This window comes from Lichenihabitans sp. Uapishka_5, from assembly GCF_033947565.1.
Classification (GTDB): Bacteria; Pseudomonadota; Alphaproteobacteria; order Rhizobiales; family Beijerinckiaceae; genus Lichenihabitans.
Window position 1 is genome coordinate 1 of the sequence record NZ_JARPVX010000014.1, and the last position, 82,820, is coordinate 82,820.

The 82,820-nt window shown below is 65.1% G+C and carries 75 protein-coding genes, 3 tRNA genes and 1 pseudogene; 28 read left to right on the forward strand and 51 right to left on the reverse strand.

Annotation, left to right across the window (positions count from 1 at the left end):
* Positions 1–265 precede the first annotated feature (265 nt).
* A complete protein-coding gene (locus tag P7D22_RS08100) occupies positions 266–484 on the reverse strand; it encodes a hypothetical protein (RefSeq protein WP_442916055.1) in 219 nt (72 codons plus the stop codon).
* A 1-nt stretch (position 485) separates the two neighbouring features.
* Between P7D22_RS08100 and P7D22_RS08105 the strand changes: the two genes are divergently transcribed.
* A complete protein-coding gene (locus tag P7D22_RS08105) occupies positions 486–707 on the forward strand; it encodes a hypothetical protein (RefSeq protein WP_319933795.1) in 222 nt (73 codons plus the stop codon).
* Positions 708–1,090: 383 nt separating this feature from the next.
* Here P7D22_RS08105 and P7D22_RS08110 read toward each other — a convergent pair whose 3' ends face one another.
* The 4 genes from P7D22_RS08110 to P7D22_RS08125 form a co-directional block, all read right to left on the reverse strand.
* Positions 1,091–1,276, reverse strand: coding sequence for a hypothetical protein (locus P7D22_RS08110; protein ID WP_319933723.1), 186 nt, complete (start codon positions 1,274–1,276; stop codon positions 1,091–1,093).
* 1,092 nt (positions 1,277–2,368) lie between these two features.
* Entirely contained in the window at positions 2,369–5,269 is a 2,901-nt protein-coding gene (locus P7D22_RS08115; RefSeq protein WP_319933724.1) for a DEAD/DEAH box helicase, read from the reverse strand.
* On the reverse strand, positions 5,266–5,964 hold the full coding sequence (locus P7D22_RS08120) for a TIR domain-containing protein (protein WP_319933725.1): 699 nt from the start codon (positions 5,962–5,964) through the stop codon (positions 5,266–5,268). Before P7D22_RS08120 ends, P7D22_RS08115 begins: the two co-directional genes overlap by 4 nt.
* A 182-nt stretch (positions 5,965–6,146) precedes the next feature.
* Positions 6,147–9,881 carry a vitamin B12-dependent ribonucleotide reductase gene (locus P7D22_RS08125; protein ID WP_319933726.1) on the reverse strand — a complete coding sequence of 1,245 codons (3,735 nt, stop codon included), beginning with the start codon at positions 9,879–9,881 and terminating at the stop codon, positions 6,147–6,149.
* A gap of 440 nt (positions 9,882–10,321) precedes the next feature.
* On the opposite strand from P7D22_RS08125, the gene P7D22_RS08130 reads away from it, so the two are divergent.
* A complete protein-coding gene (locus tag P7D22_RS08130; RefSeq protein WP_319933727.1) occupies positions 10,322–12,667 on the forward strand; it encodes an Orn/Lys/Arg decarboxylase N-terminal domain-containing protein in 2,346 nt (781 codons plus the stop codon).
* Between the two features lie 2 nt (positions 12,668–12,669).
* The gene (locus P7D22_RS08135) at positions 12,670–13,254 is read left to right on the forward strand and encodes a GNAT family N-acetyltransferase (protein WP_442916056.1); all 585 of its coding nucleotides are present in this window, start codon (positions 12,670–12,672) and stop codon (positions 13,252–13,254) included.
* A gap of 6 nt (positions 13,255–13,260) precedes the next feature.
* Here the strand turns inward: P7D22_RS08135 and P7D22_RS08140 are convergent, their stop codons facing one another.
* A complete protein-coding gene (locus P7D22_RS08140) occupies positions 13,261–14,046 on the reverse strand; it encodes a site-2 protease family protein (RefSeq protein ID WP_319933728.1) in 786 nt (261 codons plus the stop codon).
* A 169-nt stretch (positions 14,047–14,215) separates the two neighbouring features.
* Here P7D22_RS08140 and P7D22_RS08145 point away from each other — a divergent pair, with 169 nt between their 5' ends.
* Complete coding sequence (locus tag P7D22_RS08145) at positions 14,216–15,256, forward strand: Ldh family oxidoreductase (protein WP_319933729.1); 1,041 nt, start codon at positions 14,216–14,218, stop codon at positions 15,254–15,256.
* 48 nt (positions 15,257–15,304) lie between these two features.
* Here P7D22_RS08145 and P7D22_RS08150 read toward each other — a convergent pair whose 3' ends face one another.
* Positions 15,305–16,552 carry an aromatic ring-hydroxylating oxygenase subunit alpha gene (locus tag P7D22_RS08150; RefSeq protein WP_319933730.1) on the reverse strand — a complete coding sequence of 416 codons (1,248 nt, stop codon included), beginning with the start codon at positions 16,550–16,552 and terminating at the stop codon, positions 15,305–15,307.
* Positions 16,553–16,790: 238 nt separating this feature from the next.
* Here P7D22_RS08150 and P7D22_RS08155 point away from each other — a divergent pair, with 238 nt between their 5' ends.
* Positions 16,791–17,720 carry a lipid kinase gene (locus tag P7D22_RS08155; protein WP_319933731.1) on the forward strand — a complete coding sequence of 310 codons (930 nt, stop codon included), beginning with the start codon at positions 16,791–16,793 and terminating at the stop codon, positions 17,718–17,720.
* A 34-nt stretch (positions 17,721–17,754) separates the two neighbouring features.
* Here P7D22_RS08155 and P7D22_RS08160 read toward each other — a convergent pair whose 3' ends face one another.
* Positions 17,755–18,066 carry a polyhydroxyalkanoic acid system family protein gene (locus P7D22_RS08160; protein WP_319933732.1) on the reverse strand — a complete coding sequence of 104 codons (312 nt, stop codon included), beginning with the start codon at positions 18,064–18,066 and terminating at the stop codon, positions 17,755–17,757.
* Positions 18,067–18,290: 224 nt separating this feature from the next.
* Here P7D22_RS08160 and P7D22_RS08165 point away from each other — a divergent pair, with 224 nt between their 5' ends.
* From P7D22_RS08165 to P7D22_RS08180, 4 genes are all read left to right on the forward strand, one after another.
* Positions 18,291–19,388, forward strand: a complete 1,098-nt coding sequence (locus P7D22_RS08165) for a class I SAM-dependent methyltransferase (RefSeq protein WP_319933793.1) — start codon at positions 18,291–18,293, stop codon at positions 19,386–19,388.
* Complete coding sequence (locus P7D22_RS08170) at positions 19,385–20,158, forward strand: polyphenol oxidase family protein (RefSeq protein ID WP_319933733.1); 774 nt, start codon at positions 19,385–19,387, stop codon at positions 20,156–20,158. The genes P7D22_RS08165 and P7D22_RS08170 overlap by 4 nt, the downstream gene beginning before the upstream one ends.
* Positions 20,155–20,793 carry a DUF998 domain-containing protein gene (locus P7D22_RS08175; protein ID WP_319933734.1) on the forward strand — a complete coding sequence of 213 codons (639 nt, stop codon included), beginning with the start codon at positions 20,155–20,157 and terminating at the stop codon, positions 20,791–20,793. The genes P7D22_RS08170 and P7D22_RS08175 overlap by 4 nt, the downstream gene beginning before the upstream one ends.
* Positions 20,794–21,004: 211 nt before the next feature.
* Positions 21,005–21,442: a BLUF domain-containing protein gene (locus P7D22_RS08180; RefSeq protein WP_319933735.1), complete on the forward strand. Its 438-nt coding sequence runs from the start codon at positions 21,005–21,007 to the stop codon at positions 21,440–21,442.
* Positions 21,443–21,468: 26 nt separating this feature from the next.
* Here the strand turns inward: P7D22_RS08180 and P7D22_RS08185 are convergent, their stop codons facing one another.
* The 3 genes from P7D22_RS08185 to P7D22_RS08195 are packed head-to-tail and all read right to left on the reverse strand — an operon-like array spanning position 21,469 to position 23,820.
* A complete protein-coding gene (locus P7D22_RS08185; RefSeq protein WP_319933736.1) occupies positions 21,469–22,125 on the reverse strand; it encodes a 2-dehydro-3-deoxy-6-phosphogalactonate aldolase in 657 nt (218 codons plus the stop codon).
* On the reverse strand, positions 22,122–23,045 hold the full coding sequence (locus P7D22_RS08190; RefSeq protein ID WP_319933737.1) for a 2-dehydro-3-deoxygalactonokinase: 924 nt from the start codon (positions 23,043–23,045) through the stop codon (positions 22,122–22,124). Before P7D22_RS08190 ends, P7D22_RS08185 begins: the two co-directional genes overlap by 4 nt.
* 10 nt (positions 23,046–23,055) lie before the next feature.
* Entirely contained in the window at positions 23,056–23,820 is a 765-nt protein-coding gene (locus tag P7D22_RS08195) for an SDR family NAD(P)-dependent oxidoreductase (RefSeq protein ID WP_319933738.1), read from the reverse strand.
* A gap of 155 nt (positions 23,821–23,975) precedes the next feature.
* On the opposite strand from P7D22_RS08195, the gene P7D22_RS08200 reads away from it, so the two are divergent.
* Together P7D22_RS08200 and P7D22_RS08205 are read left to right on the forward strand one after the other, a co-directional pair.
* A complete protein-coding gene (locus P7D22_RS08200) occupies positions 23,976–24,404 on the forward strand; it encodes an NADH:ubiquinone oxidoreductase subunit NDUFA12 (protein WP_319933739.1) in 429 nt (142 codons plus the stop codon).
* A gap of 79 nt (positions 24,405–24,483) precedes the next feature.
* A complete protein-coding gene (locus P7D22_RS08205) occupies positions 24,484–25,122 on the forward strand; it encodes a DUF2155 domain-containing protein (protein ID WP_319933740.1) in 639 nt (212 codons plus the stop codon).
* On the opposite strand, the gene aat is transcribed toward P7D22_RS08205, so the two are convergent.
* Positions 25,080–25,808, reverse strand: a complete 729-nt coding sequence (gene aat, locus P7D22_RS08210) for a leucyl/phenylalanyl-tRNA--protein transferase (protein ID WP_319933741.1) — start codon at positions 25,806–25,808, stop codon at positions 25,080–25,082. The genes P7D22_RS08205 and aat overlap by 43 nt on opposite strands.
* A 40-nt stretch (positions 25,809–25,848) precedes the next feature.
* Positions 25,849–26,187, reverse strand: a complete 339-nt coding sequence (locus P7D22_RS08215; protein ID WP_319933742.1) for a hypothetical protein — start codon at positions 26,185–26,187, stop codon at positions 25,849–25,851.
* Between the two features lie 125 nt (positions 26,188–26,312).
* Between P7D22_RS08215 and guaA the strand changes: the two genes are divergently transcribed.
* Complete coding sequence (gene guaA, locus P7D22_RS08220; RefSeq protein ID WP_319933743.1) at positions 26,313–27,899, forward strand: glutamine-hydrolyzing GMP synthase; 1,587 nt, start codon at positions 26,313–26,315, stop codon at positions 27,897–27,899.
* 62 nt (positions 27,900–27,961) lie between these two features.
* Positions 27,962–29,317: a 30S ribosomal protein S12 methylthiotransferase RimO gene (gene rimO, locus P7D22_RS08225; protein ID WP_319933744.1), complete on the forward strand. Its 1,356-nt coding sequence runs from the start codon at positions 27,962–27,964 to the stop codon at positions 29,315–29,317.
* A gap of 73 nt (positions 29,318–29,390) precedes the next feature.
* Here rimO and P7D22_RS08230 read toward each other — a convergent pair whose 3' ends face one another.
* Positions 29,391–29,975 (reverse strand): class I SAM-dependent DNA methyltransferase, encoded by a 585-nt coding sequence (locus P7D22_RS08230; RefSeq protein ID WP_319933745.1) that lies wholly within the window; start codon positions 29,973–29,975, stop codon positions 29,391–29,393.
* 184 nt (positions 29,976–30,159) lie between these two features.
* A complete protein-coding gene (locus P7D22_RS08235; protein ID WP_319933746.1) occupies positions 30,160–31,029 on the reverse strand; it encodes a hypothetical protein in 870 nt (289 codons plus the stop codon).
* 315 nt (positions 31,030–31,344) lie between these two features.
* Between P7D22_RS08235 and P7D22_RS08240 the strand changes: the two genes are divergently transcribed.
* The gene (locus P7D22_RS08240; RefSeq protein ID WP_319933747.1) at positions 31,345–32,265 is read left to right on the forward strand and encodes an SMP-30/gluconolactonase/LRE family protein; all 921 of its coding nucleotides are present in this window, start codon (positions 31,345–31,347) and stop codon (positions 32,263–32,265) included.
* Positions 32,266–32,581: 316 nt separating this feature from the next.
* Positions 32,582–32,983 carry an SWIB/MDM2 domain-containing protein gene (locus P7D22_RS08245; protein ID WP_319933748.1) on the forward strand — a complete coding sequence of 134 codons (402 nt, stop codon included), beginning with the start codon at positions 32,582–32,584 and terminating at the stop codon, positions 32,981–32,983.
* Positions 32,984–33,035: 52 nt separating this feature from the next.
* Here P7D22_RS08245 and P7D22_RS08250 read toward each other — a convergent pair whose 3' ends face one another.
* Positions 33,036–34,103 (reverse strand): spore photoproduct lyase family protein, encoded by a 1,068-nt coding sequence (locus P7D22_RS08250; RefSeq protein ID WP_319933749.1) that lies wholly within the window; start codon positions 34,101–34,103, stop codon positions 33,036–33,038.
* A gap of 157 nt (positions 34,104–34,260) precedes the next feature.
* Here P7D22_RS08250 and P7D22_RS08255 point away from each other — a divergent pair, with 157 nt between their 5' ends.
* From P7D22_RS08255 to P7D22_RS08265, 3 genes and pseudogenes are all read left to right on the forward strand, one after another.
* Entirely contained in the window at positions 34,261–34,584 is a 324-nt protein-coding gene (locus tag P7D22_RS08255) for a hypothetical protein (protein WP_319933750.1), read from the forward strand.
* 15 nt (positions 34,585–34,599) lie between these two features.
* A pseudogene (locus tag P7D22_RS08260) lies at positions 34,600–34,686 on the forward strand (methyltransferase domain-containing protein); the annotation flags it as partial.
* Between the two features lie 3 nt (positions 34,687–34,689).
* Entirely contained in the window at positions 34,690–34,890 is a 201-nt protein-coding gene (locus tag P7D22_RS08265) for a hypothetical protein (protein WP_319933751.1), read from the forward strand.
* 117 nt (positions 34,891–35,007) lie between these two features.
* On the opposite strand, the gene arfA is transcribed toward P7D22_RS08265, so the two are convergent.
* The 4 genes from arfA to P7D22_RS08285 all read right to left on the reverse strand — a co-directional run bounded on the left by arfA (position 35,008) and on the right by P7D22_RS08285 (position 39,680).
* Positions 35,008–36,534, reverse strand: a complete 1,527-nt coding sequence (gene arfA / locus P7D22_RS08270) for an arabinosylfuranosidase ArfA (protein WP_319933752.1) — start codon at positions 36,532–36,534, stop codon at positions 35,008–35,010.
* Between the two features lie 88 nt (positions 36,535–36,622).
* Positions 36,623–37,447 (reverse strand): carbohydrate ABC transporter permease, encoded by an 825-nt coding sequence (locus P7D22_RS08275; protein ID WP_319933753.1) that lies wholly within the window; start codon positions 37,445–37,447, stop codon positions 36,623–36,625.
* Positions 37,444–38,322, reverse strand: a complete 879-nt coding sequence (locus P7D22_RS08280) for a carbohydrate ABC transporter permease (protein ID WP_319933754.1) — start codon at positions 38,320–38,322, stop codon at positions 37,444–37,446. Before P7D22_RS08280 ends, P7D22_RS08275 begins: the two co-directional genes overlap by 4 nt.
* A gap of 71 nt (positions 38,323–38,393) precedes the next feature.
* Positions 38,394–39,680, reverse strand: coding sequence for an extracellular solute-binding protein (locus P7D22_RS08285; protein ID WP_319933755.1), 1,287 nt, complete (start codon positions 39,678–39,680; stop codon positions 38,394–38,396).
* Between the two features lie 193 nt (positions 39,681–39,873).
* Between P7D22_RS08285 and P7D22_RS08290 the strand changes: the two genes are divergently transcribed.
* The 3 genes from P7D22_RS08290 to P7D22_RS08300 all read left to right on the forward strand — a co-directional run bounded on the left by P7D22_RS08290 (position 39,874) and on the right by P7D22_RS08300 (position 44,544).
* Complete coding sequence (locus tag P7D22_RS08290) at positions 39,874–40,602, forward strand: FadR/GntR family transcriptional regulator (RefSeq protein WP_319933756.1); 729 nt, start codon at positions 39,874–39,876, stop codon at positions 40,600–40,602.
* A gap of 24 nt (positions 40,603–40,626) precedes the next feature.
* Positions 40,627–43,413 (forward strand): glycoside hydrolase family 2 protein, encoded by a 2,787-nt coding sequence (locus P7D22_RS08295; protein ID WP_319933757.1) that lies wholly within the window; start codon positions 40,627–40,629, stop codon positions 43,411–43,413.
* A 168-nt stretch (positions 43,414–43,581) separates the two neighbouring features.
* Complete coding sequence (locus tag P7D22_RS08300) at positions 43,582–44,544, forward strand: NAD-dependent epimerase/dehydratase family protein (protein WP_319933758.1); 963 nt, start codon at positions 43,582–43,584, stop codon at positions 44,542–44,544.
* Positions 44,545–44,895: 351 nt separating this feature from the next.
* Here the strand turns inward: P7D22_RS08300 and P7D22_RS08305 are convergent.
* A tRNA-Leu gene (locus tag P7D22_RS08305) sits at positions 44,896–44,980 on the reverse strand.
* Between the two features lie 147 nt (positions 44,981–45,127).
* On the opposite strand from P7D22_RS08305, the gene P7D22_RS08310 reads away from it, so the two are divergent.
* Positions 45,128–45,385 carry a hypothetical protein gene (locus tag P7D22_RS08310; RefSeq protein ID WP_319933759.1) on the forward strand — a complete coding sequence of 86 codons (258 nt, stop codon included), beginning with the start codon at positions 45,128–45,130 and terminating at the stop codon, positions 45,383–45,385.
* Positions 45,386–45,392: 7 nt separating this feature from the next.
* Here P7D22_RS08310 and P7D22_RS08315 read toward each other — a convergent pair whose 3' ends face one another.
* A complete protein-coding gene (locus tag P7D22_RS08315; RefSeq protein WP_319933760.1) occupies positions 45,393–46,193 on the reverse strand; it encodes an RNA methyltransferase in 801 nt (266 codons plus the stop codon).
* Between the two features lie 109 nt (positions 46,194–46,302).
* On the opposite strand from P7D22_RS08315, the gene P7D22_RS08320 reads away from it, so the two are divergent.
* Entirely contained in the window at positions 46,303–47,517 is a 1,215-nt protein-coding gene (locus P7D22_RS08320; RefSeq protein ID WP_319933761.1) for an NADP-dependent isocitrate dehydrogenase, read from the forward strand.
* A 159-nt stretch (positions 47,518–47,676) separates the two neighbouring features.
* On the opposite strand, the gene P7D22_RS08325 is transcribed toward P7D22_RS08320, so the two are convergent.
* Positions 47,677–48,546, reverse strand: coding sequence for an SDR family oxidoreductase (locus P7D22_RS08325; protein WP_319933762.1), 870 nt, complete (start codon positions 48,544–48,546; stop codon positions 47,677–47,679).
* Positions 48,547–48,650: 104 nt separating this feature from the next.
* Here P7D22_RS08325 and P7D22_RS08330 point away from each other — a divergent pair, with 104 nt between their 5' ends.
* Positions 48,651–49,373, forward strand: a complete 723-nt coding sequence (locus P7D22_RS08330; protein ID WP_319933763.1) for a TetR/AcrR family transcriptional regulator — start codon at positions 48,651–48,653, stop codon at positions 49,371–49,373.
* 83 nt (positions 49,374–49,456) lie between these two features.
* On the opposite strand, the gene P7D22_RS08335 is transcribed toward P7D22_RS08330, so the two are convergent.
* From P7D22_RS08335 to P7D22_RS08350, 4 genes are all read right to left on the reverse strand, one after another.
* Positions 49,457–50,890, reverse strand: a complete 1,434-nt coding sequence (locus P7D22_RS08335) for a homospermidine synthase (protein ID WP_319933764.1) — start codon at positions 50,888–50,890, stop codon at positions 49,457–49,459.
* Between the two features lie 177 nt (positions 50,891–51,067).
* Positions 51,068–54,184 (reverse strand): efflux RND transporter permease subunit, encoded by a 3,117-nt coding sequence (locus tag P7D22_RS08340; RefSeq protein WP_319933765.1) that lies wholly within the window; start codon positions 54,182–54,184, stop codon positions 51,068–51,070.
* Positions 54,185–54,359: 175 nt separating this feature from the next.
* Positions 54,360–54,581, reverse strand: a complete 222-nt coding sequence (locus P7D22_RS08345; RefSeq protein ID WP_319933766.1) for a hypothetical protein — start codon at positions 54,579–54,581, stop codon at positions 54,360–54,362.
* Between the two features lie 73 nt (positions 54,582–54,654).
* Positions 54,655–54,730: transfer RNA gene (locus tag P7D22_RS08350), tRNA-Lys, on the reverse strand.
* A 144-nt stretch (positions 54,731–54,874) separates the two neighbouring features.
* Between P7D22_RS08350 and P7D22_RS08355 the strand changes: the two genes are divergently transcribed.
* Positions 54,875–55,303, forward strand: a complete 429-nt coding sequence (locus P7D22_RS08355; protein ID WP_319933767.1) for a DUF4864 domain-containing protein — start codon at positions 54,875–54,877, stop codon at positions 55,301–55,303.
* A 3-nt stretch (positions 55,304–55,306) separates the two neighbouring features.
* Here P7D22_RS08355 and P7D22_RS08360 read toward each other — a convergent pair whose 3' ends face one another.
* From P7D22_RS08360 to P7D22_RS08455, 20 genes are all read right to left on the reverse strand, one after another.
* A complete protein-coding gene (locus tag P7D22_RS08360; protein WP_319933768.1) occupies positions 55,307–55,549 on the reverse strand; it encodes a DUF1467 family protein in 243 nt (80 codons plus the stop codon).
* 11 nt (positions 55,550–55,560) lie between these two features.
* The gene (locus P7D22_RS08365; protein ID WP_319933769.1) at positions 55,561–57,231 is read right to left on the reverse strand and encodes a ribonuclease J; all 1,671 of its coding nucleotides are present in this window, start codon (positions 57,229–57,231) and stop codon (positions 55,561–55,563) included.
* A 35-nt stretch (positions 57,232–57,266) separates the two neighbouring features.
* Positions 57,267–58,019, reverse strand: a complete 753-nt coding sequence (locus P7D22_RS08370; protein WP_319933770.1) for a biotin--[acetyl-CoA-carboxylase] ligase — start codon at positions 58,017–58,019, stop codon at positions 57,267–57,269.
* A 3-nt stretch (positions 58,020–58,022) separates the two neighbouring features.
* Positions 58,023–59,456, reverse strand: coding sequence for an NADH-quinone oxidoreductase subunit NuoN (gene nuoN, locus P7D22_RS08375; RefSeq protein WP_319933771.1), 1,434 nt, complete (start codon positions 59,454–59,456; stop codon positions 58,023–58,025).
* A gap of 9 nt (positions 59,457–59,465) precedes the next feature.
* Positions 59,466–60,995, reverse strand: a complete 1,530-nt coding sequence (locus P7D22_RS08380) for an NADH-quinone oxidoreductase subunit M (protein ID WP_319933772.1) — start codon at positions 60,993–60,995, stop codon at positions 59,466–59,468.
* Positions 60,995–63,058: an NADH-quinone oxidoreductase subunit L gene (gene nuoL, locus P7D22_RS08385; RefSeq protein ID WP_319933773.1), complete on the reverse strand. Its 2,064-nt coding sequence runs from the start codon at positions 63,056–63,058 to the stop codon at positions 60,995–60,997. The genes P7D22_RS08380 and nuoL overlap by 1 nt, the downstream gene beginning before the upstream one ends.
* A gap of 10 nt (positions 63,059–63,068) precedes the next feature.
* Positions 63,069–63,380: an NADH-quinone oxidoreductase subunit NuoK gene (gene nuoK, locus P7D22_RS08390; protein WP_319933774.1), complete on the reverse strand. Its 312-nt coding sequence runs from the start codon at positions 63,378–63,380 to the stop codon at positions 63,069–63,071.
* 13 nt (positions 63,381–63,393) lie between these two features.
* On the reverse strand, positions 63,394–64,002 hold the full coding sequence (locus P7D22_RS08395) for an NADH-quinone oxidoreductase subunit J (protein ID WP_319933775.1): 609 nt from the start codon (positions 64,000–64,002) through the stop codon (positions 63,394–63,396).
* Between the two features lie 88 nt (positions 64,003–64,090).
* Positions 64,091–64,579 (reverse strand): NADH-quinone oxidoreductase subunit NuoI, encoded by a 489-nt coding sequence (nuoI, locus tag P7D22_RS08400; RefSeq protein WP_319933776.1) that lies wholly within the window; start codon positions 64,577–64,579, stop codon positions 64,091–64,093.
* Positions 64,576–65,667 carry an NADH-quinone oxidoreductase subunit NuoH gene (gene nuoH, locus P7D22_RS08405; protein WP_319933777.1) on the reverse strand — a complete coding sequence of 364 codons (1,092 nt, stop codon included), beginning with the start codon at positions 65,665–65,667 and terminating at the stop codon, positions 64,576–64,578. The genes nuoI and nuoH overlap by 4 nt, the downstream gene beginning before the upstream one ends.
* 3 nt (positions 65,668–65,670) lie before the next feature.
* The gene (nuoG, locus tag P7D22_RS08410; protein WP_319933778.1) at positions 65,671–67,737 is read right to left on the reverse strand and encodes an NADH-quinone oxidoreductase subunit NuoG; all 2,067 of its coding nucleotides are present in this window, start codon (positions 67,735–67,737) and stop codon (positions 65,671–65,673) included.
* 96 nt (positions 67,738–67,833) lie between these two features.
* Positions 67,834–69,135 (reverse strand): NADH-quinone oxidoreductase subunit NuoF, encoded by a 1,302-nt coding sequence (gene nuoF, locus P7D22_RS08415; RefSeq protein ID WP_319933779.1) that lies wholly within the window; start codon positions 69,133–69,135, stop codon positions 67,834–67,836.
* A 12-nt stretch (positions 69,136–69,147) separates the two neighbouring features.
* A complete protein-coding gene (gene nuoE / locus P7D22_RS23430) occupies positions 69,148–70,077 on the reverse strand; it encodes an NADH-quinone oxidoreductase subunit NuoE (protein WP_442916057.1) in 930 nt (309 codons plus the stop codon).
* A 7-nt stretch (positions 70,078–70,084) separates the two neighbouring features.
* Entirely contained in the window at positions 70,085–70,327 is a 243-nt protein-coding gene (locus tag P7D22_RS08425; RefSeq protein ID WP_319933780.1) for a hypothetical protein, read from the reverse strand.
* Positions 70,324–71,514 (reverse strand): NADH-quinone oxidoreductase subunit D, encoded by a 1,191-nt coding sequence (locus P7D22_RS08430; RefSeq protein WP_319933781.1) that lies wholly within the window; start codon positions 71,512–71,514, stop codon positions 70,324–70,326. The genes P7D22_RS08425 and P7D22_RS08430 overlap by 4 nt, the downstream gene beginning before the upstream one ends.
* Positions 71,511–72,125, reverse strand: a complete 615-nt coding sequence (locus tag P7D22_RS08435; RefSeq protein ID WP_319933782.1) for an NADH-quinone oxidoreductase subunit C — start codon at positions 72,123–72,125, stop codon at positions 71,511–71,513. The genes P7D22_RS08430 and P7D22_RS08435 overlap by 4 nt, the downstream gene beginning before the upstream one ends.
* Positions 72,126–72,166: 41 nt before the next feature.
* Positions 72,167–72,751 (reverse strand): NuoB/complex I 20 kDa subunit family protein, encoded by a 585-nt coding sequence (locus P7D22_RS08440; RefSeq protein ID WP_319933783.1) that lies wholly within the window; start codon positions 72,749–72,751, stop codon positions 72,167–72,169.
* Positions 72,742–73,107 carry an NADH-quinone oxidoreductase subunit A gene (locus P7D22_RS08445; RefSeq protein WP_319933784.1) on the reverse strand — a complete coding sequence of 122 codons (366 nt, stop codon included), beginning with the start codon at positions 73,105–73,107 and terminating at the stop codon, positions 72,742–72,744. The genes P7D22_RS08440 and P7D22_RS08445 overlap by 10 nt, the downstream gene beginning before the upstream one ends.
* Positions 73,108–73,340: 233 nt before the next feature.
* Positions 73,341–73,417: transfer RNA gene (locus P7D22_RS08450), tRNA-Asp, on the reverse strand.
* 97 nt (positions 73,418–73,514) lie between these two features.
* The gene (locus tag P7D22_RS08455; protein ID WP_319933785.1) at positions 73,515–74,207 is read right to left on the reverse strand and encodes a hypothetical protein; all 693 of its coding nucleotides are present in this window, start codon (positions 74,205–74,207) and stop codon (positions 73,515–73,517) included.
* A gap of 384 nt (positions 74,208–74,591) precedes the next feature.
* Here P7D22_RS08455 and P7D22_RS08460 point away from each other — a divergent pair, with 384 nt between their 5' ends.
* Entirely contained in the window at positions 74,592–77,063 is a 2,472-nt protein-coding gene (locus P7D22_RS08460; protein WP_319933786.1) for an EAL domain-containing protein, read from the forward strand.
* A gap of 5 nt (positions 77,064–77,068) precedes the next feature.
* On the opposite strand, the gene P7D22_RS08465 is transcribed toward P7D22_RS08460, so the two are convergent.
* Positions 77,069–77,338 (reverse strand): hypothetical protein, encoded by a 270-nt coding sequence (locus tag P7D22_RS08465; protein WP_319933787.1) that lies wholly within the window; start codon positions 77,336–77,338, stop codon positions 77,069–77,071.
* Between the two features lie 178 nt (positions 77,339–77,516).
* Here P7D22_RS08465 and P7D22_RS08470 point away from each other — a divergent pair, with 178 nt between their 5' ends.
* Entirely contained in the window at positions 77,517–78,947 is a 1,431-nt protein-coding gene (locus tag P7D22_RS08470; protein ID WP_319933788.1) for a cytochrome P450, read from the forward strand.
* Positions 78,948–78,975: 28 nt separating this feature from the next.
* On the opposite strand, the gene P7D22_RS08475 is transcribed toward P7D22_RS08470, so the two are convergent.
* The 3 genes from P7D22_RS08475 to P7D22_RS08485 all read right to left on the reverse strand — a co-directional run bounded on the left by P7D22_RS08475 (position 78,976) and on the right by P7D22_RS08485 (position 80,515).
* Positions 78,976–79,170: a DUF2256 domain-containing protein gene (locus P7D22_RS08475; RefSeq protein WP_319933789.1), complete on the reverse strand. Its 195-nt coding sequence runs from the start codon at positions 79,168–79,170 to the stop codon at positions 78,976–78,978.
* A gap of 30 nt (positions 79,171–79,200) precedes the next feature.
* Positions 79,201–79,863 carry a PAQR family membrane homeostasis protein TrhA gene (gene trhA, locus P7D22_RS08480; RefSeq protein ID WP_319933794.1) on the reverse strand — a complete coding sequence of 221 codons (663 nt, stop codon included), beginning with the start codon at positions 79,861–79,863 and terminating at the stop codon, positions 79,201–79,203.
* Between the two features lie 136 nt (positions 79,864–79,999).
* Positions 80,000–80,515, reverse strand: coding sequence for a hypothetical protein (locus P7D22_RS08485; RefSeq protein ID WP_319933790.1), 516 nt, complete (start codon positions 80,513–80,515; stop codon positions 80,000–80,002).
* 231 nt (positions 80,516–80,746) lie between these two features.
* On the opposite strand from P7D22_RS08485, the gene P7D22_RS08490 reads away from it, so the two are divergent.
* Positions 80,747–82,615: a serine aminopeptidase domain-containing protein gene (locus tag P7D22_RS08490; protein WP_319933791.1), complete on the forward strand. Its 1,869-nt coding sequence runs from the start codon at positions 80,747–80,749 to the stop codon at positions 82,613–82,615.
* Positions 82,616–82,820: the final 205 nt, after the last annotated feature.

Here is an 82,820-nt window from a genome sequence, read left to right on the forward strand (position 1 = left end):
TGAAGATGATCAAGAGGGCGATGTACGGCCGCGCGAAGCTCAACCTGCTCCGTGCTCGCGTGCTCACGGCATGACCCGCCTTGTCTGCACCAAAAGTGCGGAAGGACCAAACGCCGGGTCAACTCTCAGTGAAAATCAACAGCTTGAGCATCGCTAGATCGGCTTCCCTGCCAACAAAAACCATAGTACCCACTTTCCATAATCATGATTATCGGTGAAGTGAAGGGCATGGGTCGTTTAATGCCGATAGATCGTGTCTTCCAACCTAATTCAGCTGATGCAGGCTACCAGGATCGTCGGCCGAGCCGGGGTCACGGTGCCACGAAGGCAAGTCGACCAAGTGGTCATTGCTCAAGCCGCTGGTGGTATCCAGGGTCACGTAGCGGTCCCGTTGGACGGCCTTCTCGTCGTTCCGTTCGAGCCGGCGCGCCGACGAGGCGGGTGATTGCGCCATGTGGATGGAGGACGAGAGGAACAGCGCCATCGTGAAGCGTTTCGTGAAGATTGCGGATCGCGACCGGCTTCTCAAGCAGGAGCAGCGCGGAATATCCAAGTCTTTCGCCACAATCGCCGATCCACGAAAGGCTTCCCCGGATCCGAGCATCGTGGATGATCTAGGCATGCACGGCGACGAAGTCAGCCTGATGTCCCTCGAGCGCAGGGCGGCCGACCTGCCTCTGGCGTCAACATGCACGAGTTTGCCATAACACAAGACCGCACCTCCTGAGCTTACCCTATGATCGGCATGGCCCGTGATTGACGCTGATCCACCGCATTCACCAAGGCCGGTGATCTATCGCCAAGTGAGCAGACGCGGCACACTGCTCACGCCCGCGCCGGAGGGGGGCATCGTTGTGTGGCATTGGACCTGTGACCCTGAATGGCGAGGTCGCAAACGCCGTTGGAGCCACGTTCTTCTCAGGCGGAACTGGAAGTCGTGGCGATTGCTCTTTCGCTGACGAGCGCCGCTCTTCCCTCAAGGCTTGCGTCACTTGGGCGACGGCGGGAAACTCGCGACCTCGGCCCATGCGCCGTCGACCTTAGTCTTGAGGTGCCGCACGCCGTCGGGGCTCGCGAGCACGATGGCTCCTCACAGGGTAGGGTCGCTGTGAAGGGCATCCACGCCGGCGGCATGGGTCTCGCGGATGGCGTCGCGACCCATGTTGCGGATCCCGGCGGCGTTCTCGTACGCAGGGCGGAAGATCGTGGGTTCGACGACGGCGTCGACCAAGGTTCGAGAGATCATCAGAAGGCAGCGCTGTTCCTGGCGCCGCATGATACGGCTGCCGAACGATCGCCCGAACCAGCCGACGCTCCCGAAGCTGCCTGAACACCTTGGCGATCTCAGCCATCTTGGGACTGGGCATCCGCCGCGGATGATCGAAACTGGCCTGGCCTATCTGGCAAATCCTTGATACCTGCATTCGGCCATGCGTCGATGTTGACCTCCGAGACAAGAGCGTTGGATGGTTTCTCGTCCGGCAGGCCAATGTAGCCCTTCGTGTTTGTGTCCAGGACCACCCCGAGTTGTTCCGGGCCAGGAGGGTCGCTCTGGATTGGGATCACCACCAAGTCACCCGCTCTGGCCACCTAGTCAGCCTCGACCCGTTAATCACCTTCCACGATAAGGATCACTCCAGAGAGGCATTCCCCTACCTCCAGCACCACCAACAGGCAAGCCGGTTGTTCCTTGACGTTGTCGACCCCTGCCTCGGCCTCGCGGAAGCGAAGGAAGTCATAGCGGAAGACAAGCCCTGGAGTAGGGTCAGGGATACGGGCCAATGTCCGAACCCTCGTCCTCGAATAGCTCAGCTAAACCGCCTGCGAGCTGCGGAACGACATCGGGGTATGCGTCCTCAAGTTCCTGGATGCGCGCCATGACGCTGTCCGGAAAGCATTCTGGCCCGGCAACGACCACTCCCCTGTTGGTCCCGACATAGTCCTCGATAGACATGATCACGAAGCGCGGCTTCTCGTAAATCGTGAGCAGGACGGGTGCCTTGGCAGCCTCCGTCTAGATCTCCGAAGCGGCACGCTGCATATCACGGGCGGTGAAGGTCAGCATCGTACGTTCCTTTACCAAACGTATGTATTATCAGTTGGTAGTCAAGAATTCGCTTTGAGGCCATCCTCCCTTCCGCAAGGTACTCGCGATGGCGGGATCTGATCGGCCTGCCAGTCCTTCGGTCCATGACCGCGTACTCGCCTCCTAGGAAACTAAGGATTTCCCCGAAGGCACAAGGGATTGCTCACCTGATCCAAGGACCTTGACGGTCTCGCCGAAGAATGGAACGCACCGGTCTACCAAAAGGCTTCGCCGCCTCGCATGGACGACGAGCCAGCATCGCGCGCGGCTCTTCTCTTTCTGTCAAGGGCTTGTCATGACACGAAATCCTTCGACGTCGGCACTTCTCAGGTGCAGGTGAGCGGAAGCGAAGAGCTGACGCAACTCTTGGGAAAGAGCAGCTCCCGCGAAACCCGGCTGGACGATCGTGATGGTGAAACGGGGCGGGTGGGGTCGCCTCAGCATGCGTTCGACATCGCCGAAAGTGCCCCTGATGAACCGCTCGGCTGCTCCCTGCCTACGATGCTCGATCCTGCACTTGATCCTCTCGCGTTCGCACCACCTGACCGACTTGATCGCTTGGCCAACGACTTCGTAGGCGTCCGCGACCCGGGCGCCCGCTGTACGTTCCTTGGTGCTCTTGCAATGGATCATGTCAACGAGAGTTTCCTCGCCGTTCTCGCGGATGCTGATGAAATCGGCGATCTCGCCGGCGCCGTGGTCGCAGAAGATCACGCCCCCGGGCTCGTGGCCGAGATGGTCCTGAACGAACTCGAAGATGGAGCGCTTGCCGCCGTGGGCCTGTCCCACTTCGGTGTTTATGCAAACGTTCAGCGCACGGAAATCGTGAGGTAGAATGCAAGCCGGATCGAAAGCCGCGTGATCCAGGTCATGCGGCTCAGTGTAGGCGTTTCCGACAAGGTGGCCCATCGCCACCGTGAGCATTATCGGCGGCCGGGCTTCGAGATGGTCGAGCAGCCCGCACGTGACGCCGCCGTGGCGTTCCATCTGCACGTCATGGCTTCCGTTCCGGAGGCGGAAGTAAGGTGCACCGCGGATGTCGAAGGTCAAATCAATGACAAGGCCATGCCCTTTGATCGTGATCGGGACCTCGTGCCCCGTGCAGCCATCGTGGTCGACCGCGATGTCGAAGTCGCTCAGGGGAACGGCCGTGAAACCATGAGTCCCAGGTATCATCACGGACCAAGGCTTGAGATAGACGTCCTTGTCCCAGTCAGCGAAGAACACCTTGGCCGGCAGTCGTTCGATCTCGGCCGCCATCGAGAGCAGGTCGAGACCTGAATTGGTGACCGCCTTGCGCGTGCTCGCCAGCTTGTCGGCCATCTCGTCCATCCACTCGATCAAGTCGAACAGTCGAGCCGAACTGTTCTGCCAGACCTTGGACGCGCTGCTCGCGCCGATAGTGATGTCGACGCCTTCCTTCGTGCCACGTCCGAAGAAGTGACCCCTCGTGTATTGTTGCCCGTGGCTGCGGTCGATCGTCCGCTCGACGGACCCTCCGGCCTTGATGGTGTATTGCTCGGCCGCGCTGTTCGACGTGCGGCTGCGCATGCCGATATTGAAGAACTTCGTGTTGTCGAGGTCGAGCAGCACTCGATCGAGGGTGCTTGTCGACAGGCCGCGCACCGCGTGTCCGGCGATGGCCTCTGCAAGCCGCTGGTAGGTCCCATCCTGCCTCTTGGAGGCGCAGACAAACAGGAAACCGTGTTCACGATTGTGATGGATGACGAACAGATGGTTGCGGAGATCCATAAGACGATCATCTTCCGACCATTTCACGCGAGCTTGCTCCCGTGTGATGAATACCGCTGTTACGAAGTCTTCGCTCACGGCGGTGTAAACGACGTTCATCGCCGCCGGAAACTTGATGGTCTCGTCGATACTGACCTGGTCGGACAGCCGCCAAACCTTCACGTGCATGTACGGCATTAGTCCGTAGAGCGACAACTCGTCGAGATCGGGTGGATTGTAGGCGTCCGTCGAGAACGATTCGAGGATCTCCCGAGCCCGCTCCTCCTTGAGCACTCGCGTGGCGCTCAGGTTCGGAACGATTTCATTCCAGGCCGCACCTTGGGCGTAAAGTTTCTCCGCCTCGACTTTTATGCTGGACGGAGCTGCGATGAACGTGGCCTGGCCCAGCCGGTCCCCGGCAGTGCGAGCGAACCTGCCGATGAATTGCAGGGTCACAGCCAGCGACTTGTGCGGGCTATGGATGGCAGCGATCTTGAGACTGGGCAAGTCAAACCCTTCGCCCAGCATGTTGACGCAGATGATGCCATCGAGATCGCCGGTTCGGAGCAAGGCAATAGCCCGTTTCACATGGGTGAGAGAATGCTCGCTGGTGATTAGTTGCAGCTTGAGGCCGGTCTCGCGTTCGTAGATGCCCAACAGGTCCTTGGCGCGGGCCTTGCTGTCCGTGCGCACCATCAGCCGGTGCAGGTAGCCGTCCGCCTGATCGCTCCGGAGTTGAAGCTCGGCGGCTCGAGCGATGGCGGCATCTTCCTCGGCGGGCGCGACCCCCTCGATGGGAACGTATCTGATCTGGCCGAAGACACCGTCGTCGTACGCTCGCTTGAGGTCGTACGTGAATACGAAGCGTCCCTTAATTTCCATCTCGTCACGGCGAAACGGAGTGGCCGAAAACAGCGCGCGGCGAGCGTCAGGGAAGCTCTTGAGGAGTTCGGTCCAGGTGTGGGCCGGGCTGTGATGGGCTTCGTCAACGAGGACGAGATCGAAGAAGTCCGGAGGCGGCAGGGCAACTCCATCCACGCTCGGGCTTGCGCTGTTCGGGGTCGCGATGATGACGTCGTTGAGCCGAAGCGCGTCCCAGTCCGCGATCTTGCCGTTCGCATTGAAGACTGTCGGCACGGCAAGATCGCCCGGAACGGCCCCCAGTCTCTTCAAGACGCCGAGAACTCGGAAGTCTTCGTAGATCTGCTCGCGGACAAGACGGCTTGGAGTGATGACCAGGGCTCGTCGTGCGCGAAGGAGGAAGGCGGCGGCTTGCAGGACCGCGGTTTTGCCGGAGCCTGTTGGCATGGTGACGATCGCGGGATCGTAGCGCTGGGAGAAGTGCGATCCCAGGGCGAATAGGGCGCCTCGTTGCGCATCTCGAAAGCCCGGAACCGGACCAGAAGGCAGAGGGTAGGTCAGGGCCGAGTAGTTGCTTTCGAAGTAGCTCATCTGAGCCTCGACTTTTTTCGCCGAGCGGGTTTGGCCGTGAGCGTCTTGGTCTTTCGTTTCGGTGATGACGACGATGGAGCAACCAGAGCTTTCGTCTGACTGGACACCTTGCTCGGATTAAGTGTCTTTGTTGAGCTCGACTGCTTGGCTGGCGACGCCTTTGCCGACGTCGACTTCGAAGGTTTTAGGATCGTCTGGCGCTGCCTGGGGCTACTAGCCCGCGTTATCGCTTTTTGAGAGGTCGCCTGGTCACCGGCCTTCGCCTCTGCGATGACCCTCCTCAGGCCGTTTACGATGTCCTCGAAAGCAGCATCGCGGTTCGCCCACCGGGTGACCTCCTTGCCGTCGACCGGCAGGCTCTTGTAATGGCCCATCCGCGTGTGTTTCCATTGACAGGGCCTAAGGATCGCAACCACGACGTGCATGGTACCGCGAGCGGCTCGGCGAAGTGCGTACTGGTATTCCGTCATGAAGCAGTATCGGGAGGCCAGGTAGTCCGGGCTGGCGAGCGCAATGAAGATCGTGGCGCCCTTGAGCTTTCGCATGATCTCGGCGTCGAGAGCTTTCCCAGGCGTAATGTCACCATCGTAGAAGACGCCAAGGCCGTCACGCTCAAGCGCGGCAAGGTGGGTTTTCAGCTTGACCCTAAAGGCTTCATCCTTGTGGGAATATGAAACGAAGAGCCTGACGGTCATGACCCCTCGCAACCGGTTCGTTGATCGACCTCCCCCACCCGATCAGACGGCGTACCTGCATCGTTGTGCTTACGACAACAGAGCGCCAGGATGCCCTGTTCTCGTTGGGTTCTACAATTGCGGACAAACCACCCTGTTTTGCGGACAAACTATGCTGCCCCTAACACGCAGCAGGCCGCCTCTCAGCTGCACCCCGTCGTCGAGCCGCAGGTGTCGCACTTCAGGCAGGTGCCGTTGCGCACCATGGTGAAGTTGGCGCATTCCGGGCAGGATTCGCCGACGTAGCCCTTCATCCGGGCCTCGGCCTTCTTGTCGGCCACGGCTTCCTTGGCGGCCGCAAAACCTTGCGGCTCGCTCCAGGCCAGGGCCGTCAGCTCTTCCGTGACGGCCTCGCGGGCCACCTCGCGGCTGACCTCCTGCTTCAGGGCGGTGGCGCCGTCGGTCGCAAAGGCCGGCGCCTTGCCGGCCTGGGTGCCGCGGGCGTCGTCCGACACGCCGCCACGTACCAGCATCAGCCGGTCGCCCTTCGAGCGCACCAGACCCTTGGACATGAACCCTGAGTCGGTTGCCCGCACTTCCATGCCACCGGTGCGGCCCTCGCCCTCGCCCTTGCCCATGGCGTCGAAGCCGAGGTCGGAGGGCGCCACATGGGCGAGATCGGTCCGGTCGAGATACGACACGGCGAGTTCGCGGAACACATAGTCGAGGATCGAGGTGGCGTTCTTGATGGCGTCGTTGCCCTGCACGGGGCCCGCCGGCTCGAAGCGCGTGAAGGTGAAGGCTTCCACATATTCCTCGAGCGGCACGCCATATTGCAGGCCGAGCGAGATCGCGATGGCGAAGTTGTTCATCAACGACCGGAAGGCGGCACCCTCCTTGTGCATGTCGAGGAAGATCTCGCCGAGGCGGCCGTCCTTGTACTCGCCCGTCTTCAGATAGATCTTGTGGCCGCCGACGCTGGCCTTCTGGGTGTAGCCCGCCCGCCGGTTCGGCAGCTTCTCACGCTCGCGCTGCCGCTCGACACGCTCGACGATGCGTTCGACGATCCGCTCGGCCACTTCCGTGGCGCGCGCCGGCAACGAGGCCGCGAGATGCGTCTCGATGGCATCCTCGGCATCGTCCTGGTCGTCGGCGATCAACTGGCTGTTCAGCGGCTGCGACAGCTTCGACCCGTCGCGGTAAAGCGCGTTGGCCTTCAGGCCGAGGCGCCAGGACGTCAGATAGGCGTCCTTGCAGGCCTCGACGCTGGCGTCGTTCGGCATGTTGATGGTCTTCGAGATGGCGCCCGAGATGAAGGGCTGCGCGGCCGCCATCATGCGGATGTGGCTGTCGACCGACAGGTAGCGCTTGCCGGTGCGACCGCACGGGTTGGCGCAATCGAAGACGTTGTAATGGGCGGCCTTCAGGTGCGGCGCGCCTTCGAGCGTCATCGCCCCGCAGCAGAACACGTTGGCGGCCTCGATATCGGCCCGCGAAAAGCCGAGGAAGGGCAGCAGCTCGAACTTCGGATCGTCGAGCTTCTCGGCCGGCACCTTCAGGGTGTTGACCAGGAAGTCGGCCCCGAGCGCCCATTTGTTGAAGGCGAACTTGATATCGAAGGCGCTGGCGAGGCTCTTCTCGAGCCCTTCAAGCTTGTCGTCGGTGAAGCCCTTGGCGCGCAGCGACGAGGTGTTGATGGCGGGGGCCTGCCTGAGGCTGCCGTGGCCGAGCGCATAAACCTCGATCTCGGCGATCTCCGACTCGCGATAGCCGAGCGCCCGCAGGGCTTCCGGCACGGCACGGTTGATGATCTTGAAATAGCCGCCGCCAGCGAGCTTCTTGAACTTCACCAGGGCGAAGTCGGGCTCAATGCCGGTGGTGTCGCAATCCATCACGAGGCCGATGGTGCCGGTGGGCGCCACCACGGTGGTTTGCGCGTTGCGATAGCCATGGGCTTCGCCGGCGCTGACCGCGAGGTCCCAGGCCGCGCGGGCCCGGGTGACGAGGAGCGGATCGGAGCAGGAGGCCGCGTCGAGCGGCACCGGGTTGACGGCCAGCTGCTCGTAGCCCTGCGCCTCGCCATAGGCGGCGCGGCGATGGTTGCGCATCACCCGCAGCATGGCGTCGGCGTTGGGAGCATAGCCCGGGAAGGCGCCGAGCTCGGACGCCATCTCGGCCGAAGTGGCGTAGCAGACGCCCGTCATCAGCGCCGAAAGCGCGCCGCAGATGGCCCGACCTTCGTCGGAATCGTAAGCGATGCCGGACGACATCAGCAGGCCGCCGATGTTGGCGTAGCCGAGGCCGAGCGTGCGGTAGCGAAAGGACAGCCGGGCGATCTCGTCCGACGGGAACTGCGCCATCAGCACCGAGACTTCGAGCACCACGGTCCACAACCGCACGGCATGCTCATAGGCCACCGTGTCGATGCGCTTGGTGGTCGGGTCCTTGAACTGCAGCAGGTTCAACGACGCGAGGTTGCAGGCCGTGTCGTCGAGGAACATATATTCCGAACACGGGTTCGAGGCGATGATCGGCCCCGACACCGGGCAGGTGTGCCAGTCGTTGATGGTGGTGTGGTATTGCAGGCCCGGATCGGCCGACGCCCAGGCCGCATAGCCGATCTTCTCCCACAGATCGCGGGCCTTGATGGTTTTTAGCGGCTTGCCGTCGAGGCGGCGCGTCAGCGACCAGTCGGCGTCCTGCTCCACGGCGCGCAGGAAATCATCGGTCACGCGCACCGAGTTGTTGGAGTTCTGGCCCGCCACCGTCAGGTAGGCTTCGGAATCCCAATCGGTGTCGAATTCCGGCAGGTCGAGCGTGGTGTGGCCGAGGCGGGCCAGGTGGATAACGCGCCCGATCATGTTGTCCGGCACGCTCAAAGCGCGCGCGGCCTTGATGGCTTTCTTCAGCGCCGGATTCTTCTCGGGCAGGAAGCAGTCGTCACCCGGGCCGTCGCAATTCACGCAAGCGCGCAGCACGGCGTTGAGGTGCTTCTTGTTGATCTTCGAGCCGGTGACGAGGGCCGCGACCTTCTGCTCTTCGCGCACCTTCCAATCGATATAGGCTTCGATGTCGGGATGGTCGGCGTCGACCACCACCATCTTGGCGGCGCGGCGCGTGGTGCCCCCCGACTTGATGGCGCCCGCGGCGCGGTCGCCGATCTTCAGGAACGACATCAGGCCCGACGAGCGGCCGCCGCCCGACAGCTTCTCGTTCTCGCCGCGCAGGCGGGAAAAGTTGGTGCCGGTGCCGGAGCCGTATTTGAATAACCGCGCTTCGCGGGTCCACAGGTCCATGATGCCGCCGGGGCCGACGAGGTCATCGGCCACCGACTGGATGAAGCAGGCATGCGGCTGCGGATGCTCGTAGGCCGAGGTCGAGCGCGTCAGCTCGCCGGTGCGGTAATCCACATAGGAATGCCCCTGCCCCGGGCCGTCGATACCATAGGCCCAATGCAGGCCGGTGTTGAACCATTGCGGCGAGTTCGGCGCCACCATCTGGCGGGCCAGCATGTGGCGCAATTCGTCATGGATGGCGTGGGCATCGTCTTCGGAGGTGAAATAGCCGCCCTTCCAGCCCCAATAGGTCCAGGTGCCGGCAAGACGGTCGAAGACCTGCTTGGCCGAGGTCTCGGAGCCGGTGCGCTCGCCCTCGGGCAGCGCCGCGAGCGCCGCCTCGTCGGGCACCGAGCGCCACAGGAAGGACGGAACGTCGTTTTCTTCCACCTTCTTCAGGCGGGCCGGCACGCCTGCCTTGCGGAAATATTTCTGGGCCAGCACGTCGGCCGCCACCTGGCTGAAGGCAGCCGGCACTTCGATCCCGTCGAGCGAGAACACGACGGATCCATCAGGATTGCGGATCTCGGATTTGGTCAGCCGGAAGTCGATGCCGGCATAGGCCGAGCCGGAGGTCTTGGTGTAGTGGCGAGTGATACGCATTACATCTGCCTTCGTCTTAAAAGACGCAAGTATCCGATATGAGCGCTTCTGGACCAGTTCGCACTATCGTAGACAAACCCTAAGCCTGTAGACAGACCTAAGGAAAGCAGCAAAGCTGCCTAGTCACGTTAGTACACGGCAAGAGCAATTGGCTTTAGCTCATACAACCGGAGTGGTGATTTGTCGAATCGGCTTGGTCGTCCACTCTGATGGGCGCCTCTCTAGACTCATCTCGATTCCAGGGAAAAATTTATAGACTCCCAGCCTGTGCCAAATCTGCACAACTACTGTTTCCTCAAATTATCTAAGTTTTAGGCACGTGCGCTCAGGTACCGCGTTGAAAGTCCGAGAGAGCGAAAATCTGAGTGTGACTGGATTCGTCATCCCGCTGTCAAACACCCCCGCGAGGGTGACCCGTTTCGTGTCCCCGTGAGTCGCCCATGGATTTCTTCCGCCGTTTCACCGTGCTCATGTGCGCGCCGAACTTCGATCCCGACGACCTCGAAGGTGTCCGGGTGCAGCAGATTATCGAGTCGGTGGGGAAACTCGGGTTCGAGGTGGTGCGGGCGCGGCGGGTCGATGACGCCGCCATCGCGGTGCAGACGGATGCGGCCATCGGCTGCATGGTGGTGGACTGGGGCAAGCGCGGTATCGACGGCAAGGCCGCGGCGCTGATCGACCTGATGCGCCGACGCGGCCTCGAGATGCCCATCGTCATCATGGTCCGGAGGAAGCGGCTCGAGGACATCCCGGTCGAGGTGTTGGACTTCATCGACGGCTACATCTTCCTGGCCGAGGAAACGCCCGACTTCATCGCCCGCAACCTCGTCAGCCGCCTCAAGCAATATGCCGAAACGCTGAAGACGCCCTTCTTCGGCAAGCTCGTCGACTATGCCGAGCAGGGCAACCAGCTGTGGACCTGCCCGGGCCACAACGGCGGCATCTTCTACAACCGCAGCCCCATCGGCCGCATCTTCGTCGAACACCTCGGCGAGGCGGTGTTCCGCGACGACCTCGACAATTCCGTGCTCGACCTCGGCGACCTGCTGACCCACGAGGGCCCGGCGCTCGCGGCCCAGAAGGAGGCCGCCACCATCTTCGGGGCCGAAAAGACCTATTTCGTGCTGAACGGCACCTCGGCCTCGAACAAGGTGGTGTTGTCGGCGCTGGTGGCCGACGGCGACCTCGTGCTGTTCGACCGCAACAACCACAAGGCGGCTGTGCATGGGGCGTTGGTGCTCGGCGCTGCCATCCCGGTGTTCCTCGAAACCGATCGCAATTGCTACGGCCTGATCGGGCCGATGTTTCCCGAGGCGCTCGACGAGGCGGCGATCCGCGAGAAGATCCGCACCAACCCGCTCGTCACGGACCCTGAGGCGTGGCGCCGCGAGCGGCCGTTCCGGGCCGCCGTGATCGAGCAATGCACCTACGACGGCACGATCCACAACGCCGAGCAGATCCTCGCCAAGATCGGCCACCTTTGCGACTATATCCTGTTCGACGAGGCCTGGGCGGGCTTCATGAAGTTCCATCCGCTCTACGCCGGCCGCTTCGCCATGGGCCTCGCCGATCTCGACGACACCTCGCCCGGCATCATCGCCACGCAATCGACCCACAAGCAGCTCGCAAGCTTCTCGCAGGCCTCGCAGATCCACACCAAGGACCGGCACATCAAAGGCCAGACGCGGCGGGTGGAGCACCGGCGCTTCAACGAAAGCTTCCTGATCCACGCCTCGACCTCGCCCTTCTATCCCCTGTTCGCCTCGCTCGACGTGGGCGCCCAGATGATGAAGGGCCGCTCGGGTGTCGTCCTTTGGGACGACACCATCAGGCTCGGCATCGAGCTGCGCAAGAAGCTCCGCGCCATCCGCCGCGAGTTCGAGGGCAGCGCCTATCCGGAGCGACGCTGGTTCTTCGACCCGTTCGTACCGGATGTCGCGACGCCGCCGAACGGTGGCGACCCGGTGCCCTGGGAAAGCATCCCGACCGACGACCTCGCGGCCAACCGCTGCTATTGGGATCTCGCCCCCGGCGCCGCCTGGCACGGCTTCACCCATCTGGAAGAAGGCTGGGCCATCACGGATCCGGCCAAGCTGACGATCCTGACGCCCGGCTTCGACCGGCGCACCGGCGCTTATGCGGAGCACGGCATCCCGGCCCCGGTGGTGGCGCAATACCTGCGCGAGAACGGGATCGTACCGGAAAAGAACGACCTCAACTCGCTGCTGTTCCTGCTGACGCCGGGTGTCGAGTCGTCGAAGGCCGGCACGCTCATCAGCGCGCTGGTGGCGTTCAAGAAGCTGCACGACGCCAATGCGCCGCTCGAGGAGGTGATGCCGGACTTTGTGCGGCGACGGCCGTGGCGCTACGCCGGGCTGCGGCTCCGCGATCTTTGCGCGGCCTTCCACGCCTTCCACCGCGAGGCCAACACGAGCCTGCTGCAGCAGGCGCAGTTCCAGCCCGCCCACCTGCCCGAGATGGTGATGACGCCACACGAGGCCAACCGGCAGCTCACCCGCAACAAGGTGGACTATCTGCCGATCTCGGAGATCGAGGGCCGCGTGGCCGCGACCCTGATGTTGGTCTACCCGCCCGGCATCGGCACCATCCTGCCGGGCGAGCGGATCGGCGACCGTTCGCAGCCGATGCTCGATTATCTCCGCATGTTCGAGCGTAGCTCGAATTTGTTCCCCGGCTTTGACCCCGAGGTCCAGGGCGTTTATCGCGAGCACGCCGGTGAGAACACGCTCCGGTTCCACACCTACGTGCTACGCGAGGGCCCATAGCGGTGATCCTGAACGGAGACGTCGTCATCCGCCCGTCGACCGAGGCGGATGTGACGGCCATGCTGGCCATCTACGAACACCACATCGCCAAGGGTGTCGGCGACCTCGGCGATTATCAGCCCGAGGCGCCCAACGCCGACGACCTGAAGCGCCGCCGCAAGGCCATGCGCAAGAAGCGGCTGCCACACCTGATCGCCGACTTCGAAGGCATCGTGGCCGGCTATGCCTATGCGGTGCCGTTCCGCAAGCGGCCGGCCTATCGCTACACGCTGAAGCACTCGATCTACGTGCACCAGGCCTTCCTGCATGCCGGCATCGGCCGCAAGCTGCTGCCGGCCCTGGTCGAGGCCTGCGCGGCCGGCGGCTACCGCCAACTGATCGGCTATATCGACGGCGCCAACGAAGCGTCCCTACGGCTGCACGAAGCCTGCGGATTCGCGGTGGTGGCCCGGTTGCCTTCGGTCGGCTACAAGTTCGGTCATTGGAGCGACAGCGTCATGGTGCAGCGGGCGCTCGGCGACGGCGATGCGACGCCGCCCAATGTCGCGACGGAGCCGAAGACCCACATCGTGCATGGCGACGACTGACGCTCTTCACCAGAGGCGGATCATCTGGAACCCGGTTGCGACATCGCCCGGATCGATGCCGATGGCGTTGGTGATGCGCAGGCCGCCGAAGAAGATGGCGCGGCCGAAGGCACCGACGAATAAGAACAGCCCCGTGATGACGATGCCGGAATGCAGCGCCATGCGGTCGCCCGTGTCGCGCCAGGACATGGGCAGCAGCGGGCGGATCACCCCGTAACCGTCGAGGCCGGGGATCGGCAGCATGTTGAGCACCACGGTGGTGGCCTGCAGGAAAGCCAGGATCGCGATGCCAGCGCCGATCGGGCTCGGCAGGTCGGCGGTCCAACGGTAAAGCACCAGCAGAACCAGCATGAAGACGAAGTTGGCCGCGGGGCCCGCAGCCGAGACGGCCGAGCGCCAGCCCTCCGAACGTAGCCGCGCCTGATCGACGAAGACGCTGCCGCCCGGGAATCCGATGCCGCCGAGCAGCGTGAACACCAGCGGCAGCACGATCGTCAGAACCGGATTGATGAAGCGCATCGGATCGAGCGTCAGATAGCCGGTATCGGCAATCGAATCATCGCCACCCCGATAGGCCACGACCGCATGGCCGAACTCATGCAGACACAGGCTCAGCACCCAGCCCGAAAACACGAACACCAAGGCGATGCCGGCACCGCCGATCAGGTTGCGGGCGATCACCAGGCCACTGACCGTGAACAGCGCCACGATCATCAGGAAGTTGAAGCTCGGCACCACGATGGCGCGCTTGGTGGTCCGGCGCGGGCCGGGGGGCCGCGAAGAATAGGTCATGCGCGCTCTCCACCGCGCAACGGTCCGAACGCGTCTGCGCAGGGCGGTTCTAAGATGCCGCAGCGTTTCACGCCAGCACCACGCCGGCGAGGCGGCCGACGACGAACCGATGCGAAGGCTGTAGGGTCGAGGCTCGTGGCCGTGCGCTGCCGCGAGAGGAGACAAGTCGGTGGTCGAATCGCAAATCGTGACGGTCGCGTCGCTCCTTGGCACCGTCGAGGCGATCTTCACACGGGCGGGCCTCGGGGCGGCGCAGGCCGGTCCCTTGGCCCGGGTCATCGTCGCGGGAGAGCGCGACGCCTGCAAGGCGCATGGCCTCTACCGGATCGAAGGCGTGCTGCGCACCGTCAAGGCCGGCAAGGTCGAGGCCCGGGCTGTCCCGGACCTGCTGCCGTCCGATGGGTCGGCGGTTGTGCGTGTTGAGGCGCGGCACGGCTTCACGGGCCCGGCTTTCGAACTCGGACTGCCGGTTCTGGTGGAGCGCACCCGGGCGCTCGGGGTGGCGGCGCTGGTGATCAACGACGGTGCGCATTTCTCAGCCCTTTGGCCGGAAATCGAGGCGCTGACGACCCATGGCCTCGCGGCCCTCGCGATGTGCCCGAGCTATGCTGCGGTGGCGCCTGCCGGCGGCAGCCAGCCGCTGCTCGGCACCAACCCCTTCGCCTTCGGCTGGCCGCGTCGCGGCCCCACCCCCTACGTGTTCGACTTTGCCACCTCGGTGGCGGCGCGGGGCGAGATCGAGTTGAAGCGCCGGGCCGGTGCGCCGCTGCCCGACGGCTGGGCCCTCGACGCCGCCGGGCACCCCACCACCGACCCGCAGGCGGCCCTCGACGGCGCCATGCTGACCTTCGGCGGCCACAAGGGCTCGGCGATCAGCACCATGATCGAATTGCTGGCCGGGGTGATGATCGGCGACCTGACAAGCGCGGAATCATTGCGCCAGCTCGGCACCACGAGCTTGTCGCCATCGCATGGCGAACTGATCCTGGCCTTCGCGCCGGAGCGGTTCGCAGCCGGACGCCCGGGCGACCCGTTAGCGCGAGCCGAAACGTTGTTCGACGCCATGCTGGGCCAGGGCGCCCGCCTGCCCTCGCAGCGTCGCTTCGAAGCGCGCGATCGCGCCCTGCGGGACGGCATCACCCTGACGGCGGCCGAAGCGGCCCAACTGCGCCGCTTCGCGGAGCACGGCCTCGACGCCGTGACGCTTTAGCGACACCACTCGGCCGCTGCGGGGCGCCGCAGAAGACGCCCCAAAACGTCAGGCGACGCTGCGCAGCTTCGGCGCTTCCTCGCCGCTCAGGCGCTTGTCCATCAGGTTGGCGTACCATTCGACGAACTGCATCACGCCGCCTTCGTGCTCGGGCGAATAGGGCCCGGGCTGGTAGGCGGGCGACAGGATACCCCGCTGGTTTTCCTCGACGATCTCGCGATCCTGGTCGTTGGTGGAGATCCAGACCTTGGTGAGCTCGTCGATCGAATAATCGACGCCCTCGACCGCGTCCTGGTGGACCAGCCACTTGGTGGTGACGGCCGTCTCGGTGGGGCTGATCGGCAGCACCCGGAAGGTGGTGGCCGAATCGCCCATCAGGTGGTTCCAGGTGGACGGATAATGGAACAACAGCATGGTGCCGATGCGCGGCTCGACCACCGTGTCGCACAACGGACGTGCCACGGCGCGCTGGCCCGACATGGTGTAGCTTTCGGCATCGCCGATCAGCGGCATGCGGGCGGTGCGGAACTGACCGTCGGGCGCCATCACGAAGGCGGACGGCAGGCCGGCGGCTTCGCAACGGGCCCAATGGGCCGAGATTTCAGGATCGTCGCCCCCGCCCGACACGCCGGTCGAGGCCGGCGCCTCCGGATAGGTGCGACACAGCTCGGGATGGTTCGAGGCGCAATGGTAGCACTCGCGGTTGTTCTCCCAGACGAGCTTCCAATTGCCGTTCTCGATGATGGTGCTCTCGAACGCGACCTTCACGTTCTCAAGCCCATGCGGCTTGGTGTAGGGCTCCGCCGTGGCCCGGAAGCGCGCGAAGTCCGGCGCTTCCTCGGCAATGCAGACGAACACATAGCCGCCGAAGCTCTCGCAATGCACCGGCTTCAGGCCGAACTGCGACTTGTCGAAGTCGTCACCCATATGACGGGCGCCAAACAGCGAGCCGTCGAGGTTGTAGACCCATTGGTGGTACGGGCACACCAGACGGCGCATCTTGCCGTGGTCGGTGGTGCAGACCCGCGACCCGCGATGGCGGCATGAATTGTGGAAGGCCCGGATGGCACCGTCGTTGCCCCGCACCACCACCACAGGGTAGTCGCCGATCTTCAGGGTGAAGAACTGACCGGGCGTCTTGATCTCGCAATCGTGCCCGGCGAACACCCAATCCTTGTAGAAGATGGTCTCGAGGTCCGCCTTGTAGAAGTCCGGGTCGGTGTAGAAGTCGCGTGGAAGGCTGAAGCCGTCGCGGCGGTTACGCAGTTGCGACAGCATGGCGCTGCGAACGGACATGGGAACCTCGATTGCGGGCACGCGCGGGTCCGGCGGCCGGGATGCGGTGCGGGGTGGTCTATGGGGTGATCTAGCCACGCGGATCGGCCCGGGTCTTGCCGGATTTCGACAAGGGCATGCCTGCGCCGGTCATCGAGGCCATGACATGACGGCCCGCATGACCGAACCTTCACCTGTTTTGCCTTGACGCCGCAGGGTGTTGCCCCTTGGTGAGGCCGAAACGGCAACGAGGCACGGCGTGACAGAAAACCCCGATCGGACGGCACGACGGGCGCTGCTGCTCATCAACACCCATGCGCGGCGCGGGGCCGATGCGGAGCCGCTGGTGCTGGCGGCGCTCGAGAAGGCCGGCATCGTGGTGGAGCGCGGCAGCTGCGACCGGCGGGACGATATCGCGGCGACCATCAGGGCCCGCGCCGACCATGTGGATTGCGTGGTGCTGGGCGGCGGCGACGGCACGCTGAACGCCGCCGCCCCGGCCCTGATCGAGACGGGGTTGCCGTTCGGTGTCATCCCGCTCGGCACCGCGAACGACCTCGCCAGGACGCTCGGCATCCCGCTCGACCCGACCGAGGCCGCGGCTGTCGTGGCCGAGGGTTGCGAGCGCCGCATCGACCTCGGCCTCGCCAACCAGCAGCCCTTCTTCAATGTGGCCAGCATCGGCTTCGGGGTCGACCTGACGCGCGCCCTGACGCGCGACGCCAAACGGCGGTGGGGGCCGCTTGGCTATGCGATCGCGGGCTTCAAGGTGTTGAGCCGCATGCGGCCCTTCCGGGTCCACATCGAACAGGGCGACCAACGCAGCATGTCGCGCACCATCCACCTCGCGATCGGCAATGGTCGTCACTACGGCGGCGGCATGACGGTGTCGGAGGATGCGGCGATCGATGATGGTCGGCTGAACGTCTACAGCCTCGAGGTTCGTAGCGCCTTGAAACTGTTGTTCCTGTTGCCGGCGATGCGGCGCGGCACGCACGGTCGCTGGAAGGAGGTGAGAACCTTCAGCTCCGCCGAGATCGTAGTGCGGACCCGCAAGCCGCGCTCGGTCAACACCGACGGCGAGATCACCACGCGCACGCCGGTGCACTTCCAGGTTCTGCGCCATGCCGTGCGGGTCTACGTACCACGGCAAGGCGTCGTCGCGGCGGGACGCGAGCCCGTCGCGTAAGCGGTGCGCGCGAGACGGGCCTGATCGCTAGAGGCTACTTCTTCTCGAGCAGCAGATGCCCTTGCTTCTGCAGCATGGCTTGCGCCTTTTCGGCGAATTTCGCGAGAAGCCACGGCAATTGCACCGAAAGCGTCACGTCGGTGTCGGACACGTCCATGGTGCCGGCCGCCGCCTGGCCCAGCACCGCGACCCGGAACGCCAGGTGATCCTCGGCCCAATCCTCCTGCTGGATAGCCACGACGGTGCCGTACTTTTCCCGCGCCCATTGCAGCCCGTCCTTGAGGCGACGGATTGCTTCGGGCCGGCCGAGTTGATGCGGCACCGATACAACCAGGGGCTTCGTCATTCCTGAAACTCCGCAAACGCGACACGTGTCGCACCCATATGGGGCCCCGGCCCATCGGCCGCACCCCCACAAGGCTGCCGAGATCGGGTCGAGCAACGATGCGCGAAGCGATGTCCCCGGACCTCGGCTTGACCGGATCTCTTCGGGGAGCCATGTGGGCCATCGTTTCCGGCCGCAGACCATCGACCCATGACGCATCCCTCGACGCCCGCTCCCCGGCCCGCATGACGGCCTTGTTGGAGGAGATCCGCGCGCTGATCGCCACCGACGGCCCGATCTCGGTCGAGCGCTACATGGCGCTGGCGCTCGGGCACCCCCGCCATGGCTATTACCGCACACGCGACCCGCTCGGCGCCGCGGGCGACTTCACCACGGCCCCCGAGATCAGCCAGATGTTCGGCGAATTGCTCGGCCTGTGGGCGGTCACGGTCTGGCAGGCGATGGGAAGCCCTGCCCCGGTTTGCCTGGTGGAACTCGGGCCGGGCCGCGGAACCCTGATGGCGGATGCCCTCCGGGCCGCCCGGGCGCTGCCGGCCTTTCGAACGGCGCTCGACCTCCACATGGTCGAAACGAGCCCCGTGCTGCGACAAGCCCAGCAGCAGGCGCTCGCCTCCGTCGAGGCCACCGCGACATGGCACGACGACATCGGCACGCTGCCGCCGGGCCCTGCCCTGATGCTGGCCAACGAGTTCTTCGATGCGCTGCCGATCCGCCAGTTCGTGCGCACCGACACCGGGGTGCACGAGCGTCTGGTGGGCCTCGGGGCAGACGGACGGCTGGCTTTCGGCTTGTCGCCCGATCCCCTGACCCGGCAGTCGCGGTGGCCTGTGCCGGCGCCGGGCGCCACGGGCGTGTTCGAGGTGTCGCTGGCCGGTGAGGCGATCGTCCGCTCGCTGGCGACGCGCCTCGTGGCGCAGGGCGGGGCCCTGCTGGCGATCGACTACGGCTCTGTGACGTCCGGCCCCGGCGACACGTTGCAGGCCGTGCGGCGGCATGGCTTCGTCGATCCCCTGGCGGAGCCGGGCGAAGCGGACATCACGGCCCATGTGGATTTCGCGGCCCTCGGTCGCGCCGCGGCGGACTGCGGCGCCCGCGTCCACGGCCCGGTGACGCAGGGCGCCCTGCTGCTTGGCCTCGGGCTCGCCGAGCGGACGGCGGCGCTGAGCCGCGCCCGCGATCCCGCCCAGGCGGCCACGCTTTCGGCTGCAGCGGAGCGGCTCGCCGGCCCCGAGCCCGGCATGGGTCACCTGTTCAAAGCCATCGCGGTCACCGGACCCGACCTCACGGCGGTGCCCGGCTTCACTCCCGAGGACATGCCATGACGCTACCGGTGATCCGCACCGCCCTGCTGAACTATCCGCGCCTGTCGCACGCCTTCTTCACCCGGCGCGGCGGCGTCTCGGACGGCCTTTATGCCAGCCTCAACGGCGGCGTGGGCTCGAAGGATCGCCCCGATGCCGTGGCCGATAACCGCCGCCTGATGGCTGAGGCGCTCGGGGTCGCGCCGTCGCACCTGTTGGTGCCCTACCAGATCCATTCCAACCGCGTGCTCACGGTGGAGGCGCCCTGGGCCACGGATGAACGGCCGCAAGGCGACGGCCTCGTGACCCGCATTCCCGGGCTCGCGCTCGGGGTCACGGGCGCGGACTGCGGCATGGTGTTGTTCGCCGATGCCCAGGCGGGCGTGATCGGCGCCTGCCATTCGGGGTGGAAGGGCGCGTTCGACGACGTCGCCGGTGCAACCGTAGCGGCCATGGTGGATCTCGGGGCCCGCCGCGACAGAGTCGTGGCCGTGCTGGGGCCGACCATCGCCCAGGCTTCCTACGAGGTCGGCCCGGACTTCGTGGCGCGTTTCCTCGAGCGCGACGCGAGCTTCGACCGCTTCTTCAAGCCGAGTGGCACTTCTGGCCACAGCTTGTTCGACCTGCCGGGCCTCATCGGCCACCGCTGTCGGGCTGCCGGCGTCGGGCTGTTCGAGGACATGCGGCTCGACACCTACCCGGACGAGAACCAGTTCTATTCCTATCGACGGACGACGCATCGCCGCGAGGCCGATTATGGCCGGCTGGTGAGTGCCATCGTGATCCGATGAGCCCCGAACGCCGGCTCGCAGCCGGCGCCGCGACGCTGCTGCTTTGCGGCCAGTACCTCGCGGCCGAGGCCATCACGGCGGCGGCCTGGCCGCGACCCTACAGCTACAGCCGCAACTACATCAGCGATCTCGGCGTTTCGCCGTGCTCCGCCACGGGCATCTGTTCGCCGCTGGCGGCGGTGATGAACGGTGGCTTCGTGCTGGCTGGCCTGCTGGCGCTGGTGTCGGCCTTTCTGCTGCGGTCGACGCTGCGGCCCAGGCTGCGGTGGGCGGTGCTGGCACTGACGACGGTGCATGCGGTCGGCTCGATCACCGTCGGGCTGGTGCACAGCGCCCCTGGCACGCTGGCCGGCACACCGCACCTGCATGTCATGGGCGCTTATGCGGCCATCCTGGGCGGCAACCTCGCCCTGATGGGTGCAGGCCTCAGTGTGCGGAGCGACCTTGCGGGGCCGGCCTTTCGTGGACTCAGCGTCGCTTGCGGTGCCTTCGGCCTGGGCTGCGGTTTGGCGCTGGTGCTCAGCCGCGGCTGGCCTCCGGGACTGCTGGAACGCGGCGCGGTCGACACCATCACGCTTTGGGAAATGGCCGCAGGTTTGGCTCTCCTAGGGCGGATCAAACGCCTGCCGACCTGACGCCGCTGATCGGCGAGACGCGCCCGGCGACCTCTGCCGAACGACAAGGCGCCGGAGCGCTAAGGCCGGCCGAGGCAAGCGGGCGGTCGTGTCGCGCGATTGCGCGTCGTCGTCACCCGTCAAGCCCTGGGAAAACCGACGCACGGCCTTATGACCATCAGAGATGGCTCGCGTGGAGGGCCGGTCCAGTCGCGCCAATATGAGGCCCATCATGGAATCAGGCTTGCACCGCCTCGTTTACTACAGCCGCAACCGCATTCCGGAACCGGACCTGGTGGACGCCATCGCCGACATCCTGGCGAGCAGCCGCAGGAACAATGCGGCCTCCGATATTTCCGGCGCCCTGATGTTCAATGCCGGGTGTTTCGGGCAGGTGCTGGAAGGCCGCCGCGAGGCTCTGGAGGCTACCTTCAACCGCATCCAGCGCGATGCACGTCACCGCGAAGTGTCGTTGCTGGCCTTCGAGCCGCTGGCGCAGCGCGGCTTCCCGCATTGGTCGATGGGCTTTGTGGGCGCGCGGCCCATCGATGCCCGGAGCTTCGCCGAGATCGGGCAGGCGACCGGCTTCGATCCGTCTCAGGCGACCAGCGACAAGCTGCTGGCCGCCCTGCACAAGTTGACCATCAAGGACGAAGGCGCGCGCGGCTGACGGCCCGCCCTCAACCGCAACGAGAGTCAGGCGCGCGAAGCGGCAGCCCAATCCCGCACGGCGGCCACGAGGTCTCGCGCCTTCCCGCGCACGTCGTCCGGCGTCATGCCGGGCTTAAACAGCGAGGAGCCGATGCCGAAGCCATGCACGACGCTGCCGTTCCAGGTGCCGATCGTGTCGGCCGCGACGCCGCCCACGACGAGCAGGCGCGTGCCCTTCGGCAGCACGGCCGCCATGGCGCGCGCCACACCCGGCGTCACCAGTTCGCCCGGAAACAGCTTGACCGCATGAGCGCCCGCCTCGAGCGCCGCAAAGGCCTCGGTCGGCGTCAAACATCCCGGCAAGGACACAAGCCCCGCCTCGCGGGCCCGGCGGATCACCACCGGGTTCATGTTGGGCGAGATGATGATCTGACCGCCGACGTCGCGCACCCGGTCGACGTCGCCCGGCGTCAGCACCGTCCCGGCGCCGACGGTCGCATGCCCCGCGAAGGCACGCGCCAGAAGGCCGATGCTCTCAAAGGGTTCGGGCGAGTTCAACGGAACTTCGAGGATGCGAATGCCGGATTCGACCAGCGCCATGCCGATCGCCACAGCCTCGCGCGGCACGAGGCCGCGCAGGATGGCCACCACCGGCATGGTGGCGAAATCGTCCGCATAGCGGTCTTCGATCGTCCCAGTCATCGCAGCTGTTCCAATCCGAAATCCCCCGCGCTGGCGGCCAGGAGCTTGAGCCCCGAAAGCGTCGCCGCCTCGGGCGTCACGCTCACGACCGAAAAACCATGCCGCGCCAGGATGCGTTCATAAGGACCGAGCTGCGGTTCGCCGGCCACCAAGGTCACGGCGCCGGCGGCGCCGAACATGGCACGCGCGCCGGCCGCCTCGGCTTCGATCAGCAGCGCCGACAAGAACGGCCGCACGGCATGGCCCGACATGGTGCCGGCCAGCACCTGGGCGCGGGCCTGGAACACCTGCCGGCTCAACCCGCCCGGCAGGCGGGCCACCGTTTCCCCGACCGCCGCCCCGGCATCCGCATCGTCCGGCGCCTCGGCGAGACGCCCCACAAAGGATTGCGTCAGGGCCGCATAGAGCTCTCCCGTCGCAAAGGTGGCGAAGCGACGGATACGGCCATCGACCATCTCGACCCATTTGCTATGGGTGCCCGGCAGACAAACGAGGCCATCCCGCAGCCCAGACCCGAAGGCCTGCACCTCTTCGCCCCGCATGACGTCGTAGCTGCCGTCCTCGGAGCGGCAATCGACGCCCGGCACGATGAAAACCCGCCGCGCCGCCGCGGCGACGCGCTGCAGGCTGCGGCCGAGATCGTCGGCACCGCAGGGCGGCGACACATAGGGCACCTCGATCCAGCCGTTACGGCTGCCCACCATGCCGGACATCAGCACCGGCAGGTCGGGATGCGCCGCAAACCAGGCGCTGCAGGCCGCCTCGAGCGCGGCCTCGTAGCCGCCGGCCGGCACGCTCTGGACGCCGTCCTCGGACGCGGCACGATCGAGGACGTGGCCGTTGCGGTCGACCAGCGCGGCCCGCATGCGGGTGGTGCCCCAGTCCACGGCCACGAAGGCGGGAAGCTGCATGGTGGTCATCGCGACGCCTTCAAACCCAGCCGCCATCGACGAGGTAGCTCTGGTTCGTCATCGCCCCTGCCTCGTCGGACGCGAAGAACAGGGCCGTGCGGGCGACGTCGTCGGGTACCAGGGCGCGTTTCAAACATTGCCGCTCGAGGCGGTCGCGGTCGGCCTCCGGGGTCAGCCACAGGTCGCGCTGGCGCTCCGTCATGATCCAGCCCGGGGCGATCGACAGCACCCGGATGTTGTCCTTGCCATAATCGCGCGCCAGCGAGCGCGTGAAGCCGAGGATGGCGGATTTGGCCGCCGTGTAGATGGCCATGTTGCCCTGACCCAGCATCCAGGACACCGAGCCGAAGTTGATGATGCAGCCCTTTTGCGCCGCCTGCATGTCGGGCAGCACCGCCTGGGCGGCAAAGAACTGGTGCTTCAGATTGACCGCGATGCGCTCGTCGAAATAGTCCGGCGTGATATCCGCGAAGGCATGGCGCTCGTCGTGAGCGGCGTTATTGAGCAGAACGCCGAAGGGACCGACCTGCTCCCGCAGGGCCGCGATACCGGCCTTCAGTTCGTCGATGCGTCGCAAATCCGCATGCGCAAAGGCGACCTTGTGCCCCGCCTCGGTCAATTCGGCCACGAGGGCCTGCGAGGGTGCGTCCGCGATATCCAGGAACCCGACCCTGGCGCCCTGCTGGGCGAAGCGGCGGGTCAGGGCCGCCCCGATGCCGCTGCCGCCGCCGGTAATCAGCACGGCTGCGTCCCGCAAGCTCGGATAGGTCGCAATCTCGGTCATGCAGGCATCCCGTCGCTCAATCGGCTTCGGTTTAGTGAGGCCGCGGCATTCCCGCAATCGGCAACCGGAGCGTCCGCAGCATTCCCATGCGCGGTTTGCCGCTTTACGGGCCTGCCGTCGCGCGCCATAGTCCGCCCGCTCGAAAGGACCCCGATATGGCGCATGACAAGCGCGGACCCAAGATACCGTTCAGCATCGCCCAGGTGTTCTCGTGGTGGAACCGCCTCACGATCGGCACGCGCGTTTGGACGAACCGCTACGGAATCTATGTGGGGTCTGACGAGTTCGGCAATGCTTATTACAAAACCGGCAAGATCGATCCCGTGCTGTTGTTCGAGCGCCGCTGGGTGATCTATGCCGGCGAATGTGACGGCTCTCTGACGCCGCCCGGTTGGTACGGCTGGCTGCACCACACCTGCGACACGCCGCCGACGGAAGAAAACTACAAGCCCCGCGACTGGCAGAAGCCTTATGTGCCGAACATGACCGGCACCCCGGCCGCGTATCGACCCGAAGGATCGACGCTGCGTTCCGGCCAGCGGCAGAAGACAGGGGCCGATTACGGAGCCTGGACGCCCAACTGAGGGCCGCGGCATCATCGATTTGCCATACCGGTCGCGTGTAACCGCGGGATCGTTCACCCGGGGATGCGCGCGAGTTCCGATGGTATCGTTTCGTCCTGCACGGATCATCGCCGGCATCGGGCTGGCGGCGGTTCTTGCCGCGCCCCCTGCCCTGGCCGACAAGATCAAGAATCCGGTGGCGGTGTTTTCCGGGCTCGACAAGATCACCGGACGCATCATCTCGTTCGAAGCCAAGATCGACGAAACGGTGCAGTTCGGTTCGCTGCAGGTGACGCCCCGCGTTTGCTACACCCGTCCGCAAACCGAAACCCCGCAGACAGACGCCTTTACCCAGGTGGACGAGGTGCAGTCGGACAAGACCGACAAGCAGATCTTCTCCGGCTGGATGTTCTCGGCGAGCCCCGGCCTGCACGGCGTCGAACATCCGGTCTATGATGTGTGGCTGACCGATTGCAAAGGCGGCACGCAGGTGATCGCCGATGTGCCCAGCCTCGACCAGGACCCGAACGCCCTTCCGGCCGCCCTTGCGCCTGGCGCAACACCGGCCCCGGCCGCGCCGGTGGCGGCCCCGGCACCACCCAAGCCGCGCCGGGTGGTCCGTCGTCAGGAACCGCCGCCCGTGGCGATCGAGCCTGAACGCCGGGAGCCGAGCCAGTCCTTCTTCCCGACCAACAGCTATTCCAATGATTTCGGCGGCAAGGACCCGGCCGGCAAGTGATCTGCCGGCTGCGTGACCTCTGCGGCGCTCCGGTCGAGCGTCGCAAGGACTTGCAGACCGCTTAAAGCGGCGTCGGTCGGAAAGGTTGCCGGGAGCCTCAGCGCCTCGGCCAATAGCCGACGGTAGCGGCGGCGTGAAATCTCCACCGCGCCGAGGCTCGCCAGGTGCGGCGTGACGAATTGCGTGTCGAGCAGGCGAAAGCCGCCGCGCACCAGACGCGCCGCGAGATGCGCCAGCGCCACCTTCGAGGCATCGGGCTCGCGGTGGAACATGCTTTCCCCGAAGAAGGCGCCGCCCAGCGACACACCGTAAAGGCCGCCGACAAGCGCCCCCGCCTGCCGCACCTCGACCGTATGGACGAAGCCGCGCGTGAACAATTCGCCATAGGATTGGCGGATCGGGGCGTTGATCCAGGTGCTCGGCCGATCGGCCTTGGCTTCGGCGCAGCCGGCGATCACGGCATCGAAGTCGCGATCGACCGCCACCGTGAAGCGATCCGACCGCAACACTTTCGCGAGGCTGCGGGCGATGCGCAGTCCATCGAGCGGAAAAACGCCCCGCCGTTCGGGATCCACCCAAAACAGCTCCGGGTCGTCGGCGCCCTCGGACATCGGGAAGATGCCGGCCGCATAGGCTCGCAACAGGAGGTCCGGGTGCAGTTCGACCGGGGGATGCGGAGGCGCCATGGTGTCCGTGATAGAAACCGTGGGCTGCCGGTCAAGTCCGTCAGCCGAGGTGGCGGTCGTGCCATTCGGGTGCGCCGTCGCAAAAGGCGAAATGGCTGACGAGGCGCGACGGCGCTGCGGGATCAGCGGCCCCCGATGCCTTCGTCGATCCGATCGGCCGCTTCCGGCAAGCCCGGTTGGGTTCGAGCCCCATGGCGGCGCCGAGCCAGACCGCAAGCCGCCTGAGCCCGCGCCCGGCGGCGGTCGGGGCGGAAGAGCCGGTCGGCAGGCCGAACGAGCGCAGGCCGCGACACGGGTCATCGGCCCCCCTGCTGGCCTGAGAAAATGCGGCGAGGATCGCCGCCGTCCGATAGGCAGACGCAAACGACAGATGGTCCATGCCGCAGGTCTACGGGCAAAGCTTTTCGGTGCCGTTCCCCGCATCGCTCAAGACCGAGCCGTCGCGTTTACCTTTGCCTTGCTGGCCGGCATCGCCTAAGTCGGGCGCCACGGGAGAGGCATGCGATGACACAGGGGATTGAGGAACATACCGTGTCGACGGCGCATCATCACCGGGTCCTGATCATCGATTTCGGCTCGCAGGTCACGCAACTCATCGCCCGCCGGGTGCGGGACGCCGGCATCTACAGCGAGGTGGTGCCGTTCCAGAATGCCGCGGCCGCCATCGAGGCCGGCATGCCGGACGCCTTTATTCTGTCGGGCGGCCCTGAATCCGCCGGCCAAGAGAACAGCCCCCGCGCGCCCGATGCGGTGTTCGCATCCGGCAAGCCCGTTCTCGGCATCTGCTACGGCCAGATGGCGATGGCGCATCAGCTCGGCGGCGCCGTCAACCAGGGCGACCACCGCGAATTCGGGCGTGCCGATGTGACGGTGCGCGATCGATGCGCCTTGTTCGACGACCTGTGGACCGAGGGTGAGTCGCATCCGGTCTGGATGAGCCATGGCGACATCGTCACCCGGATGCCGGAAGGCTTTCGCATCGTCGCGACCTCGCCGAGCGCCCCTTATGCGGTGATCGCTGACGAGGCGCGTCATTATTACGGCCTGATGTTCCATCCGGAGGTGGTGCATACGCCGGACGGCGGACGGCTGATCTCGAACTTCCTGCACAAGGTGGCGGGTCTCAAATCCGACTGGACCATGGCGGCGTTCCGCGACGAGGCCTTGGCGCAGATCCGAGCTCAGGTGGGCCAGGGCCGGGTGCTGTGCGGCCTGTCGGGCGGCGTCGATTCGGCGGTCGCGGCCGTATTGATCCATGAGGCGATCGGCGAGCAGCTCACCTGCGTCTTCGTCGACCATGGCCTGCTGCGCCAGGACGAGGCCACGCAGGTCGTGTCGCTGTTCCGCGACCATTACAACATCCCGCTGGTCCATGTGGACGCGAGCGAGCTGTTCCTCGGGTCGCTCGCCGGCATCACCGACCCGGAGCAGAAGCGCAAGACGATCGGCAAACTCTTCATCGACGTCTTCGAGGCGGAAGCCGCGAAGATCGGCGGCGCCGATTTCCTCGCCCAGGGCACGCTCTACCCTGACGTCATCGAAAGCGTGTCCTTCAGTGGCGGCCCGTCGGTGACGATCAAGTCGCACCACAATGTCGGCGGCCTGCCCGCGCGCATGAACATGAAGCTCGTTGAGCCGTTGCGGGCCTTGTTCAAGGACGAGGTGCGGGTGCTCGGACGCGCCCTCGGACTACCGGCGGCCTTCGTGGGACGGCACCCCTTCCCGGGGCCGGGCCTAGCGATCCGCATTCCCGGCGACATCACGCGCGAAAAGCTCGACATCCTCCGTCAAGCCGACGCGATCTATCTCGCCGAGATCCGTGAAGCCGGACTCTACGACACGATCTGGCAGGCCTTCGCGGTGTTGTTGCCGGTGCGCACCGTGGGAGTCATGGGCGACGGCCGGACCTACGACCAGGTTTGCGGCCTCCGCGCCGTCACCTCGGTGGACGGCATGACGGCCGATTTCTTCCCCTTCGACATGGCGTTCCTGGGCCGGGTCGCGACCCGCATCATCAACGAAGTGAAGGGCATCAACCGTGTCGTCTATGACGTCACGTCGAAGCCGCCCGGCACGATCGAGTGGGAATAGCGCCCCGCTGAGGCCTGTGCCCCTGCCTTGCGTCGTCCAGCGCCGCATGGCATGGGTCTCGCATGCTGACCTCGACCTTGCCTGACCAGGCTCCCGCCTCGGAGCGTGCGGCGCCGCGCATTTCCTTCGTGTCGCTCGGCTGCCCGAAGGCGCTGGTCGATAGCGAGCGCATCATCACGCGTTTGCGGGCCGAAGGCTACGAACTGACGAAAAGCCATGCCGGGGCCGACGCGGTGATCGTCAACACCTGCGGGTTCCTGGACAGCGCCAAGCGCGAGTCGCTCGATGCGATCGGAGCCGCGCTGGCCGAGAATGGCAAAGTGATCGTCACGGGCTGTATGGGTGCCGAACCGGGTGCCGTGACGGCAGAACACCCGAACGTCCTGTCGATCTCTGGCCCGCAAGCCTATGAGACCGTGATGACGGCGGTCCGCAAGGTCGCCGCGCCGCTGCACGATCCCTTCCTCGACCTCGTGCCGCCGCAGGGTATCAAGCTGACACCGCGGCACTATGCTTATCTTAAAATTTCAGAGGGTTGCAACAATCGCTGCTCCTTCTGCATCATCCCACGCCTGCGCGGCGATCTGGTGTCGCGGCCGGTTGGCGACGTGTTGCGTGAGGCGGAGCGACTGGTCAAGGCGGGCGTCAAGGAGCTGCTGGTGGTGTCGCAGGACACCGGCGCCTATGGGCTCGACGTGCGATTTGCCACCGATCGTTTCGGCGACCGCGAGGTCCGCACCAAGTTCATCGACCTCGCCCGCGAGCTGGGCCAGTTCGGCGCCTGGGTCCGGCTGCATTACGTCTACCCGTATCCGCATATCGACGACGTGATCGCCTTGATGGCGGACGGGCTGGTGCTGCCTTACCTCGACATTCCGTTCCAGCACGCATCGCCGAAGGTGCTGCGGGCGATGCGGCGGCCCGGCAACCACGAAAAAGTGCTCGATCGCATCCGGTCCTGGCGCACCGCCCTGCCCGACCTGACGCTGCGCTCGACCTTCATCGTCGGGTTTCCGGGCGAAACCGAAGCGGATTTCCAGTTCCTGCTCGACTGGATGACGGAAGCCAAGCTCGACCGGGTGGGCGCCTTCAAATACGAGCCGGTGGCCGGTGCCCCAGCCAACGACCTTGGCCTGACGCCCATCGCCCCCGCCCTGCAGGAAGAACGGCACCGCCGCTTCATGCAGCACCAGCAATCCATCAGCGCGGCTCGGCAGAAGGCCAAGGTGGGTCGTCGATTGCAGGTCATCGTCGATCAGGCGGGCCCGACGGTCGCGCAGGGGCGCAGCAAGGGCGACGCACCCGAGATCGACGGCAAGGTCTACATGACCTCTCGGCGGCCCGTGCGCGTCGGCGACATCGTCACCGTCAAGGTCGAGCGCGCCGATGCCTATGACCTGCACGGCATGGTGGTTTGATCCGTCTCGTAGGAAAGCTCATGCGGCGAGCGGGTTGTGAGGGTTTTCGAACCCGTCGCCGCACCTGGGTCGTTCAGGCTCTGCGCCGGAACACATCGAGGCGGTAATCCTTGGTGCGCCGCTGCACCATCGGCGTCAGCACATCGCCGAGCGCCCCGATTAGGACTTCGCTAGCCTCGTCGGGCCGTGCGGTGACCCCGCCCTTCTTGCCGATCCAGTGCACCAGCACCACGTCGCCGCCAGGATCGAGCGTCCGCCGCAGGCAATCGCCCACGCCTGAAAGATCCGACGTGCCGAGATAATCCAGCACCTCCGACAGCACCACCAGGTCGAACCGCTCTTGCGGCCAGTCGCGCGGCACGAAAGCCTCGGCGAAGCGGACCCAGGGCTTGTCGGCGTTGCGGTGCCGCGCAGCCGTCAGGGCGGTCGACACCGGTTCGACGGCGAGCAGGTCGTCGCAGCGGTCGGCGAGCGCCCGCGTCAGCACCCCCACCGAGCAGCCGACCTCATAGGCGCGGGCATAACGCGCGCGCGGCAAGGCGGCCAGCGTTGCCGCATATTTGGCGGCCTCGTAGGCGGAGCTGGCGAAATGCCAGGGGTCGTCCCCGCGGGCGTATATCGCCTCGAAGTGGCTCAGTGGAAGTGTGTCGTCACGCATGCCGGTGCACCACGGCCAACACCCTACAGATGCCAGAGACCAACCGCGAGCTGATGCAGGGTCGCGACCGTCGCGGCGGCCACGAAGGCCTGAACGGCACCCCAAAGATGCGTCATGGGCGGAACTCCGGAATGCGATGCGGGACGGCTGAAGCTGTGCGGGGGTCGGGGCGGCGGCCGGAGCCTCACCATGTTTCGGTGTCGATGATTCCGCGGCTCGTCACCACGATCCAACCACGGCCCCGGCGCTGGATCGCCTGCACCTCGCCGGCGCCCGGCAGCACCTCGCCCGGGACGACTTCGCGGACGCTGCCACTGCGACCTTCCACCAGGGCGATGCCGGAATACACATCCCGCACGATCCAGTTGTCGAGCACCGCCGGCTTCGCGGCGCGGCCTGTCGGGGCCGCGTTGGCCTGCACGGTCGTGGCCTGGGTCGCCGGCTTCGCGGGCACGATGCTGCCGGTCGGGGCCGGTGACGCGACCTGGTGCTCGATGCGGTCGAGCCGCGAGGCGATCTCCCCCAGCCGTGGATCGTGGTCGATCCGGTCGAGCCGCGACACCACCTCGGTCATGGCCGGCGGGGTCGCGGGTTTGCTTTCGAGCTTTGCGGCCAATTGCGCCGTCGCGGCCGCGTTGGCCGAGCGCAGCCCATCGACCTCACCGCGCAATTGATCGACGGTCTTGCGCAGCGCCTTCAAGGTGTCGTCCTGCCGGTCGGCCACCACGGCGGACTTCAGGTCGCCCACATCCTTGCCGAGCTTCGCCAGCGCGGTGGCATTGGCGCCCGACGCCGCCGCGACGTGGAGGGTGCGCAGATGCCACCGGTAGCCTTCCAGGGCGACGCCGCCGCTCGCCGCTGCGATCGCAAGGCCGCCCGCGACGGCCAGACCGAGGGAAAGACGCCGGGCAGCCTTCGGCGACGCCGCAGGCCGGGGCGCCTGTTTCGGTTCGGATCGTGGCGTGCGGAGAGGCGGCATCACCTCGCCGTCGAGGACCGGTGCGCCGCGGGCCGCGGAGGAATGCGCTGACAAGGACGAGGGATCGGAGGTCATGCGGGCGGCTCGCTGAAACGCTTCGTTCACCACGATGCGCCAGGAGGCTGAATCAAACCTTACCGATCGGTCTCGCCGGAACGCCTTCGCGCCGATACGGCGGCGCGGACCCCATCGACCCGCGACTTGGATCGTTCTGCGATTCCGTAGCTTCGGGGCGGCGGCTTAGGCTCGAAGGGTGCCGCATGGCGACAACGGTCGCGGCACTGACGTCAGCCACCCCTGTGCGAGGTTGTGCTTTGGCACCGGCCAAGCCATGGTTTTGCCCGTAATGACGGCGCCGCGATCAGAGGCGCCGCAGGAGGGACGCAAACCGTGCTGACCAAGGATTTCGAAGTCATCGATGCCCGTTTCACGCGGCTCGTCCATGGCAATTGCCATCTGGAAACATTGTGGACGGGCTCGCGCTGGGCCGAAGGCCCGGCCTATTTCGCGGCCGGCAAATATCTGGTGTGGTCCGACATCCCGAACGATCGCGTCATGCGGTATGACGAGACCGATGGCTCGGTCTCGGTGTTCCTGCAACCGGCCGGCAACCACAACGGCCACACGGTCGATCGACAGGGCCGGCTCGTGTCCTGCGAGCATGGCGGCCGCTGCGTGTCGCGCATCGAGCACGACGGCAGCCGCACCGTGCTGGCGAGTCATATCGACGGCAAACGGCTGAACTCGCCCAACGACGTGGTGGTCAAATCCGACGACTCGGTGTGGTTCACCGATCCGACCTACGGGATCGACAGCCATTACGAGGGCAACGCGGCCGAATCGGAGCTCGGGGTCAGCCACGTCTATCGGATCGACGGCAGCACGGGCGCGGTGACATCCGTGGTGCAACACATCGTCAAGCCGAACGGCCTTGCCTTCTCGCCCGACGAATCGCTGCTGTACGTGGTCGACACCGGCGTCAGCCATGTCGTGAACGGGCCCCGCGACATCCACGTCTTCGACGTCGCGGCCGATGGCAGGAGCCTGGGGGCGAGCCGGCTGTTCGCCACCTGTCCGGTGGGCGTCTTCGACGGCCTCAGGATCGACACCGCGGGCCATATCTGGACCTCCACGGCCGAGGGGGTTTATTGCTACCACCCCGACGGCACGTTGCTGGGCAAGATCAAGGTGCCGGAAACCGTGGCGAACCTGTGTTTCGGCGGTCCGAAGCGGAACCGGCTCTACATCTGCGGCACCACTTCGCTTTACGCGACCTATGTGAACGCCCATGGAGCCTCCTGGCCGCGCTAGCGGGCCAAACGGTGAAACCGCATCGGACCGCGGCCGGAAAGAAACGATTACCTTCGTAGAGGGCAATCGCCCGAAGGGCCTTCCAAAGTTCTTCGACAAGCCTGTACGATAGCGCCGCAGTCGGACCTTCGTCGGGCTTTGTGCGTTTCGAGTGACAAAACTGGGCGAAAACGCCCGACGTCGAGCGGCGGGACGCGAGGCGGGAGATCAAGATCGGCGCGTCGCGCGCTCGAACGGGACTGGTCCCGAAGCGAGAGCGAGGCGCCAAGACGTTTCTCGTCGACACCGACGCGAAGGATCATGGAAAGGAAACAGGATGGCTAAGTCGGCATCAAAGGACACCAAGGCTCCCGCAAAGGCGCCTGCCAGCAAGGGATCGAAGGCCCAGAAGGCGATCGAGGCCGAGGCCGAAGTCGCCACCGGGAAGACCAAGAATGACAAGGCCAAGCAGGTCCCGCCGGTCAAGAAGGTCAATGCCGCGCTGTCGAAGCCGCTGAAGGTGTCGGAGCAGCTGGCGGCCGTGGTCGGCAAGGGGCCGATGCCGCGGACCGAAGTCGTGAGCCAGGTCTGGGATTACATCCGCAAGCACGACCTGCAGAACCCCGAGAACCGGCGCGAGATCCTCGCCGACGACAAGCTGAAGGTCGTGTTCGGGCAGGACAAGGCGACGATGTTCGAGATGAACAAGCTTTTATCGGCGCATCTCACTCAGGAGTGAGCCGTCGGGAGTCCAGCCGGCGCAGCGGCATAGCCCGCCTCGCCGGCCGGGCTTAAAACGCGTAGCGTATGCCGCAATAGGGCATTGAGCGCGCCAGAAGGGCTTGGAAGCGATCGAGCCATTGCCGCTTCCAGGCGACGCGGTAACGCAGGTTCACCATGCCGCCCTGCGAGAGTTTGGTTTCCTGGGTTTCGGGTGTCCACAACAGGTCCTCGGCCCGGGGGTGCCAGCGCTGGTTGACCTCGTGCAGCTGCTCGTTGTGGGTGAGGAAGATCACCTCGGCCTTGAGCTGCGCCTTCGCGGCGGGCGACAGCGCGGCATCGATCTGACCGAACAGCGCACGCCAATCGTCTTCCCAGCCCCGATACACGATAACGGGCGAAAAGTTGACGTGCACCTCGTAGCCGGCGCGGACGAAGTCGTCGATCGCCGCGATGCGGTCTGCGATGGGACTGGTGCGGACGTCCACCACCCGGGCGATCGCTTCGGGCATCAATGAAAAGCGGATGCGCATGCGCCCTTGCGGATCGTAGCCCAGCAGGTCCCTGTTGACGAACTTGGTCGCGAACGAGCCCTTGCCGTTCGGGATGTCGCGAAACGTCGCCACCAGGTCGCGGACATTGTCGCAAAGCAGCGCGTCGACCGACAGGTCGCCGTTCTCCCCGAGGTCGTAGACCCAGGCCCGCTCATCGATCTGGTCAGGCTCTCCCAGAGGACCCTGGCGCGCCGCATGGCGCGAAAGGGCGCGGCGGATCTCCTCGATGTTGACGAAGAGCGAGATCGGGTTGGCGAAGCCTTTGCGGCGTGGGACGTAGCAATAGGCGCAGGCCATCGCACACCCATTCGAGGTCGAAGGCGCGATGAAATGGGCGCTTCGCCCGTTCGGCCGAAACGTCAACGCCTTTTTGACCCCAAGCACCAGCGTGTCGCGCTTGATGCGCAGCCAGTCTTCGGCACTGCCTGCATTGCCGTGCAGGCTCGGGATCATCCAGTGGGATGTCACCGGAATCCGCTCGGCGTCCGGGTATCGGGCCAGGATCTCCTGCCCACGCGGGTATTCCGCCACCTTGGCTTCCAGGAAGATCCTGCGGATGTCGAGAAGCTGGTCGGGCAAGGCCATGCAAAGTTTCCGTTGGCGTCCTCCACGGGGCGGGTGGCCGATCGATCGCAGTCTAAGCCGGGTTCAGGCCGCCCGAGCGCGGCTGCGGCCCTGCGCCGCGGCGAACCCCAGCGTCCGACATCGTTGCCAAAGCGACCCTAGCACGACGAGGACGTCCATGACCCTGCTTCCCGAGCTTCCTCCGGCGGCCTTTGCCAAGCTCGATGCCGCGCCGGACGACCGGTTCTACGCCATGCCCCGCTTCGTCACCCACATCGACGCCGCGGCCGTGGCAGCGGTCACGCAATTCTACAGGGATATGCTGCCGCCAGGGGGAACGGTGCTCGATTTGATGGCGAGCTGGGTCAGCCATCTGCCGGCCGATCGGTCCTATGCGTCCGTCGTCGGCCACGGCATGAATGCCGAGGAACTCGCGGCCAACCCACGCCTGACGCGATGGTTCGTGCAGAACCTGAATGCCGACCCCCACCTGCCTCTCTAGGCTGCAAGCTTCGACGCCGTGGTGGTGTGCGCCTCGGTGCAATACCTGCAGACCCCAGTCGTGGTGTTGCACGAGGTTCACCGCGTGCTCCGTCCGGGAGGGCTGGTGGTCATCAGCTTCTCGAACCGCTGCTTTCCCACCAAGGCGATCGCGCTCTGGGGCCGGCTCGGCGGCGCGGAGCGGATGCGCCTCGTTGCGCTCTACCTCCAGCAAGCCGGCTTCCCGACGGTCGAAGCCTACGACCTGGTGTCCGAAGGAAGCGGCGGAGACCCATTACATGTTGTGATCGGGCGAACGGCGGAATGAGCGCCGTTGCCTGAGTCTCGGCTAAGTTTTGACCGCTGATGGCAGGCCCTCCGAACGGGCGATCCACCGCGTGCTGGAGGACCTTCTTGGCCGACCGGTATGCCGATTGGTGCCGGGCTACCTGTCGCGAGCTTCCGCATCTTCGAGCACGATCACCGTCCACGATAACGGCTTCAGAATAGCCTGAGGTTGGCCGTCGGACATCCGGACGTCGGCGGTGGCGGTCGGCGTCACGGTGTCGGGAGCAGCTTTGGAGTTGATGGCCTTCAGGTTCGGGTGGTGCAGTTCGAGCGCCTCCACGACCTCGAGCCGGCTCCCGAATCCACGCGGATCCAGCGTAACGTCGAGGCTTTCGGTCGCCGACCGGTTCAGGGCGAAGATCGCAAGGCGGCCGCTGGCGGGATCCTCGGTGACGGAGGCCAGGAGAAGCGGCATGTCGGACACGGCTTTCGTGCTGATCGTCGGCGTCTCGACCTTGGCCTGCAGCACGCGACCCTGGGCGTAGCGCGCCGCGAGCGCAAAGGGGTGGAAGATCGTCTGGCGCCACGCCGGGCCGCCAGTCTCGGTCATGATGGGACCGATGACGTTCACGAGCTGCGCCAGACAGGCGCATTTCACGCGGTCGGCATTGTTCATCAGGGTTATGAGGGCGCCGCCGACGATCAGCGCATCCTCCATGTTGTAGATCTCTTCCAGCAGGGCCGGCGCCTCGGGCCAGCCGGGCTTGCGCATGTGCTCGATCGTGTGGGCCTTGTACCAGACGTTCCATTCGTCGAAGCTGAGCATGATGCGCTTGGGCGAGCGACGCTTGGCCGCCACCGCGTCGCAGATCGCCACGACCTCCTTGATGAAGGAATCCATCTGGTCGATGACGCCGAAATATTCGTCGATCTCGTCCGTCTTGTTGGCGAAATAGGTGTGCAGCGAGATGAAGTCGGCTTCGTCGAAGCAATGATCGAGGACCTCATATTCCCAAGTGCCGTAAGTGGGCATCTGCCGGTGTGAGGAGCCGCAGGCGGACAGGATCAGCGTCGGGTCGATCCAGCGCAGCGCCTTGGCGGTTTCCTTGGCGAGACGGCCGTATTCCTGCGCGGTCTTGGCGCCGATCTGCCAGGGGCCGTCCATCTCGTTGCCGAGGCACCAGAATTTGACGTCGTGCGGCGCCTCGTAGCCGTGGCTGCGGCGCAGCTCGGCAAAATGGCTGCCACCGGGATGGTTGCAATATTCGAGATATTGCCGCGCTTCGTCCATGCCGCGGGTGCCGAGATTGACGCCGAGCATGGGCTCGACCTCCGCGGCCTTGCACCAGTCGATGAATTCGTTGGTGCCGAAGCGGTTGGTTTCGGTCGAGAACCAGGCGAGATCGAGCTTCTTCGGCCGTTCGTCCACAGCACCGACCCCATCCTCCCAGTCATAGCCCGACATGAAGTTTCCACCCGGGTAGCGGATGATGGTGGTGCCGAGTTCCTTTGTGAGCGCCAGCACATCGCCGCGAAACCCGCGGGCGTCGGCGGTCGGATGGCCGGGCTCGTAGATGCCCCCGTAGACGCAGCGGCCGAGGTGCTCGACGAAGGCGCCGAAGACACGACGGTCGAGGTCGGACAATACGAAATCGCGGTCGACGGTGATCTTGGCTTTCGTCATCGGGACACTCGGGTTGGTTTGATCGTCGTGGCAGGTGAAGCGGAGCGATCCAGCCCATCGGCGCCACCCGGAGGGCCGCGGCGCGGCCTCATCCCTTGATGCCGGCCGAAAGCATGATGGCCTCGGTCACGCGGCGCTGGAACAACAGGTAGGCGATCGCCACCGGCAAGGCCGCGATAACCGCGCCCGCGAGGTTGCGGGCATATTGCACGCCGAAATTCTCGTGCACCTGGGTGATGCCGACCGTAACGGTCATGCTGGCGTTCGAGTTGGAGACCAGGAACGGCCACAAGAAGTTGTTCCAAGCGCCGATGAATGTGATGATGGCGAGCGCGGTGGTGACACCCCAGTTCATCGGAAGGTAGATGCGGCTGAAGATCTGGAATTCGGTGGCGCCGTCGAGCAGCGCCGCCTCGCGGAACTCCTTAGGAATCTGGTCGAAGAATTGTTTGTAGACGATGACCGTCACCGGGACGACCAGCTGCGGCAGGATCACGCCAAGCCAGGTGTCGATCAGCCCAAAGCTGTTCATCAGCACGAAATGGGTGACGATCAACGCCTGGACCGGCACCATGAAGCTCGCCAGGATGACGCCATACAGCAAATATTGACCATGAAAGCGCAGTTGCGACAGCGCGTAGGCACAGGCCGAACTCAAGCACAGCACCAGCAGCGTGACGGTCACTGAGGTGCCGGTGGAGTTCAGATACCAGTGCAGGATCGCGGTGTGCGTGAAGACGTAGCTGTAGGCGTCGAGCGTGGGATGCTGCGGCAGCAGCGCCACGCCGGGTTGCACCACATCGAACTCGGGCTTCAGCGAGGTGACCAAGGCCCAATAGATGGGAAAGAACCACAGGGCCGCCGCGAGACACGTCAGCCCGGTGAACAGCAGCGCGGGCAGCCTTCGCCTCATGCCGACCGCGCCCGCAGCGCCTGGAACTGCAAGGTCGACAAGGCCGCGATAGCAACGAACAACGCCACCGCCACCGTCGCCCCATAGCCGCCGCGATTGCCCTGGAACGCCTGCTTGTAGATGTACTGCACCACCACATAGGTGGAGTTGAAGGGTCCGCCCTGCGTCATCAGGTAGATCTGGTCGAAGATCTTGAGTTGCAGGATCAGCTGGATGGTCAGCACCAGGGCCGTGACGGGCCAGATCAACGGCCATGTGATGAAACGGAATTGCGCCATCGCACCGGCCCCATCGAGCGCGGCGGCGTCGCGCACGTCCTGGCTGATGTTGCGCAGACCCGCGATGAACAGCAGCACGTTGAAGCCGTTGGTCCACCAGATCGTGATGAAGGCAACGCTCGGCATGGCCCAGAGCGGGTCCGACCACATGGCGACCGTATGCCCCGTGAGGAGCCTGACAGGCCATTGGGCGATGCCGAACTGCGGGTCGAGCATCCATTCCCAGATGCGGAACACGACCGAGACCGGCAGGATGTAGGGCAGGAAGAAGGCGGCCAGGACGAGGCTCTGAAGCTTGCCACTGAGACGGCTGACCGCGAGCGCGATCACGAGGCCGAGCAGCGTCGTCGGGATCACGGTGAGAACAACGAAATAGATCGTGTGTCCGACCGATTGCAGAAACAGCGCGTCACGTGCGAGCCGGATGTAATTGGCCCAGCCGACCCAATGCCCGCCGCCGACGAGAGGCGCGTTGGTGAAGCTCAGCTCCACCATCTTGGCGGTCGGGTACAGAAACAACACCGCATAAGCGAGCACGAACGGCCCGATGAAACCGAGGGCCGTGCGGGTCTGGGTGCGTTTGCGCGGAAGCGGCATGGCGGGCCAGGGTTGCGGAACGCGGCAGACGGGCGGGTCGGTCGGACCCGCCGCGCCTTGAGGGAACCCGGTTACTGGAGGGCGTTCTGGATCTCGTCGCGCGTCTGGGCGATTGCGCTCTTCGAGTCCAATTGGCCGTTGACGGCCGGCTCCATGAAGTTCGTGGCCGCCTCGTAGGCCGGCGAGGCCACGCCGGCCACGGTCGATTTCGGATCGAAGACGGCGGTCTTGGCCAAGGTCGCGTAATCGGCGTTGGGCTTCATGCCCTCGAAGGCCGGGCTCTCGGTCACCGGCCGATAGGCCGGGATGTGCCCCGCTTCCGCCCAGGCCAGGCTGTGCTTGTCGATCCAGGACGCAATCGTCATCACCGCCTTCATCTTTTCGGGCGAGATTTCGTTGCCCTTGCGCGCCGGCACCGCAAAGGCATGGCTGTCGGCCCAGGTGGCCTGGTGGGCGAACAAGGTCGGGATCTGGATCGCCCCCCATTCGAAGCCGAGCTTATTCGACTTGGCGAGGTCGATCATGGTGGGCACTTCCCACACGCCGTTGATGTGCATCGCGGCCTTGCCCGAGGTGAACAGCGCGATGGACGACGCATAGGTGGTGTTCTTGGGCGACCAGCCCTGCGCCACCCAATCGGCCATGGTGCCGAGCGCCGTCTCGGCCTTGCCGAGATTGTCGCCGTCGAGCACCTTGTCGCCCGACATGAAGGTGCCGCCCTGCTGGTTCAGCAGCGTGTAGAAGATCCGCCACACGGAGCCGCCGTCCGGCAGACCGTTGTGGATGGAAAGGCCGTATTGGGCACCGTTGGCGCCGCTCAACTTCTTGATGGCCGCATTGAAATTGGTGAGGCCGTCGAGCCCCTTGGGCTTGCCGTCGTCGCCAAGAAGCCCGGCTTTCTTCAACAGGTCCTTGTTGTAGTAGAGAATGATCGAGTGGATATCGAGCGGCACGGCGTAAAGCTTGCCGTCGACATGGGCCGCATCCCAGTCCGAGCCGAAATAATCGCTTTGGCCGAGCCCGACGCTCTTCAGCTCCTCATCCGAGAAGGGGCGCAGCGTGCCGGTCGAGACGCCGAGCGGCAGCCGCGACAGGTGATAGGTCATGATGTCCGGGCCCTGCCCGATGGCGGCCGAGGTCTGCACCTTGGTGTAGAACGGCACACCCCATTCGAGCGTGGTGGCCTGGATCTCGATATCCGGATTGTCCTTCTCGAAGGCCTGGATCAGTCCCTTCATCCGGACGCCGTCGCCGCCGGCGAGGAAGTCCCACCACACTACCTGGGTCTTGGCCTCGGCGCTCGTGGCAAGCGCCAGCATTGCCAGGGCCGACGCGGCCACGCGTGTCAAATGCTTCATCGATGTCCCTCCCCGACAATGGTCCGGACGGCAAGATATCCGTGTGTTTGCCTCGATACGGCCTGCCTTAGATGCAGGCACAAAGGTCAAAACGTGTCTTTCATATTATCTTATATCGGCTATTGTGTTGGGAGCTTTTGGGCTTGTCAATCCGTCGATCTTCGTCGGCACAGAAAGGGAGCGCTGGCCCGACATGCTCGAACGCGAGCTCGTCCCGATCGGCACCATGTCGACCCAGATTGCCGCTTTGCTGGGCTCACGCATCGTCGGCGGTGAGTTCCGGCCAGGAGCGACGCTGCCGGTCGAGGCCGAGCTTTGCGGGATTTACGGGGTCAGCCGCACCGTCATCCGGGAAGCGGTGAAAAACCTTTCGGCCAAGCGGCTCATCGAGGTTTCGCCCAAGGTCGGCACCCGCGTGCTGCCTTTCGCCGATTGGAACCTGCTCGATCGCGACGTGCTCACCTGGCGGCTGTCCGCGCAGTTCGACGCCAAGATCGTCGCCGACATCTTCGAGATGCGGCTTTGCTTCGAGCCACGCGCCTCGTTTCTCGCAGCACGCGACGGCACCGTGGAGGATTTCGGGGCCATCGAGCACCATTTCCACGAACTGGCGCGCGCCTTCGAAACCGATCTGACCATCGAGGCGACCGCGCAGGCGGAACTCGCCTTCCACCTCGCCGTGATCCAGGCGTCGCACAACGGGCTGTTCGTCACCGTCGGCAGCACGTTCAAATCCGCCCTCCGGGTGTCGTCGCAGATGCTGCAGCGGCACGCGATCCAACCCGCCGAAACCCTCGCGACCCACGATGCGGTGCGGGCTGCCATTCTGGCGCGTGATCCCACAGGCGCCGCGGACGCGATGGAGCGCCTGCTTCATGCCGCCCGCGATCGCCTGCTTCCGCTGGCGGTGCCGATCCCCTGAGGTTTCGAATCCTGGAGCACCAACGTGGCTGACCCATCCCCTTTCCGCACCGTTCAGTGGCTCGACGGCCCGTGGGAGTTCCGCTTTGGCGACGATCCCGCGTGGCGCGCCGTGTCGGTGCCCAATCCATGGCAGGCGTCCTGCCCCGACCTTCGTGACCGCTTCGGCCTTGGCCGCTACCGCAGGCGCGTCACGCTACCCGACACGATGGATATGGTCGTGCTTCGCTTCGGCGCCGCGAGTGAAATCGCGACCGTGCGGCTCGATGGCCGAGAGCTCGGTCGGCATGAGGGCGGCTACCTGCCGTTCGAGATCGTCGTGCCACCCGAGGCGCCCCGCGACGCCCTGCTCGAGGTCGACACCCTGCAGCCCTCCCTCGACGAGGCAACCTATCCGGATCGCCCCTTCCCGGAATACCCGCACGGAAAGCAAAGCTGGTACGGGCCGCTCGGCGGGCTCTGGCAGTCGGTGATGGTGGAAACGCGACCGCTCTCCCACATCGCCCATGTGGCCGTTCGGGCCGGGATGGACGGCGTCGCATTTGTGACGATCGAGGTGGCCCAAGTGCCGCGGAACGGCATCGTCCGCGTGGCGCTGCTCGATCGGCACGGCGCGGCGGTGACGCATGCCCAGGGCGCGCTGCGGGAGGGCGGCACGAGCCTGAGCCTCGCAGCCCAGTCTCCCGATTTGTGGTCACCCGACGATCCCGTGCTCTACAGCCTCGAGGTGACGCTGGAGGGAGAGGGCCGGGCGCTCGACCGCGTGACCGAGACGTTCGGGTTCCGCAGCATCGAAGCCCTCGACGGCAAGCTTTTGCTGAACGGCAAGCCCCTGTATCTGCGCGGCGCCCTCGACCAGGATTATTACCCCGACGGCATCTGCACGCCGCCATCGACCGCCTTTCTCGAGGACCAGATCCGCAAGGCCAAGGCGCTTGGCCTCAACTGCCTGCGCTGCCACATGAAGGTGCCGGACCCGCGCTACCACGCGGTGGCGGATCGCCTTGGCATGCTGATCTGGACCGAGATCCCCAACGTGGCGCAGTTCACGGCCCGCTCGGCCGCGCGGTTGCGCGACACCTTTGCGGGCATCCTGCGGCGCGACGGCAATCACCCGTCCATCATCTGCTGGACCATCATCAACGAGGACTGGGGCACGCGCCTCGTCGAGGATGCCGATCACCGCGCCTGGCTGGCCGAAACGTACGATTGGGTGAAGGCGCTCGATCCGACGCGCCTTGTTGTCGACAACTCGCCCTGCCTGCCGAACTTCCACGTGAAGACCGACATCGACGATTATCATTATTACCGCGGCATCCCCGAGCGCCGCGCCGAATGGGATGCCTTGACGGCAGACTTCGCCAACCGTCCCGATTGGAGTTTCACGCCACATGGCGATGGCCAGCGCACCGGCCGCGAGCCGATGGTGGTCTCCGAATTCGGTGTCTGGGGGCTGCCGCACCCACGCACGATGCACGCAGCCGACGGTGCCGAGCCGGCCTGGATGGAAAGCGGCCCCTTCTGGGGCGATGGTGCGGCTTACCCGCATGGGGTCGAGAGCCGCGCCGCGGCGCTCAGCCTCGATCGCGCCTTCGGCAGTTTCGACGGCTTCATCGACGCCGCGCAATGGCACCAGTTCCAGGGGCTGAAGTATCAGATCGAGTCCATGCGGGCGCAGGCCAGCATCATGGGCTACGTCATCACGGAATTCACGGACGTGCATTGGGAGGCGAACGGCCTCCTCGACCTGGCCCGCAACCCGCGGGTCTTCCACGATCGCTTCGCCAGCGTGAACGCCGACGTGGTGCTGCTGCCCCGCCTGGAGCGCTGGGCATTCTGGGAAGGGGAGACCGTGTCGGTCCCCCTGCGTGTCGCCACGGGCGGCGCCAAGATCCCGGCTGGCGCGATGCTCGAATGGCGCTTCGCCGGGCAAGGCGGGCAGGTGCCCGTCCCCGCCATGCCGCCCACCGTCGTCGAACAGGTCACCATCCTCGATCTCGACATCCCGGCGACCACGATGTCCGAGCGCATTCCGCTGTCGCTCACCCTTCGCGACCCATCGGGAGCGATCCTCGCGAGCAATACCGAGCCGCTCGCGTGCTATCCGCGTTCGGCCGCGCCGCCCGAACGCGTCGCCAGTCCCGACCCGGTGTTGCGGGCCTATCTGGCGGCACTCGGCTATGCGGTCGTCGCGCCCGAGATCGCCGATGTGCTCGTCACCCGCGACCTCGACGCGGCGGATGTCGAGGCGATTCGCCAGGGCCGGCACGTGCTGGTGCTGGCCGACGGGCACACCCCCAAGCGCCCGTCGCTCCGGGCCGACGAGTTACCCCGTGAGCCTCCCTTCCTGCCCGTCGTCGATGCCCGGCCCGGCCTGCCGGCGGCGACCCACCATTTCTTTCCAGGTCTCGGCCTCGTCGAGCGGCATGGCACGCTTTGGCGCGGCGACTGGATCGGCAACTTTTCCTGGCTGCGCCGCACGGGCGCCTTTGCGGCCTTGCCGGGCGGCCCCATGCTCGACCTCGGCTTCGATCGCGTGGTGCCTCACCACGTCCTTACCGGTCTGCAGCCCTGGGAATGGGAAACGCGCGTCCAGGCCGGCGTGGTGGTCGGCTGGGCCCATAAACCGGCCGCGACCCTTTGCGAGCGCCCGTTCGGCGCCGGCCGTCTCGTCGCCACCACGTTTCGCCTGATGGAGGATCCGGCCGGCCAGGATCCGGTCGCGGCTACGCTGATGCGAGCCATCATCGAAACCGCGGCGTCGCCGTCGCATGCCGCCAGAACCGCCTCCGAGCCTTCTGGGAAAGAATAGCGCCATGACCTTCCCGCGATGGTCCGGCAGCACGTCGAACGATCCGGTCATCAGGGCCGGTTCGGTGTCTTCACAACGCAGCGGGCGTGAGCGCGGCGGTCCCGGCGCCTTGACGGGGCCGCAACATCGCAGGCCGCGGCGCCTGCTTCAAACAAAGGCTGCCTGAGCATGGCTCGTGTTGTGTTGATCGGTGGCAGCGGCCACATCGGCACCTACCTCGTGCCCCGTCTCGTCGAGGCCGGGCACCATGTGGTCAACGTCACCCGCGGGCGGCGGGCACCCTACCTGCCGCATCGGGCCTGGCAGGCCGTCGAGACCGTTACGGCCGATCGCGAGGCCGAGGATCGGGACGGCCGGTTTTCGGCCCGCATCGCCGGGCTGGCGCCCGACATCGTGGTCGATCTCGTGTGCTTCACCCTGCCGAGCGCCCAGGCCCTGGTCGAGGCTCTGCAAGGGCGCGTCCAGCAATTCATCCACATCGGCACCATCTGGGTTCATGGGCCGGCCAGCGTCGTTCCCACGCCCGAAGAAGCACCGCGCCGGCCTTTCGGCGCCTATGGCGAGCAGAAGGCGGCGATCGAGGCCTCCTTGCTCGACCGCGCCCGCCGCGATGGCTTTCCGGCCACGATCATCCACCCCGGCCATATCGTCGGCCCGGGCTGGGCCCCGCTCAATCCGGCCGGGCATTTCAACCCGGAGGTCTTTGCGGCGATCGCGCGGGGCGAGGTGCTGACCTTGCCGAATTTCGGCCTCGAGACCGTCCACCACGTCCATGCCGACGATGTGGCCCAGATGGTGATGCGGGCGATCGGCCATTGGGGCGTCGCCACCGGCGAGGCCTTCCACGCGGTTTCGTCCGGGGCTCTGACGCTGCGCGGCTATGCCGAGGCCATGTTCCGCTGGTTCGGCCACGAACCGCGGCTTGCCTTCCTGCCATGGGACGCCTGGGCAGCCGGACAGGATGCCGCCGAAGCGCACACGACCTACGAGCACATCGCCCGCAGCCCGAACTGTTCCATCCGCAAGGCGGAGCGCCTGTTGGGCTACGCCCCCAGGTTCACCTCGCTCGAAGCGGTGCAGGAGGCCGTCGTGGCTTTGGGACTGGCGGAACATGCCCCACCGGCGGCGTGACCCACCAGCCGAGTCCCGGTGCTCAACAGGTCCAGGACGCCGACGGTTTTGCGCCGGTCGTCCAGACTTTTGCCGGTAGGATGCAGGCGGCGCCGTGGCACGGCCAGGCGAAGGTGTTTGAGCCTGTGAGCCGCGGGAGCGAACCATATAGACGGTGTACGCCTCGCGCGGACCAGCACTGGGGAGCGCCGCAACCATCCCGCTACGTTTCGGACAGGGGCATGACATGCGAAGGTTCAGGTCATGTCGGCCCTACACGGGGGAAGGCCAAAAAGAACGCTGAGCTAGCCTGAAGCAGCGAAGCAAACGTCACGATTTGTCTGGCATTGTTGCCGAACCATGAAGACATCATGGTGCCCTGGAGAGGACTCGAACCTCCACGGTGTTACCCACTGGTACCTGAAACCAGCGCGTCTACCAATTCCGCCACCAGGGCAGGCCCACGCTGTTTGCGGGAGGGCGGGCGGGATGTCAACGGGTGTTTGCTGTTCGACAGCAAATTGGGGTGCGGTGGTCGGGCATGGCTTCGAGGCAGGAAACCAATGCCACAGCGGTCTCGTTTGCCATTTGAAGGAGACCGTCCATGAAAACTTTACTTCTCGTTGCCGGGATGCTGGCGGGCGGGATCGTGGGATCCACGGTCGCGGAGGCGCAAACCAGCACGGCAACCAGCGGCTCGATCCAGGGCCAGAACACCATCCAGCAAGCGCCTTCCGGCGGCCGCGTCGGCGGCGGGGTGACCGGATCGGGGACTGCGGTCGGGGCGGGTCAGCCCACCGCCGCAGAGCGGAAGGCGGAAGACAGCGCCAAGGCCGCCACCCAGATCTGCAAGGGCTGCTGACGCTGCATCACTCCGGGTCGGTCGCGTTGCCGCGCCGGCCCGGCTGGCGTCGGCCTTCGACGAGCCGGACCATGGCGCCCCGCAGGCTTCTCACGTCCTGCTCGGTCAGCACGGCGCGTTGAAAGATGTGGCGCAGGTTGCGCCGCATGATCGGGATCTTTTCTTCCGGCCGGAAGTAACCGGCCTCGGTCAGCGCCCCTTCCAGATATTCGAAGAAGGCCACAACGGCCTTGCGCGAGGCCGGGCGCGAGCGCTCCACGGGGCCAAACGGCGCGGCATCCTCGGTTTCCGCCTTGAACCATTCATAGGCCACCAGGAGGACCGCCTGGGCGAGGTTCAGCGACCCGTAGGCGGGATCGACCGGAAAGGTGATGACGGCGTCGGCCAGCGCCACGTCGTCGTTGTCGAGCCCCGTGCGTTCAGGACCGAACAACACCCCCGTCCGGAGATCCGGGGCCAGGCTGTGCCGGTCGTGGGCCATTGCGACGGCCGGCGTCAGCACGGGCTTGCCCTGCCCGCGTTCCCGAGCCGTCGTGGCATAGAGCCTGTGCAGGTCCGCCACGGCGGCCTCCGTCGTGGGAAACACGCGGGCCGCCCGCAGCAGCCCGACGGCGCCCGAGGCGGCGGCCTCCGCCGTGTCTTGCAACGCCTCCGGCAGCGGCCAGCCTTCGCGCGGGGCCACGAGGCGCAGGTCCGACAGGCCGAAGTTCGCCATGGCCCGCGCCGTGGTGCCGATGTTCACGGCGAGCTGCGGCCGCACCAGGATGATGGCCGGCGGGGTCGCGGCTGCCGCGGTTGGATCGATCATGCGGCTTGCCTCCCCGACCCGGCGTGGCGGATGCCTTGGCGGGTTCCTCGGCGTTTGCTATGCGGGAACCACGAAGACGGCGCAATCGGTGCCGCAGCAAGAGGGTCCCATGAGCAAGATCAAGGTCGCGAACCCCGTCGTCGAACTCGACGGCGACGAGATGACCCGCATCATCTGGCACACCATCCGGGACAAGCTGATCCACCCCTACCTGGACATCGACCTAAAATATTACGACCTGTCGGTCGAGCACCGCGATGCCACGAGCGACCAGGTGACAATCGACGCCGCCGAAGCCATCAAGCTGCACGGCGCTGGCGTCAAATGCGCCACCATCACGCCCGACGAAGCGCGCGTGGAAGAGTTCAAGCTGAAGGAAATGTGGCGCTCGCCCAATGGCACGATCCGCAACATCCTCGGCGGCGTCATCTTCCGCGAGCCGATCATCTGCTTGAACGTGCCGCGCCTCGTACCGGGCTGGACGCAGCCGATCGTTATCGGCCGTCATGCATATGGCGACCAATATCGCGCCACGGACTTCCTGGTGCCCGGCAAGGGCCGCCTGACCATCAAGTTCGAGGGCGAGGACGGCTCGGTGATCGAGCGCGAGATCTTCAACTTCCCCGGCGCCGGCGTGTCGCTGTCGATGTACAACCTCGACGACTCCATCCGCGACTTCGCACGGGCCTCGCTGAATTACGGCCTCAACCGCAAGTTCCCGGTCTACCTGTCGACCAAGAACACGATCCTCAAGAAATACGACGGCCGCTTCAAGGACATCTTCGAGGAGGTCTACCAGGCGGAGTTCAAGTCGCGCTTCCAATCGCTCGGTCTGACCTATGAGCACCGGCTGATCGACGACATGGTGGCGTCTTCGCTAAAGTGGTCGGGCGGCTATGTCTGGGCCTGTAAGAACTACGATGGCGACGTGCAATCCGACACCGTGGCCCAGGGCTTCGGTTCGCTCGGCCTGATGACCTCGGTGCTGATGACCCCCGACGGCAAGACCGTCGAGGCCGAGGCCGCGCATGGCACCGTGACGCGCCATTATCGCGAACACCAGAAGGGCAAGGAAACCTCCACCAATTCCATCGCCTCGATCTTCGCCTGGACGCGCGGCCTCGCCCATCGGGCCAAGCTCGACGGCAACGCGGAGCTCAACACCTTTGCATTGACGCTCGAGAAGGTCTGCGTCGACACCGTCGAGTCGGGCTTCATGACCAAGGATCTGGCGCTGTTGGTCGGCGCCGATCAGAAGTGGCTCTCGACCACCGGGTTCCTCGACAAGATCGACGCGAACCTGAAGACCGCGATGAGCGCCTAAACAGAAGGGAGTGCATCGCGGCAGCGACGCGATGCACGTTCCCCGGCTGTGCACACCAAGGGACCGGCAGACCGAAGTCGCGCAAGACAAGGTGAGGGCCGATATCCTCAGAGGTAATGCAGCGACTACGGCTGGCCGGTCCACAGCACTGCGGTACGATCACGCCTGAGCAAGCTTCAGGGTTTTGGCCAAGACGTCACGCATGCTCCGGGGGCGGCGATCCAAAAAACGCTCCAGGGTCGGGTCGGTCGAGGCGAAGTCCCCGCGCCGGGATGCGCGGAACGTACCAAGGAGCAGCTCGGCCATCGGTGCAGGAACACCTTGCGCCACCTTTTCATCGAGCCATGCGTCGTCGGACAGGACGACCCGCTTGATCTCGCGGCCGCTCACTTCCGACGCGATCGCCGCAAGCTCAGCCATGGTCACGGCCTCGGAAGCCGTCAGCGGCGGTGTGATGCCATCGAGCAGGCCCGGCTCGGCCAGGAGAATCGCGTCGGCTTCCGCAAGGTCCCCTCGCGCGGTCCAGCTGACAGGCCCGTCCTCAGGCGCACGGATTTCACCCGCCGCCAGCCCCTGACCGATCATGTGCAAGGCGCTTTCGGCATAAAAGCCATGGCGGAGCGAGGTGAACGGGATGCCGCTCTCGGCAAGGATCGCCTCGGTCGCGGCATGATCGCGCGCCGGCATGAAAGGCGAGTCGGATCGTGCGCCCATATGGGCGGTGTAGAGGATGCGCCGAACGCCAGCCGTCGCGGCCGCCTCAATGGCGGAACGATGCAGCTGGAGCGCGGCCTCGCCGAGCTGGTTGACGGAAATCACCAGAACCTGCGACGCGCCTGCAAATGCGTCGACGAGGGCTGCAGGGTCGGCGAAGTCGCCCGCGCGGATCGCGACGCCTTTTGCCTGAAGACTGTCCGCCTTGGAGTGCTCTCGCACGCTCGCGACGATCTGGTCGGCCGGTATGCGGCGCAGCAGGTTGTCCACGACATGACGGCCGAGTTGGCCATTCGCTCCAGTCACAACGATCATGCCTTGCCCTCCATACCGATGGTAACAAACTCTGTTTACCACTGATATGGAATGATAACAACGGAAAGCTATCGTCGATAACGATGCTGGCGTAAGCTGTCGTGATGACGATTTTGCCGCCCAAGCCTGGCGATCCGAATGCAAGCCAGGACGTGCGTGACCGCGTGCTTCAGGTTGCGGCACGTTTGGTGGCGGAAGGCGGGCGCGCGGCTTTGACCACACGGGCCGTCGTCGCGGCCGCGGGCATCCAACAACCGACCCTGTACCGGCTGTTCGGCGACAAGACCGGCCTGCTTGAAGCCGTGGCGGAAGCTGGATTGGCGTCCTACGTGGCCGATAAGGCTTCTGCTGAACCCGACCCCGATCCACTGCTGGATTTTCGCATGGGATGGGACAGCCATGTCGGCTTCGGTCTCGCGCACCCTGCCCTGTTCGCCATCATCTGGGGCAACCCGGACCCGGCGAGAGTTTCGCCGGCAGCGAACGCCGGCCGGGTGGCGTTGCGTCGCAAGGTGCAGGCTCTGGCGGTCGCAGGCTTGCTGCGTGTCAGCGAAACCAAGGCGGAACGACTGACCCATGCGACCTGCACGGGCGTGGTACTCGCCTTGCTCGATATGCCTGACGACGACCGCGACATCGAACTGGCGTCGATCACGCGCGAGGCCGTGATCCAGGCCATCACGTTCGCAGCGCCCGCGACGGCCACACCAGGTCCAGCCGGAGCGGCGATCGCCTTGCGCGCCTCACTGGCGCACACGACGGGTCTGACGCCGGGAGAACGGCTTCTCCTTGCCGAACTGCTGGACCGGATTTCCGAACAGGCTTGATCCGACCCACGAAAAGTCCGCATCGCAGCAAAGCACGGGCCTTTACGGCAGCTCGTCCCCCGCCGAGGCCCGTGGCAAAGGGTTCACACCACCAGCACGTTCTGGAACTGCCACGGATCGTCGCGGTCGAGATCTTCCGGGAACAGCACCTCGCGGTGGTCGAGCGGCGTCCAATCCGTGTAGGTGCCGATCACCGGGCCGAGATAGGGCATCTGCACTTCGAGGCAGCGGCGGAAGTCCATCTCATCGGCCTCGACGATGCCGGCCGTGGGGTTCTCGATGGCCCAGACGACGCCGGCCAGCACCGCCGAGGTGACCTGCAGACCGGTGGCGTTCTGGTAGGGTGCGATGCGGCGAGTTTCCTCGACCGACAGCTGCGACCCATACCAATAAGCGTTCTTGGCGTGGCCGTAGACCAGCACGCCGAGCTCGTCGATGCCGTCGAGGATGTCGGCCTCGCTCAGGATGTGGGCGCTGTCCTGCCGCTGCCACGCGTTGCCGGCCATCTCGTGCAGCGACAACACGGCATCGTCGGCCGGGTGATAGGCATAGTGGCAGGTGGGGCGGTAGGCCGCCTTGGCGCCCTCCCCGACGGTATAATAGTCGGCGATCGAGATCGACTCGTTGTGGGTCACCAGGAAGCCGTGCTGCGGGCCCGCGGTAGGCGTCCAGGACCGCACGCGCGTGCCGGCGCCGGGCTGCATCAGGTAGATGGCGCAATCGGGCCCGAAATCGTGACGACGGCCGTTCGCCGGCAACGTCTTTTCGTGCGAGCCCCAGCCAAGCTCGGCCGGCTGCAATCCTTCGGACACGAAGCCCTCGACCGACCAGGTATTGACGAAGACGCCCTTCGGCTTCGGGGTCTTGGCCCGCTGAGTGTCGCGCTCGGCGATGTGGATGCCCTTGACGCCAAGCGACTGGGCGAGCCGCGCCCAGTCCTCGCGGCTCTGCGGGTCGGCCGCGACCGGCTGTCCGGTGTCACGGGCAATGTCGATCAGCGCCTGCTTGACGAACCACGACACCATGCCGGGGTTGGCGCCACAGGTGGCGACCGCGGTGGGGCCGCCCGGCGAAGCGCGGCGCAGATCGAGCAGCGACTCGCGCAGGGCATAATTCGAGCGCTGCGACACGGTCAGCCGCACGTCGGTGTAGAAGCCCGGCCAGGGCTCGACCACGGTGTCGATGTAGAGCGCGCCGATCTCCTTGCAGAGCCGGATGAAGGCCACCGAGGAGGTGTCGACCGACAGGTTGATGACGAGCCCTTGCTCCCCACCGGCGGTCAGCAGCGGCTTCAGAACATCGATGTAGTTCTCGCGCGTCAACGCGACCTGCATGAACCGGATGCCGCGCTCATCGAGCAGGGCGCGGTCTGCGTCGTCGGGCGCGATGACGGTGAACTTAGCCTTGTCGTGGCCGATGTGACGCTCGATGAGCGGCAGGGTGCCCCGGCCGATGGACCCGAAGCCGATCATGACGATCGGGCCGTCGAAACGGGCGTGCTGGGTCCATTCGGGCATTCGGAAACTCCACGGGCAAGTTGATGCGTTGCGGGCGGGTTAGCCGCATCGGATCGGATGGGTCAAGCGTGACGGCACATCAGGGTTATCCCGCCGCGCCCCGGCGCAGGTTGGGTGGTCATGCCTAGCCGGGCCTTAAAACAATGCCATGACAGGTCGGTGCGAAGGCCGCCTGCCCTATTCGGCCGGGGCCGCCACCGGCATCGAGCCGCGACGCGATCGCCCCCGCCAGGCCCGCCATCGAGCGCTCATCCGCGCCATGCCAAGGTAGATGATGGGCGTCGTATAAAGCGTCAGAGCCTGGCTGAGGATCAACCCGCCCATGATGGTGACACCAAGCGGCCGCCGCAGTTCGGCCCCCACCCCGGACCCGAAGGCGATCGGCATGGCGCCGAACAGGGCCGCCAGCGTGGTCATCAGGATCGGCCGGAAACGCTCGATGCAGGCCTCGTAGATGGCGTCGCGTGGACCCATTCCGCCGTCGCGCTCGGCATGGATGGCGAAGTCGACCAACATGATGCCATTCTTCTTCACGATGCCGATCAACAGGATGATGCCCACGAAGGCGATCACCGTCAGCTCCATGTCGACCACCCGCAAGGCCAGCAGGGCGCCGAGCCCGGCCGAGGGCAGCGTCGAAAGGATCGTCAGCGGATGGATCAGGCTTTCGTAGAGCACGCCCAGAATGACGTAGATGGCGCCCAGGGCCGCCACGATGAGGATGATCTGGTTGGAGGCGCCCTGCTGAAACACGAGGGCATCACCGGAGAACTCGGCATGCAGGCCGTCCGGCAGATGCATGCCGGCCACCGCCTCGGTGACGGCCTTGCTCGAGGCATCGAGGCCGGCGCCAGGCTGCAGGTTGTAGGTTATCGTCACCGACGGGAACGCGCCCTGGTGGTTGACCACCAGGGCCGATGTGCCGCGCTCGACGGTGGCCAGCGCCGACAAGGGCACCTGGACGCCGCCTGTGCCCGGCACGTAGAGGCGCGACAGGTCGGAGGGGTCGCGCTGGTCACGCGTCGCGACCTCCAGCACCACATGATACTGGTTGCGCTGCGTGTAGATGGTCGAGACCTGACGCTCCCCGAAGGCGTCGTTGAGGGCGTCGTCGATGGCCTGGATCGCGACGCCGAGGCGCGACGCGGCGGCGCGGTCGATCACCACCTTGGCCTCGAGACCGCCCTGCTCCCGGTCGGTCGACACGTCCACCAAGCCTGGGACTTTCTTCAGGCGCTCGACGATCCTCGGTTGCCAACTTTGCAGCTCGTCGAGGTTGGTGTCCCAAAGTGTATATTGATAGGCGCCTTTGCCCGACCGAGCGCCGGCCCGCAGGTCCTGCACCGCCACCATGAACAAGCTGATGCCTGGCGTATGGGCGAGCTTGCCGCGCAAACGGTTGACGACCTGCTCGATCGGCGGCCGGCTGCCTTCGGGCTTCAGACCGATGAACAAGCGACCCTGGTTCACGGAAGAGTTGCCGCCGCCCCCGATGAAGGACCCGACCCCGTCGACCGCGGGATCCTGCAGCACGCCATCGGCGAGGATCTGCTGCAGTCGCGCCATCTCGGGGAAGGACACGGATGGCGACGCCTCCGTCATGCCCATGATGAGGCCGGTGTCGTCGTCCGGCACGAAGCCTTTCGGGGCCGTGCGGAACAGCTCCACCGTCAGGCCGATCGTCAACAGCATGACAAGCAGCATCACCCAGGGGTGGCGGAGGGCGAGCCGCAGCGTCACCGCATAGCCGGCCACCAGCCGCGACAGGCCCGCCTCGACGATGCGGTCGAAGCGGGTCGGCGGACGCCCGTGGTCGTCCTTCATGAAGTGGCCGCACAGCATGGGCGTCAGTGTCAGCGACACGACCGTCGAGAGCACCACCGCAAAGATCAGCGTCATGGAGAACTCGCGGAACAAGCTGCCCACGATGCCGCCCATGAACACCAGTGGCACGAAGGCGGCCACCAGCGACAAACTGATCGACACCACCGTGAAGCCGATCTGGCGGCCCCCCAGAAAGGCCGCCTGCAGCGCCGGCATGCCGCGCTCCATGTTGCGATGGACGTTTTCGATCATCACGATGGCGTCGTCCACCACGAAGCCGACTGAGATCGTGATGGCCATGAGCGACAGGTTGTCGAGCGAGAAGCCGGCCACCCACATGCAGGCCACGGTGCCGGCAAGCGACAGCGGCACCGTGACGCCGGCCGCCAGCGTCGGCGTCAGGCGGCGCAGGAACACCGCCACCACGCCCATCACGAGTGCCACCGTGAGCAGCAGCGTGATCTGGATGTCCCTCACGGCGGCACGGATCGAAACGGTACGATCGGTGAAGATCGCAATATCGAGGCCGGCCGGCACCCAGCGACGGAGCTGGGGAAGCAGCGCCTTCACGCGGTCCACCGTGTCGATGACATTGGCGGCCGGCTGCTTGGTGATGATCAACAGGACGGAAGGGTCCTTATTGTACCATCCGGCGGCCCGGCGGCTCTTCACACCACGCGCCACGTCGGCCACATCGCGCAGGCGCACGATCGTGTTGTTGGTGGCCCGCACCACGACGGCCCCGAACTCTTCCGGCGTCGACATCCGATCACTGGTGGCGAGCGACTCGGTCAGCTCGGGACCGTCGAAAGCCCCTACGGCGGCGCCCGGATTGGCGTTGCTGATGGCGGTCCGCACGGCATCCACCGACAAGCCCATGGCGGCCAGCCGTTGCGGGTCGATCCGCACCCGGATGGCGGGCTGTTCGGCACCGTTCACCGACACTTCGGCGACGCCTTCCACCTGGCTGATCTTTTGGGCGATGACGGTGTCGGCAGCGTCGTAGAGCGCCGTGTTGGGCAGGGTCTTCGACGTCAGGGCGAGGATCAGCACCGGGAAGGCGGCCGAATTGGCCTTGCGGTAGGTCGGCAGCGTCGGAAGGTCGCTCGGCAGGTCGGTCGCGGCGGCATTGAGGGCCGCCTGCACGTCGCGGGCCGCATCGTCGACGTTGCGGCTGAGGTCGAACTGGATCGAGACCGAGCTGGCGCCGAGCGACGACGACGAGGTGAGCTCATTGACGCCGGCGATCTCGCCGAGCCGCCGCTCGAGCGGCGCCGCCACGGTCGCCGCCATGGTGGCCGGATCGGCACCCGGCCGGCTGGCATTGACCCGGATGGCCGGGAAGTCGATGCCGGGCAAGCTGGCGACCGGCAATTGGAAATAAGCCGCGACCCCGACCAGAAACAGACCGACGGACAGCAACGTCGTGCCGATCGGTCGGCGGATGAAGATATCCGAAACGCTCATCACCAGATCAGCCGCTGAAGGCTCCGCGCCGGAGCTGCCGCTTCCTTGGCGCCGGATTGGGGGATGATTGAGGCGGCCTCCCGCAGCACCGCCGTCACGAGAAGACGTTGGACTCTAAGGAGAGCTGGGAGATATGCGGCGGTGTGACCGATCGCGCGTGTCGGCGCGTCGCAGGCGATCAGCCCCTCAGCGCCTTGAAGCGCTTCAGCTCCGACAACCGCTCGACGTCCACGGCATCGAATGTGCTCGGGCTTTTGCCGATCTCACGGAAGAGCGTCACGGACTGCCCCGCTTCTCGCGCCGACCGATACCGCCGTACGGCAGCCCGGAGTGCGATATTGCCGAAGCCGGATACGAACACGGTTTCGGCCGGCTCAGCATCGTCATAGCTGTCCGTCACGCACGCGACCTTCCGATGATACCAGCAGACAGCGCGAGGCCACCAACGACCAGCAGACGCGGCGAGAACCATTTGGTGAGCGCGCAGGGGCTCGAACCCTGGACCCTCTGATTAAAAGTCAGATGCTCTACCGACTGAGCTACGCGCTCCCACCAGGCCTTTGGGTAGCCGCAAGCTGGTCGGGGGTCAAGACGATCCGCCCTTGAAGCCCGGTGCGGCTTTCCCTCTGGCGCTTCCGGCAGAGGGAGATCATGATGGCGCGTCGGTTTGACCCTTGCGAGCGAGGCGATCCCATGCGGGCTGTGGTTCTTGCGTCCGTGATGCTGTGCGTCACCCTCAATGTCGCGGCCAGGGCCGACGACTCTCCTGCCGATCAGGCCAGTCAAACCGCCATCCAGGGGGTGATCTCGCAGCAGCTGCAGGCGTTTCGGTCCGGCGACGGATCGACGGCCGAGTCCTTCGCGTCGCCCGGCATCCGCGATAAATTTCCCGATCCTGCCGGCTTCATGGCCATGGTTCGGCAGGCCTATGGGGCGCTGGTGAACCCCAAATCGACGCGCTTCGGCGAGTTGACAAAGACCGAACTCGGCTTGGTGCAGAAGATGACGGTCGTCGATGCGAAGGGCGCCGTCTGGACGGTCGCCTATACGATGACGCAGGTCGACGGAGAATGGCGCATCAGCGGATGCTTCGTCCTGAAGTCGGACGCGGTCGACGCCTGAGGCTCAGGCGTCGGGATACAGCGTCAGCCCCAACATCAGGGCTCCGAACACAACGGTCGTGAGGACGGTCGTCCACAGCGCCTTGGCGAGCAGCCGAGGCCGCTGCGGCGCACCCGGCTCGGTGCCGGGCGCCACCACGTCCTCATGCTGCGAGCGGATGCCGAACGGCAACACCGCGAACAACAGCGTCCACCACATGGTGAAGTAGATGGCCAGCGCCATCGGCATGGGGACCGGAAGGCGCATGGCCGCCCTCGTCAGACCTCGACGACGAGGACGTGGACGATCGGCTTCTTGCCCCAGGCCGCACCGACCTGACCCCGCACGGCCCGCTCGACGGCGGCCGAGGTTGCGTCTGCATCCCGGCGCTTCGCCCGACCCATGCTGTCCAGCGTCTCGAAGATGGCAGCGTCGATCACCGCATCCATGGCCTTGCCGTCGCGGGCGCGGCTCGGCAGTCCGGAGAACACCACATCCGGGGTGCCGGCCATCTCGCCCCGTGCCGTCACGGCCAGCGCGATCGAGATAACACCTGCGAAAGCCAGCTTGGTGCGGGCCAGGATGGACGGATCGGAGACCGGCAACAGCACGGTGCCGTCCTTGGCCATGCGGCCATGCGGCGCGTCACCGACAATACCCGGCTCATCGGGACCGATCAGCACCACATCACCGTCGGAAGCCTTGATGACGTGCGGCACGCCCAGCGCCTTGGCGAAAGCGACGTGCTCGCTGAGGTGCAGCGGCTCGCCATGGGCCGGGATGGCGATCTGAGGCTTCACCCAGCCATAAAGACGCGCCACCTCCTCACGCCGCGGATGGCCCGACACATGGACCAACTCCGTACGATCGGTGATGACCTCGATCCCCTGGCGCACCAGCCCGTTGATGATGCGGCCCACCTCGCGCTCGTTGCCCGGGATGGTACGCGACGAGAAGATGACCCGGTCGCCCGGCGACAAGCGCGCGTCGGGGTGATCGTCCTGGGCGATGCGCGCCAATGCGGCCCGCACCTCGCCTTGGCTGCCGGTCGCCAGAATGACGACCCGCTCGCGCGGCATATCCGACAAGGCATGCGACGACAGGAACGGCGCCACGCCGTCGAGGTAACCGCATTCGCGCGCCACGCTGATGACGCGATCCATGGCCCGACCCAGAACCACGACGCTGCGGTTGCAGGCTGCGGCGGCATCGGCAACGGCACGCAGGCGCGCCACGTTCGATGCAAAGGTCGTCACGACGACGCGGCCCTTCGAATGCTCGATCACCTCGCGCAGCCGGTCGGCCACCTCGGTCTCGGACGGGCTGGTGCCTTCGCGCATGATGTTGGTCGAGTCGCAGACGAGCGCCAGGACGCCCTCCTGGCCCAGCTCACGCAGGCGCTTCTCGTCGGTGGGGACGCCCACCACCGGCGTCGGGTCGATCTTCCAGTCTCCCGTGTGAACCACGAGGCCGACCGGCGTGCGGATCGCCAAGCCTGTGCTTTCCGGCACGGAATGGGCCATCGAGATGATTTCGACCTCAAAGGGCTTAAGGTCCAGCCTGTCGCCAGGCGCCATCTGCTTGATCGGCAGCTTCGGCGCGCCTGGCTCGTTCAGCCGCTTGATCTCCAGCAAGCCGGCCGCGAAGCGGGTGGCATAGATCGGACAGCCGAGCCGGGGCCAAAGATCCACGAGCGCGCCGATGTGATCTTCATGCGCATGCGTGATGATCAGCCCGATGAGGTCCTTCTTGATGGCCTCGGCAAAGGTGATGTCCGGGAACACGAGGTCCACCCCGGGAAGGTCGGGCCCGGCAAAGGACAAGCCGCAATCCACCATGATCCATTTGCGGCGCGCCGGCGGCCCGAAGCCGTAGAGCGCCATGTTCATGCCAATCTCGCCCAGACCTCCGAGCGCGCAGAATACCAATTCGTCGCCGTCCATCACCATCACCATTTCCGACCGCGGAGCGGCCGATTTCCCATTCAATTCAGAGTCACGTCGCCGGCCTCGACCGCAACAGGACCTTGGGGTCCCATCAACAGGAGGCGGCCCTTGATGTCGATGCCTCGATAAAGCCCGTGTATCGCGTTCCCCGCGCCGCGCACCACGAGGGGCGTGTCGAGCGGCAAAGCCTGCGCCAACCAACGCTCCCGGATCGCGGCGTAGTTCCTGCCGGCATCCCAGGACGCGAGCGCACTGCCGAGGGTTGCGCGAAGCGCAGCAAACACCGCATCGGCTTCGACATGCGATCCGGCGACTTCGGCGAGACTGGTGGCGCGATACGGAAGATCATCGGGGCAACTGATGCAATTGATACCGCAGCCGATGACGCAAGCCTGCATGTCGTCGGGAGTCAGTGTGCTCTCGACCAGGATGCCAGCCACCTTGGCGCCGTCGAGCAGCACGTCGTTCGGCCACTTAATGCGGAGGTCGCCGCGCCCGCCAATGGCATTCCGAACAGCGTCCGCAACCGCAACCGCCGTGACCTGGGCCAATTGAGGCACATCCCGCGGCGCGGCGTCCGTCGAAAAAAGCAGGCTGCAGTACAGGTTGCCGGGAGGCGACACCCAGGGCTTGCCTTGCCGCCCACGCCCAGAGCGTTGCAGGTCTGCCCGGATCCAAAGCGGACCGCACTGACCAGCCCTGGCGAGCGCCAGCGCATCGGCATTGGTCGACCCCGTTTCGGCCAAAGCCTGCACCGGTGCTGTCTCGATCTCCGTGGCGAGCAGCGTCACGCCTTAGAACAGCGAATGCGCGGCAGCGGTCGCGGCGTTGACGAAATGCTCCGGCCAGAGCCAGAACAGGAAAACGAAGCCGCCAGACAGCGCCAGGACCGCGTTGACGGCCGGGCTCATCGGGTCGAAGGCCTCGACGGGTGCGTCGAAATACATGATCTTGACGATGCGCAGGTAGTAGTAGGCCGCAACCACGCTCGACAACACGCCGATGATGGCGAGGCCGAAGAGATTGGCCTGAATAGCCGCCTGGAAGACGTAGAACTTGGCGAAGAAGCCCGCGAGCGGCGGCACCCCGGCCAAGGAAAACATGATCATCGCCAGAAAGAACGCCATTGGACCGTTATGCTGCGACAAACCCGCGAGGTCTGCCGTGGTCTCGATGTTCAGCCCCTTGCGCTTCATGGCCAGGATGGCCGCGAAGGTGCCAAGCGTCATGACAAGGTAGATCAGCATGTAAATCAGCACGCCGAACACACCCGCTTCGGTGCCGGCCGACAGGCCCACGAGCGCAAATCCCATGTTGCCGATAGCCGAATAAGCCATCAGCCGCTTGAAGTTGGTCTGCCCGATGGCCGCAAAGGAGCCGAGGATCATCGAAGCGATCGAAATAAAGACAATGATCTGCTGCCACTGGGCCAGGATGCCCGGGAACGCCGTGATGATGACCCGCACCGTGATGGCAACCGCGGCCATCTTGGGCGCTGTGGCAAAGAATGCGGTGACGGGCGTAGGCGCGCCTTCATAAACGTCCGGCGTCCACATGTGGAACGGCACGGCCGACATCTTGAACGCCAGGCCGGCACTCAGGAACACGAGGCCGAACACAACGCCGATGGCCTTGTTGCCCTGCAGGGCCGTGCCGATGACACCAAAGTCGATCGAGCCGGCAAACCCATAGATGAGGGATGCCCCATACAACAGCAACCCGGACGACAAAGCACCGAGAACGAAATACTTCAGGCCCGCCTCCGAGGCCCGCCCGTCCTCGCGATGGAACGCCGCAATCACGTAGAGCGCGAGGCTCATCAGTTCGAAGCCGAGATAGAGCGCGATCAGGTTGCCGGCCGAGATCAGCGTCAGCATGCCAAGGGTCGACAGCATGACCAGGATCGGGAACTCGAACTTGTTGATCCCCTGCTGGCGCAGGAACGGGATCGACATCAACAGCGTCGTGATGGAGCCGAACAAGGCCAGCACCTTCATGAAGTGCGCGAAAGCATCATCGACAAAAGCGCCATCGAACGACACGCTCGGGGCCCGATGGTTGAAGACCACGGTGAGCAGAACGACGCCGAGGATCACGATGGCGAGTTCGTAAAGCGCCTTCGTCCACCGTTCTCCACCGATGGCGCCCAGCAGCAGCAGGGCAAGCGCACCGATGGCGAGGATGAACTCCGGCAGAACGGGCGAGAGACTGAAACCGGCGGTGACCATCGTTCGTCCTTATTGGCCGGCGGTCGCGGGCACTGGGGCACCGAGCGCGGCAGTATGTTCGGAGATGGGCAGCGACACCGCCCTGACCACGCCATCGACGGTCGCCTGGGACGCATCGAGGATCGGTGCCGGGTGAACCCCGTAATAGAGCGTCAAGGCGATCAGCGGCACAAGCATGACAATTTCGCGGGTGTTGAGATCGAGGATCGTCTTCAACGACGCCTTGTCCAAAACCCCGAAGACGACCCGGCGATACAGGAACAACGCATAGGCGGCCGCCAGAATGGTCCCGAGCGTCGCGATCAGGGCCACCCAGGTGTTGACCTCGAAAGCTGCAATCATCGTGAGGAACTCACCCACGAAGCCCGAGGTGCCGGGCAGGCCGACATTGGCCATGGTGAACACCATGAAGGCCAGCGCATAGCGCGGCATGCGGTTCACCAGACCGCCGTAAGACGCGATCTCGAGCGAATGCATACGGTCGTAAACGACGCCGACACACAGGAAAAGCGCACCCGAAATGATGCCATGCGAGATCATCAGGAACACGGCACCCTGAATGCCCTGTTGGTTCATCGTGAAGATCCCCATCGTTACGAAGCCCATGTGGGCGATCGACGAATAGGCGATCAGCTTCTTCATGTTCACCTGCACCAACGCGACGAGCGAGGTGTAGACGATGGCGATGACCGAAAGGGCGAAGACCAGCGGCGCGAAGTAGTGCGAAGCCTCGGGGAACATTGGCAGCGAGAAGCGGAGAAAGCCGTAACCGCCCATCTTCAACAGGATACCGGCCAGGATGACCGAACCCGCAGTCGGCGCTTCAACGTGCGCATCCGGCAACCAGGTGTGGACCGGCCACATCGGCATTTTCACCGCGAAGGATGCGAAGAAGGCCAGGAACAACCAGATCTGCGTCGAGCGCGCGAAGGGGGTGTGCAACAGCACTTCGATGTCGGTCGTACCCGCGACGCCGTACATCTTCATAATGGCAAGCAGCATGAGCAGCGAGCCAAGTAGCGTGTAGAGGAAGAACTTCAGGCTGGCATAGATGCGCCTGTCATGCCCCCAGATCCCGATGATCAGGAACATCGGGATCAGGCCGCCCTCGAAGAACAGGTAGAACAACACAAGATCGAGCGAACAGAAGACGCCGATCATCAGCGCTTCCAACACCAGGAACGCGATGAAATATTCGCGCACCCGCATGTGAATGGACGTCCACGAGGCGAGGATGCAGAACGGCATCAAGAACGCCGTCAACACCACGAACGGCATCGAGATCCCGTCGACCCCGAGTTTGTAGCTGATACCCGACCCGAACCACGCCTTGCTTTCGATGAGCTGGAAGGCGGAGGTTCCGGTGTCGAAGCGGCCCCAAGCCACCAAGGCCAGCACAAAGGTGACGAGCGTGGTGAGCAATGCCACCCAGCGCGCATTGCCGCGCGTCGCCTCATCATCACCCCGCAGGACGAGAATGAATGCCGCACCGATCAACGGCAGGGCGACAAGGCCCGTAAGAATACCGAACCCGAACATCAGTGGATGCCCCCGACCAAATACCACGTGATGAAGGCTGCAACGCCGAGCATCATCGCGAAGGCATAGTGGAACACGAAACCGGTCTGGATCTTCACGACCCGGCTCGAGCCGGCCAACACCGCAGAAGCAACACCGTCAGGGCCCAGGCCATCGATGATCTTGCCGTCACCGCCCTTCCAGAACAGCCGTCCCAGCCAGAAGGCAGGCTTGACGAAGAGCACGTTGTAGAGCTCGTCAAAGTACCATTTGTTCAACAAGAACAGGTACAACGCCCGATTGCGTTCGGCGAGGCGCTGCGCGGTTCCTGGCGCCAGAACATACATGTAGAGCGAGACCAGGAAGCCGAGCGCCATCATGATGGTCGGCAGGATGCCGATCAGGAACGGCACGTCATGCTCCATGTCGTGCATGACATGGTTGTTCGGACCGAAGAACAAGGTTTCCTTCCAGAAACCTTCCGCCCCTTCGCCGATGAAATAATGCTTGAACGCGAAGCCAGCCACCAGAGCCCCGACCGCGAGGACGTAGAGCGGCACCAACATGGCATTCGGGGACTCATGCGGCTCGTGGTGGTGAGCGTGGCCGTGGTCATCGTGAACCGCATGGCCGTGCAGGTCATCCGCCGCTTGCGCATGCGCATGAGCGTGCTGATTGCCACCGACGGGTTCATCGTGAGCGTTGTGATCGCGATCCTCCGTGGCACCTTCGATCTGCCGCGGCACATCGAAGAAGGTGAGGAACACCAACCGCCAGGAATAGAACGACGTCAGGCCCGCTGCGATGACGGTCATGACGAAGCCATAAAGCGCCGCCGGACGATGCGACACATAGGCGGCTTCGATGATGGCATCCTTGGAGAAGTAGCCCGCGAACGGAGGGAAGCCCGTCAGCGCCAAGGTGCCGACCAGCATCATCCCGAAGGTGATCGGGATCTTGCGCCACAGGCCTTTGCCCATCTTCCGCATGTCCTGCTCATGGTGCATCGCGTGGATGACCGAGCCGGCGCCAAGGAACAACAGGGCCTTGAAGAAGGCGTGCGTGAACAGGTGGAACACGGCTGCGCCATAGGCGCCGACGCCCAGGGCGACGAACATGTAGCCGAGCTGCGAGCAGGTCGAATAAGCGATGACCCGCTTGATGTCGTTTTGAACCAAGCCGACGGTTGCGGCGAAGAACGCCGTGGTGCCGCCGATCAGCACCACGAAGTTCAAGGCATGCGGAGCATATTCGAAAAGCGGCGACAAGCGCGCCACCATCACGACACCGGCCGTCACCATGGTGGCGGCATGGATCAGCGCCGACACGGGTGTCGGGCCTTCCATGGCGTCGGGCAGCCAGGTGTGCAGCAGGAACTGCGCAGATTTACCCATGGCGCCCATGAACAACAGCAGGCAGGCAATCGTCAGCGCGTGGCCGGTAATGCCGAACGCATGGAAGCTCTTGTCCGCAAGCCCGGGAGCCGCCGCGAAGATGGCATCGAAGCTGACCGAGCCGGTCAGTACGAAAACAAGAAAGATGCCGAGAGAGAAACCAAAATCGCCGACCCGGTTGACCACGAAGGCCTTGATGGCGGCCGCATTGGCGCTCGGCCGCTCGTACCAGAATCCGATCAGCAGATAGGACGCGAGGCCGACACCTTCCCAGCCGAAGAACATCTGCACCAGGTTGTCGGCCGTCACCAGCATCAGCATGGCGAAGGTGAACAACGACAGATAGGCGAAGAACCGCGGACGGTGGGGATCTTCCTCCATGTAGCCGCAGGAATAGGTGTGAACCAGCAGCGACACGGTGTTGACCACGACGAACATCACGGCCGTGAGCGTATCGACCCGGAAGGCCCAATCGATGTTGAGCGATCCGACCGTCAGCCAATTAGCAATCGGCACATGGGTGGTGCCGGAGCCAAAGCCGACCGAGAAGAAAGCCACCCAAGACAAGACTGCCGACACGCCGACAAGCGACGTTGTAACCCACTGGGCGGCCTTGGTGCCGATCTGGTTGCGGAACAAGCCCGCCACCAGGCTGGCGACGAGAGGAAGAAAGACGATGAGCTGATACATAGGCGAAACGTCAGCCCTTCATCATGTTGATGTCTTCAACCGCGATCGTGCCGCGATTACGGAAGAACACGACCAGAATGGCCAAGCCGATGGCCGATTCCGCCGCCGCGACCGTCAAGATCAGAAGGCCGAAGATCTGGCCCGTCAGATCGCCCAGATAGGACGAAAACGCCACGAAATTCAGGTTCACCGCGAGCAGGATCAACTCGACCGACATCAGGATGATGATGATGTTCTTTCGATTGAGAATGATGCCGGCGATCCCGAGCGTCAGCAGCATCGCCGCGACGATAAGAAATTGATTGAGGCCGATGGACGACATGGATGAGTCCCGATCAGAGGCCGGCGCGGGACGGCACCTTACGGAGCGTCACGGCCTTCTTGCGGTCGCGCAGATTCTGCTCGTTGATGTTCTGCCGCTTGACGCCGGGCTTATGCTGCAGCGTCAGAACGATGGAGCCGATCATCGCAGTCAACAGGACGAACCCAGCGGCCTGGAAGAAGTAGAGATACTGCGTGTACAGAATCCGGCCGAGCGCCGCGGTGTTGCTGATGCCCGCCGGCGTCGCCGAACCAAGCACGCGCGTGGTCGCCGGAGCAAAAGTCCAGCCACCCACCACCAGGATCAGCTCGATGAGCACCACGGCGCCCACCGTGGCGCCGACCGGCAGGTATTGCAGGAAGCCCTGCTTCAGCACGGCAAAATCGACGTCAAGCATCATGACGACGAAGAGGAACAACACAGCCACCGCGCCCACATAGACGACGATGAGGATCAACGCGAGGAACTCGGCCCCAAGCAACATGAACAGCCCGGCCGCGTTGACGAAGGCCAGGATGAGGAACAGCACCGAATGGACGGGATTGCGGGCCGCAATCACCATGAAGGCCGAAGCCACGCAGATAGCGGAGAAGATGTAGAAGAAACCGTCTGCGGACGTCATGCCTGCTCACCCCTCGGCCGATGTCGGCCGCACACACCAAGCCGGGCCCCATGGCCCGGCGCAGCTTAGTTCGATTCTGAATTGCTGCTTAGCGGTATGGCGCGTCCATCGCAATATTGCGTGCGATCTCTCGTTCCCAGCGGTCCCCGTTGGCCAGCAGCTTGCCCTTGTCGTAGAGCAACTCTTCACGGGTTTCGACCGAGAATTCCGCGTTCGGGCCTTCCACGATGGCATCGACCGGGCAGGCCTCCTGGCAGAGGCCGCAGTAGATGCACTTCACCATGTCGATGTCATAGCGCGTCGTGCGCCGCGTGCCGTCGTTGCGACGGGGACCCGCCTCGATGGTGATGGCCTGGGCCGGACAGATAGCCTCGCACAGCTTGCAGGCGATGCAACGCTCTTCCCCGTTCGGGTAACGGCGCAGGGCATGCTCACCCCTGTAGCGCGGGCTTTGAGGGTTCTTTTCGTGGGGGTAGTTCAGCGTCAGCTTCGGCTTGAAGAAGTACTTCATCGTCAGGCCGAAGGCCGACAGGAATTCCGTGAGGAAAAGCGACTTCGCGGCTTGGTCGAGTCTCATCGGGCGATGTCCTTCTGAGCCGTGGCGACAGTTGCAGCGCCGTCGATGCTCGTCGTTTGCGGAGGGCTGACAGGCTGACCACCCCAGCCGGTCATCTCGATCACCCCGGCGACCACGACCACACAGACGAGCGAGATCGGCAGAAACACCTTCCAGCCAAGACGCATGAGCTGGTCGTAACGGTAGCGCGGCACGAACGCCTTCACCATGGCGAACATGAAGAACACCAGCGTGGACTTCAGCACGAACCAGATCAGCCCCGGCACCCAGGTGAAGGGGGCAAACGGGATCGGGGACAGCCAGCCGCCGAGGAACAAGATGGTGGTGAGTGCGCACATGCTGACGATGGCGACATATTCACCGAGCATAAACAGCATGTAGGCCGACGAGGAATATTCGACCATGAAGCCGGCCACGAGCTCGGATTCGGCTTCTACGAGATCGAAGGGTGGGCGGTTCGTCTCGGCCAGAGCCGAGATGAAGAAGATCACGAACATCGGCAGCAACGGCAGCCAATACCAGCCGAAGAGACCGTAGCGCGTGTCCTGCGCCGTCACGATGCCGCTCAGGTTCAGAGTGCCGGCGCAAAGCAGCACCGTCACCAGGACAAAGCCGATCGACACCTCATAGGACACCATCTGGGCCGCCGAGCGGAGCGCCGCCAGGAACGGGTACTTCGAATTCGAAGCCCAACCCGCCATGATGACCCCGTAGACGCCCAGCGACGACACGGCGAAGATATAGAGGGTGCCGATATTCACGTCGGCCACGACCCAGCCATCGCTGATCGGGATCACGGCCCAAGCCGAAATCGCCAGAGCCGCCGTGACGAGCGGCGCCAGCAGAAAGACGCCCTTGTTGGCGCCAGCCGGGATGATCGGCTCCTTGAAGACGAACTTCAGAAGATCGGCGAAGCTTTGCAACAGGCCGAAGGGACCCACGACATTGGGGCCGCGCCGGAGCTGCACTGCCGCCCAGATCTTGCGATCCGCCAGCAGGATATAGGCGACGTAGATCAAAAGCCCGACCGTGAGCGCCAGGCTCTCGACGATCTTCAGCAGGACGGAAAGGAAGGAGCCGTCAGACATGGTCTACTCCGCCGCCGTCGTTTGACGCAGCGCGTTGGCGTGCATGGCCGAACATTCGGCCATCACGGCCGACGCCCGGGCGATTGGGTTTGTCAGATAGAAGTCGTCGATCACGGAGCGGAACGGTGCCTTGTCGAGGCTGCCCCCGAGCGAAGCCACAGCGTCCAGATCGCCGACATTCCCAGGCGCGATAGCGTCGATGTCGGCGAAATGCGGGTGCGCAGTGACCAACGACTCCCGAAGCGCGCGATGCGAATCAAACGGCAGCTTGGCTCCGACGACCTCCGACAGCGCCCGAAGGATCGCCCAATCTTCACGGGCGTCACCCGGCGGGAAGGCGGCACGATCGCCGCGCTGCACACGCCCTTCGGTGTTGACGTAAAGGCCCGGCTTTTCCGTGTAAGCCGCTGCAGGCAGGATCACATCGGCGCGATGCGCCCCGCGATCGCCATGCGATCCCTGGTAGATCACAAAGGCGCCTGGAGCGACGTCGATCTCATCGGCGCCGAGCAGGAACACCACATCGAGCGCACCGGAGGCCGCCATCTGCTGCGCCGTCAAAGCGCCCTCGCCCGGCACGAAGCCGAGGTCGAGACCACCCACACGAGCCGCCGCGGTGTGCAGCACGCCGAAGCCGTTCCACCCGTCCTTGATGGCACCGAGCTTGTGAGCCAGCTTGACCGCCAGGGCCAACACGGCAACGCCATCGGCGCGGGTGAGCGCCCCCTGCCCCAGCAGCACGATCGGCCGCTCGCCGGTGACTTCGGCGCGATCGACGAAGCCGCTCAGCGTTTCAGTGCCTGCGCCATGGTAGGTCACCGGATAGGTGAGCTCGGCATGCTCGCCGATCATGTTGATCGGGAAATTCCCCATGCGCCAGCGCTTACGAATACGCGCATTGAACACAGGGCTTTCGCGGCGCGGGTTCGAGCCGATGATCCACAATGAATCGGCATCTTCGATGCCGACCACTGTGGGATTGAAAATGTAGGATGCCCGGCCCAGACGCGGGTGCAGCGCCGTGCCGTCCTGCCGGCAATCCAGGTTCTTGACGCCGAGCTTCACCATGAGCTGCTGCAGCGCGTACATGTCCTCGACCGCTGCCAGGTCGCCCGCGATCGCGCCGATGCGCTCATGCTTCGCCACCTTCATCTTGGCCGCAATAGCCGCGAAGGCTTCATTCCAGGTCGCGGGCGCCAGACGACCATTCTTCCGGACGTAAGGTTGGTCGAGCCGCTGCGCCTTCAGGCCGTCGGCGATGTGCCGAGTCTTGTCGGAGATCCACTCCTCGTTCACGGCATCGTTGATCCGCGGCAGAACCCGCACGACCTCCTTGCCGCGCGCATCGACCCGAATGGCCGACCCCAGCGCGTCCATCACATCGATCGTCTCGGTCTTGGTCAGCTCCCACGGCCGCGCCTTGAACGGATAGGGCTTCTGCAACAAGGCGCCGACGGGGCAAAGATCGGCGATGTTCGACTGCAGCTCGGACCCCATCGAGGTCTCGAGGTAGGTCGTGATCTCCATATCCTCACCGCGCCCGATAGCACCCATATCGCCGGTGCCGGCCACTTCGGCCGTGAAGCGGACGCACCGTGTGCAATGGATGCAGCGGTTCATCGAGGTGCGGACCAACGGCCCGATGTACTTGTCCTCAACGGCACGCTTGTTTTCGTGGAAGCGCGACCCCGCCACGCCGAAGGCCATCGCCTGATCCTGCAGGTCGCATTCGCCACCCTGATCGCAGATCGGGCAATCCAACGGATGGTTGATAAGCAGGAATTCCATGACGCCGTTACGCGCCTTGCGCACCATCGGCGACTTGGTCACGACGGTCGGCGGCTCGCCGTTCGGTCCCGGGCGACAGTCCTTGACCCCCCAGGCGCAGGACGCCACGGGCTTCGGTGCACCCTTCAGCTCGACGAGGCACATCCGGCAATTTCCGGCGATCGACAGCCGTTCGTGGAAGCAGAAACGCGGGATCTCGGCCCCCGCGGCCTCGCAGGCCTGCAGGAGCGTGTAATCGGCCGGGACGTCGACTTCCGTACCGTCGACGATGATCTTGGTCATTCAACCATCCTCATGATGAGGTTCATCTGCACTTCGACGCCGAGCTGCCGCAATGCGGCACATCGACGGGACCACGCGGGAAGCGTGACCTCTTGCTTATTCGGCCGCGACCCGGATGGGCTCGGGATGTGGGTTCGCCATATAGGTGTCGATCCGCTTCTCGATCTCGGGACGGAAGTGACGGATCAAACCCTGCACCGGCCAAGCGGCAGCATCGCCGAGCGCGCAGATGGTGTGACCTTCGATCTGGGTCGACACCTCGAGCAGCATGTCGATCTCACGCTTCTGCGCCCGACCTTCCACCATGCGGTTCAGCACGCGCCACATCCAGCCCGTGCCCTCGCGGCATGGCGTGCACTGGCCGCAGCTCTCGTGCTTGTAGAAATAGCTGATGCGGGCGATGGCGCGAACAATATCGGTCGACTTGTCCATGACGATCACGGCCGCCGTGCCGAGGCCCGACTTCAGGTTCCGCAAGGTGTCGAAATCCATCGGCGCATCGATGATCTCGGAAGCCGGCACGCACGGCACCGACGAGCCACCAGGGATCACCGCCAACAGATTGTCCCAGCCGCCGCGGATGCCGCCGCAATGCCGGTCGATCAGTTCCCGGAACGGGACCGACATGGCCTCTTCGATGTTGCAGGGCGTGTTAACGTGGCCCGACACGCAGAACAGCTTGGTACCAGCGTTGTTCTTGGCACCGAAGCTCGAGAACCAGCTGGCGCCGCGCCGCAGGATGGTGGGCGCCACAGCGATTGACTCGACGTTGTTGACCGTCGTCGGATTTCCATAGAGGCCCATATTGGCCGGGAATGGCGGCTTCAGCCGCGGCATGCCCTTCTTGCCTTCCAGCGACTCGAGCAGCGCGGTTTCTTCGCCGCAAATGTAGGCGCCGGCGCCACGGTGGACATAGATATGGAAGGGCCAGCCATGCAGGTTGCTGGCGCCAACGAGATTGGCCTCATAGGCCTCCTCGATCGCCGCATCGAGCCGATCGGCCTCGAGGATGTACTCGCCCCGGATATAGATGTAGCAGGCGTGCGCCCCCATGGCGAAAGCCGCGATCAGGCACCCCTCGATCAATGTATGCGGATCGTTCCGCATGATCTCGCGGTCCTTGCAGGTGCCCGGCTCGGATTCGTCCGCGTTGATGACGAGATAGGATGGCCGTGCCGTATCGGGCTTCGGCATGAACGACCACTTCAGACCGGTCGGAAAACCCGCACCGCCACGGCCGCGGAGGCCCGAAGCCTTCATCTCATTGATGACCCAGTCCTTGCCGTTGTCGATCAGGCCCTTGGTGTTGTCCCATATGCCGCGAGACCGTGCGCCAGCGAGGCGCCAGTCACCGAAGCCGTAGAGATTCCGGAAGATCCGGTCCTTGTCCTCAAGCATGGAACTGCGCCTTCACTTGTCGGTGTTGCCGGCCGGGCCGGGCACAGGCGGGTTGTCTCGACCGGATCGCTCCTGCCGGTCGGCTTCTTGACCCTTCTGGGTCAGCGCACTCGACTCGACCTGATTGGCCCCAACGGGATCATCGGTCCGGGTATCGGTGTTCTCCACCGAGCCTTGCGGCTTACCCTTGGTGTTCTCGCGACCCATGTCGACGCCGCCGTGCTTGGTGTCGCTCGGATCGTTGTCCTGATCGGGGTTGCCCGCCGGTTCCGGCCGCAGCGCATCCTGCGTGACGTCAGGCGCCCCAGACACGCGATAGCTCGGGCCACTCCGACCATCCCGACCATAGAGCCCCGTTAAGGACGTCAGACCATTGGCCGGCTCGGACGTTGTCCGGCCATTCTGCGGACCAACCTTCACCTCACGGCCAGCAGCGAGATCATCGAGCAGCACCGTGAAATTTTCGGGCGTCAGATCCTCGAAATAATCGTCGTTGATCTGCACCATCGGCGCATTACAGCAGGCGCCGAGGCACTCGACCTCGAGCCAGGAAAAGAGGCCGTCGGCCGACACGTGATCCTGGGCCCCGATGCGCTGTTGCAGCACGGCCTTGATCCCGTCCGATCCCCGCAGCATGCAGGGCGTGGTGCCGCAAAGCTGAATGAAATACTTGCCGACAGGCTTCAGGTTGAACATCGAATAAAAGGTCGCGATCTCGAGCACCCGGATGTCGGGCATGTCGAGAATGGCCGCCACCTTCTCGATGGCCGGCTTCGGCAGCCAGCCGTCGTGCTGCTTCTGGGCACGCCACAACAAGGCGATCACGGCGGAAGCCTGACGGCCCGCCGGATATTTCGCGATCTGCTTGTTCACCCACGCCTGATTGTCGGACGTGAACTCGAAGCTGGCGGGCTGGACTTCAGCAAGGCGGCGAACGGCCATTCTTCTCTCAATTCAGCTTTTCGCAGACCTGACGCGGGCTGCTGTGACACAGAAAGGCCGATGTCGCCTTCTGGAGCACGAGATAGGCGCCGCCGGTGTTATCGGCGAAGCCCGTCTTGATATCGTAACCGTCCGCCAGAAGCTGGCGAACGGGCGCGAACTTTTCCAAAGCTCCGGCCTGGCCGCCGGTCTGAGCCACGACTGGCGTGACCCCGACGCAGACGACCGCCAGTGCCAGGGCGCGTGTCACCGATCGACCTCGCCGAACACGATGTCGATCGAGCCCAGGATGGCCGAAACGTCAGCCAGCATGTGACCGCGGCACATGAAGTCCATGGCCTGCATATGGGCAAATCCTGGCGCCTTGATCTTGCAGCGATAGGGTTTGTCGGACCCATCCGCCACCAGATAAACGCCGAACTCGCCCTTGGGCGCCTCCACGGCGGCATAGATCTCGCCCTGAGGGACGTGAAACCCTTCGGTGAACAGCTTGAAGTGATGGATGAGCGCTTCCATCGAGCGTTTCATCTCGGCGCGGGACGGTGGCGTCAGCTTGCCTTCGCGCGCATGCACGGGCCCCTGCCCATCGGGCGCCAGCAGCTTGGCGACACACTGCTTCATGATCTTGGTGGACTCGCGCATCTCCTCCATGCGGATCACCTGACGATCGTAATTGTCACCGTTGGTGCCGACGGGGATGTCGAAATCCATCTCCTCGTAGCACTCATAAGGCTGGCTCTTGCGCAGGTCCCAAGCCGCACCCGAGCCGCGCACCATGACGCCCGAGAACCCCCACTTCCAGCATTCCTCGAGCGTCACGACGCCGATGTCGACGTTGCGCTGCTTGAAGATGCGATTGTCGATGAACAGGGCGCTCAGATCGTCAAGCAGCAGGAGGAACGGATCGCAGAAGGCCCCGATGTCTTCGACCAGCTGCCGGGGCAGATCGGAATGGACACCGCCCGGGCGGAAATAATTGGCGTGCATGCGCGCGCCCGATGCACGCTCATAAAACACCATGAGCTTTTCTCGCGCTTCGAAACCCCAAAGCGGCGGCGTCAAGGCACCCACATCCATCACCTGCGTGGTGGTGTTCAGGATATGGGACAGCAAACGTCCGATCTCGCAGAACAACACGCGGATCAGCTGGGCACGGCGCGGCACCGTGATGCCGAGCATGCGTTCGATCGCCAAACAGAAGGCATGCTCTTGATTCATCGGCGACACATAATCGAGCCGATCGAAATACGGCACGTTCTGCAGGTAGGTGCGCGACTCCATCAGCTTTTCGGTGCCGCGGTGCAGCAGTCCGATGTGCGGATCGACCCGATCGACGATCTCGCCATCGAGCTCCAGCACCAGACGCAGAACGCCGTGGGCAGCCGGATGCTGCGGGCCGAAGTTGACCGAGAAGTTGCGGAGGTTGTGTTCGGTCACTGGGTGGCCTTTTCGTCGCCAGGAAGCGCCGCCGTCTCAATGCCTTCCCAAGGCGACTCGAAATCCCAGTTTCGGAATTCCTGAGTCAGCCGGACCGGCTCGTTGACGACGCGCTTCTCTTGATCGTCCCAACGGACTTCGACAAAGCCCGTCATCGGAAAGTCCTTGCGGAGCGGATGTCCTTCGAACCCGTAGTCCGTCAGAATGCGCCGCAGATCGGGATGGCCGGAGAACAAAATACCGTAAAGGTCATAGGCTTCCCGCTCGAACCAATTGGCTGAAGGGAACACTTCGATCAAGGACGGCAGCGGAGTCGTCTCGTCGGTCATGGTCTTGACCCGCACGCGGCGGTTGAACTTCGGCGAAAGAAGGTGAAGCACCACATCGAAGCGCTTGGGGCGCTGGGGATAATCGACGCCACACAGATCGACGAAGTTGATGAACAGGCACAACGCATCGTCCCGAAGATGACGGACCAACGCGACGTAGCCCTCGGGCTTCACCGACAAGGTCAGCTCATCGAAGCGCACGCCTGCCGTGATGCCAGCGTCCGGGAGCGCCGCCATGATGGCGGCCCCGAAAGCTTCGAGCGATCCTTGTTCGACACTCATCCTCGACCCATTCCCTCGCCCACTCACCGGGCAGTTGCACGTTAGCGCTCGATCGTCCCCGTACGACGGATCTTTCGCTGCAACAGCAGCATGCCGTAGAGCAGAGCTTCGGCGGACGGCGGGCAACCCGGAACGTAGATATCGACCGGCACCACGCGGTCGCAGCCGCGCACCACCGAATACGAATAATGGTAGTAACCGCCGCCGTTGGCACAGGAGCCCATCGAGATGACGTAGCGCGGCTCCGGCATCTGGTCGTAGACCTTGCGCAGCGCCGGCGCCATCTTGTTGGTCAGCGTGCCGGCGACGATCATCAGATCGGACTGGCGCGGGCTGGCACGCGGCGCAAAGCCAAACCGCTCGGCATCATAACGCGGCATCGAGAACTGCATCATCTCGACCGCGCAGCATGCTAGGCCGAAGGTCATCCACATCAGCGACCCGGTACGGGCCCATTGGATCAGCTCGTCGGTGCTGGTGACCAGGAAGCCCTTGTCGGCAAGCTGGTCGTTGATGCCGACAAAGAAGGGGTCGTCCGATCCGATGGGCTTGTTGGTGCGTGGATCGATGATGCCACGCGGCTGAGGCGCGACCTCGGTGGCCCGGGGAGTGTCGATCAATCCCATTCCAGGGCGCCCTTCTTCCACTCGTAAACAAAACCGATGGTCAGCACGAACAAGAAGCTCATCATGGACCAGAACCCGAAGGTGCCGATGTCACGGAACGCCACCGCCCAGGGAAACAAGAAGGCCACCTCGAGATCGAAGATGATGAACAACAGCGACACCAGATAGAACCGGATGTCGAACTTCATCCGCGCATCGTCGAAGGCGTTGAAGCCGCATTCGTAGGCCGACAGCTTTTCGGGGTCGGGAGCCTGGAACGCCACGATGAACGGCGCCACCAGCAGGGCCGCCGACATCACCACCGCGATGATGATGAAAATGACGACCGGCAGGTACTGACTGAGCAAACTCGGCATCAGGAATCCATGCTTGGGACGGTGCGAAACGGCGAACACGCAGGAAAGGGGTCCGGCCATTCCACCTTAGAGCAGAACTAATCGAGCCCCCAGGGCCTTGCAAGGCGAAACGACGCGACTGAGAGCCGCTTGTGTTGCGACGCGGCAAATTAGCTGCCCACCTTGCGACCACGAGCAAGGCTTACGCGAGCCGTGTGGAGATCGGGTTATTTTATTGGTTTGGGCATATCCGGTGGCGAGAGAGACGGGACTCGAACCCGCGACCTCCGGCGTGACAGGCCGGCGCTCTAACCAACTGAGCTACTCCCCCGCAGTCTGGAGCCTGGCGAACCAGGCGGACCGGAGTGAGAGCGGAATAGGCTGCAGGACCGGACGAGTCAAGCGGGTTGCGGCCCCTCGCCGAAGTTTCAGAAGCGCGACCGCGCGAGCCGCCACCGGGCGATCTCTTTCTGGGTCAGGATGCGGATAGTTTCTGGCGCGATCCGTTCGGCCTGGAGGATCACGTCCGGGTTGATGCCCATCGACCGGGTATAGTCCGACAAGGTCTGCACGATCTCGGGGGTGCCAAAGGTCTGCTGCTCGGCGTAAGCGCCGGAAGGGTCGCGCATATCTTCTTTGATGACCATGCGGTGGATGCCGAGGCGGCTCGTGCTCGGCACCACGCGATCCCGGCCTCCGAAGAAGGCGTAAACGCAAGCCGACAAACACACCGCCGGGGCAAGCCGCATGCGGTCGCTGCCGCGCTCGCGCAACGCTTCGCCGACGATCAGTTCGGCACCGAAGCTGCGGAATTGCGTGCCGAGGCGCATCGCGCCCACCACGGTTCCCCCAAACGAATCGATCAACACGACCGGACGAAGGTTCTGCTCCTGCTGGTGGTTGGCCAGGAACGCCGCAAAGGCATCGGCGGTCTCGTTGTCGATCTCGCCCTTGGCACTGATCACCTCCATGCAGTCGGGACCGCAGAGGCCGCCCGCATCGCTGCCGAGCGTCGTGACCGCGAATCGCATCGGCTCGGCCTGGGCCGCGGAGGCGAAGGCTGCGGCACCGGTCACGGCGAAAAGCGCGAATAGGGCCGCGCTTCCGATCTGGCGTGCCATTGCGCCCATGCCGGTTTGCAACGCCCGGTCCCGTCGTCCCGATCGGTGTGTCCTGAGATCAGCAACTTGCATGAGGATGTCCTGGCTCGCGCGGCGGGCCACTCATCTTGATCGGCCGTGGTGCTCCGGTAAACGGCAAAGCGCGATCGCCGGGGACGAGTTCCGGTCGGGTTAGGGCGAAGCAGACCCCGCGTCGCCGGCTTCGCCTGCACCTATGGCCTGCCAGCGTCGATCGACCGCAAGGGATCGCAAGTCTATCAGGCTCGGTGAGCGAACGGATTAGCCGTTAACAAAGAAAGCATCTGTCCGTTTCTCATTAATCATGCGTTCGGACTTTCGATCCAGCGTCAGGGCAGGCCCCCGAACGCGTCCTCCGGACCTTTGATGCTGACGTCGATCAAATCCGCACTTGCTTCCATGTTCGCAGTTCTTGCCGTTGTAACGGGCATTCAGGGCGTCATCACGGTTCGGCAACTCCAACACGCCGAAGCCGATGTGAAAAGCATCGCCGAACAACAATTGCCCAGCCTCGGCGCCATCCAGGACGTCAGCAACGCCGTCCTGAGCATCCGGGCCGGGGAGTTCCGGCTGGTGCTTTCGAACCTCGACGACAAGGTGATCGAGAACAACCTGATCGAACTCGAAGCCGATCGAAGGGACTTTCAAGCTGCACGGGGCCGTTACGAACCCTTGATCGGATCGGACGACGAACGCCGGAACTACGAAAAACTGTCGACGACGCTCGACAGCTACATGCGCCTCACGGCCAGCCTCCCCGGCCTGATGCGGGCCAAGCAGGCGGAGCAGGCGCAGCAATTGTTGATGGCGCCATGGCTTCGCGTCTTGTTCTCTTCGGCAGACACGCAATTGCGAAACGCCATCCTGCTCCACCAAAGTCGCGCCCATGCGAATCTGCGCAACAGCGTCGCGGTGCTGACCCATGCGAAGGTGGTGGCCCTTGTGTCCAGCATTGCGGCCGCCTGCCTGGCGGCCCTTGCCATCACGGTCAGCCATCTGCGATTCCTGCGGCCGCTTGGCATCGTCACGCGGGCCCTCAACCAGCTGGCGCACGGCAATGTCGGGGCCGGTCATGTGCCGTCGCGCAGACGGGACGAGATCGGTGCCATCAGCCAAGCCGTCGAGGTGTTCCGCGCCAGCCTGATCCGAGCACGCCGCGCCGAAACCGAGCGGGCCCGCAGCCAGCTGTTCGTCGAAAACATCGCGGCCAGCACGCCCGACGGCATTCTGGCCTTCGACGACGCAGGGGCCATCACCTTCTGCAACCAGGCGGCTGAGATCATGCTCGGCACACATGCGGTCGATTTGATGACCCATTGCATAAAGCCAGCCGTGTCGCTCGGTGCGCTGCCGTCCGAAGACTTCCCGGCCATCGGACCCGACCCGCGCGGCCGAACCATCGAAACGGAGATCCTTGGCCGTGAGGGTGGCATGCTCCCGGTCGAATTGTCCTACAGTCAATGGCGGCAGGATGGGCGCCTGATGTCCTGTGCGATCCTGCGCGACATCGGTGAGCGCAAGCGCAACGAGGCTGTCCTCAATCACATGGCGCATTCCGACGCCCTGACCGGCCTGCCGAACCGCCTTGTCCTCACCGCCCGCATGGGCGAGGCGCTGCGTGCGGCGCGGCCGCTGACGGTGCTGCTGCTCGACCTCGATCACTTCAAGCAGATCAACGACATCTTCGGGCATCAGGTCGGCGACGGCATCCTGAAAATCACGGCGGAGCGCTTGCTCGCCTGCACGGCGCGCGGCGACACGGTCACGCGTATCGGCGGCGATGAGTTCACGGTGGTGATTGACGGCCAGGCAGACCCGTTGCGGGCGGCTGCGACGGCCGAAACGATCATCGACGCGCTCAGCCAGCCCTTCCTGCTGCAGGGCCAGACCATCCACCTGGGGGCAAGCGTCGGCATCACGCTGGCCCCGCTGTTCGGCACCGATCCCGATGAATTGATGAGTTCTGCCGACCTCGCGCTTTATGCCGCCAAAGCGCAGGGGCGCCACGTGCATCGGCTGTTCACCCCCGACATGCGGAACGCCGCCGTGCGGGACAGCTTATGCCGGCAGGAATTGCCACGCGCCATCGAACGCGCGGAGTTCGTCCTGTTCTACCAACCTCAGGTTCGGCTCACCGACGGAGCGATCATCGGTGCGGAAGCCCTGATCCGGTGGCAACATCCCGACTTCGGCCTGATCCCCCCGGACCGGTTCATACCGATCCTGGAGGCGAGCCACTTGGCCGAGGAGGTCGGCGACTGGGTGATCCAGACGGCCTGCGCGCAGGCAGCGCAATGGCGCCGGATCTGGCCGGACTTCCGCATGGGGGTGAACCTCTCCGGCGCCCATTTCCAGTCCGGCCACATCGCCGACACGGTGAGCCGCATCCTGCAGGACACCGGGCTTCCCGGCTCGGCCCTGGAGGTGGAGATCACGGAGCACATCATCCTGCGCCACGACGAGCAGATCATCGCGCCGTTGCACGAATTGCGACGGCTCGGCGTCAGCATCGCTTTCGACGACTACGGTACGGGCTATGCGTCGCTGAGCCTTCTGAAGCGCTTCCCGCTCGACCGCCTGAAGATCGACCGCTCCTTCGTGCAGACCATCCTCGAATCCGAGACCGACGCCGCCATCGTCAGTACCGTCCTCAGCCTCGGCGCCAGGCTCGGCCTCAGCGTCATCGCCGAAGGCGTCGAGACGGAGGGCCAAGCGGAGCGGCTGCGGCAGAAAGGATGCGTGCAGGCGCAAGGCTACCTGTTCGGGCGGCCGTTGCCGCCGGACAGTTTCGAGGCCCGTTTTGCCATCGGAGTCGACGGTGAGCGGTTGCGGGCCTGATTTCGCTATTTGGCCACGCCGCCGGCACCAGCGGAGCCCGCCGGCGGGATCACGGGCATGCGGCTTTCGGTCGACGGCGCTTTTTCGATGCTCCCATCGCTGCCACCATCGGGGTGAATGACGCCACCGGTGGTGCTGAGCTTGTCGCTGAGAGTGCCGTTCTGCCGCGACACATCGGTCGGTGGCGCTTCCGAAGGCTGGCCGGCCTGGGCCAGCACCGGGCCGGGCAGCCCCAATAAAACACCAAGCAGAATGACGTTTCGTGCGACACGCATGAGGCACCCCTTTTTGGCGCCGTGAGGCGCTGGACCCGTTTGGCTAACCGTTGGCGCGTCCCATCGGTTCGACCGCCCTTTCGCCGCGACGAAAGCGCGCGAGGGGTGCGAGCGACACGCAAGAGGCACGATGTCAGTCATCAACGGGTTCGGGACAGACGCAATGATGGATGGCGACATGCTGGATCGACGCCACCCTGGCGATGCAGTGCCGGGGGACGATCTGGTTCAAAGCCGCATTTTCGAAGCCCCGGCACCGACCCCGCATACCCGACCGTTGCGCACCCTGCCGCTCTTGCGCGCCTTGCGGCAAAACCCCGTCGCAACCTGGACGGAACGCCATTTCGAAGAGCCGGTGTTGAGCGGCGAAAGCATCCTGGGCAAGATCACGGTCGTCAGCGATCCGGCCTTGATCCGGCACATCCTCGTCGACAACCAGGCCAACTACCCGAAAGACAGGCTGCAGCACCGCGTGTTGTCGTCGGGGCTTGGCCGTGGCCTTTTGCTTGCTGAAGGCGACACCTGGCGCCTGCAACGTCGCGCCCTGGCACCGTTGTTCTCGCCCCGAACCGTGACCGGTTTCGAGGCCGCGATGGCTGATGTGGCGGCGGAACTGGTCGCGCGTTGGGACCGGCAGCGCGACGGTCGGCGCATCGACGTGGCTTTCGAAATGGCGCGCACGACGCTGCACGTGCTGGCCCGCACGATCTTCTCGGCCGGTCTCGGCCGGCGCACGGAAGAATTTGCCACGGCCGTCACCCACTATCTCGAGGCGATGGGGAAGATCGATCCGCTCGACATCCTGGACATGCCGACCTGGATTCCGCGCATCGGTCAGCTGCGGGCGCGGCCGGCCTTGTCGTTCTTCGATGCCGTCGTGACCCGGATGATCGACGATCGCCGACGCGTGCTGGTCGATGAACCCGGATCGGCGCCACGCGACCTGCTCACCTTGTTGCTGCAGGCCCGCGACCCGGAAACCGGCACGGGATTGAGCGAGGACGACGTCAAGGCCAACATCGTGACCTTCATCGCGGCTGGGCACGAGACCACCTCGAACACGCTCACCTGGGCCTTGTACCTCCTGTCGCAGGACGAACAGGTCCGTTTGCGCGTCGAGGCCGAGGTGGATGCCGCCCTGCCCGACCAGCGCATCGTCGCTGGATCGCTCGAGAAACTGCCCTTCACCCGTGCCGTGATCGAGGAAACCCTTCGTCTCTACCCACCTGCCGCGACCCTCACGCGCGACGCGGCCGGCCCCGACATGCTGGGGCCGCTGCGCATCAAGGCAGGCAGCCGCATCGTCATCTCGCCCTGGGTTCTGCACCGGCACAAGCGCCTTTGGGAACAGCCGCAGGCCTTCGATCCAGACCGCTTCCTGCCCCCCCGCAAGGCTTCGGTGGACCGCTTCGCTTATCTGCCATTCGGGGCCGGCCCGCGCGTCTGCATCGGGGCTTCCTTTGCGCTGCAGGAGGCGATCGTCATCTTGGCCACCGTTCTGCGCGCCTACCGGCTGACCCTGTGCCAGGGCCATTCGGTCATGCCGATCCAGCGGGTGTCGCTGCGCTCACAGGGCGGCATGCCGATGCTGGTGCGACGTCGCACCTAGGCGGCACCCGATAGGCGCCGAAGGCACGTCACGAGCGCTTCACTTTCGAAGCAGGATCGGCAGCAGGGGGCTGCGATCCGCCATTCTTCTGGCGTCGGCAGGCGTCGGAACAATAGCGCACCTCGTCCCAGTCGCGAGCCCAGCGCTTGCGCCACGTGAAAGGCCGCCCACAGGTCGCGCAGATCTTGGTCGGCAGGTCGCCCTTGCGGCGCATCGGAGGCATGGAACGGGACGTCCTCGCGTTTCGCGGCCGTCAGGCCATGGCCACGATGGCGGACCACACGGCACCATAATGCAGCATGGCGCCCACCACCACGAAGCCGTGCCAGACGGCGTTTTGGAACGGCAGCCGCTCCCAAACGTGGAACACCACGCCGCAGGAATAGACCGCGCCGCCGATCCCGATGAGCCACAGGGTTACGGGCGGAAAGGTTTGAGCCAGCGCCCCGCAAACCGTGATCCCGCTCCATCCGAGCGCCAGATAAAGGCCGATCGAAAGCCCATCGTAGCGCCCGACGCGCAGCAGCTTGAGCGCGATGCCGGCCGCCGCGACACTCCAGACGACGGCTAGCAGCCACCACGCCTGCAGCATCACCATGAAGGGCGTGTAGGTCCCGGCGATCAGCAGGTAGATGGCCGAATGGTCGAGCCGGCGCAGGATCCATTTGGGACGCGACACCGGCCACAGATTGTAGAGGGCCGAGGCCGTCAGCGACAGCAGCAAGGTCACCAGATAGATCGCGGTCGCGGTTGTGGCCGCAGTTCCGCCGTGGGGCATGACCAGGAACCCGGCGAAGGCCAGCACGGCCAGCGTCAGGCCGATCGCATGGACGGCGCCGTCGGCCCGGATCTCGGCTCCCGTATAGCGCCACGGAATCTCGCCCAGCCAACGCGGGTTCCAGGCGCCGTCGCGCATCTGGGGATCGTCCGCAAGGCGTGGCTTCATCAGGCGATAAGCTCCTTCGGGGCGGATGCGGCACACACGAACCACGCGGCGACCCGCGCCCGAACCAGACCCCGGCAATGTGGCCCCACGATGGGACACGGCCGGATCACCGCAGCGCCTTCTTGGCGCGGTCGAGCGCCTGGCGGGAACTGGCCTCGATCAAGGCATTGCTCCGCAGCGCCACCACGTAATGCCGGCCACGACCGGCCGGACAAGACCCGTCGTCGGCGCTCAGAATCGCCTCGGTCGTGGCGTCCAGATCGACATGGTAGCCGTTCGGATCAGGCGCGGCGGCCCTGCGGCCCTTGCCGAACGCGTTCAGCATGCCACCCAGCACGACAGCCGGCGATGCTGGACTGCAGAACGACCGCGCCACCGTCAACACCACTGACGGCAGGCCACCCGAAAAGGCTGCACGGTAGTCGGACCCGTCGGAGCCGTCCGTGCAGGCGATGTCGCTCGAATAGGGTGGCGTTTGGCAAGGCAGGTGGGCGCCCACGATCACCTGATCGGCCGTCATGCCGAGCGCGATGCCATGCAGGTCCGTCTTCGTCGCCGCATCCGCAGGCGCCAAAAACATCCCCGCCATCATCACGGTCACGCCGGTGGTGTGCTTGAACATGGAACACCGCCTTGGCCCCGTTGCGTCGAGCGTCAGGGTGGCAACGGCGGGGGCCGCCAGGAGTTGCGCGCCGGCCGCCAGACCTACCCGGGCCAACCGAGCCCGAACATACGGGTGATTAACCCTGGGTATGATCTCCACACGGTGCCGCGACCGGGCTTTGCTATCCTAGCATCTGGGTCTTGCCGCACACAGCATGGCGTGAGGTCATCGTCCCCGGGAGCAATTGACGTGACGGCTTCGCACAGGATCACCGGCGCAGCGCTGCCGCCCAGCGAGCCGGTCGTCTTCACGGGTTTCACCGGCACCTATCAGGCGCCCCCGGTCGCCCCCCGCCGGGCCGTGCTGATGCTCAGTCCGGTCGGCTACGAGGAATTGTGCAGCCGCACCTTTTGGACGGTGTTGTCGGAGCGGCTCGCGGCTGCCGGCGTGGCCAGCCTGCGGTTCGACTATCCCGGCACCGGCAATGCGCTCGATGCCGAGCCCGACGACCTCGAGGATTGGCGGCTGGCGGCCCGCGAGGCCATGGATGCGCTTCGCCATCGCAGCGGCTTGTCGCGGATCGACGTTCTCGGCCAAAGCTTAGGCGCCAGCCTCGCGGCCCTTTGGGGTATGCGGCTCGGACCCGTTGACGCGTTGGTGCTGCTCGAGCCTGCCGTGAGCGGGCGCGCCTATCTGCGTGGATTGAAGGCTTGGGGAACCGCGGTGGCGGCTGCTTCGGGTCTTGGATCGGACGCCGCCGACGCGGCGCGTTACACCGTTGCGGGGCTCACTGTCCCACAAACGCTGCTCGCCACGATGGTCAAACTGGACCTCGGGACGTTGCAGGAGGCGCCCTGCCGGCGCGCGCTCGTCCTGGCACAGCCCGGGTCGCCCGCCCGAAAGTCGCTTACGGCTCGGCTCGAAGACCTCGGGGTGTCGGTTGATACGGGCGACTACCCCGGTTATCCGGCTCTGCTGACGGACCCGACCTTGGCCAAGGTCCCGGACGACACGATCGCGCGAGTGGTGACGTGGATGACGGCTCTGGCCGCCGAAACGGCGTCGGAGGTGGCACCCGTGGCCGACTTGGCGATGCCGACGGTGCTCCAGGGCGACGGCTTCATGGAAACGCCGATCCGCTTCGGCCCCGGCTTACGGCTCGCCGGCGTCTTGTGCGAGCCGACCCGCCGCACGCCGGACACCCCCGCGCTCGTCATCGCGGGTGCGGGGCGGGACTACCACATGGGGTGGGGTCGCGCCGCCGTCCGGCAGGCGCGTGGCCTGGCACGTTGCGGCACCGCCACCCTGCGGTTCGACGGAGGCGGCATCGGCGACAGTCGCCCGGCCGAGGACGCGCCGGACGAGTTCCTGTATTCGCGCCACATGTGCGACGACCTGCGGGCCGCCGTCGACCGGCTTGAAAATGCAGGCTATGGCACCATCGGGCTCGTCGGCCGCTGTAGTGGCGCTTGGGCGGCGTTCACGCTGGCGGTGGCGGACGCGCGCATCAGCAGCGTGGCGCTCATCAACATCGGCCATTTCAACTGGGACACCTCGAAGAATCTGGCCGACGTGATTCAATTCGCGCAGCGCAGCGTTGGCGACCTCGGCACGACCCTGATGCGACGCGACGGATGGCGCCGTCTGCTGACCGGCCAGTTGAACCTGCGCGGCGCTTGGCGGTTTCTAGGCCGGCAGCTGTCCCGCCACCTGTTCCGCCGCTACGCCGCGCTGCTTGGCCGGCTGACGGCCGAGTCGCGGCGCTACCATGACGTGCACGCCCAACTGGCCCGCCTGCGCCAGCGCGACGTGCGCGTTCTGCTGGCGTATTCGGAGCGCGACAGCAGCGTCGAGGAACTGCGCAGCTTCATGGGCGCCGACCTGCGCAAGCTGCATCGCTATCCCGGCATCGCGGTCAGGCATGTGGCTGGGGCCGACCACAACTTCACCCGTGGCGCGGCTCAGGAAGCGCTGCTCGAGCTGTTGCTGGCCTTCTCGGAACCCACCTCCCCGGCCGATCGGGCGTTGACCGCCAACGCCGAGCCGCGCCTGCGTCATGGTTACGAAACCCTGTCGGAGACCCGTCGTATCGAGGAGGTGCAGGCCATCGCGGGTTGACCATCCCACCGGATCGAGCATGGCCCTTACGGTTCAATTCACCTCTGAACGCGTAGTGTTTTCCGATGGGCAGGGCGTCCCCGGGGTGCTCCGCACGATCCATTGCGAGTTGAGGTCGTCATGTTGCATGAAATCAGGCAAGTCGTGGCAGACGCAGAGCTTCTGTCTTGTCCGGTTGAAACACTGTCGGACACGGCGGATTTGT

Excerpts from the sequence above, each read along its gene's own strand:
- P7D22_RS08100 (WP_442916055.1), bottom strand. The coding sequence starts at position 484 with ATGGCGCTGTTCCTCTCGTCCTCCATCCACATGGCGCAATCACCCGCC.
- P7D22_RS08110 (WP_319933723.1), bottom strand. The coding sequence starts at position 1,276 with ATGCGGCGCCAGGAACAGCGCTGCCTTCTGATGATCTCTCGAACCTTG.
- P7D22_RS08115 (WP_319933724.1), bottom strand. The coding sequence starts at position 5,269 with ATGAGCTACTTCGAAAGCAACTACTCGGCCCTGACCTACCCTCTGCCT.
- P7D22_RS08120 (WP_319933725.1), bottom strand. The coding sequence starts at position 5,964 with ATGACCGTCAGGCTCTTCGTTTCATATTCCCACAAGGATGAAGCCTTT.
- P7D22_RS08125 (WP_319933726.1), bottom strand. The coding sequence starts at position 9,881 with ATGCGTATCACTCGCCACTACACCAAGACCTCCGGCTCGGCCTATGCC.
- P7D22_RS08130 (WP_319933727.1), top strand. The coding sequence starts at position 10,322 with ATGGATTTCTTCCGCCGTTTCACCGTGCTCATGTGCGCGCCGAACTTC.
- P7D22_RS08140 (WP_319933728.1), bottom strand. The coding sequence starts at position 14,046 with ATGACCTATTCTTCGCGGCCCCCCGGCCCGCGCCGGACCACCAAGCGC.
- P7D22_RS08150 (WP_319933730.1), bottom strand. The coding sequence starts at position 16,552 with ATGTCCGTTCGCAGCGCCATGCTGTCGCAACTGCGTAACCGCCGCGAC.
- P7D22_RS08160 (WP_319933732.1), bottom strand. The coding sequence starts at position 18,066 with ATGACGAAGCCCCTGGTTGTATCGGTGCCGCATCAACTCGGCCGGCCC.
- P7D22_RS08165 (WP_319933793.1), top strand. The coding sequence starts at position 18,291 with ATGACGGCCTTGTTGGAGGAGATCCGCGCGCTGATCGCCACCGACGGC.
- P7D22_RS08170 (WP_319933733.1), top strand. The coding sequence starts at position 19,385 with ATGACGCTACCGGTGATCCGCACCGCCCTGCTGAACTATCCGCGCCTG.
- P7D22_RS08175 (WP_319933734.1), top strand. The coding sequence starts at position 20,155 with ATGAGCCCCGAACGCCGGCTCGCAGCCGGCGCCGCGACGCTGCTGCTT.
- P7D22_RS08180 (WP_319933735.1), top strand. The coding sequence starts at position 21,005 with ATGGAATCAGGCTTGCACCGCCTCGTTTACTACAGCCGCAACCGCATT.
- P7D22_RS08185 (WP_319933736.1), bottom strand. The coding sequence starts at position 22,125 with ATGACTGGGACGATCGAAGACCGCTATGCGGACGATTTCGCCACCATG.
- P7D22_RS08190 (WP_319933737.1), bottom strand. The coding sequence starts at position 23,045 with ATGACCACCATGCAGCTTCCCGCCTTCGTGGCCGTGGACTGGGGCACC.
- P7D22_RS08195 (WP_319933738.1), bottom strand. The coding sequence starts at position 23,820 with ATGACCGAGATTGCGACCTATCCGAGCTTGCGGGACGCAGCCGTGCTG.
- P7D22_RS08200 (WP_319933739.1), top strand. The coding sequence starts at position 23,976 with ATGGCGCATGACAAGCGCGGACCCAAGATACCGTTCAGCATCGCCCAG.
- P7D22_RS08205 (WP_319933740.1), top strand. The coding sequence starts at position 24,484 with ATGGTATCGTTTCGTCCTGCACGGATCATCGCCGGCATCGGGCTGGCG.
- aat (WP_319933741.1), bottom strand. The coding sequence starts at position 25,808 with ATGGCGCCTCCGCATCCCCCGGTCGAACTGCACCCGGACCTCCTGTTG.
- P7D22_RS08215 (WP_319933742.1), bottom strand. The coding sequence starts at position 26,187 with ATGGACCATCTGTCGTTTGCGTCTGCCTATCGGACGGCGGCGATCCTC.
- guaA (WP_319933743.1), top strand. The coding sequence starts at position 26,313 with ATGACACAGGGGATTGAGGAACATACCGTGTCGACGGCGCATCATCAC.
- rimO (WP_319933744.1), top strand. The coding sequence starts at position 27,962 with ATGCTGACCTCGACCTTGCCTGACCAGGCTCCCGCCTCGGAGCGTGCG.
- P7D22_RS08230 (WP_319933745.1), bottom strand. The coding sequence starts at position 29,975 with ATGCGTGACGACACACTTCCACTGAGCCACTTCGAGGCGATATACGCC.
- P7D22_RS08235 (WP_319933746.1), bottom strand. The coding sequence starts at position 31,029 with ATGACCTCCGATCCCTCGTCCTTGTCAGCGCATTCCTCCGCGGCCCGC.
- P7D22_RS08245 (WP_319933748.1), top strand. The coding sequence starts at position 32,582 with ATGGCTAAGTCGGCATCAAAGGACACCAAGGCTCCCGCAAAGGCGCCT.
- P7D22_RS08250 (WP_319933749.1), bottom strand. The coding sequence starts at position 34,103 with ATGGCCTTGCCCGACCAGCTTCTCGACATCCGCAGGATCTTCCTGGAA.
- P7D22_RS08255 (WP_319933750.1), top strand. The coding sequence starts at position 34,261 with ATGACCCTGCTTCCCGAGCTTCCTCCGGCGGCCTTTGCCAAGCTCGAT.
- arfA (WP_319933752.1), bottom strand. The coding sequence starts at position 36,534 with ATGACGAAAGCCAAGATCACCGTCGACCGCGATTTCGTATTGTCCGAC.
- P7D22_RS08275 (WP_319933753.1), bottom strand. The coding sequence starts at position 37,447 with ATGAGGCGAAGGCTGCCCGCGCTGCTGTTCACCGGGCTGACGTGTCTC.
- P7D22_RS08280 (WP_319933754.1), bottom strand. The coding sequence starts at position 38,322 with ATGCCGCTTCCGCGCAAACGCACCCAGACCCGCACGGCCCTCGGTTTC.
- P7D22_RS08285 (WP_319933755.1), bottom strand. The coding sequence starts at position 39,680 with ATGAAGCATTTGACACGCGTGGCCGCGTCGGCCCTGGCAATGCTGGCG.
- P7D22_RS08290 (WP_319933756.1), top strand. The coding sequence starts at position 39,874 with ATGCTCGAACGCGAGCTCGTCCCGATCGGCACCATGTCGACCCAGATT.
- P7D22_RS08300 (WP_319933758.1), top strand. The coding sequence starts at position 43,582 with ATGGCTCGTGTTGTGTTGATCGGTGGCAGCGGCCACATCGGCACCTAC.
- P7D22_RS08310 (WP_319933759.1), top strand. The coding sequence starts at position 45,128 with ATGAAAACTTTACTTCTCGTTGCCGGGATGCTGGCGGGCGGGATCGTG.
- P7D22_RS08315 (WP_319933760.1), bottom strand. The coding sequence starts at position 46,193 with ATGATCGATCCAACCGCGGCAGCCGCGACCCCGCCGGCCATCATCCTG.
- P7D22_RS08320 (WP_319933761.1), top strand. The coding sequence starts at position 46,303 with ATGAGCAAGATCAAGGTCGCGAACCCCGTCGTCGAACTCGACGGCGAC.
- P7D22_RS08325 (WP_319933762.1), bottom strand. The coding sequence starts at position 48,546 with ATGATCGTTGTGACTGGAGCGAATGGCCAACTCGGCCGTCATGTCGTG.
- P7D22_RS08330 (WP_319933763.1), top strand. The coding sequence starts at position 48,651 with ATGACGATTTTGCCGCCCAAGCCTGGCGATCCGAATGCAAGCCAGGAC.
- P7D22_RS08335 (WP_319933764.1), bottom strand. The coding sequence starts at position 50,890 with ATGCCCGAATGGACCCAGCACGCCCGTTTCGACGGCCCGATCGTCATG.
- P7D22_RS08355 (WP_319933767.1), top strand. The coding sequence starts at position 54,875 with ATGCGGGCTGTGGTTCTTGCGTCCGTGATGCTGTGCGTCACCCTCAAT.
- P7D22_RS08360 (WP_319933768.1), bottom strand. The coding sequence starts at position 55,549 with ATGCGCCTTCCGGTCCCCATGCCGATGGCGCTGGCCATCTACTTCACC.
- P7D22_RS08365 (WP_319933769.1), bottom strand. The coding sequence starts at position 57,231 with ATGGTGATGGACGGCGACGAATTGGTATTCTGCGCGCTCGGAGGTCTG.
- nuoN (WP_319933771.1), bottom strand. The coding sequence starts at position 59,456 with ATGGTCACCGCCGGTTTCAGTCTCTCGCCCGTTCTGCCGGAGTTCATC.
- P7D22_RS08380 (WP_319933772.1), bottom strand. The coding sequence starts at position 60,995 with ATGTTCGGGTTCGGTATTCTTACGGGCCTTGTCGCCCTGCCGTTGATC.
- nuoL (WP_319933773.1), bottom strand. The coding sequence starts at position 63,058 with ATGTATCAGCTCATCGTCTTTCTTCCTCTCGTCGCCAGCCTGGTGGCG.
- nuoK (WP_319933774.1), bottom strand. The coding sequence starts at position 63,380 with ATGTCGTCCATCGGCCTCAATCAATTTCTTATCGTCGCGGCGATGCTG.
- P7D22_RS08395 (WP_319933775.1), bottom strand. The coding sequence starts at position 64,002 with ATGACGTCCGCAGACGGTTTCTTCTACATCTTCTCCGCTATCTGCGTG.
- nuoI (WP_319933776.1), bottom strand. The coding sequence starts at position 64,579 with ATGAGACTCGACCAAGCCGCGAAGTCGCTTTTCCTCACGGAATTCCTG.
- nuoH (WP_319933777.1), bottom strand. The coding sequence starts at position 65,667 with ATGTCTGACGGCTCCTTCCTTTCCGTCCTGCTGAAGATCGTCGAGAGC.
- nuoG (WP_319933778.1), bottom strand. The coding sequence starts at position 67,737 with ATGACCAAGATCATCGTCGACGGTACGGAAGTCGACGTCCCGGCCGAT.
- nuoF (WP_319933779.1), bottom strand. The coding sequence starts at position 69,135 with ATGCTTGAGGACAAGGACCGGATCTTCCGGAATCTCTACGGCTTCGGT.
- nuoE (WP_442916057.1), bottom strand. The coding sequence starts at position 70,077 with ATGGCCGTTCGCCGCCTTGCTGAAGTCCAGCCCGCCAGCTTCGAGTTC.
- P7D22_RS08435 (WP_319933782.1), bottom strand. The coding sequence starts at position 72,125 with ATGAGTGTCGAACAAGGATCGCTCGAAGCTTTCGGGGCCGCCATCATG.
- P7D22_RS08440 (WP_319933783.1), bottom strand. The coding sequence starts at position 72,751 with ATGGGATTGATCGACACTCCCCGGGCCACCGAGGTCGCGCCTCAGCCG.
- P7D22_RS08445 (WP_319933784.1), bottom strand. The coding sequence starts at position 73,107 with ATGCCGAGTTTGCTCAGTCAGTACCTGCCGGTCGTCATTTTCATCATC.
- P7D22_RS08455 (WP_319933785.1), bottom strand. The coding sequence starts at position 74,207 with ATGGCACGCCAGATCGGAAGCGCGGCCCTATTCGCGCTTTTCGCCGTG.
- P7D22_RS08460 (WP_319933786.1), top strand. The coding sequence starts at position 74,592 with ATGCTGACGTCGATCAAATCCGCACTTGCTTCCATGTTCGCAGTTCTT.
- P7D22_RS08465 (WP_319933787.1), bottom strand. The coding sequence starts at position 77,338 with ATGCGTGTCGCACGAAACGTCATTCTGCTTGGTGTTTTATTGGGGCTG.
- P7D22_RS08470 (WP_319933788.1), top strand. The coding sequence starts at position 77,517 with ATGCTGGATCGACGCCACCCTGGCGATGCAGTGCCGGGGGACGATCTG.
- P7D22_RS08475 (WP_319933789.1), bottom strand. The coding sequence starts at position 79,170 with ATGCCTCCGATGCGCCGCAAGGGCGACCTGCCGACCAAGATCTGCGCG.
- trhA (WP_319933794.1), bottom strand. The coding sequence starts at position 79,863 with ATGCGCGACGGCGCCTGGAACCCGCGTTGGCTGGGCGAGATTCCGTGG.
- P7D22_RS08485 (WP_319933790.1), bottom strand. The coding sequence starts at position 80,515 with ATGTTCAAGCACACCACCGGCGTGACCGTGATGATGGCGGGGATGTTT.